Source organism: Saccharophagus sp. K07 (genome assembly GCF_014336955.1).
In the GTDB taxonomy this organism is placed as follows: domain Bacteria; phylum Pseudomonadota; class Gammaproteobacteria; order Pseudomonadales; family Cellvibrionaceae; genus UBA5868.
Map to the genome: position 1 here is coordinate 57,672 of NZ_QRAI01000002.1, position 112,452 is coordinate 170,123.

Genomic DNA, 112,452 nt, shown 5'->3' on the forward strand with positions numbered 1-112,452 from the left:
ACGGGAGAATTTGCAACCTCTCTCAAGCGCGCTTTGCGCATCAGCCAAAATTTTGCCCAACGCTTGAGGAAAACCACCCGACAACAAAGCTCGCAAAAGCAGTATTTTCGCAATGCGGATATGTATTTTTCCTGGTACGCCGAGCAATTCATATTGCAATGCATGACTATGGAGGGATTTTCTGATCTCGACGAGGAGCTAAAGAATAGCATCCAGGAATTTTTACAACAGGAATATCGTTATAGACACGAAAAAGATTATCTGAATGAATTCCAGGGCAATCCTACACGCATATGGAACCGCATGAGCATGTACTTAAGATTGCTGGAATACCCTGTATTGCTGCGCAAAAAACTCACCGAATTGGGCAGTGGCACGCGTAAAATGGTTAAGGCGGTCTCAACCATTTTAATCATGTCGCTTTTTACTTACGTGATTTTTATTTTAAGAGACAGTCGACAGGAATTGTCAGTGGCGGTCCTTTTGTTAATTGCGCTGATTTACGCCGTGCGCGATTTGTTGCGTGACGACATGACCGAGAGCTTTACCGAATTTTTGCGCAAGGGCAAACCGCGCTGGCGAATTCGCCTGCTCAAACCCTACGTCAACGAACCACTGGCGTTGCAAAAAATTTGGATGAATTATCGCAAATTACCGGATCTATCTCTGGCGGTCCGGGAGCATTCTGATAAGTGGTCTACTAATGATGAGCGACAAATTATTTGTTATCGCTCTGAGTTGAGCTTGGATAAGGCTGCGCTGGACGAACATCAAATTGAAGAACGCTTGGCCCTCGATTGCAAAGAGCTGTGTGAATTGATTCAGTCATCCAGCGACAAAATATATATCCCCGCAGATCCCAATGATCCTTCCTCAAAGGTGCAGTCACACACCATTGAAAAACAGCACGATTACAATCTGTTGGTCGTATACAGCGTACCAGGAGAGGAACACACCAGTGCGCAACGCTGGCAAATCCGGCTCGGCAGTCATGGCATAGTGAAATGCAAAAGCAAAAAAGTAAAATGGCCGAGCCCGGAGGAACAACGGAAAAAATCCTGGTGGAGACGCCTGCGCGAGAGGCGCAGGCTCGAATAGTTTTTACTCTTAGAACTCCCCATGCAAAACCAAAGCCACTCGCCTATCCGACACAAACCACGAGCGCCCTGTTTCCAGCAGCTGATCATTTAAGATCATCAAGGTTTTTGCGCGGGCGTTGGTGAGGTTTTTGGCTTGTAATCCCAGCGTGAAATTATCGGTGAGTTTATAGAAAATCGAGCCGTCCAGTTCGCCGTAGTCGTCATACCATATTGGCGCTTTGCTAATGACGTCGCGGGTGGTCAGCAGGTATTTGGAGCGCCAGTTGTAGGCAATGTTGATGCTTAGGCGATCATCCTCATACATGCCGATCAAGTTGATGATTTCATCCGATTGACCTTGCAACGGCAATTTGGCGGGATCGACGCGAATGCCGGTGTCTTCGTACAGAGAGTTGTACCACTGCTCATCTTCAACACGCTTTTCGTTGTTGGGAATACTGGTGGCGTCTATGTAGGTGTAGGTGGCTTGGAAGCCGAAACCTTCAAATAGCCCGCTGAAAAACTGGTTGTAGGTAATTTCTATCCCATCCAATTTGGCATCGCCGCCGTTGCGTTGTGTGGTGATGGCAACCGGTTGTGTTACGCCGCTAAAATTGTTGGTGAACTCGCGGGTAATAACACCGGGAGAAAAATAGTTGGATAAATTTTTATGGAATATTGCACCGCTTAATTGACCATAGTTGGAGAAATACCACTCCAACGAAAAATCGTATTGCACGGATTCCATGGGTTTTAAATAGGGATTGCCGCCTTCGCCCACAAACCAGGTGCCATCAGCAGGTTTATTCAGTTTAGCCTGATCGATTAATTCGATGGGGCGATCCCCCGGAATTCCGGTGTCAGCGTATCTATAGGTGATGTTAAGGTTGCCCGCATTGGGATCTATATTGATCGGCGCAAGGTCGGTGCGATTGCGCACGTCGCCCAGGTCAGGAAACGCCACGGCTTTCGCAAAGGCAAAACGCCCAACCAGATTGTCCGTTAGATCAGCTTTGATGTTAAAGCTGGGCAACAGGGTGTCGTAATTGTGTTTGGCGACTTCTTCGTTGACATAAGGCGCGAATTGCAACTGGTTGCGCTCGATCAATTGTTTGCCATCGGACCCTATTAAAGCTACGCCTTGGGTAAAGCCGCGTATTTCGCTCGCCAGGAAAAAATACGGATTGTAAATCCAATTGTTTTCCGCCGCGGTAGCGGCTTGATAAAAATCTGGGTAAGTGCCGTTGGCGACTTGTTGACGCAAGTAATTTTCCACCATTTCACCATTGAGCGGCTGACTCAATGAATCCGGCGGGAACTGCTGCAACTCGTGTGTGCGCGGTACGATCAACGGGAATTCCACAATACCGAGTGCCTGGCGTTCCATTTTTAGATAACGCAATCCCACATTACCGGAGAACGGCAGATTGCCATCGCCAGCAAAATCGAGACGCAGATAAAACGCGTTGCGCATTTCCAAAGTGCGGTTGATTTCATCTGGCGTAAAAATTCCGTATTGATTATCCAGTGGAACATTCACTGCCGCTTCAAAATGTCTGCCGTATAAATCGATCGCTTGATCGCGATCGGGGTAGGGCAACCAGTTATCGCCGCCAGAGTAAGACTGAATCAATCTGCGGCTCGGGTTGGCGCCCCAGACTTCGCGAATTAATTTCTCAGTGGCATGCAGTGTTTGATTGCCCTGAATATCCAGAACACCGCCGCGCATAAAGTTGGACCAGTTGACCAGCTCGTATCCGTCTTGCAGCGGCGGAACATCCGACACCCAGCCAATACCGGTACCAATAATTTCGCCGTCGGACAAATTGAAATTGGTTTTGGATTGGCCATTCCATTCCGGCGCCAGCGCACCCCAATTCCATGCTGTTGAACGTACAGTTTGTTCGCGTTCGGCGTAGCGGTAGCCCACTTTAATTTGTCGCAGTAAACCATCGCCTACCGCGTAATCCAAATCCAAGCGCCAAGCTAAAGAATCGCCGTCGGAGCGCTCGTAGTGATCCATGGCCGAGCGCCACAAATAGGAGTTGGGATCCTGAAAATAATTTTGGTCGCCCAAAGGATCGCCGCCAAAACCGGGATAATTGTATTGATCGTTGGTGAGGGCATCCCAAAATGGATTGCCTTCTGCGCGTTCGCGATCACGCTGGCCATTCCAGGGTTCGATCAAACGCAAATGCGGTGTGCTGCCGCGTGTGTCGTAGTCGTAAATGCTGTAAGTCATCAGATGAATGGATAAATCATCTACGCGCGCTTCCGCATCTATATATTGCAAATCACCGCTGATATTGAGCCGATCATGGGGTTGCCATTTCACATTGATATGAAAATCTTCCACCAGCGACTGAGTTTCGTTGATGCGGCTGTCCATCTGGGTGCGATGGCCCCATTGTTTGTATTTGTTGAGCACGCTCAAACTGGTGGGCACGCGGCTGTGGCCGCTGGAGCCGACGCGCCAGGAATTACCTTCCTCCATAATGGTGCCGGCGAGGAACAAACCATTTTCATCAAATAAAAAATGTGTTCCTGCAAGAGGCGCAGTCGGGCGTATGCCGATGCTCTGATAGCCGCCCTGATATTTAAGCGCCTGCTCGTGCCAGGTCAGCGTGGAGTCGGAGCGGATATATTCCGCCAGGGCTTCAAACCGGCCGTCGTCGGAGGCAAATTGCAATGCTGCCGTAAATCCTTCGCGCGTGCGGCGATCTTCCTTCATTAACGCGTTGGCCCCATTGGGCGCCCACACACGTCCTTTGCCGTCTTCACCGAAAAAATCTTCCGCGCGCGTGCCGACCGGATTGGGATTGTTTGCGGTATAGAGTTCCTGGGCTTCAAATTGCACATAGGCATCGCTTTGAATGCCGTGGGATTCGCCGACCAATTCCGAGTTTGCGTAATTGACTAACACGCCCCAGCGACCGACCGGGCCGTCGAATGCTTTTGCCAATAATCCGGAAAATGACGGGCTCCAGGTTTCTGCCAGATCGCCGTAGGAATAATCCACGCTGAAGGCGACCAGATGATCGTCGATATCCAGCGGTTTGCGCGTCACCAGATTGACCGTGCCACCAATACCGCCTTCGATCATATCGGCGGTCTGGTTTTTAAATATTTGAATGCTGCCCAAGAGTTCCGGCGGAATATCCTGATAACTCAGGCCGCGCCCGGTGTTGGCACTGAAGGAATCGCGGCCGTTGAATTCGGAGCGGGTTTGCGACATACCGCGCAGAATAATGTCGGAGCCTTCGACGCTGTAGTGATCCGGATCATTGGGCGCGGCAAAGCGCTCTATAGCCACGCCCGGCAATCGTTGCATGGCATCCAGCGCACTGCGATCCGGCAGCAAACCGATCTGATCGGCGGAGATAGCGTCGAGCATGGTATCGGCGCCGCGTTTCATCTCCTGAGCATCCATCGCATTGATTTTGGTACCGGTAACGACGATCTCTTCAACTGTGTTTCCAGTCTTTTTGCGCGAGTTTTTGCTAACCGGTTCTTCCGCGGAAACATCGTCTTGGGCCAAGGCCGAAAGCGGCAACAGGGCAATCGAGGACGAAATAACGGCAAAGCCCAGGGAGTGCGAGGGGAATTTCTTTTTCATGCGGCTGGTCTTGTCTCTTATTCTGCGTTTTGCGGGGCGAAGCCCAAGGTGCCGCGGAGTCTACTTGAATATAAGTCCCCGTGATGCGTCACAAATCAAGAAGTGCAGAATCTCTTTAGAGCAGGAGTGTGGAGGGAGAAAAAAGGCCGAACCCGGAGCGGGTTCGGCAAATTCACAAAACGCAGATTTCGAGTTTTGCTTAGGGGGATTACTGGAGAACCTTATCCATATTCCAGTCGACAAACAGAGATTTCCATTCGCTGACCGGAATTTGTACGCGACCGTCCTGAATATTGACTCCACCGGTGTTGATGCTGGTGTTGCCAAAGAAGGCCCGGTCAAACATCTTGGCCGCGATACCTGTGTCGCCCACGCCGCAATGGCCGCCGTTGTACACCTCAAAGGCCATATTTTGTGGAACACCGAGAGCCTTGTAGACCGGATAGGCTGCCCAGGCCGCCAGGGCTTCACTGGTACCCGCCAAGTGACACCAGGCGTTCTGGCCATTGGCATTGGTAAAGTGCACCAGATAGCGGGGAGCTATGGTGGCCAACAGCATGTGCTGGTCGAACGGCAGGTTGTTGACGCGAGAGGGCGTTGAGCGGAAAGGCTGCGCCGCGCTGGTTACCCAGGGACCGCAGATGCCATTGTTTTCCAGGTTGTCGATACCCTGGGGTTTATCGTTGCAGCGCCATCTGGATTGGCCTGCGCCGTTGCGGAACCATTCGGTCATGCGCCAGCTGGTGGCACCGCCGCCGCCTGACTCAACGATAACGGTCATAGGAATACGGCTGAATACACCCACCAGAAATGCGCCTTTACCGCAGCCGGAACAGCCGGAGACCACCATTTTTTGCGGGTCGTGTCCGCTGCCGGGATTTTTCTCCAGAACGTCCATCACCCGGTTGACCATCCAACCTATCGCAATATTGGGATTGAGCTCATTCAGGCCATAAAGCGTGCGGATGTTATTTTCGTAACCGCTGCCGAACGACAACTTCTTGCTGCCGGGAGGCAGAATTCCGGCGGCGAGATCCAGCGCAATCACCTGACCGCTACCGGAAATGGTGGCGGAGAAATTGGCGCTGCGGCTGCCGACTTTACAGCTGATGGAAACATTTCCGCCGTTGACAGTACCGGATACCTCATCGCAATCACCGGGAATTGGGCCGTACAAATATTTGGCAGCCATGGCCAGAATTTCTTTGCGACGGCATTCCCACTGCTCTTTGGTATTAACCGGTGTGCCGTCGTAGAAGGTAAAGGGATCAGGCAGTTTCATGCCTCGGTTTGGCAGCGCAGTCGCATCCGGGAAATTGGGCAGTGTGCATGTCACGGAAGCGCCGCTGCTGGAGCTGGATGAGGAGCTGCTGCTTGAAGAAGAACTGCTGGAACTACTGCTGCTGGAAGATGAACTGCTGCTGGATGATGAACTGCTCGACGACGATGATGAGCCGTTCCCTCCCGGACTTCCACAAGCGACAAGTCCGGCTACGAATGCAGCCACATAACATGTTCTTAAAAAAGTTTTCATTTTTTCACCTGACTGTTTAATTAATTTTCTTTTTTAGAGGTGACACAGAACTGCATGGTGTCGTTGCTGGGCGGAGGAAAATTTCGCCCGCAGAAATTTAAAAATGAATTTATAAGATTTATAGAAATAGTCGAACAGACTTTGTCGACAAAATTATTTTAACAGCCATGTTAATTTCAGACTGTGTGCGAGGTAGCAAATTAACGGAAGAAAAATCCACTAATTGTTAAAAATACAATTTGATTATTTTTGATTTAAAAATATTCCTATTTTGTAATTGTGAGAATTTTGTGAGGAATTTAAGGGGCTTTATAAAAAGGATATTTGGATAAGGATGGTGATGGCACGCCGGAATCTGCGCATTAAAAAATAGGAATGCAATTTATAATATAATTTGACTATTAGCTTCTATTAAGATGATGTGTCACTGGTAAACGCAACGGGCTTTTCCCAAATACCCAAAGCAATGCAGCCTTCCGGAGCGGACAGGTGGTGCTGGGTGCCCGGGGAATGAATAACCAAAGTGCCGGCGTTGTAAATTTTTTCGCCATCGATTTGAAAGCCGTGCAAAATCAAAATATGTTCGAGCCCCATATGCTGATGGTTCGGCACAGATGCGCCCGGCAAATAATGCAAAAAAGCAGCGTAAGGGCTGGAATTTTCCGTCTCGTAGATTTTGGAAATAAATACTCCTTCTGCAAGGGGCTGCCAGTCGCGCGATGCAATCAGGTTGGCTGCATCAAATAATCCGCGAACGACCACAGCATTTTTATCGTTTGCCATAAGCCTGCTCCAATCCCGCCAGAGTTTTATCGCAAGTTGATGTCCAACCGACGATGCCGCCTTGCGCCACGATCATTTCCAGGGCGGCGCGTTTGAATTCGGGAAAATAACTTTCCGTGGCATCTTCCACCAAAAGGCATTCGTAACCTCTGTCATTTGCTTCGCGCATGGTGGTTTGTACGCAAACCTCGGTGGTAACGCCGGCAAAAATCAAATGAGTGATCTGCTCTTCCTTTAAAAATTCATCCAACGGTGTTGCATAAAAAGAGCCTTTCCCTGGCTTGGTGATCTCCAACTCTCCTGGAAGCGGTTTGAGTTCGTCCAAAATCTCATTGCCGGGGTCGCCGTCAATCAAAATACGTCCCATAGGTCCTTTGTCACCGATTTTTAATGCCGCTTTTCCGCGCTGCAATTTACTGGCAGGACAATCGGATAAATCCGGTTTATGGCATTCACGAGTATGCACAATGGGTAAATCCAGTCGCCGGAAGCCGTCCAGCAATTTTTTGACCGTCGGTACTATGGCCGTCAGAAGTTCCACTTTATTTCCCAACGCATCGCCAAAACCGCCGGGCTCAATAAAATCCCTTTGCATGTCGATGACGATCAGACAGGGTTTATTTTCGGGTAATGCGTAGGGATAAGGTTTGGCATCTATAAAAAACGTCATGACAACTCCCGCTTAATGGCCTGCCATATACTGGCTGATGATATTCATATTCGCTTGCCCGGTTCTATGGCTTCCAGCAGCGTTGCCATTGTCAGGCTCTTAAAACGTCCAGTAACGCAGAAGATTTTGCTGTAGCGCCAAACACGCCGCCTTGCATTTTCACCATATTGATCGCCGCCCGATGATTGGCAGGATCGGTCGCGCCGCAACAGTCTTCCAGCAACAGACATTCATAGCCGCGGTCGTTGGCTTCGCGCATGGTGGTGCTGACGCATACATCGGTGGTGATGCCGGTAATAATCAGATTGGCAATGCCAAGCCTGCGCAAAATCAAATCCAGATCCGTCGCGTAGAATGAGCCTTTGCCGGGTTTATCGATAATAGGCTCGCCGGATATTGGAGATAATTCGCCGATAATGTTCCAGCCGGGCTCGCCGCGAATCAGAATTTTTCCGCATGGACCAGGATCGCCAATGCCTGCACCTATGCGCTGACTGCGCCAGCGTTTATTGGGCGGTAAATCGCTTAAATCCGCTCTGTGACCTTCGCGCGTATGAATAATGTGAAATCCTTGCGCACGCATAACTTTCAGCACGTTTTTGATCGGCTCTATAGGCGCGCGTGTCAGGGAAAGGTCGTAACCCATTGTGTCCACATATCCGCCTCTGCCGCAAAAATCCGTCTGCATATCAATAATGATCAATGCCGTGTTGGATGGGAGCAGTTGGCCGTTGTAAGGCCAGGGATAAGGTGTTGCATCGACAAAACGACTCATAGCGCCTCCAGATTATTTGCTGAGTTCGCCCGGCATACCATTTAAAGCTCCGCGTTTGGACGTGGCGATCATGATTGCCAGGGTCGAGAATCCGCCACAGATTCCGACACCGGCGACGGCACATTTTTGGATGAAATCTCTGCTATTGATTTTGGACATGTTGCTCTCCGCTATTACCAGATCCACTTGACCATCAGCTGTGGAACGTCTTCATCTATGCCGTCGAGCCCGAATTTATTACGCCAGATCTGATATTCGATCCCCGCCTGCAAAACCCCTTCGGCACTCCAGAGTTTGCCGACATCGAGCAACAGTCTGGGAGCGGTGATAATGTTGTCCTCCACGTGATCCATGCCGAAGGCGTAATCGAAAAAGCCTTCAAACGCGAAAGAAAGATTGCCGATGGAAAATGGCGTGAGCCAGACCAGCGTTACTTGATTGCCGGTATCCGTAACGGGATTGATGCTGCTGGAGATTTCGTTGCGTACGTAAAAATTGACTTGTGCCACCGGCGTTTTCGGAATATTGAGATCGATCGCAACACCGTATAAATAATTGCGAAATCCCTGGCCGATTTCTGCGGTAGTGGTGATCAGCACATCTTTGATAATGCCCAGGCTTAAATCCTTATTGAGAATTTTCCCGAGACTTAAGCGTGGTGAAATCTCACCGTAATAGCTGGTGGGAATTTCGCTGTGGGAACGGTCTGGATTGGTGATATCGACAAAAAAGAACGTATCGCCGTATTTCCAGCCGTTCACGTGCTCTAAAGTGATAATGGAACTGCTGACGTCGCGCGAATCCAGTGAAGAGGTTTCCGTATTGAAAAAAATCTGCGAATAAGAAGAGCCATATAAATATTGAAGGTTAGTGGAACTCCACTGCGCGGCACCTGACCAAGCCAACTGCGGAAGGAGTAAACCGGCTGTTATCAATATCAAGACGTAAAGATTGCGATACATAGAAAAGATCCCTCAACAATGAAATACAACGTTGTATACAACGTAAGCACAAGCCTTGCCAAACGAGGGAGGTAGTCGGATTTTTGAGATTTATGCCTTATCTTTCAAATAGATAGAAGCAGAGATGGAAATGGGGAGCACTGGCAATAGGCGGGTTTGCCTTGGTTCAAAACTGTGCGTGGAGATGGGCGCCGCACCCGGGCGGCGCAAATGGGCTTCCTTGCAATATCGGTCGTTATGCTAAAAACTTAGGCGCATCATTTTTGGTGGCGCTTGTTATGGAACACAAACCTAATGCGCAGGAGATTTACGATACTCTGCGCAACATGATTATCCGCTTTGACCTCAGACCGGGCTCGCGCGTAACGGAAACTCAACTGGCCGATTATTTTCAGGTGAGCCGAACACCGATCCGTGCGGCATTGCAGCGCTTGGAAAATGAAGAGCTGCTGACCATCAAGTCCAAACAAGGTTGTTTTATCCGCAATATCGATATGCTGCAGATCAGTCATTATTACGATGTGCGGGTGTCTTTGGAAAATCTGGTTCTGGAAGAGATCTGCAAATTAAAGGATCTCTCCGAACTGCGCCAACTGGCGGACGCGTGGGATCCAAAAAGTTATACGTTTGGCATTCTGGTTACGGATGAGCTGAAAGACGCGGAAGAGGGCTTTCACGAGCAACTGGCGGCAATATCCCGCAATTCGGCACTCGCGCGCTATATCCGGGATATCAATGACCACATAAGAGTCGTGCGCCGCCTAGGCTGGCCCGACCAAAAAAGCGTGACCGATACTTACGAAGAACATCACCGCGTGTGCGAGCTGCTATTAAAGCGCGATTTGGCTGGTGCCCAGGCGGAAATGACCAACCATATCCGCAAAAGTCAGGATCAGGCGAGCAGAATTACCTTGCATCAAATTTATAGCAATCAAACAGCGATTAAATTTGATTGAAGCCAGCTCACACAACTGCAGTTCTGCAGAGGTGGCTTTTTAATTACACGGATTCAGCAAAACTCCGCTTATCCAATCCCAATTTTTTCATACGCGACGCCAATGTCGTCGGCTTAACACCTAATAACTCCGCCGCGCCATCGGCACCGTACAATTTTCCGCGTGCGCGTTTTAATGCGGTAACTATGGCTTGGTAACGCAATGCGTCGCAGTCGGACTCGGTGAGATTTTCGGTTTTTTCGATCACGACAGGCGATGTGCCTTTGGAGTGAAACATCGGCAGATCGTCAAAGGTCAGTTTATCACCCCGGCTCAAGATCACTTGACGCTCAATCAGATTTTCCAGCTCGCGGATATTGCCAGGCCAGTTGTAATTTTGCAGGCGCTGCATTTGTGCGACGGAAATACGCAATTCTGGTTTATTGAACCTCTGACAAGTTTTTTTAAGGAAGTGGGTAATCAGCAGCGGAATATCATCGCGGCGGTCGCGCAGGGCGACCGAGTGAATGGGAAATACATTCAAGCGGAAATACAAGTCTTCGCGGAATTTGCCTTCCTGTACGAGCTTTTGCAGATCGCGATTGGTTGCCGCTATAACCCGTACATCCACTTTGCGCGTGGTGGCGTCACCGACGCGTTCGAATTCGCTGTCTTGCAACACGCGCAAGAGTTTGCCTTGCAGGCTCAAGGGAATTTCACCGACTTCGTCGAGAAATAAAGTACCGCCGTCGGCTAATTGAAATCGTCCGGGACGATCTTGAATCGCGCCGGAGAAAGCGCCGCGCACATGGCCGAAAAATTCGCTTTCAAATAATTCGCCCGGGATGGCCGCGCAATTGACGCGCACCAAAGGCCGGCCATTGCGCTCGCTGGCGGTGTGAATCGCGCGGGCAATTAATTCTTTGCCGGTGCCGGATTCGCCAGTAATCAATACGGTGGCATCGGTCGGTGCCACAAGGCGGATTTGATGCAAAACCCGCTGAATCGCCAGACTGCGCTCAACAATTTGATAGGAGTTGTAGCCTGCGCTGATTTCCTCCTGCAAATAGGCGTTTTCCAATTCCAGGCGCTGTTTGAGTTGTTCCACTTCCGCCAAGGCATTGCGCAATTGAGCTTCCGATTCGCGGCGTTCGGAAATATCGCGAAAAATCACCACCGCGCCCACCAGGCGGCCGTTATCCAAAATGGGGGTGCTGGTGTATTCGACGGGGAGGGGCTTGCCGTCTTTGGTCCAAAAAACTTCGTTATCCACTTTGTGCACGGCCCCATCTTTAAAGGCGGCATAAATGGGGCAGTCGTGCGCGCAATAATCCGAACCGTCGCTGTGGCTGTGGTGAATGGCAGCGTGGACATTATGACCAATCAATTCTTCCGCTTTGAATCCCAACATTCTTTCCGCTGCGGGGTTCACGAAAGTGGTGTTGCCATCGGCATCGACACCGTAAATGCCTTCACCCGCCGCACTCAAAATCAGCTGGTTTTCTTTTTCGATCTGTTGAAACACTTCATGGATGCGCGGCCACTGCAGCAAGCCGAATTGTTGGTTTTTATTGGTGCTGTTTTTCATCCGCCAGATTTGCATCTTGCGGCGGTCGCGCAGCACCAGGCACAACAAGCGCCGGTCGCCGTCAAGCAATAAGCTGCCGGTCGCCTCCAGCCCTAATTCACCATTATTGATGTGAATGGAGAGCGCTTGCGTCATGCCTTCCCCATGCTGTTCGACTTCGCGCGTAAAGGTAATGAGCTGAGCCAAACTGGTTTTGAATAACCGACTGACGTGCACCATGGATAAATCCTGTGCACCACAATTGAGCAGCTTCAGTAAGTTTTTGTTGCCATATTCCACTCGGTCGGCAATAGGATCGATCACCATCACGGCTTCCGGGAAGGCGTCATATAAGGGAAAGGGCGAATTCATCGAAATTTTCTCGTCTGTAAACCTCACAGCAACGCCTATTACAACGAAAAATCGTGCCAACCATAATGAAACTTCGTGATTCACGATTTTTCGTTGCTGAGTGGAAATCTCGAGAAAAGAAATATTTTCATAAAAATCAAAGAATTATTTTCTCCAAAATGGCATGGCACAAAGATCGCTAATGTCGGGTATCAAACACTTTGGGAGAGGTAGCCATGACCGACGAGAAAAAATTCGATTCATCACCAGAATTCCATTTCAAGAGTTTGGGAAACCCCTACGACCATAAGATCTCACTGCGCCATGAGCAGAATTGCGGATGTGATTTGTGTACAAATACTCACAAGGCAAAAACTGCAGAAGTTGTATCGGCCGAGACTTATAGCCGTACGGCTTCCAGCGAAGAAATGTTGGATCGCGCGGTTGAGAGCGCCATAGTGTGCGGTATTTTTGGCCAAAACGAAGTTTCTCGCCGTGGGTTCCTCAACGCGGTCGGCGGCAGTACCTTGGCTGCAGTATTGGGGTCTATCCTGCCGCTGGATGCCATCAAAGCGGCTGTGAAAGAAGAATCCGGCAAGCTGGAAAAAACCAAATTAAAAGTAGGGTTTGTGCCTATTACCTGCGCTACGCCAATCATCATGGCGCACCCTATGGGCTTTTACAGCAAATATGGGTTGGATGTAGAAGTCATTAAAACGGCCGGTTGGGCAGTAGCGCGCGATAAATCCATTGCCATGGAATACGACGCATCCCATATGCTCACCCCAATGCCGCTGGCAATTTCCATGGGCGTTGGCTCAACCGCAAAACCTTTCATTATGCCTGCTGTAGAAAATATCAACGGCCAGGCGATTGTTCTGCACGTAGATCACAAAGATAAACGCGATCCTAAACAGTGGAAGGGCTTTAAATTCGGTGTGCCTTTTGAATTTTCCATGCACAACTTCCTGCTGCGCTATTACGTCGCGGAGCACGGTTTGGATCCGGATAAAGATATTCAAATTCGTGTGGTTCCACCGCCGGAAATGGTGGCCAACCTGCGCGCGGGGAATCTTGACGGCTATTTATCGCCTGATCCATTCAACCAGCGCGCGGTCTGGGAAAAAGTGGGCTTTATCCACACTCTTACCAAAGATATTTGGGATGGCCATCCCTGCTGTGCGTTTGCCTGCAGTCAGGAATTTGCTACGACCAATCCCAATACCTATGGCGCTTTATTGAAAGCGATTGTCGACGCAACACATTTTTCCGCCAAGATGGAAAATCGCAAACAAATTGCTGAAGCCATCGCGCCGACCAATTATCTCAATCAGCCGGTGCCGGTTATCGAGCAAGTTCTCACCGGGCGTTATGCGGATGGTTTGGGTGAAGTCAAAAATGCGCCCAGTCGTATCGATTTCGATCCGTTCCCCTGGCATTCCATGGCGGTATGGATTCTCACGCAAATGAAACGCTGGGGCTACATCAAAGGCGATGTGAATTATCAAAAAATTGCCGAAGAAGTGTATTTGGCATCCGAGACGGAAAAGGTCATGAAATCACTCGGGTACGAAGCGCCAGATAAGACTTATAAAAACTTTGTGATTATGGGTAAGGAATTCGATTACACCAAACCCGAGGAATACGTCCAAAGTTTTGCCATTAAAGCGTCTTGAGAAAAAAGGTTTTTGTTATGTTGAATATGAAGCAAAAAGCCATAGTGGTGTCGCTGCTTTTTCTGACTTTGGTGCTGGGTTTTTGGGAGGCGTACAGTCAGCCGCCCAAAGCTCAGGAAGCCTTATCAGAGTATGAATTGCTGATGGGAGGCGCCGATCAGGAAGCGCGCATACCGCCGCCATCTGCAATAGTGGTCAAAGCCTTCGAGGAATTAAGCGATCCTTTTTATGACAAAGGTCCTAATGACAAAGGCATTGGTATTCAGTTGGCGTACTCGATTTCCCGCGTATTAAGTGGCTATTTTCTTGCGGCCTTGATCGCGATTCCGGTGGGATTTGTCATAGGTATGTCGCCGCTGATGTATCGCGCGCTCAATCCCTATATCCAATTATTACGGCCCATTTCGCCGCTCGCCTGGATGCCGCTTGCGCTGTTTGTGATAAAGGATTCTGAAACCTCCGCGATTTTCGTCATCTTTATTTGTTCCATATGGCCCATGCTAATCAATACCGCATTTGGTGTTGCCGGTGTGCGGCGTGACTGGATCAACGTGGCGCGCACCCATGAATTGAGTCCATTGCGCACTGCATTTACGGTGATATTGCCAGCCGCTGCGCCGACGATTCTCACGGGTATGCGCATTTCCATCGGCATTGCCTGGTTGGTGATCGTCGCTGCAGAAATGCTCGTGGGCGGAACTGGAATCGGCTATTACGTGTGGAATGAATGGAACAATCTGGATTTAACCAGCGTGATATTTTCCATTTTGATGATTGGTCTGGTGGGCATGCTGTTGGACCTTGTACTGAACGCCGCCGCCCGACTTGTGCAGTATCAGGAGTAAACCATGAGCGCACATTTTTTACAGGTACAAAACCTTAGCAAACGCTTTGTCAACAAAAACCAACCGCCGCTGACGGTATTCGAAAATGTCAGCTTCAACATTGCGAAAGGTGAGTTTGTCTGCATTATCGGCCACTCCGGCTGCGGCAAATCCACCATTATGAATACGCTCTCAGGCCTGGATATTCCAACGGAAGGCACTGTGATTATGGACGGTAAAGAAGTGAAAGGGCCGAGTCTGGATCGCGGCATTGTATTTCAGAATTATTCGCTGCTGCCTTGGTTGAGTGCTCTGGACAATGTACGTTTCGGCGTTAAAGCGCGCTGGCCGGAATGGTCAAAACAAAAAGTGTTACAACACAGCCTGGAATATCTGGAGCTGGTCGGATTAAAAGGTGCGGAAAATCGCAAACCTTCGCAATTATCCGGCGGCATGCGCCAACGCGTCTCCATAGCGCGGGCATTTGCCACTCAACCCAAATTGTTATTGCTCGATGAGCCATTCGGTGCACTCGATGCCTTGACGCGCGGTGTTATCCAGGACGAACTGGTCAAAATCTGCAGTAAAACCAACCAGACGGTTTTTATGATCACCCACGATGTGGATGAAGCCATTTTGCTGGCGGACCGGATTTTATTGATGAGCAATGGCCCTAATGCCGTGATTGCGGAATCGGTTGTAGTCGATATTCCGAAGCCGCGTCAGCGAGGCGACATTATCAAACATCCCGGATATTACGAATTGCGCAATCATCTGGTGGATTTTTTGGTGAATCGCTCATCCATGGAACATTATCGGGGACAAAAGGGGATTGTGAGCTCCAATCCCATAAAAAGTATTCCCAACCCATTAAAAGCCCAGGCAATACCTGCCTGATCAATAGTCACAACTTTTATTTCACTAAGCAGGAGTCATCCTATGAACAAAGCTGATGTTACCGAAGCCATCATCCTCGCCAAAAAAGAGAAAAACCTGACCTGGGAAAAAATCGCCGCAGAAATTGGCATGTCGCCGGTATGGACAACCTCTGCTTGCCTGGGCATGAACAGCATGCCGGAAGCCAAAGCAGAAGCTTTGTGCAGCCTTTTGAATTTGCCGGAAGGCAGCAAACAAGTGTTGATGGAATATCCGCGCAAATCCTGGGATTTTCAGGTTCCGCAAGATCCGCTGATTTATCGCTTGTATGAAGTCGTCGGTGTCTATGGTGATACCTTGAAAGAATTGATCCAGGAAAAATTCGGCGATGGCATCATGAGCGCAATCGATTTCACCATGGAAGTCGACAAGGAAGAAAATCCCAAAGGCGACCGGGTTATTCTCACCCTGAACGGCAAATTCCTGCCTTATAAAGCGTGGTAATACTTATGGGCGATCTGACTCTGGTAGAGCCGCGCCCACCGTTTCCGCCTTTTACGGCGGAAACGGCCCTGCAGAAAGTCAAAGCTGCCGAAGCCGCGTGGAATAGCAAGGATCCAGAACGAGTCGCCATGGCCTATACACCAGATAGCGAATGGCGCAATCGCGATGAATTTTTCTCCGGGCGCGTAGCAATCGTCGAATTTCTCAAACGAAAATGGGCCAAAGAGCTCGATTATCGCTTGGAGAAAAACTTGTGGGCGTTCACTGACGATCGTATCGCTGTGCGATTCGAATACGAATGGCGTGACCATAACGGCCAGTGGTTCCGATCTTATGGCAACGAAAACTGGGAATTCGCAGAAAATGGTTTAATGCAGCGGCGTTTTGCCAGTATTAATGACGTGCCGATTTTCGAAAATCAGCGACGCCTGATCAGCAATTCCTAATATTTTATCGGTTTCGTTACAAATTTAGGGTAGAACTGGCCATTGACAGCCCTCATTATGGAGGGCATCGCCAGATTAACGAACCCGATCATGTACAACGCGCGCCGTAGCCCCCGGAATCACTTCAAAGTTAACGCCCTATGAAGCGCGCGCAAATTCATTATGTGCTGCTCTGTTATTACCCAGATTATCTGGAGGATGCCCTGGCATTTTTTTGCCGATTTAAGCAATGGATGCCGGGGGTGAAGCTTTTGATTGTGGATAATTCGCCGGATTTAGCTATGGCGAAGGCTCGTCCCGCATTGCCGATTCTTAAGGGTGACAATAGCAAGGGTGAGTTCAGTGGTTGGCAAGTGGGAATAGACAGCATAAGAACTCAAGCCAGTATTCAGAATGGCGATCTTTTTATTTTTGCCAATGATACGGCGAGTCGACTTCGCCGCCTGACCAGAATTGACGATTGGTTATTTCAGCGCTCGTTTCGTCAATGCTTGCGTTCGGATGGCATTGCTGGCGAGGTGAATTCGAGTTTAGAACCAATGGTCTTACCCCGAGGTGAATTGCAGAGTTGGGTATCCACCTATTTTTTTGCTCTGAGCGGAAAATATTTAAATGCAACGGGCGGACAGCTAATTCCTGCGGATGTACCTTATCCGGCCGCTTTGGATGTGAAGGACAAAAAGATTGTATTCGACTTTTTTATTGACTCTACCCTGGCGGGACATATCAACGAATGGCTTTTCCCGCGGGAAGGTCGAAAGGGATGGTACAAAACCCACAGCTCATCCGCACAACAGCTAGTATTCAAGGCGAATATGATTTATTTGGAAAAAAGCCTGTCGTTGGCTGTGTGTAATCAAGGTGGAAAAATTCATCCCACTTACGGTCACAAGCTTGCGATGCGTTATAAGCGCAAAATGGAGAGAGCGTACGAACGGGAAAAACGAAAATCCCATTCATAATTAAATAAGGCGCGGACTTGTGCCGCGCCTGTCATCACTTATTCGAGATACTGCCAGGAAATTGGCGTGCCGTCTTGTTTAAAGCGGTACACAATTGGTGTGCCGGTGGGAATTTCGAAATGTTCCACTTCTTCTTCTGTCATTCCCGCCAGCGCCATAATCAATCCGCGCAAGGTATTGCCGTGCGCGGAAAGCAAAATTTTGTTCCCTTTTGCCAGTTCCGGTACAACCTTTTCCTGCCAAAACTCCACCGCGCGAGTGCGCGTGTCGGCCAGGCTTTCCACGGCGGGCAAAATTTCGCGCGGTAAATCTGCATACTGTGGGTCGAATTTGGGATGGCGGGGGTCGTCTTCAGCCAGTGCAGGAGCAGTATCGTGATACCCGCGACGCCAGCGGTGCACTTGCTCGTCGCCCGCTTTATCCCGCAGATCCTGTTTGGACATACCCTGCAGGGCGCCGTAGTGGCGCTCGTTCAAACGCCAGTCGGGTTCGATGGTGAGGTCCGACTGATTCAGAATGCCCAAAATAATGTCTGCAGTGGTTTTGGCGCGTTGCAAGCGCGAGCTGAAGACCCGGTCGAAGTGATAACCGTGCTGTTTCAGGATTTGTCCCGCTTTTTCCGCTTCGTTGCGCCCGAGATCCGTGAGCGGTGGATCGGCCCAGCCAGTAAAACGGCCTTCGGCGTTCCAGGTGCTTTGTGCGTGACGAATCATGACTACTTCTACGGTTGACATCAAAAGCCTCCGATATGGTGTTGGGTTGCGTGACGCTGGGGCGCGACCTATTGGCTAAAGAATAGCCGGTTCGCAAAGACGACGGCAAAAAAGTCGCAGCGATTTGATCTAGGCGAAGCGATAAACCGATTCTATTTACTACTCTATATAGCGTTTGTGCCAGCAATTTTCGTTTTTGTTCCAGTGGTTGCCGGTATGGATATACGGAATGCTGAGGGATACTATCGGCCGGACTGCATATTCCACTGCAGCAAACTGACCAAGGCTTGCGGTAGCTATGACTCTAAAAAAAATCGTCTCCGTCATTTTTCTTTTGCTCGGGCTTTTTTCCTTATCCGCCTGCGGCTTGCAGGATGCCGTTGTGCGTGAAAATTCCAATCTGGATCTGTTTTTGGTGGTACTGCTGCTTATAGCCACAGTGGTGATGTTTGCTATTAACCGGCCGCGCATGGATGTGGTGGCCTTGATCATGATGACGGTGTTGCCGCTGACGGGAATTATCAGTGTCAACGAATCCCTGGCTGGTTTGAGCGATCCCAACATAGTGCTGATTGCCACCTTGTTTGTGATCGGCGAAGGGTTGGTGCGAACGGGCGTCGCGCAAAAACTCGGCGATTTGGTGGTGAAATATGCCGGGCAAACCGAAGCGCGGCTGATTATGCTGTTGATGGTGGCTGTGGCCGGAATTGGCTCGGTGATGAGTTCAACCGGCGTGGTCGCAATTTTTATTCCGGTTGTTCTACGCATTGCGCGCCGCTCCAATATTGCCGCTGGCCGTTTGATGATGCCGCTCAGCGTCGCCGCCTTGATCAGCGGCATGATGACCTTGGTGGCTACGCCGCCCAATCTGGTACTGCAAGCGGAATTGGTGCGTAAAGGGTTCGACGGCTTCAGTTTTTTTGCGTTTGCGCCTTTTGGTATTCCTATTCTGGCGTTGGCAATTATTTACATGTTATTTGCCCGCCGCTGGTTGGTGCGCGGCCCGGTGGAAGAGCAGGACAAACATAAACGTTGGCAACCTCGCTGGCAGGAATGGGTGAACGAATACGGACTGGCAGATCGCGAATACCGCTTTCGGATAGGCGTTCATTCACCGTTGGTGGGGCAGACGCTTGCCCAATTGAATCTGCGTTCGTCCTCTGGTGTGAGTATTGTGGCCATAGAACGCGCCAGCCTGTTTTCCCGCGAGCTGATCCGCCCGCTGGCGCAAACCCAACTGCTCGCCGGGGATGTTCTGTTTCTCGATATAGTCGATCCCTCCATCAATGTCAGAGAATTGTGCGACCGCTATATGCTGGCGTCCTTGCCTATGTCGGGAAATTATTTTTCTGACAGCCAGCGCGAAATTGGTATGGCGGAACTGATGTTGCCTTCTGACTCCCCTCTAATCGGCAAATCGGTAGTGGAGACGCAATTCCGCACCGAATACGACTTGGCGGTGATTGGCTTAAAGCGAGGGCAGAGCGCCCTTTCCGGTAATGTGGCGCACGAGCCGCTTAAGCTAGGGGATACCTTGTTGGTTGTGGGGCCGTGGAAAGCAATCCGCAAATTGCAAACGGCTAACCAGGATTTGCTGGTGCTGAATTTACCCGTCGAATTCGAAGATGCCGTGCCTGCGCCGGAGCGCGCACCATATGCGCTTGCGGTGCTTATGTTGGTGGTCGGTTTAATGGTCAGCGGCGTAATTCCCAATGTACAGGCCGCATTGATCGGGTGTTTGTTAATGGGGCTGTTCCGCTGCCTGGATTTGAATAGCGCCTATAGGTCCATTCACTGGCAGAGTTTGATTTTGATTGTCGGCATGATGCCATTTTCACTGGCATTGCAAAAAACCGGTGGCGTGGACTTGGCTGCGTCGGCTTTATTGCAAGTGGTCGGGGAGGCGGATCCTCGAGTGATGTTGGCCGTGTTATTTGTTGTGACGGCGGTATTCGGATTATTTATTTCCAATACGGCGACCGCCGTTTTAATGGCTCCGGTTGCTCTGGCGATCGCTGACGCATTCGATGCATCGCCTTATCCATTTGCCATGACAGTTGCCCTCGCTGCATCCGCGTCATTTATGACGCCGGTCTCGTCGCCAGTAAATACTTTGGTGGTTGGGCCAGGTAATTATCATTTTGCCGATTTTGTACGAGTCGGCGTGCCTTTTACCTTGGTAACTTTAGTGGTTGCGGTGATTCTGGTTCCATGGGTATTACCGTTTTAAGAGGTGATACACAATAAAAATAACGGAGATCACACTATGTCGAATTTAATTTTGGCGATCGATCAGGGAACAACGAGCAGCCGTGCCATGATATTTGCTCCCAACGGCACTGTAATAGCAAAGGCGCAGCAGGAATTTACCCAATATTATCCGGCCAATGGTTGGGTAGAGCACGATCCGGAAGAAATTTGGCAAGTGACCGCAAAAGTGTGCCGTGAAGCTCTGGCGCAACTGGAAAATCCCGAGCAGGTGGTGGGCATTGGCATCACCAATCAGCGGGAAACGGTTGTGGTCTGGGATAAAAAAACCGGCGAGGCGGTGTATCCCGCCATTGTCTGGCAGGACAGACGCACAGCGGAAATCTGTCAAAAACTCCAACAACAGGGTCGCGAAGAATTCATCAATGATAAAACCGGCTTATTGTTGGACCCTTATTTTTCCGCGACCAAAATTGCCTGGATTTTAGAGCGCACCCAAAACGGCCGCGGCCGTGCACGACGCGGCGATTTGGCGTTTGGCACTATAGATTCCTGGCTGATCTGGAAATTGACCGGTGGTGAAATGCATGTAACCGATGCCACTAATGCCGCGCGCACCATGTTATTCAATATTCACACCCAGCAATGGGATAAGGAATTGCTGCAATTATTCAATATTCCGCAAGCCATGCTGCCGCAGGTTTTGGATTGCGCCGCAAATTTTGGCGAGGCCAAAGCGGGATTGGGGCGAATATTGCCGATCGCCGGTGTGGCAGGCGATCAACAAGCAGCAGTGGTAGGGCAGGCGTGTTTTGCCAAAGGTATGGTGAAAAGCACTTATGGCACCGGCTGTTTTGCTTTGATGAATTTGGGTGCGACCGCCATTAAATCCCGCAATCGGATGTTGACCACAGTGGCCTACCGCATCGGCGGTAAAACCACCTATGCCTTGGAAGGTTCGATTTTTATTGCAGGAGCAGCTGTGCAATGGTTGCGCGATAAATTGGGCATTATCCGCAATGCGGCAGAAACAGAAGGGCTGGCGCGCAGTCTTGAATCAAATCGAGGCGTTTATATGGTGCCTGCTTTTACCGGCTTAGGTGCGCCTTATTGGGACCCGGATGCGCGCGGCATTTTATATGGATTAACCCGCGACACAGGCAAAGCGGAAATTGCCCGCGCGGCACTGGAAGCGGTTTGTTATCAGACGCGTGATTTATTTGAAGCCATGGCAGAAGACGCAGGCCATCGCCCCGCGACTTTGCGCGTCGACGGCGGTATGACCGTCAACGAATGGTTGTTGCAGGCGCTGGCGGACATTGTCGATGTTCCGGTGCAACGCCCGGCGATGATTGAAAGCAGCGCCTTGGGCGCTGCGCGTTTGGCAGGACTGCAATTAGGTTTGTATCGCGACCTTGAGGATTTGGCGAGCTATTGGATAGCGGATCGTTCCTGCCAACCGCAATTAAGCGCGAGTGAGCGCCAGCGTCGGGTGAGTGGCTGGCAAAATGCAGTAAAAAAATGTCGGGTTGAATAATCAGAAGATGTTTGCCACACGGCAAACATCTTTGCGTTAAAGATAAATCCAGCCGCGATTGGCTTGATCCTTGGAAAATTTCCAATGACGTTCCAGCACAAGCGCACCAGGGAAAACCTGATTCGCTTTGGTTTTGGCAACATCGGCAAGGCCCGGAATAAATAACTGGTGCAATCTCAATTCTGAAATATGGTTGTGTGCCGTCATTTTCACCGCGCCGAGACCGTCGTTCATCGGCTGCACAACGTGATTCCCCAATCCTTTGTAAGCAAGTAAAGGTTCACGCACAGTGGCGCGAATCAGTGTGCCCATATCGCTCCATTCCGGCGGGACACAACACAACAAGCGGGCGGCCATAGGTACAGCAATATTTTTTTGCTGCGCGAAATTAAAAATTCTCTCAAATTCCCTTTTATGAACCCACCAACCGCCCGTGGCCGCATCTGTCAATTTGGCTGAACCCGCCGCAAAGCGATACAGCGTCGCGCCAGTGCGAAGTTCTTCGCGTTGTGGATTAATCATTCCACCGGTTTGAGGATAAATCAGCGGCTTTCCATCGGGGCCCACAATGGCGGCTGAAGGACGGGTGTTTTTCCCCAAAGCTTGCATGCGGCTGAGCGGATTGTTAAACGCGGCCTGGTTTGCATACATCGCAGTCTCTCCGTAGTGTTCGAAACGAGCGGCAACGCTAAACCAGTGCAAGGGTATCTGTAAAGTGGGCGCAAAATTTGTAGTAGATCTGTACTCGGGAAAATGTGCCGCCAGAGCGAAGACGGAATTTGTTAATTTTTGTTAAACGCGCGCTAATGGCCTTTCCCCTCGGTTGCGGTGCAAGAATGCCGAGTGATAAGTGTGATAGGAGATATCCAAAACACGGAATTCCAATCTGTTGCTTAACACGCTACTGAAGCGTTGCGAGGAGATTATGGAAACACAAGAGCTGCATCGAGGAAGATTGATCGATCATATTCAGTTGGTGGTGCGTGATATAGCCGCATCAGAAAAATTTTACAGTGCCGTTATGTCTGCCCTGGGTATTCCTATTAGCGGCCGCGGAGAGGGGTATTTTTGGGCAGATGAGTTGTTCGTCTCTTCACCCGACAATCCTGCCGCTCAGGGGCTGTTAACCGGCAGGCACCATTTGGCGTTTCAAGCCAAAAACCGGGCAGAGGTGGATGCTTTTTATAAAGCGGCCTTGGCCAGCGGCGGCACAAGTAACGGCGAACCGGGCGAGCGGGACTATCATCCGGGCTACTACGCCGCGTTTGTGCTCGATCCGGACGGCAATAATATAGAGGCGGTATACCACGGCGAAGCCAATCGCAGCGCGCCGTCGGTCTATATTACGTTTTAGCAAGGTTGAGCTAGCGCCTTTGAAATGCCTGCAGACGCATATTAATGCACCAGCGGAGCGCATGTGGTGCTTCGTACAGATGGGGCAGTGGTTTTGACTAGAATCTCGGATGTGTATGAGAGCCGGGCGCACGAGACAATTCGAATCGAACCACAATAAGTGAGGAACACAGTATGCCGTTAACCATTACCGATCCCATCAAATTGATATTTGCGATCCTGCTGCCTCCTTTGGGTGTGTTTCTGGAGGTAGGTTTTAAAGGCCCTTTCTGGATCAACATCATCTTGACCCTGTTGGGGTATATCCCAGGGATTATTCACGCGCTCTATGTGATTTTGAAACATTGAGTACGCCGCACATGGATTGTGCGTCAGCTCCGCTCTTTTGCCTTTTCTTTGTTTTTCTGCGTTTGAAAAAATCGCCGTCTCGCAGAGCCGTGCAGTTCTAAACGGTCCGCTTCTTCTTTAATTTTTTTGGATTTTTCCTGCATGGCAATCCAATTGGCGGTGCGGCGTTCCCATGTGCGGTCGTTGGCTATTTGCATAAATACCTCTACTCAAATATATCGCAAAAAACGCAGCGCTCGGCGGATTTTTGACAGCAGTCTGCTAGTACACTAGAGGACGCAACAATTAGACCAGGGCGAACCTTATCTATAGACCAGACATGAACTTAAGCGGCTTTAACCGCGCAAAACACCACGTTACCGTTTTCGCCCTGCCATTCTCGTAAGCGTGCGAAATCGTGTTCCAGTATCTGCACTTCGAATCCTTCGTTTTCCAACATCTGCCGAATATTGATAATGTTGACGGCGGTCATGGAGTGTTTTTCTTGATAGTGACGCTGGCTTTCGCCTGCCGTCTCACGAATATCGATATGCAAATCTAGATCATCGCCTTCGCCGCTGTAGTGCCAGCGAGTTTGAAAACGCAGCTGATTATGGTTGGGTAGAGTTAAATAGTGATAATGGCCGTCATCGTTGGCTATGCAATCTTTATCTACCGCATCAAAACAAAACACGCCGCCAGGGGCGAGGGCGGCATAAATATTTTTAAAGGTTTTCTGCAGCGCGGCGACGGAGGAACAATAATGAATTGAATATAAAAAGCAGCTGATCAAATCCATCGAATTATGCAAATCGATCTCACTCATATCGAGACATATCAGATTTGCCGAAGGGCAGCGGTCAGCTGCCATGTCCAACATATCCTGGCTGATATCCAATCCATTACAGGAAAATCCGGCATCGGAAAAATGCGCTAACAACATGCCGGAGCCGCAAGCCAAATCCAGATACTGTTTGCCCCCGTTGCCCCAAAGAGAATTGGCCCGCAATACAAAGTCGCATTGCTCGTGGTAATCGATATTTGAGCAGAGCAGATCGTAATAATGCGACAAATCAGCGTAGAGAGAAGGGGAGGACATCAGAACACACCGGGGAAAAGCGGAGACCAACAGAGATAAGTGAAGACAAAGAGGGGCGCACTGTAAAGGTTTGCCAGAGGATAGGCAAGCTGCGCCCCGCTAAAGAAGGGCTTAGGGTGATTAAATATCTTCTAAACGATTCGCGCTCTGCACCATCTGCAATAGGGTCTGTTCTTCCTGCTCGACCAGTTGGGTTAAGACTTCCCGAGCGGAACCCTGCACAAAATCCTCAAAATGGTCATATAGCCGGATGACTCGGCGGTGCTGTTCCTCCAGCTCGTGCAAAATGTCGCCCGTTTCCATGGTTGCATATGGATGGTTGCGGCTGTCGTGTTTGGAGGGATGAAATTGTTCCTTATATTCGCTGATAAGTGTATTCAGCGCATTTTCCGGTGCTTTTTCCCGAAAGCGTTCAACCAGTTCTTCCAACTGATTTTCATGACCAGCCAAATATTCCAACAGCATACGCGAGCGCTCATTAGTTGTTGCCTTTGCGGCTTGTTGGAATCGCTCCGCCATTTCGCGATGAAACTCCTGTGTCCAGATCATCAATTCATTCAGTGTTTTTGACATAGTTTCCTCAGTGTTCACCTGTTGCGATTACGGTGCCGCGACCCGGCTGGTTTCTATTGCAATTCTAAGATGAGTTAGCAAGGTTTGTTCCGATAGCAGTTTGCCTAAGATCCGTCGCCAAATTGCAATATTTTTTTGTCGTTAATGGCAAGCTCGATGTAATAATTTCTACAACCTGCGGTTAAAAGCAACTTTTGTCGTGCTTATGCCGCATTTTTGTTCGGTATGGTCGTTGGTTATTGGTGGCACAGCCATTGCCTTTACTAGGCGTAAGTAAGATGTTCCGAATTAAAAACAATAATTTTTGGAGGAATCCATTATGGCTACAACGGCGCATATTCCAGAACGACGCGTAATTCCGGACCGCCGCGCAGGTAATTTGGCTCGCAGCCGCATGAGCACTTTGGACCGTGTGGCTTTGGTCTTGTTAATTGTCGGAGGAGTTAATTGGGGGCTTGTTGGATTGTTTAGCTTCGACTTGGTTGCAGCGATTTTTGGGCCTATGAGCTTATTGTCTCGTATTGTGTATATTTTGGTGGGAGCTGCTGCGCTTTATTCAATTTATACCACGGTAAAATTATCCTCAAATAAGCCCTATAATCCGAATCCGTAGCCTTAATTTCCATCCAATAATATTGTAAAGAGCCGTTTTTACGGCTCTTTTTTGTGTGCGTATGTTCAAGGTCGCGAATGACCGCCGTGTATGCCCGTCATTCGACTCAATAGCATCTGAAATTCTTCCTGACTGATATCCACTAATTCCACAACCCGGCCATACAGCATGATGGTGGGTACATTGCGCCCGCCCATTTCTTCCTGCGCTTTTTTCAAACAATACAGAATAATGCGCTCTTTGCGCGTCAGTCCGTCGCGTACGTCCGGAATATTGCTGATATCGATAATGTTGGTCATAGCTATAGTCTTTAACTGCTCGACCAACACTGAGGCGGTGAGCGATAACCTAAGGATGTGTTTTCGTGACGCCTATTAGAGTTTAGATGCGGGACGCTGTGCAAGATGTGATGCTGTTCTTTTATCCAAACCTTTTTGCACCCGTGTAATTCAGCATCCATTGGGTACCAAATTTGTCACTGCAGATTGCGTAACATTCGGCCCATTCCGTTTCCTGTGGAGTCATTTCCACACTTCCTCCCTCACTTAACGCGGCAAATAGTGTGTTGGTCTCTTGTATGGATTCAGTTTCCAGGTTGATGTAGAAATTATTGCCTCGGACAAATGGTCTACTCCATGAGACCACTGAATCCGTGGCCATCAGTGAAACATGTGGGCCGAGTGGCAAGACGATATGGGCGATTTTGTCCAGCTCTTGTTCCGCCACACCCATTGAGTTACCGGGAAAATCACGAAATCGAATCACACTTAAAAATTCTCCACCAAAGACACTGCGGTAGAAGTTGAATGCCTCTTCGGTATTGCCTTGGAAGTTGAGATAGATATGGGTGCTGATCATCAAAGTGTTCTCCATCGGTGAATGATTACCTGTTATCGGTATTCACTAGTCGCAGCAGCCTAGGCCAGATCGACAGTAGGATTAATACGGCAAAAAGTGGCACAGGGCGTGTGATTTGACTTAACGGAGATGTGGCATATGCTCATTTTAACAATATGCAATTGCCGACGAATAAGACGCTATTCCGGGAATAGATTATGTTTTTAAGGCGGGTGGAAGCCGTTAAGGCCATCTTCTTTATTGCGATTTGCCTAGCACCCTGGGTTGGCTACACCAAGCCTGAGGCTGGCAAAGCCGCGGCTGACGCGTCCGGTCGTTCACCCAATCTGTTGGTGGGATTAGGTTTATCGCCTGCGGAGATTGAGGCCAGATTGGAAGCAGACTACCAGCAGCTGTTCCATGGACGGCCAGACGACCAGCGGGTGTTCTATCCGGCGGGCAAAAATGCCGATGGCCCTTTGGCCTACATATTCGACGTTGCCAATGAAGACGTGCGCTCTGAGGGTATGTCCTACGGCATGATGGTCGCGGTGCAACTGGATAAAAAAGCGGATTTCGACGCCCTGTGGAACTGGTCCGTCACCTACATGTACCACAGCAATAAAAAGCATCCCGCCTCTGGCTACTTTGCCTGGTCACTCTCGCCCGGCGGCGTGCCCAAAGACGAAATGCCTGCGCCGGACGGTGAAGAATATTTCGCCACAGCGCTTTATTTCGCCGCTGCCCGCTGGGGCAATGGCAAAGGCATCTACGACTACAAAACCTGGGCGGATAGGATTCTCACCAGCTTGCTGCACAAGCCGCTGATCAAGGGATCACTGCAAAATGGCGAGGTGAAAAGCGCTGGCAATCTTTTCAGTCTGGAGCACGCCATGGTGCGCTTTACACCGGACGGCATCTATTCCGAGCGCACGGATGCGTCCTACCATCTGCCGGCGTTTTACGAAGTCTGGGCGCGGGTAGGGCCGCGTAAGGATCGGGATTTCTGGCGGCGCGCTGCGGCGGTCAGCCGCGACTATTTCGTCAAAGCCGCACACCCGCTCACCGGCCTGACACCGGATTATGGCGAATTCGACGGCCGTCCCTGGGCTGCGCCCTGGCGCAGGGAATCGGTGGATTTTCGCTACGATGCTTGGCGCACCGCCATGAATTGGTCCATGGATTGGGCATGGTGGAAGAAAGACCCGCGGCAGCAGGAATTGAGCGATCGAATCCAGGCGTTTTTTCACCGGGAAGGGTTGGATAAATACCAGAGCCTTTACAGCCTGGATGGAAAATCTCTCGGTGGCGGACAGTCAACGGCGTTAATCGCCATGAACGCGACCGCCAGCATGGCAGCCACCCATCCGCGCCGCGAGGAATTTGTACAGGCTTTATGGAAGAAAAAAGCCCCGGAAGGGTTCTACCGTTATTACGATGGCATGTTGTATATGTTGGCAATGCTCAATGTAAGTGGCCATTATCGCGATTGGACATTGGAATCGCGCTGATTTTTAGATCCACGGCAGCCTTGAGATAATTTTTTGCGTAAAAACTATTTGTGCGCGTTGCCATCCTGCGTGTCTATGAAGCATTAAGTCTATTTCTTCTTCTGACTTCACAACTCCCGCAAGCTCGCGTTGCGGGAGTAAGTACTTGTTCCGCATAATCCATCCCTTTGTTTCGCGTCCCAAAACTGAGCTGATCCGCCACCTTAAGAGGGTCATCGCACAGTGGCGAAATGCCGGTTGCTCTAGATTCTCTGTATCGTTGGGTGGCGCTCCGTAATGGGCCTCCAACCGTCCATCATCAAGCCTTACAAATACCCTAGCGGGTGTTGAAAAGGCCCTTACAGGCGTTGATAAAAAGTGTCCAAGTCTGAATTGTCCCCCGTTGATCAAGTAGGTTTTCAGCGAATTCTTACCCGCAACGTCGCCATGCCTTTGGTGGCCGGGCTGATCAATGTTGTTTTATTTACGGTTTTGGCAATGTCACTGGTATCTGTGCTGCGCGCAGCCAAACACACAGAAGAAGTGGTCACGCACGCAAATCAGATGGTCAATCTGGCGGGCGATATGCAGGCGGCTTTGCGCGGTTATTTGATTACCGGTGACCAGGAATTTCTCGATGCATTGGAGATCGCCAAAGACGGGTTGGGAGCCGAAATAGACGCGGCCCATGGACTGGTGAAAAGCAACGCAGTGCAAGTGGAGCGCTTGAATAGCATCAGCAATTCGCTGAAAGAGTGGAGTGCATACGCGCAAAACTCGATTGAATTGAAGGACACCAATCAGAATTTTGCTGCATTGGTGCGCACGCGCGGTAAGACGGAAGGAGCGGAATTTCGCCGCGGTATTATTGAATTCAAGGATGCGGAAAAACTGACACTACAACAGCGCAATGACAGTGTGAGTGGCCGGGGAACAATCGCCATAGGACTCTATTTGGTTCTCAGCATTATAGTCACCGCATTGCTGGCTTATTTAGGGCGGCGCGAGCTGCTGGGACTTTCCCGCGTCTACAGCAAAGCCCTGCAAGAAAGCCGCGAGCACACGGAATTGTTGGAACAACAGGCGTGGCATCGCTCGGGGCAAGTGCGGTTAGCGGAAAAAACCATTGGGCGCTTATCCTTACCCGTGCTCGGCCGCATAGTGCTGGATTTTCTCGGTAGCTATATCAATTCCGTGGTGGGTGCCATGTATGTGCGCACGGAAGAAGAGGCCGGGTTGCAAAGAGTGGCAACCTACGGTTTGAGCAAAGAAGCGAGCCAAATTCCGCAAGTGATTGGTGAAAGCGACAGTCTGGTGGAGCAGGCCTTGTTTGCCAACCGCATGATCCAATTGGACGAGGTGCCGGCTAATTATTTAAAAGTAAGCACAGGTCTTGGCGATACTACGCCGCGTTATATTTTGGTGTTGCCGATTACCCACGACGGCTCGCCCAACGGTGTTTTGGAACTGGGTTTTCTGCGTCGTCCTTCGCCGCGTGAATTGGAGTTTTTACAGCTGATTGCCGGCACCATCGGCACCACTGTGGAATCATCCCTGTACCGCCGGCGTTTGCAAAACGCCCTGGAACAAACGCAACAGCTCAATGAAGAATTACAAGTGCAGCAGGAAGAATTGCGCACGGCAAACGAAGAGCTGGAAGAGCAGTCGCGCGTTTTGGAAGAATCGCAAACCATGTTGGAAAACCAGAAGGCAGAGCTGGAACAAACCAACGAAAAATTGCTGGAGCAGGCAACCGTACTCGACGAGAAAAATCGCGCACTCAACGCTATTCAGGCTGCATTGGAAGAACGTGCGGCGGAACTGCAAAAAGCCAGCAAATACAAATCCGAATTCCTCGCCAATATGTCGCACGAGCTGCGCACGCCGCTGAACAGCTCGATGATCCTGGCCAAAATCCTCGCGGAAAATGCCAGGGGCAACCTCGACGAAGAGCAAGTGCAATTTGCCCGCAGCATTTATTCCGCCGGTAACGATCTGTTGAATCTGATCAACGATATTCTGGATATTTCCAAGGTGGAAGCGGGCAAATTGGAATTGCGCCCAGAATATATTGATCTGCGTCGCCTGCTGCAGGATTTGCAGTTGGTGTTTGAACCGCTGGCCATGCAGAAAAAACTGGCGCTGGTAATGGAAATTACCAATTCTGGTTTGCATTCGATCGTAACGGATCGCCAGCGGCTCGAGCAGATACTCAAAAATCTGCTGTCCAACGCCATAAAATTCACCGAATCCGGGCAAATTTCCTTAAAGATCAGCGCAGCTGCCGATGGCCAGATTGCCTTTGCAGTCAGCGACACCGGCATTGGTATAGCGCCGGATCAGCAGGACATTATTTTTGAAGCATTTCAACAGGCCGAAGGCGGCATCAATCGCCGCTACGGCGGCACTGGGCTCGGCCTCTCTATTTCGCGTGATCTCGCCAAATTGCTCGGTGGCAACATTGATTTGCTTAGCACCCCCGGAGCCGGCAGTACCTTCACTTTATATTTGCCCGCCGAATATCAAGAATCCCAGGCGGAAAATCTGCCGCCGGAAAAACCTCAGCCGCAGGTATCCACTTCTGCAAAAACCGCCAGCGCGAGTGCGCCTTATGAATTATCCGCGCACGAACTTGCGGCGCAGAATTCGAATGCGCCAGCGGCGGAACTGTCTTTCGTCGATGATCGCGGAAAGATCGATCCTGCGGGACGTTCCGTATTGGTTATTGAAGATGATGCCGAGTTTGCCCATGTACTTTACAAACTCGCGTGCGACCTCGGTTATCAATGTGTGGTGGCCTTGACCGCCGCCGATGGTTTGCGTCTTGCGTCGGAAATATTGCCGGATGCCATATTGCTCGATCTGGGATTGCCCGATGCCTCTGGTATGACCGTGCTGCAAAAACTCAAGCGCAATTCCACTACGCGCCATATTCCGGTGCATGTGGTATCCGCAGCAGATCGCACCGAGTCCGCCTTGCAAATGGGCGCGGTGGGTTATGCGGTAAAACCCGCGACGCGCGAAAGTCTGCAAAAGATGTTTGAAAAAATCGAAGAAAAACTGACGCGCAAAATGAAGCGGGTTTTATTGGTGGAAGACGACGCGCTGCAGCGCGAAAGCATCCGTCAATTAATTGGTGAGGAAGATATTGAAATCACGGCAGTGGAAATGGGTGGCGAAGCTTTGGAACTGCTGCGCAATACCATTTTCGACTGCATGATCATCGACCTGAAATTGCCGGATATGCAAGGTCACGAATTGCTCAAGCGTATGTCGAGCGAAGTGATTTGTTCCTTCCCTCCAGTGATTGTTTATACCGGTCGCAATCTCTCCCGAGCGGAAGAAAATGAGCTGCTGAAATATTCCCGCTCCATCATTATCAAAGGCGCGCGTTCGCCGGAGCGTTTGCTGGACGAAGTCACTTTGTTCCTGCACAAAGTGGAATCGGATTTATCGGTAGAGCGCCAAACCATGCTGAAAACCGTGCGCAGTCGCGACAGCGCCATCGAAGGACGACGAATTCTTCTGGTAGATGACGACGTGCGCAATATTTTTGCTCTGACCGGCGCCCTGGAACAAAAAGGCGCAACCGTGGAAGTGGCGCGCGATGGTTTTGAGGCGGTGGAAAAAGTGCAAACCATTGCCGATATAGATTTGATTTTGATGGACATCATGATGCCCGGTATGGATGGTCTGGAGGCGATGCGGCGTATCCGCAGCGATCCGCGTTTCCAGAAACTGCCGATTATCGCGATTACCGCCAAAGCCATGAAAGATGACCAGGAGCAGTGTTTGAAAGCCGGTGCGTCGGATTATATGGCCAAGCCCATCGACATAGACCGGTTGTATTCGTTGCTGCGTGTATGGATGCCTAATTTGGAACGTCTGTAATGCCCAAGACCAAAGACGCAACTGTTGATATTGAACTTCCCTTGTTGATGGAAGCTATTTATCGACGTTACAACTACGATTTTCGCAGCTATTCCATGGCGTCGCAGAAACGCCGTGTTTTACACGCGTTGCGCCAACTGAACTGTGCGTCCATTTCCGAATTGCAAGCGCGGATTTTGCACGAGCCGGAGTTTTTCTCACGTTTATTGCAATACCTGACGATTCCCACCACGGAAATGTTTCGCGATCCGGAGTATTTTCTCGCTCTGCGGGAAAAAGTGGTGCCGTTTCTTAAAACCTATCCGTCATTGAAAATCTGGGTTGCCGGTTGCAGTACCGGAGAAGAGTTATATTCACTCGCGATTGTTCTGAAAGAAGAAGGCTTGCTGTCCCGCACTCTTTTGTACGCAACGGATATCAATCCTGCGGTGCTGGAAAAAGCGCGCAAAGGCATTTTTCCTTCGAACCGAATACGCACCTATGCGACGAATTATCGCGCAGCCGGCGGAAAATACTCCTTTTCGGATTATTTCACCGCTGCTTACGATGCGGCGATTCTCGATCGCAGCCTGTGTGAAAACGTGACTTTTGCCGACCATAGTTTGGCGACCGACAATGTGTTTTCCGAAACGCAGTTCGTCAGCTGTCGCAATGTGATGATTTATTTCAACCATGACCTGCAGGAGCGGGCATTGCGGCTGTTTCATGAATCTCTGTGCCATCGCGGATTTTTAGGTTTGGGCAGCAAGGAGAATATTGAATTTTCCGAAGTCGGAAGTCTGTTCGAACCGCTCGATAAACCCTGGCGAATATACCGCAAGAAATAGGCGCAAACCGGCATGAGCGAATCTATGTCGTTACAGGAATTTATGAACGGTCGTCAGCACGAGATGGAAGCCATAGTTATTGGGGCATCTGCCGGCGGCGTCAGTGCATTACTGGCGATTTTGTCGCCGCTGCCGCGCAACATGCGAATTCCTATCATAGTTGTGTTACACGTAGCGGAAGATAAACAAAGCAAATTGGCTGAAGTGTTTGCTCACAATCTCGCGCCGCCAGTGGTATTTGCCCAGGACAAAGCTTTCGTGGTGCCGGGCACAGTGTATTTCGCTGTGCCCGGTTATCATCTTTCCATCGAAAAGGGCCGTTGGTTTTCTCTCAGCCGGGAAGAACCTCGCTATTTTTCCCGGCCATCCATTGACTATCTCATGATGTCCGCAGCGGATGCCTACGGTTCTGCTCTGCTGGGAATTCTGCTCACCGGGGCCAGTGAGGACGGCGCGGAGGGCATGGCATGTATTGCCAGTTCAGGTGGTTTCACTGTGGTCCAAGACCCAGACGAAGCCGAGTTTTCCATCATGCCGCAAGCCGCAATTGATTTATTTACGCCGCAGCAGATTTTATCGTTGCAGCAAATCCGGACGCTGGTTTTTCTCCTGGAGACTGTTAATGTCGGATGACCACAAAGTCATGTTGGATGATCAAAAAGCCAAACTGCTGATCGTAGATGATTTGCCCGAAAATCTGCAGGCGCTCAGCAAAATCATTGAGCAGGAGGACCGTCTTATTTATTCGGCTCAATCCGGGGAGGCCGCACTCGCTTTATTGCTGGAGCACGAATTTGCCCTGGCAATTTTGGATGTGATGATGCCTGGCATGAACGGATTTGAATTGGCGGAATTAATGCGCGGTACGGAAAAAACCCGGCATATCCCTATTGTTTTTGTTAGTGCCGGGGGACGGGAACTGAATTACGCCTTTAAAGGTTATGAAACCGGCGCCGTGGATTTTCTGCATAAACCGCTGGATATAGCCGCGGTAAAAAGCAAGGTCAATGTATTTGTTGCACTCTATCAACAGCGCAATGAAGTCAAACGTCAATTGACCATTCTGGAAGAAAATCGTCGTATTCTCGCCCAGACCAAAGCCGAGCTCGAACACGCGCTGAAAATGCGCGATGACTTTATGTCCATAGTTGCGCACGAATTAAGAACGCCGCTCAACACTTTGTATGTTGATACCCAATTGCGGCAAATGCAGATTGAGCGCGGAGATTTTCAGGCGTTTTCGCCAGATAATTTGCGTTTGATGATCGAACGCGATGCATTGCAAATTCGCAGTATGATCCGCCTGATCAGCGATATGGTGGATACATCGCGTATCAAAAGCGGCAAATTGAGCATTCGTCCGGCGGAAACCAATTTGTCGCTATTGTTGCAACGTCTGGTGGAAGGCACCGCATTGCAAGCGCGCGCTGCGGGATGTGAACTGTGCTTGGCGGCCGAGGAAAATGTGATCGGCTTTTGGGATGAATTTAGGGTCGAGCAGATCATTGTCAATTTGTTGACCAATGCCTACCGCTATGGGGGTGGAAAACACGTGGAAATTGCCTTGTGCACCTACGACGGCGTGGCGGAAATTCAGGTGCGCGATCACGGCCAAGGCATAGCACCGGAAGCGCAAGAGAAAATTTTCGATAAGTTTGAACGCCTGGATTCCTCCAATGTGCGCGAAGGACTGGGTATGGGGCTCTATATTGCTAAACAATTGGCGATGGCGCACGGTGGGAATATAGATGTCGTCAGTGAGCCTGGAGAAGGGGCGTTATTTCGAGTTGTACTGCCTTTGACAGGGGAAATTCATAAATCGAAGGCGGATATCTAAAACGGCTCCCATATGCGTGCGTCAAAGCTGGATTGGTAAAGGGGGGAATCCAACTCAATCACGCAGCTTGCTGTGTTAAATTGCATCTTCTCCCAACGACACATGTATCTGACATGCCTGGCGAATCCTTAAACAAGCAAGCCCGTCGTATCGCATTGATCGTTGGTGGCACCTTTTTTATGGTGCTGCTCGACAGTGCAATCATCGCCACCTCTCTGCCTCGTATGGCGCAAACCTTCGACGTCAAACCCGTCGAACTGAGTATTGGCATCAGCATTTATTTGCTGTCGGTCGCGGCCTTTGTGCCCCTAGCTGGTTGGCTTTCCGACCGTTTCGGCGCGCGGCGGATTTTTCTGTTTTCCATAGTGCTCTTTTCCCTGGCTTCGGTTGCCTGCGGAGTTGCCGGAAATTTGTGGGAATTTGTTTTGGCTCGCGCGGTGCAGGGGCTTGGCGGTGCGCTTATGACGCCTATAGGCCGGGTGCTGGTATTAAACCACGCACCCAAGACGGAGCTGGTGCGGGCTATGTCCGTGATCACATGGCCAGCATTGACGGCGCCGGTCATAGGCCCTGTAATCGGTGGTTTTATTACTACCTATTTTTCCTGGCGCTGGAATTTTTTAATCAACCTGCCGCTGGGATTGATTGCATTTATATTGGTGCTGCGTCTGATTCCCAGCACGCCCCCCGTAGGGCGGCGAGCTTTTGATCCCAAAGGTTTTGTGCTGTCTGCCAGCGCATTGATTTGTTTGTTGTTGGGCCTTGAATCCCTAGCGCATCAATGGATCGGCTGGGCACCTGCGGGCATACTCGCTGCGGTTGGGGGATTGTTGGGTTGGGTGGCTATAAGGCATTTTCATCATGTCTCCCAGCCGCTGTTAAATTTGCGCACCTTTCGCATTCACACATTTGCCATCACCAATATTTCCGCGGGCACTTATGTGCGTATGGGCATCAATGCGACGCCGTTTTTGCTTCCTTTGCTACTGCAACTTGGGTTTGGTTATACACCGGTGGAAGCAGGCAGTTATGTGTTCGTCTATTTTCTTGGCAATCTGGGTATGAAAACCGTCACCACAGCTGCACTGAAATGTTTCGGCTTCCGCAATGTTTTGGTGATCAACGGTGTTTTGTGCGGCGTGTCGATTTGTGCCTGCGCCACCTTCGCTCCGGAAATACCGAAACTGGTGATTATGGCGATTCTGTTTTTCGCGGGTCTTACCCGTTCCATGCAGTACACCGCGTTGAATACGCTTTCGTTCGCGGATGTTCCCGCCGCTTTGCGCAGCTCCGCGTCGACGCTCTCTTCCATGCTAATGCAAATTGCCATGGTGTTGGCCATTGCTATGAGCGCGATTTTGCTCAATGTCTCGCGCGTGCTGTCACAACGCGACACTCTCGCGCTGATGGATTTTTCCGTCGCTTTTGCGGTGATGGGATTGGTGGTGGCAGGTGCTTCCCTGGCTTTTTTGCGTTTGCCAAAGGATGCGGGAGCGGAAGTTTCTGGTCACGATGAAATGTGATCGCTGGCGATCAGGTTTTTGGAATTCTGCATATTGCGAAATAACAATGGTGTGGCGTCGCCAATATAAGCCTTGTCGATTACCTCGGTAATGGTGTGATGCAACGGGCTTTTATCGCATACCGGATCTGTATTGGCCGCATCGCCTGTGAGCATAAAAGCCTGACAGCGGCAGCCGCCAAAATCTTTTTCCTTTTCCGGACAGCTGCGGCAGGGCTCGCGCATCCACTCATTGCCGCGAAATTGATTGAATCCCGGTGAGTCGCGCCAGATATAGCCAATGTTGTGATGCCGCACATTGGGAAATTCAAACGGCAGTTGCCGCGCGCTGTGGCAGGGCAGGGCGGTACCATCCGGTGTGATAGTAAGAAAAATATTGCCCCAACCGTTCATGCAACGTTTGGGTCTGGTTTCGTAATAATCCGGCACTACAAAAATAATTTTCCTGCGCGCGCCGAATTTTTCTCGGTACTGTGCTACCACGGCTTCCGCTTTTTGTAATTGTTCTCGCGTCGGCAATAGCTGCTGTCGATTGTGAAACGCCCAGCCGTAATATTGGGTGTTGGCGAGTTCCACATAGTCAGCCTGCAATTCCATGGATAAATCCAGTATCTGCGCGACCTGATCAACATTCTGTCGATGCAAAACAAAATTCAGCACCATCGGGTAGCCGTGACGTTTGATCTCTTTTGCCATAGCAATTTTTTGCGCAAAAGCTTTATCGCTGCCGGCGAAAAAATTATTCAGTTCGGCGCTGCTCGCCTGGAAGCTCACCTGAATATGATCTAAGCCGGCAGCTTTTAAATTTGCCACTTTATCGGCTGTCATTCCCACGCCGGAGGTAATTAAATTAGTGTAATAGCCGAGTCTTCTGCCTTCGGCTACCAGCTCCGGCAGATCTTCGCGCACCAAGGGCTCACCGCCAGAAAATCCCAATTGCACCGCGCCCAGTTGGCGCGCTTCGCGCATTACGCGAAACCATGTTTCTGTATCCAATTCGTTATTGATTTGCGCAATCTCGATTGGATTGGAGCAATAAGGGCATTGCAGCGGGCAGCGGTAGGTGAGTTCGGCTAACAACCAAAAGGGCGCAGTTTTCATAGAAAAGAACCACATTCACATCGCGACTTCGGATCGCGACGTCTGGAAAAGAGAAAACAACTATCCGGCTTTATCGAAGGATTCCTTATCATCCGACCGGACATCGGCTAAATGTTTCTGTGGTCGGGGCGAATCCAACCAGGGATAGGTCTGGGTCTGGGATGGGGCGGTAGGCGTTCTATTCCCGGCGGGATAAAGCACCGAATGTTTTCGATTGGATAGGTCCTGCATTAAATAATGCAAATGTCGTTGTTTAATCATAAGTCGTCAGCCATTGTTTTCCAAAAGCAATTGAAAGAAATTCCAAGACATCCTGTTCGATATTGTGTGCATCCGGGAATTGGTGTTGTAAGTCCTCGATAATCGTTTGAATGGTGGACTTTCCATTGCAGCGGGACAGAATTTCCCCGCCGCTGAAATTAAGCTTGATCATGCCCTCGGGATACAGCAATACATAGGCTTGCTGCGTCTCTTCCCATTGCAGGCGAAAGTGGGAGTGAATCGTCGGAATCCATTCTTTCTTCGGCAAAAGCGTTTCACTCATAAATCGGTCGATCGCAATTGTGATAGGGCGGAGTCTGGTGGACGTAGGCCATTGTCATGGCATCCAACATGCTCCACAAAATATCGAGCTTAAATTGCAGAATATTCAGCGCGTGTTCCTGCTGTTCACGCGTAACAAAATAATCCAGTGTGACGCGCAAGCCATGTTCCACATCGCGGCGCGCTTCAGACAAGCGGCTGCGGAAATATTGGTATCCGCTCGGTTCAATCCAGGTGTAATAAGTTGGCCAATTATCCAATCTGCGCTGGTGAATATCCGGCGCAAATAATTCCGTTAGAGATGAACAGGCCGCTTCCTGCCAAGTTGCGCGGCGGGCAAAGTTCAAATAAGCATCCACGGCAAAACGCACGCCGGGGAGCAAATGGCGGTGGTCCAATAGTTCCTCGCGCGCCATGCCGCAGGCTTCGCCAAGGCGCAGCCAGGCTTCAATACCACCTTGTTCGCCGTTGCTGCCGTCGTGATCAATAATGCGCTGCACCCACAAACGTCGTGCATCGCGGTCTTCACAATTGGCGAGAATTGCAGCGTCTTTGATGGGAATAGTCGTCTGATAATAAAAACGATTGGCCACCCAACCGCGAATTTGTTCCGGCGTGCAGCGGCCGCTGTTCATGGCCACGTGAAAAGGGTGGTGAATATGGTAATAGGCACCTTTCGCGCGCAGGCGCGTATCAAATTCTTCCCGGCTCCAAGCCTTTTGCTCTGCGCCACTCATGCAAAAAACTCCAATTCCATACCGTCGTAAGCCACTTCGATATTGTGGTGTGCAAGCTCTGCGCGTTCCGGCGAGTCTTCATTGAGAATGGGATTGGTGTTGTTGATATGAATAAGAATTTTGCGCGGTTTAGCAAAAGTATTTAAAACCTCAATCATGCCGCCGGGCCCGGATTGCGGCAAATGTCCCATGGCGCTCGCCGGTTTGCTGCCGACGCCTGCCACTGTCATTTCATCTTCCCGCCAAAAAGTGCCATCCACCAGCAGGCAATCTGCATCGCGCATTAAAGGCAATAAATGCTTTTCCACCACACCTAAACCCGGTGCATAAAATACCTTTTTTCGACTCAGCAAATTTTCAATCACAATGCCGATATTGTCGCCCGGTTGGGGATTTAGGCGATGGGGCGAATAGGGCGGTGCTTTGCTGCTGAGCGGTACAGGTGTAAGTCTCAGCCCATCAATGCCGGCAATGGAAAAAGGTAGATCAAATTCAATGCGGTGGCGGTGAATCCCGCCGTTCCATGCATCCAAAATGCGAAAAATCGGAAAGCCACTCGTCAGATCTTCGTATACACAATCGGTGCAATACACTTGATGTGGGCAACCTTCGCGCAGCATCAACAAACCTGTGGTGTGATCGATTTGGCTGTCCATAAAAACAATAGCGGCAATACCCGTGTCTCGTTTGCCTTCGCGCGGTTGTATAGCTGGGAAGGCTTCAAGTTGAGCGCGGATATCCGGCGACGTATTAAAAAGGATCCAATGTCCCCCATCCATGCTGACGGCAATCGAGGATTGCGTACGCGGCACGGCCCGCAGGGTGCCCTGGCGAACACCGTGACAATTGGCGCAGTTGCAATTCCACTGAGGAAATCCGCCACCCGCAGCGGAGCCCAAAACGCGGATTTTCATATGAATAGAGAAGGGAAAAACGCGGCTAGCCGAAGCATAGCCGCGCAACAATCAGCGATTGCTGAAATACATAGTGACTTCAAAACCGATACGAAGATCTTCAAATGATGGTTTGGTCCACATAACTATTTCCTCAAAGAGTTGAGTTGAAAATGCCCCAATGTGAAACAAATACCCGCATTTATCATAATTTTAAAATGACCATAATGGTCAGCAGGCAACCCAAGCTATTGTGTAGGAAGATGTAGAGCAGGGAAGTGCGCTCGTTCACGTAATGGGCAGAGCGTTGTAATTATAAATAAGGCGTTAAGTGCCAATTTGCTCAGAAACCCTGTAGGAACTGTGGTTTTATGTATCTGGCAGAGATTTTGTTTTCTGGATTTTAAAAATCCTTTTAATAAGCCAAGGAGCTTTAGCTATTTGTTCAATTTAGATGAATGCAATTGAATCTAACCTCAAGGTTCTCTGGTAATTCACCGGTATATGTCAACCTGTTTCCAGGTGCTTTGGGATTGTGCGGATGTGCCCAAGGTGATATGAGGATATTGCCGTCTGTTAAACGGCTTCCCAGGATATATTCGCGAGCAGCGATAAAGTCATTTTCTCCGTCGATACATTGCAGCAGAATACCATGCCCGGCAAAAATTTCCGCTCGGCAACACTGCAAAATAATTGGATTTATATTGAGCTATTCAAGTCGCGAGATGGGTGTGGAAATATCAACAAGTGCAAGCTCATCACTCTCGGCAGAGAGTGGCATGCTTCGGAATTAATCCGTTTGAACAGGATCGAGTATGCGACACGCAGAGAGGTCCGGCGATATATAAACTCAGTTGAATTCGAGTGTTGGGCTCATTCAAAATTTATGTATCCATCAATTAAATATCCACGGACTTCCAAATAAAATATCCAGACTGTCCGGATGCCAAACAGCGTCAAACTCCGCGTCAATAGTAATTGGCCCGTTATGGCCGGGCTCAGCGATCATAAATAAACGATTAAAGTGATCAATCCCGCGCGCCATTATTCCATAGTCGGTATGAGGCAAGCCGAAGGTATGGCCAAGTTCGTGTAAGCTCGCCCCCATTCCTGTAGAGCAGTTTGCCCAATAACTGCCTCTGTAGGCGCTATCATCCGGCAATATTTCAGTATCAATCTGTGTGTCGTCGGAAAATCGAGAGGGGATTTCTTCTATGGTTCTCGGACAAGTATGTAAATGCAAGCCGCCAAAAATGCCCAGATTGCCTCCACCTAGGGCTGCGTGAGCGAGCATTTGGCCGTCTGCATAACTCGAAAATCCCATAATCACCAAATATTTATAGTTATTTTGCGCCTCGGTTTGCAGTTGCTCCTGTAACGAGTAGTAGATATCCAGTCCTTCCATCGCATAAAGCTCGTCGCGAGTTTCTCGCACTTCAAAGACTTCAATCAGCGGCATGCCGTCATCATCTTCCACTAAAGAATAGGTTTGATGAGTGCCTGTGGCTCTATACAACATTTCCGCAGTCGCCGATTGCATCATCAAACTTTGAACCGACACTATTTGCTTTGCAGTTTCTAAATCATTGGCAACACCAGGGGCTGCTAAAAACTGTCCGTCGTCGTTGGCTGCAATAGCGTAAATGGTTTTGATCTTTTTCGGATTATCTTCAGGTTCGTAGTGGAGGGTGGCGCTGACACTGCCGGTGGAGCTTTGCAGGCAAATATCATTCTCACCTCTTTCTAATAAAACAGCACCTTTAAAATAACTCTCTTCCACTGGCCAAGTATAGTTTTTTCCGGCAACCGTAATATTTAAACTGGTTTCGCCGCCCGGACATTGACCATACAAAATGGGCAGTCGGTACGAGATGATTTCGCCATCGGAAAAATTTAACAGCTCGCATCCCGCGTCAGTTGCAGGCATAACCGAGCACGCCCCCACTTCCTCTTCGACAACATTGTTATTGCCCCCGCAGCTTGTTAGAAGCAAAAAAATAAAGGAAAAATGAAAGGCTCTCATATTCATAAACGTGTTCCATGATTTATGGGGATTGCAGGGTTGAGAGGTGGTGATGTTGCCAAAAGGATTTTCAAGCTACTCGTAAAGCCCACTACCGTCAAGGTTTGCTAAAGAAGCTTTGGGTATATGGGGGACGGGCTTGTTAGAACAGAATGTGGAATTCGTAATAAATAACCTGCGATAGAATCATCGGGTGTGACACCCGATGATTCCGAATCGTTTAAACAACCGGTGGATAGGTCTCACGAATATAAAAGCGATGTGACGTGAGAACTGAGGTAAAACTTGCATAACCGGCACTCCATTGCGCACTGGCCGCAGTGATAATGCCTGCATCTATAGAGCCATCCGGCAAAGTTGTAGGAATTCCTGCTGCGGCGAGCAAATCGGCTCCAATACCCAACGCCAAAATTGGCTTGCAGTGGCGATATTGTAAACGCACAAATTCCAGCGCGTGAGCATCGAGCGCTAGTCTCTGGCATGCATCCGCGCCGTCGGCAATTACCACTGCGTCATAGAGGACCGAAGGCCCAGCGTCCAGGGTAATTTCCACATCCAACGTGCCACCGTCAAGCGTTGTTATTTTTCCTAAGCGACCGGCGACAATACGCGGCACTGCGCCATCTTGTAACAATGCGGTGTAAATGGCTTTCACTGCATCGGCTTCCGCGCCATCAGCCACCAATATAGCTACATTGCGGGTGGCTATGCCCACCGCGCCCGGACGTGAAAGCAGTGATAACGCCGGTGACGGCGCGTAATTGTGCATTGGACGGGTGGTGGCGAGGGGAAGCGGAGGTGGCACATCCATGCCCAATCCTTCTGCTACTCCACTCGCCAATGTGAGGTCGACATTCGCTAATAAGGCTAATACGCGTTGCCGGACCGCAGGCACTTGCACACGCGTCAATTCAAAGCGAAACGCGTTGATAATATGATTTTTTTCTGTCTCGGTTTGGCTGATCCAGAATAAGCGTGCCTGTGAATAATGATCAGCAAATAATTCCGGTTTACCGCGCACTTTATCTTCGGCTGGTATACGCTCAGGAAAACTGCGAAAACCTGTTACGCCCGCCTGAAACGGACAGCCGCCTGCGAGTGAATTAGGCTCGTAATTGACGCGGCCGCGATTAATAGCCTGCCGATGGAAACCGTCGCGCTGGTTGTTATGGATTTGTGCAATCGGCGTATTGATGGGAATTTCGTGAAAATTCGGTCCGCCCAGGCGCGTCAATTGTGTATCGACATACGAATGGATACGCCCTTGCAGCAGCGGATCGTTGGTAAAATCCAGCCCGGGAATAATATGCGCGGTACAAAAGGCGACTTGCTCGGTTTCGGCAAAAAAATTGTCGGGATTGCGATTTAATACCAATCGACCAACGGGCGTGACAGGCACCAATTCTTCTGGAACGATTTTAGTGGGGTCCAGAATATCAAATGGAAACGCGTCGGCCTCTTGTTCGGTAAAAATTTGCAGGCCCAATTCCCATTCAGGGTAATTGCCGGATTCGATCGCCTCCCACAAATCGCGGCGATGATAATCGGGATCGGCGCCGCCAAGTTTTGCGGCTTCATCCCATACAAGAGAGTGAGTGCCGGCAATTGGTGTCCAGTGAAATTTGCAGAAAACAGATTCACCTTCTGCGTTAACCAGCCGGAAAGTGTGTACGCCAAATCCCTGCATAGTGCGATAGCTGCGCGGAATAGCGCGATCCGACATAACCCAGAGCAGCATATGAGCGGATTCCGGAGTCAGTGAAACAAAATCCCAGAATGTATCATGTGCGCTCGATGCCTGCGGCATAGCGTGGTGAGGCTCGGGTTTCAGCGCGTGTACCAAATCCGGAAATTTCATCGCGTCCTGGATAAAGAACACCGGAATATTATTGCCAACCAAATCCCAATTGCCTTGTTCGGTGTAAAACTTCACGGCGAAACCGCGCACATCGCGCGCCGTATCCATGGAGCCGCGCTCGCCGGCGACGGTAGAAAACCGCACAAAAACCGGCGTGCGTTTGCCTGCTTCGGCAAACGGTGCAGCTGCAGTGTATTGCGCGAGTGATTGATAAGCTTCGAAATAACCGTGCGCGGCAGAACCGCGTGCGTGCACAACTCGCTCAGGAATTCTCTCGTGATCGAAATGGGTCAGTTTTTCGCGCAGAATAAAGTCTTCCAGCGCCGAAGGGCCTCGCAGCCCGACTTTTAATGAATGCTGATTATCGGCTACTGGAACGCCTTGGTTAGTCGTCAATGCCTGGTTGCTGCTATCTACTCGCACACGATCGAGCGGAGCGACCGTAGCGTTATCACTAAAAATCGGTGCGCTGCTACCTGTTTTCTCAGAAGGATTAATTTCCGAAGACGTGCTTCCTGTTACATCGGGGCCGGGGGGATTGGTGGTTGCGCCCATTGTCGGGATGCGCGCCGCATCACCGTATTCGCCCGCTTTATTGGGATTGTGGGACATGGCGGCGGATGTAAGAATTTCACCACTTTTTTTCGATAACAATCGTTCACCGACATCATTGGACGCAGCAATACTGTCCGGTGGTGGTGATGAAGACGGCCCCGAAACCGTTTTTAAAATGGATCCTGCACCTTTTACATTATCGAATTTTTTCCCGCTCATGCCGCGCCTCGCTCATTGATCTAATATGAAAGCGCTAATTTGCGTGTTGATAAGCGAGCCATCTGTACGCCTACGTACAATTTGTTCTTTATTAAAATTATTTTGATTTTTACTGAGAATCGGGTTTGAGATTGCCAAATCTGCTTCGGTGGAAATAATAAAGGCGCCATTGAGGCGCCTTGTAAAATTTATTTGGATTCTTGCGAAACTCCGCCTGTCATTGGATCGTCAGAATTTTCCTGATCCGCTGTATTTTGCTTTTCCGCTATAACCCCACACGCAATTCGCGCACCACCGCCGCCGAGAGGTTCAGGATAATCAGAATAATTATCACTGCCCGCGTGAATAATCAGGGCTCGATTATTAATTTCAGACAATTTCAAGCGCGGAGCCACAATCGGCTGGGTTGATGTGCCATTGGTATTTACCGTAAGAGCGGGTAAATCACCTAAGTGTCCATCACCCCAAGGAGCTCCGTGCTTTTTGGCTTCATGTGGATCGTAATGGGAGCCTGCTGCGCCAGCCGCATTTATCTTTCCATCTTTTTCGGCAGGTTCACAGCTGCCATTTTCGTGAACGTGAAAACCGTGCTGGCCGGGTGGGAGATCTCGCAGATCTGGTTTAAATTGCACGCCATGTGTAGATTCGGTAACTGTGATGGAACCGATTTTTTCGCCAACACCTTTTTCGTTGACCAAATGAACGGGCACTATCACTTCTGCAGCTGCACTCGCGCTGAATGTGCAAATTGCCAGGGCTAATAATGGTTTCATCATCCGTATCCCCCTCAGGATTTTTGCTGTTTAAAAATCAGCATCTTCGTTGGCAAATGACAGGTGCTACCGCTTAAGCGAAACGTAGAAATTCGGACAGCACCATAGCCACTGACTATGAGCAATTTCCTTGCCGGGGGCTAAGAGCAATTTCCTTGCCGGGGGCTAAGCGGGAAATAGAGTGGTGCACGGATAAATATTGCTTTGCACCAAAATAATCAGAGTGCGCGCAAATGTGGTGCTGTCTCCTATTTGTTTTAAAAAAACGAAGCCACACAGAGCAAATTTTTCCAACAGCTCTTAAATCAATTTGTGTTGATTTGTGTGCCAATAATTACCAAAAGATTTCTTAATTAATTTGGGACGAGAAAGTATTGTTTTGGCGTCGATTGGCACATTTCGATTCAATGTCTGTGGGTGCTTACGTGCGAATGCGGAATGGGGTCGTTTCGTTTCGTGATATGGTTCGCAAAACAGGCTAAAAGCCCGTCCTCATTCAGGGAGTTGAGCTTTCATAATAAGCGAAGCGTGTATATTGGCGCGTGGCAACGTGCCGTTATCACCTTCTTCATTTGTAACCCTCCGTTTGGTTCTGAAATCCAAAAAACAGATAGGTTGGTTTTTGACCTGTTTGTGCCGCGGAGACGGTTAAGAGTATCCCGACACTGAGCGCGGCCCTTTTACACCGGGCCATGGATAAGAGGTTTTTATGTGGCTCAAAGCGAAAGTGTGCGCGCTGGCTGTATGCCTGGCGCTTACTGCATGCAGCAATTCTCCAGAAGCTCCGAAAAAAGATTTGCCAGGTACATCCAGCGGGTCTCCTTCACAAAGTCCTTCGGCAAGCAGCTCTTCGGCAGCTAGTTCATCATCCGGTTCGGGGGTAGATAGCAGCTCATCTTCGAGCAGCTCTTCTTCTAGTAGCTCTTCCAGCAGTTCGTCGTCTTCAAGCTCTGCTTCATCGAGCTCTGCTTCCTCAAGCTCTTCGTCTGGCTCTGGTGGTGTTGTGATCCCCGGTTCGTCCAGCTCGAGCGCGGCCAGCAGTGCATCTAGCTCGTCCAGTTCTTCATCGAGCAGCTCATCTTCTAGTTCGAGCAGTTCGTCTTCCAGTTCGAGCAGTTCGTCTTCCAGTTCGAGCAGTTCGTCGAGTTCATCTTCCAGCTCCTCATCGAGCAGTTCATCGAGTTCATCTTCCAGCTCCTCATCGAGCAGTTCATCGAGTTCATCTTCCAGCTCCTCATCGAGCAGTTCATCGAGTTCATCTTCCAGTTCATCATCGAGCAGTAGTTCCTCGTCGAGCAGCTCTTCTTCGGGCTCATCAAGCAGTTCGTCGTCAAGCAGCAGTTCATCAGCCGGTGGCTTTGCCGGAGGTGTGGCGCGCGGAAAAGTAGCATTTGACGCAGCTGGTTGTGGGAATTGCCACCTGGATAACTGGAATGGCCAATTTGGCGGGTTAATGCCGTTTGACGTCAACAATTTCACATATCCTTCGTTGAATATGTATGAGAAGACATATTCAGACTCCAGCGTAGAGGAGCTGGCGAAATTTATTAATGAAGCCATGCGTCGCTTTGCTCCGGCCTGTGGTGATGAGGCATGCGCGCAGGATATTGCGATGTATCTCTGGGCTTATCGCACCCCACCGGCCACCGGTAGTGAAAAGCTCGAGATTACCAATCTGTCATTCGATGAAACCGGTCTGAAGTTTGATCTGAGCTGTCAGGCAGGAGCATCGGATGTACTTGTGAAAGTGGTTGATCCTGATGCGGGCGTGGATCTGTCGACGGCGTATAGCGCGATTATTTCTCGTGAAGATGGAATTTCTGAAGTCGAGATCGAAAGTATCGCCACTGTAGATGACAACGGCGAAATCGCTCTGGTGGGTGATGGCAAGAATATATGGCGCAAAGAAATCTGGTTTAACGCTCTTACCGACAGTGTTGAAAACGGTAATTTGGACCTGACTCTGAATATCAGAGCCGTCGCCAACGTCGAGCACGAATTCGCAAAAGTCGGAATCCTGGTGTCGAGCACAGACGATCTGTCGGGACAATTATTGTTCTTGCATTGGTCTGGGCGAAATGGTTTAGCAGAAGACAGCGGTAATTCCGGTGATTTAGATGGCTATGGATTGCTATTGGCCAATCCGAATGAAGGGCAGCTCACTCCTACACCAACGACTCTGCGCGTTACCTATGAAGATGGCTCGTTGAAAGTGGGTGGTTGCTATAACTGCGCAAATCCGGAAATGAAAAATGCGGCGCGCAATGTCAATTTCACTCCTAAGCGTGTGTTTATTGTCTCCAGTTCTCACAATGCTCCAGAAACGCTGGCCTACGTGACGGTTACCAATGCCCATAAGCCTATTGCGGTGCCTTATTACGAAGTCAGTTTGCCTTGCGGTACTTCATCCACTCCGGTTGTGGTACCAGACAATCTGCTGAAGTCGCGCGCTCAACTGAAGCTGGCGATTTATCAGAACGGCGAGCTTCTGACAGAAAAAGTGACTGGCAAAGTTTATTCAGAAAATGCCAGCTGTCAGATCCAGAGTGGCTTGTTAGAACCCAAGCTGCGCAGGTTGTCTGAAGTGCAGATCATGAATTCTTTGCGGGATATTTTCGGCAATATTTTCGCAGAGGATTCCGTGCCCAATATGGAAGATGGTTTCAAGCTCATTGGTATGAATACTCTTGCTGACCGCTTGAATATCAATGCCATCAACCTGGAGCGTTTATATGACTCGTCACGTGACTGGGTAGTCTCGATCATTGAGGGTAACAACACTGTTAAACAGTGCGCCCAGAATTCGGCTGCGACTTGTGTTGACACAATAGTTGCGGATTTTGGTGAGAAATTATGGCGCCGTCCGCTGACCCCTGATGAGCTCACTGATCTGGCCAGCGGCATTGCAAAGTTCAGCAATAATCAGAAGAAGCTGGAATTTGCTCTTAATAGTTTGATTATGAGTTCCAACTTCCTGTTCCGCAGTGAGATTGGTACCGCCGCAGGCGAGTACCGCCAGCTCGACAATTATGAAATTGTCACACTGCTGGCTTATACCATCTGGAATTCTACTCCCGATCAAACGCTGCTGAACTTGGCGCGTAAGAGTTCACCACTGACCGTGGCAGAATTGCAGAATCAAGTCGATCGCATGTTTGCTGATCCCAAGGCAAATAAAGCGTTGGTGGAAATTTATAAGGACTATTTAAAACTGGAAATGGGCTTGACGGTTGCGAAGGCGGAAGCGCTCGGTTTTACCGATGCAATTCGACGAGAGCTTTTGACCAGTGCCGAACTTATGTTGTCTGACCGTATTAAAGGTGATGCCAATTACATGGATGTGTTTGGTGGCAACGATTTTTATGTAAGCAAGGCCACTCAAGGCTTCTTTGGTGCCTCCGTTGCCTCCGATTCGCTCGAGTTGACATCTCTGGACCCGGCGCAACGATATGGAATTTTGAGCCATCCAATCTTTTTGGCCGCACATTCCACATTGGACCACTCTGGAATTATTAAGCGTGGTGTGTTCACGCTTGAACAATTCTTGTGTGAGTCGCTCGGTTCTCCGCCCACGCAAATTGACAGCCAGGAACCGCCGCCAAGTCTCGATCCAGCGACTACGTCCGAGAGAGTATTGCTGCAACTGACTCACAGCTCACAACCTACTTGTAATGGCTGCCATCAATTTATCGATCCCGCAGGATTTGGATTCGAAAACTATGATGCGGTTGGTCGCTACCGCACTGTCGAAAAAGGAAGCGTACCAATTGATGCCTCCGGAACTTTGCGAACCACCGGTGGCTTCGAGTTGACCTATGGAAACAGTGTGGAATACACATCGGGCCTGGTTAATTCTGAGCGTATGGCCAGCTGTGTTTCTCGCCGCTTCCTGGAACATTACTTGAGTCAGGATTTGAGCGAAACCTCGTGTGAATTGAAGAAATATAGGACGCAGCTGAACTCTCGCGGCCCGACGGTGAAGAGTCTCTTGGATTCCTTGATCCAATTGGAAAGTTTTACCAAGCGCAGACAAGTGCAATAGTAGGTGTTCCCATGAGTGATATAAGCACGAAAATTTCCCGTCGCGGCCTGATTAAATCTTTGGCCGGTATTGGACTTCTTTCTACAACCGCTGCAGAGCGGTTGCTCGCCCAGACACCTACCGCACCTTATCGCGTGTTACTGGTGGCGTTACAGCACGGCTGGGGGATTGGTGGGTCCAGCAACCAATTCATGCAGGGTAACGAATATGAATACGAGTTTCCTCCTGGATTGAGTCCGTTCAACAGCATTCGCGATAAATGTGTGGTCGTTGATGGTTTGCTGACGCTGGGTAACTGGGGCAATAACCATGACTTGTCTTATGCGGACATGTTTACGGCAGGTGTGCCCTTTGGAGAGAAAACCTCTGCCTATGATAGCCAGATGCCTTTGTCGCCAACCCCATCTCTCGATTATCTTCTGCAAGAAAAATCGAAAAAAACCACTTTGCGATTGAGTGCCGGGTATGCATCCTGGGGCGTGAGATACCATCCGATCAGTATTGATGGTTCTGGAAGCGTTCAGCCGTTTTATACCACTGCGTTTGATGCCTACAACAGCGTATTTAAGAATTTGCCAGACTCGCCTGCGGGTGGAAGTAATCCGGCTAATGATGTTGAAGCGCAACTGGTTAACACCATTTTCAGCACCATTCGCAATCCTGCCGAACGCCGGCTCGATGGATTAGCGACTTCCGAACGGGAGAAAATCCGCCGCTATCTGCAAGCTATTGTCAGTGTAGAAGACAAGCGTAAACCGGTGGTGGCCAATAACGGCGGCTATAAGCTCGCAGAAATTCCAGTCAAACAGAACAATCGCCTCATCGATTTGCGGCAATATCTGGATATGATCAAGGTCGCTTTTGCCAACGATATGACCACTACAGCAGTATTGGGCATTGGCGATCTCCATCCTATATCGCAATTCCACCACGAGCACGCTCATAACAACACCGAGACCTGGTGGAGTACGCGCGTGGAATTTGCCGAGGCGATGCGGGATTTCGCGCTGAGTCTCGACGCCATTACTGATGTGGACGGCCGCTCATTACTCGATAACACATTGATAGTGTTGAGTGGAGAGGTGGCGGATGGCATGCACGATGTGTTGTTGAAGGGCCACATTTTAATTGGCGGTGGGAGTCGCATTCAGACAGGCCGCCTGATTCGACCGGATGTCATCACTGGTATCACCAATGTCGACAAATTGATGCGAGAAGACGCCAAAGGAGTTTTGCAGCCGCAGATCATGTGGGGCAACAAACATGTTATGCGAATCGGATCGCGTACCAATGCCGATTTATTGCGAGATATAGGCAATATCGCTGGCCTCAGTCTCAACCAGTTTGGTCTGCTTTCACAAAATAAAGGCGGGGTTCTGATACCGGACTATGTCCGCATTTAATATCAAGATTGAATCAACACTCGGTACAAGCCGCCTCAAGAGTCGCGAAGGCTATTGAGGCGGCTTTTTAATGCGCATCATTTGGCGGGGTTTATTAAGACTGGTTGGTGAATTGCTGAGCGATCCATTACAATCGCCGCCATTTGCCGGAAGTCGTATCCCATGTCTGCTGACGTTATTGGTTATATAGCCGCATTTTTTACTACTTTTTCTTTCGCTCCCCAAGCTCTCCTCACCTTGCGATCTCGCGACACCCGAACACTTTCACTGGGAATGTATGGCATGTTCGTCGCTGGCGTTACCGTCTGGCTGATTTACGGTGTGATGAGGGATGACGTCATTATTATTGCGGCTAATGGAATAACACTGCTGCTTTCGGTGCCTATTCTCAGTATGAAAATTTATAACTTGGTTTGGGGAAATGAAAAAGTTAATCGCAATATCATCAACTGATTGATATGGACGCTTAGTTTATTCTTCGAGGCGGAATTCAACAGATTTTGGTATGACGAAATCCTGCCGAACCCGCCGCTAGAAAAATAAAAAGCTTAGGCTATGCCCGCATCCAATCTACGCTCCGCAAGTTCCCGCTCAATCGTAAGCTCCTTGTTTTTATTGATTTCATAGAAAAACAACAAAGCCGTTGCAATCAGGAAGGGCAGGGAGGCGTAGAGGCTGACTAATAACTTAATGCCGTTTAGCGTCTCTGCAGACTGGGCAACCATATTGGGGTTGTAATTGTAAAGTCCCAAAAGCGCAGCGACCAATGCGGTACCGATGGTCAAGCCCCCTTTGAGGCCAAACAGCATGGCGGAGAAAATAACGGCGGTTGCGCGACGGTTGTTTTTCCATTCGGAGTAATCCGCCACGTCGGCGATCATTGCCCACAACAAAGGAATGGAAATGCCGTAGAAGAAACCGTGCAGAATCTGGGAAATAAACATGGCGCCTATGGCTTCTGGTGGATAGAAATAAAAGACCAGCAAAAACAATGTGGAAATAAATAAAGAAATCGCGTACACATCACGTTTGCCGAAGCGGTCTGCCAAAGGTTTGGAAAATGCGATGCCAACGATCATCAAAATAATGCCGCCCGCGTTAAACAGGCTGAAGGCAGAAGTGGAAGGATCGTTTGGCCAGTGAAATTCTGTTAAGCCCATGTTGGTCAAAAGGTTATTGAGGCCTGCGATCATGGAGTTGAAGCCTATGTCTTCCAGGAAAATGGCCGCATGGCTTTCGCTGACGTAATTCTGGAAATAGTACACATAGCTGCCGCCTTTCAAAGTGATGTTCACAAAGATCAACACCGTAACCAGCAGCATAATCAACCAGGGACGGTTGCTGAACAGGTCTTTGACATCATCAAGAATGCGGGATTTTTCCTGTGTAACCGGAAGGACACGTTCTCTGGTCGTGAAAAAAGTAATAAAAAAGAAAATAACGCCGATAATGGAGAAAAACGTCATGATGTTTTTAAAGCCTTCGGCTTTATCTCCATTCCCTGCGATCAAAATCAGCGGCAGTAAAAGCGCCTGAATAATAAATTGTGCGATCATCACAGCAACAAAGCGATAAGCCGACAGACTATTGCGTTGCTGCATATTACCTGTGAGAACACCACTGAGAGCAGCGTAGGGCAGGTTGTTGGCGGAGTAGATCAGCATAAGAGCGAGATAAGTGACGAAAGCATAAATGACTTTACCGTCATCACCCAGGTCAGGCGTGCTAAAGGTCAGAAGCGCAATCGCGCCGAAAGGAATGGCCGTCCAGAGTATCCAAGGCCGAAATTTACCCCAGCGGGTATCTGTTCGGTCGGCAATGATACCCATTATTGGGCTGAAGAATGCCGCAGCCCAGCCGCAAAAAAACGTGATAAAGGAAGCTGTACCTGCAGGTATGCCATAAACGTCGACATAGAAAAACACGATAAATGTAACAAGCGTTTGAAAAATAAGATTGGCGGCGAGATCGCCAAGGCTGTAGCCAATCTTTTCAACAACTGAGAGTTTTTCGGCTGTGGAATTCATTATTTTTAGCTTCCTGGTTGGATAAGTTAACTGAGCAAATAAGGGCTCATAGTCGGCAATAAGAGCACATCCAATGTATGGGCATCAAGCGCAATTGGTTAGAGGTGATAAGTCTGTATCTTTGCTGTTAGCCTGCCCTTGAGCGTCGTTTATAAATGATAAGCAATATAATAAAAATACAGGCGATGGCTACGGCAGCGGGAAACAGCAATGTGGCAACGGAATAATTTTCCAAGGCCATTACCACCAGCGTATTGCGTGTGGCGAATAGCCCGTAGAATCCCAGCGATTCAGAATAAGGATTTGTATAGACTTTTTTAAGTGTTGGACCAAAACCCAGAAGATCAACAAACGTCAATGCGACGACTGCCCAAGTGGGATCTGAGGTTGCATACCACAATGGTAGTGAAGACATGGCCGCGGAAAAAAATAACCAATCGGTCCGCGTAATCGTGATATCCGATCTTTTTATATAAGCAATTATCGCAATCAAAATTGTGATCGAGCCCGAAATACCAATAGGCCATACTGCGATACCACCGCCTGCCTGGAGCTGCGCCAGAAAAACAACAAACGTTGTAGCGCCCCAAATTACCCAGGAAAAAACATGCGGTTTTGTAGTACCTCGAATAATGCCACGCAAATAAGGATAAAACCCGATTAACGTCAGAGCTATGGCGACAGCGCTGAGGATCTCTTTTAATAGCATTTGCGGTATACAGAATTTTCCATGTCGGCCATCTTACCGTCATAACAGCTCGATACGCAGCGTATATATTTCCGAAGCACTTTGAAAAAGCTATTTGGGTGGTGGCGTACAGCCAGCGGATATAGATTTTGTGGTAATTGGGAATACTGCCATTACGCAACGAAACCACGAGAAGATAAATGATGAAGCCGCACATCAACATCAAACGCATTTACGACCCGCCAGCCAAGGACGACGGAGTGCGCATACTGGTGGATCGCGTTTGGCCGCGGGGTAAAAAGAAAGAAGATCTGCATATGGATGCCTGGTGGAAAGATATGGCGCCCAGCACTGAACTGCGTAAATGGTTCAATCATGACCTCGATAAGTGGGAAGTCTTCTGCGAAAGTTATGAAGAAGAATTAACTGCAAATCGCAAAGACGTGGAATCGGAGCTTCAACCTCTGCTGAAAAATCATCCTAAAACCATTACTCTTCTTTATTCCGCTCACGATACGGAACACAACCAGGCCATAGTGCTGCGCGACTTTCTGCAAAAACTCATCAACAAACACTGATTGCTTATGTCCAACGATTCGCACCCCGCCCTCCAAACACCCCTTGTAAAAACCCTCGGCTGCGATCTGCCCATTATGTTGGCCGGAATGGGCGGCGTGGCGCGGCATAAATTGGCTGCAGCGGTTTGTGAGGCCGGTGGTTTTGGCGTAATGGGCATGGTACGCGAGCCGGTGGCCTTGATCGAAGCGGAGGTGCGGGCGCTGCGAGAACTTACCGACCGGCGTTTTGCCGTTAATTTGATTCCGGCCTCCACCAAGCCTGATCTTTTGCGCGACCAAGTAGCTGCCTGCCTGCGTCTGCAAGTGCCTGCCTTGGTGCTGTTCTGGGATGTGGATAAAGCTCTGGTGCGTCATCTGAAAGAGGAGGGCGTGCAGGTGATCCACCAAGTGGGCAGCGAGCGCGATGCCGACTTGGCGCTGGAAGCTGGCGTGGATGTTTTGATCGTTCAGGGATATGAAGCGGGCGGGCATGTGCGCGGTACTACCAGCCTGTTTGGCCTTTTGCCGGTGATCGCCGCCAAAAGTCCGGTGCCGGTTGTGGCATCCGGCGGTATTGCCAGCGGCCGCGCCTTGGTTGCGGCATTGGCGCTCGGCGCTCAGGGAGCGAGCTTGGGAACTGCGCTGCTTGCCACTCACGAATCCAACGCTCATCCACATCACCAAGAGTGCGTACTCGCCGCCGGGGCGGACGATACGCTCTACACCACCATTTTTGCCCGCAACTGGCACGAGCCGGCGCCAGTGCGAGTACTTAAAAATGCGGTAACCGAAGGCAAGTATCGACACGCCGACCCTGATACCATCATCGGCCAGCAAGACGGTCAGCCGGTTTACCTTTATTCCACCGACTCACCCTTGGCGGACGCCACCGGCCAATTGGATGATATGGCGCTTTATTGTGGCCAATCCTGCGGCCAGCTCGACCAGGCATGCAGCGCCGCTGAACGTATTGCATCGATTATCAATGAAGCCACTGAGCTGCTGCGTTCGTGGTAGGTTAAGGAACATTATTGATGTCTGTTGTTGATTTCTCCGGCGGCGCGGTATTTCTCGACGCTGCCACCGTCGACTGCGGCGATGTGGATTTCACGCGCCTGCACGAAGTCGCCAAGCCTCTCCATATATATCCGCAAACCAGCGCGCGAGAGCTTGCCGAGCGCCATCCGCATGCCTGGTGCGTAATTACCAATAAAGTAAAACTCGAACGCGATTTTTTTCAGACGCGGCCCAATTTGCGTTTGGTGTGCATCACTGCAACCGGAGTCAATAACGTGGATTTGCAAGCGGCGGCGGATCACGGTGTTACCGTCGCCAACTGCAAAGGCTATAGCACGGAAACGGTCGCGCAACATGCCTTTATGTTGTTGCTCGCCCTGGTGCGCAGCTTGCCGCAATATCAGCACGCGATAGCGCAGGGCGAATGGAGTCGTTCGCCCATGTTTTGTGTGCTCGATTATCCTCTGCGCGAATTGCAAGGCATGAAATTGGGAATTGTTGGCTACGGTGATATAGGTCAGCGCGTTGCGGAAATTGCGCGCTTTTTTTGCATGGAAATATTGATCGCCGAACGCCCTGAAAGCGCGCCGCGTCCAGGAAGATTGCCTTTTACTGAAGTGCTCACTCGCAGCGATATACTCACCCTGCATTGCCCGCTCACAGCGGACAACGCCAAATTGATCAATGCAAAAACACTCGCGTTGATGCAGCAGGGTGCATTTTTGATTAATACTTCGCGAGGAGGATTAATCGATGAGCAAGCATTGATCGAAGCTCTGTGCGACAAAAAACTGGGCGGCGCTGCATTGGATGTCCTCTCCACCGAACCGCCGCCAGAGGATCACCCACTTCTGCAAGCCAAATTGCCGAATTTAATTCTCACTCCCCACTGCGCCTGGGCCAGCGCGGAAGCACGGCAAAGAGTTATTGATCAAACCGCGGAAAATATTGTGCGATCAATAAAAGGGCTAAAGCAAAGATAGCGTAGGTTGAAAAAGGCGCAGCCGCCTTCCGACACACACCTCTCGATTAGGATTCTCAAAACAATCCTGATGTTCGCTATCGAGATTTCAAATCAGCTTTTTCTGCCAGAACAAAGCCTTGCCCATTTGCGGATCCAACTCATAACCCTCAAAGCCAAAAGAGCGGTAGGCCTTTTGGGCGATTACATTGCCCTCTAATACCTCCAACGTAATTTTGCAGCAGCCACGCTCCCTAGCCAGTTCCTCAACCTTTGCAAGAAGTTTGTAAGACAACCTGCGGCCGCGAAATTTGGCGGATACGACAAAGTCATGGATATTCAGTAAAGGCTTGCAGGCAAAGGTGGAAAAGCCTTCAAAACCAATTGCTAGGCCTGCGGGTTCATCATCGATAAAAGCTATAACGACAAAAGCGTGCGAGCGTTTGATTAGCTCAGGAATAAGATTTTGTTTAACGGTTTCCGATAATTCTCGGCCACCTCCCGCTTCTGTCTGCGCATATTCGTTCAATAGCTCAATCGTTGCACGAGAATGCAGAGGGTTGGTTAGGTCGGCGACTATAACGTTTTCCATACTTTTAGCTGCTATGTGGAATGGGGCAAGGGTGACGGTAAACAAACAGTATAGTTTTATTTTCCGTGCTCTAGAGGTGTTGCTGCAAGAGGCAGGTTGTAAGGTCTAAAGGCGCCAGGGCACCATATGTAAGCCCTTCAAAAGCATGAATCCCGGCGCGCTTGCGTGAAATGGAGATCTTATTTAATAGCTTGGTAGAGTCTAAACTTTAAATTCAATGGCATCTTTTGAAATGAAGTTCGCTTTTCGCATTACTGTTATTGCAATTACCTCCTTTTGGAACTCGCCTGTCTCGTCAATTTTCTTTGACATTACACACGGAATATTGATGTCGGTTTTAGTGCAACGAACATTGAAGGAGCATTGTGCTTTAGGCGCAAAAGGTTGCTTATATGAACTGTAGTTAATCGGTTGAAGATGCTCTGGAGTTCGGTAATGGTAATTGCTGGATTATTTCTTGGGTCATTCATTCGGTCCCGAACGAAATGCACGGACATTTTAAATCGGAGTCTTTCCTGTCTGAACTTTTCGTTTAGAATGGTTTCAAGCATCGTTATTTCGTCAAGTGCAATCCCCATTTTATTGCGCTCCCTGGAATTTGCTGAATAACTCGTGGAGTTTTTGATTGAGTTCTTCTGAGCTCGTGGCTAGAACTGTTCCCGCAAGCTTCGACTCATCGATGCTTCCGATCCTCACTTCAAATTCTCTATTGTCAAATGAATCAACGAATACGGCCATTCCGGTTTTCTCGTCGATAAACGATGCGTAATTGTCGGATATTGACATGTCAAATTTCATCTTTGCTCCTTGTTTTGCTTTGACGCCAATGTTGTGCACAGTGGCATCTCTGGTGAGATGCAGAGACATTAGGGTCTGAGTGAAGGCTTGCCAAAGCTACCGTCGAAGCTACATTTCGTCAAGTCTTTGGTCGGGACGGTTTTAGATGTTTTCTTCTGGATTGCTGATTGGGCAGCGATTTATAGAATAATCGCGAAATTGGTATCTAATAGGCAAAATAATGCGCAAGCACGAATATGCTTGCGCCCATCTTTGAACATATCTAACTTCATTTAATAGCCTTGATAGGTTATGCCCGTCCATCTTCCACCTCATAGATGCCACTCCCATACTTTGCCATCTTCAGGATGCATAACTTCCCCCGCAAAAATAAAATTGAGTTTCCGCAGAATATGCGTTGAGGCATTCTCTTCTGGAAGTGTTTGGGCTTTAATACGATTGATTCCCTGTTTTTTTGCAAGATCAAGAAGCCATCGAGCCATGCAAGTTGCCACTCCTTGCCCCTCGTATTCAGGAAAGGTGAAATAAGCAATTTCTACTTCGCCATTTTTAGGAGGGGTTTTGAATGCGCAAGATCCTATAAAGACCCCATCTTGTTCCGCCAGATACCCTGCCCACGGCAGTACGGGCGATCGGTTAGGATAAATATTAATGACCAGATCACATAATTGTTGCAGGGATTCGGAGTTGTGAACTCTTTCGTCCGACAGAGTATCCTGAGATATTGCAATAAAATTCATTGTGGTGCCTTTTGAGTTGTTTATATAAAGGAATATTTATACAAATCAAACGAAAGGCTTTCATAGGCATTTGCTCGATAAATTGTTAAAGACGCATTTTTTGCTTGAGAGCCCAGTCGCAATGTTTATGCAAAACGACAGGGCAGATATAACTAAAGCATTCACTTATCAGCGCTGTAATCATACCAAACGGCTTCAATATTGTGGCCGTCCGGATCATAAACAAAAGCAGCGTAATATCCCGGCCAATACTCGGGGCGATATCCTGGGCCGCCGTTGTCTTTGCCGCCAGCCTTGAGCGCGGCGGAATAGAATGCTTCGACTTCTTTTTGACTTTTTGCTTCGAATGCCAAATGAGTTTTCGTAACCGTATCGCTTTTGCTTATCCAAAAATCGGTATTTTTTCCATCGTTGAAGCCCGCTGCTTCACCATACTCCATATTGTTTTTATAACCGAGGGGTTTAAGAGTTGTGTTGTAAAATTCTTTTGACTTCGAATAATTACTAACGGGTATTGCGACATGTGCGATCATAATGTTTTCCTCCGGGTCAAGCGGAATAAAGCCAAGCAGATCGAAATGGCTGAGCTGATCTGGTAATGCATGGACAGTGAGACCCAAATCTTGTTCAAGCTGCGCGGAAGTACCGATCGGATCTGAGGAAGAGATTCGGGAACAAGAGTTCTTGTGTTTGGCTAAGGACGTTATTCTTCATGATGGCTGTGCTGTTAGTGTTTTAACCTTGTATCTTCTGCCGATCTTATGAAGCTATTTACCTTACCGCGTAAATTTTGTTCGGATTATTATTTGTTTAGCGATTATATCGGGTATCAATACTACGGAAGGTCGGCTTTACTGCCATGATAAAGTCCATCTTTAAATAATAGTAGTGTATTGTTGACCTTGAGTCCGATGTTATCCGACCCGAAATAGGTATGTATGTCACTGACTTCAACCGCTTGGACGGAGCTTGTGCCAAACTGGCTTTCTGCCAATGTTTTAATTCCTTCTATTGAAGGATCGGCGCTAGAGGCTTTGAGAAGTTGCTCAATTTCGCTGGTTGTTATGAACTGATTTGTCCAGGCAGTCTTCCACTTTTGAGTTTCTTTGAACAGATAGACATTTGTGCATGACGATATCAATAGAAGGGATGCTAGTAACAGATTAGATTTTTGACTCATAATTGTGTTGAATTCCATGCAATTTAGTGTCTGCCGCGGGTGCAGGATTTTGTGCAGCGCGAGCGAACGAGTCTTTGTTTATAAAAGGCCAGAGTTCTATCTCGCCTGCGGCTAAAAACTCGCTTTGTTTTAGCGTCGGATCGGCATAATTTTCGCGATAATTTCGCGGCTGGTATTTATTTCCAGGAAATCATCGCCCTCCCGTAACATCCACTAGCGACCCCGTAATGTAACTGGCTTCATCTGAGGCAAGCCACAAAATTGTTTTGGCAATTTCTTCCGGCTCACCTGCTCGTTGCATGGGAACGGACGGCGCAACGCGTTGAATTCTGCCGGGTTCGCCGCCTTTTTTATGCATGGTTGTATTAATAATACCTGGGCGCACTGCATTTACACGTATACCTTCGCCTGCGACTTCTTTTGCTAAACCAAGAGTAAAGGAGTCGATAGCGCCTTTGGTAGCGGCGTAATCGATATATTCGAAAGGAGAACCTATGCGGGAGGCGACGGAAGAAATATTGATAATCGATCCACCGCGACCGCCTTCGGACTTGCTCATGCGCTTAACTGCCTCGCGTGCGCACAAAAAGCTGCCGATAACATTTACCGCAAATAAATGCGTCAATTCATCTGCCTTGATATCGCGAAATAATTTCTGGCGCAGAATCGCTGCATTGTTGACGAGCAGATCAATGTGCGGGAATCGCTTATCGACTTGCGCAAACCAATTCAGGATATCGGCTTCACTACTCAAATCCACCTTAGAATAAAAAACATCACGGCCAAGTGCGGTGATTTTGGCAGCTATGCTTTCCGCTTCTTGCAGCTGATTTAAGTAGGTAAATGCGACGTTATAACCACGTTCAGCTGCCAGCAATGCGGTTGCGGCGCCTATGCCCGAACTGGCGCCGGTAATAAGCGCGACCGGATGAGTCATAAAGGTTCCTCCTTCAGAGCTGAAAACGGAGTATAACGCTGGGATCTATCGCTTTGTCGATCTCCGCCAATAAGGTACCTTACGCACTTTGCGGCTGAGTTGTTTCAGTCGTCGTTCCAGATAGGACCCTCCTTTGAATACCAATGATTTTTCTTCTCTAAACCTCCGCCCGGAACTCTTGGAAAACCTGGCTACCCTGGACTTCCATACCATGACGGAGGTGCAGGCCAAGGCGCTGCCGTTGATTCTGGCGGGCCGCGATGTGCTTGCGCAGGCCAAAACCGGCTCCGGCAAAACTGCCGCGTTTGCCTTGGGACTGCTGCAAAACCTGGATGTGAAGCGTTTTCGCATACAGTCGCTGGTGCTGTGTCCCACGCGGGAGCTGGCGGATCAGGTGGCGCAGGAGATTCGCCGCCTTGCGCGGGTCGTGCATAACATCAAAGTGCTCACCCTGTGCGGCGGTGCGCCTTTTGGTCCCCAGCTGGGCTCGCTGGAGCACGGTGCGCATATAGTGGTCGGCACGCCCGGTCGGATCGAGGAGCATCTGGTCAAAGGCTCTTTGAAGCTGGATGACATCAATACCCTGGTGCTCGATGAGGCGGACCGCATGTTGGACATGGGATTTCAGCCTGCGCTGGAAGCCATCGTCAGCTATCTCCCCGAGCGACGACAGAATTTGCTGTTCAGCGCGACCTTCGCGCCGCCCATTCGCGCCATCGCCGAACGTTTTCTGCAGAATCCGGCCAAGGTCGAACTGGAATCCACCCACGATCAAACAACCATTACGCAGACCTTTTATCGCGTAGAAGGCGATGCGCCCGATCGCCTCACCGCACTGCGATTATTGCTCGTTACCCGCAGGCCCGATTCCACTTTGGTATTTGCCAACACCAAAGCCGAAGTACAGCAAATTGCCGATGAATTAAAACGTCACGGTTTTAGCGCCTTGGCGTTGCACGGTGATTTGGAACAAAAATTTCGCGACCAAACGTTGGTGCTATTCGCCAACAAAAGCGCATCTATTTTGGTGGCGACCGATGTTGCCGCGCGTGGTCTGGATATAGATGCGGTGGATCTGGTTATCAATTACCAAATCGCCCGGGAGATTGAAGTACATGTACACCGCATAGGTCGCACCGGACGCGCTGGCAGTAGTGGTGAGGCGGTTACGCTGGTCAGCGAAAAAGAACGCTTTAAATTGGAACGTCTAGGCGAATTGTTGCAACACACCCCAAGCCTGGAAAACCTGCCGCCAATCAGCCAGCTCAATCAACCGGGATTCAAACCGCCCATGGCGACGCTGCAAATCGACGGCGGCAAAAAGCAGAAGCTGCGCCCTGGCGATATAGTGGGCGCTTTGACAGGCGAGGGCGGATTGGCGGCCGATAGCATCGGCAAAATCAGTGTTGCAGAAAATACCACTTATGTAGCTATAAAACGCAATGTTGCTTCCGATGCGCTGGCGCAAATTGCTAACGGGAAAATGAAGGGCAGGAGTTTTCGTGCACGGCTGATTTAGCGGTGCACGAAAAATCCTGGTAACTTATTTTGCAGTTTGAGCAAATTGCCCGATCAGGCTCGTCAACAGGCTAATGACAAATATGATCTGGCACCAGAGGAATATTTTGTAGCGGGATCTGGAATTTCTGAATCGTTTGCCGATCTGAAAAATGCCCACAACAAATCCGCCTAATAAAATTGGTGCAAGCCCACCACCCGCCCCGCTTGCTATCAACCCCGTTGCCAGAAGTTGATTTAAAAAGGATGCTGAATAGGCCAAGACCGAAAACAAGACTGTAAAAATAATTAAAATAATTCCTGGTTTTTTGTTTTTTAGATCATCAACCTGAAAATCCGCTGATTTTGGCGTTTCATAAATATTATTCATCGATAGCTCCTTGTTGCGATGGCTGGCATAATGCCATTTCCGCAGGACGGCGATAATGGTGTCCTGCCGTGCGGCTAAACAAAGCAAAAGATGTTAACTTGTGCGATCTGTAAAGTTTTGATGATGAGGAATTCGGTATTGTATAAAGCATCTCAAATTGCTTTATAAGCAATTTGAGATATTTGGCAGGCCGGAGGGTTCATGAAGTATGCCGCTATTTCTCCAATGACTGCTGCATCGGCATAGGAAAATAAATCTCGTGCGGCGGTAACCCTGCTGGCTTGATCTCCGGAAACCAGCTTTCGCATATTTGTATTGAATGCGGATTTATCCATTTTCCCTTGGTTGGATTTTTCATACCACTGCCTAAAATTGTAAACATCTTGAAATCCCTGCAAGATGCTTACTTTAGTTTCCGAAATTGGGAATACGATGAAATGATGATCGGGTGTTATGTTGACGTAGACCACATTTGCCGTGTTTAGCAGGGATGCGATTCGATCCGCTCTTGCCTTTTGGGATAAAGTGCCTATGCCTTGGACGGGTTGCGGAGGGGCATTATTAATCGTGTTAAAAAGCAGGCTGGCGGTCATATTGCACGATGAAATATTCGTATTGCTCATGCTGTTTTGTTCCATTAATTTGGCCGTGAGCTTGCTTGTTGAGGGAATCGCAGTCGCAATGCGGTTTAAGGCGGTGATTCCTTGGATTTCTAAAAAACTCGGCATAGTTGGTCTCCTAGGTTAAGGGATGAAAGCACGCTTACTCGGACAAATATGATATTAAACGTATGATCAATGCACAGTGGCACCTAAAATCAAGCGCTTTTAAGTTGCTGGCTTAGAAGCAATGAGTTGGTCGTAGGCAGTTTTTTGAACAAGAGTTTACTCTAATCGCGCGATTCGTAAAACCTGAAACAAGTTACCAATGTAAAGAGTAGGTTAGCTATTGGAGCGGAGAGAGTTTGATCAGGGCTGGAATGGGGGAGAGGTGTGAGTGATATGGTGAAGGCTGATTTTTGACCAGGATAGATGGAATCGTAAAAAATCTATCCTATTTCTCTCGCAAGGAAATTCAGCAAGGTGAACATGCGGGCCAGAAAAATCACCGCAGCTGGCTATCTTTACTAGCTCTGCGATTTATCCCGCCGGTAACTTTTTTCTGCTCTTCATCCACCACAGACTGACAAGCCACACATAAACGAACACCCGGCACCGCTTTCTGTCGCGCTTCAGGTATGGCTGTTCCGCATTCTTCGCAATGTGTGAGACTCGGCCCGCTGGGTAGAAGGCTGCGAGCTTTTTTTACTGTGTCATCAATACTTGCATCGATCTGATCTTGAACCGCACCATCGCGAGTCCAGCCACCGGCCATTTTGCACCTCTAGGTTTCAAGGGATTGGTTTTATTAGAGGTTTAACGGAAAGCAAAGTTTCGCCCTTGTTTGGGCATCTTAATTTACTTTTTGTGTTGAGATGCATATAGAGACCGCACGTAGCAGGCAGACTGTCATTCTCGCGAAGCGCGGATCCATATTTTCGGGCTTTGGAGAGGCTGGATTCCCGCTTCGCGAGAATGACGATAGCTGGGGCAAGTAATCTTTGCACTTGATTTCCATATTCGACTTTTGCGTTCTGATGCTCATGTAGAGCTGCGCACATGAGCGACAAGACGTCATCCTCTACATTTTAGTTCTGATGCTTTTAGAGTCTTCACATAATTGACAAGACCGTCATCCTCGCGAAGCGGGGATCCATACTTTCGGGCTTTGGAGAAGCTGGATTCCCGCTTCGCGAGTATGACGAAAATCGGGGTAAGCAATTTGCCCGTTTGATTTTCATATTCGAATTTGAGTTCTGGCTCTCATGTAGAGCCGCGCATGAGCGGCAAGATCGTCATCCTTTTTTATTTCTGGTGCTTTTAGAGCCTGCACATAACTGACAAGGCAGTCATCCTCGCGAAGCGGGGATCCATATTTACTACTTCGGTGTGATGAGCCATGCTTTTATTGGTGCGTATCTGAATTTAGTTCCTCAACTTTATTTTCTAAAAATTCACACAGCTCACCATAGCCATTAAGCATATTTGAGCACCATATCTTGCCTATGCCATCAATCACAATAAAGTCAGATTGGAGCAGTTTGGAATAACCCACTTCCAGAAGGTTGCTCCAGGGCACTTTCTTTGTTCCCTTTAGGGGGCTTTTGTAGTAAACGAATTCGTCATCGTAGCTAAACTTTACAAAGAAAGCTTGGTATGGAAGAAAGATAGCGCCAGCCACGAAAATGGCAGCAACAAGACAGGCTGGAATTTCCTGTCCTTTATAAGATTGAGAAACTAAATAGACGACGAAAGCGGCGAAAGGAATCATCAGGAACGCAAATATTTTGAAAGGCTTTCCGTAGTCGAGATGCCGTATATTGCCGTCATGTTTTCCTTCATGTTTTGTGAATGCCACTAATGCCAATACCAAGAGTCCGCCTGCAAGGCCGCTGAGTATTGGTCGGATCTTGTCAAATATTTCTTCCATGTAGCCTCATAGAGCTAATGCCGCCTGCGTGAGGCGAGAAGGTGAATCAGTGGTTGAAAGTCACCGGGGTGCCCGTTTTCGTTCGCCACTGCTTATGCAGATAAGTTTAGTCGACAAGATGTGATTGTTATTGTTGCGGCTCAATCTCTAACAAGGATTTGGCCCGAGTCAGCAAGCCGAGGGCTTCTTGGAATACATTCCCTATATACCCATTCTCTGATGTATCGCGAGATAGCGCAGACTGATCCGCCTGTACGCCTTCAACCAGTTCTTGGAGCATGCCGGGATGTTTAGTCTCTAGGTGTTGCAACAATACTGTCAGGATGTAGGAGGTTGCATCCGCTTTTACATTTTCCATATGAGTTTCCTCGCTTTTCTCATAATGTTGCTTTAGGCGCACTAGCGTTGGATGAAAGCTAAAAGCCAAGAATAGCTTCATAAAAATTACTAAGTCTAAAGCTTTCCTTGATCCAATTCTCATTTGGGATGATCAGTACTTCGAACTGCGGTGGTGAGTGAATTTGGGGGGGGGAGCAAACCCTGTGGCAAAGTGGGTGCTGCAAGAAAGGGTGGTATCCGTGGCTTTGGCGTCGAAATAATTGGCAGGTGTTTGATTCAAATGGCGTCAGATTGATATGTAACGCTTTGATATTTAATGGTTTTCTTGTTTTGGTTCGGTTGTTGCTAAGGAAGGCCGAGGTTCCCGAATGGGGACCCGATAGACCAACAATCGGTACTCAATTATGAAAAAACATCTTTTTGGTTTGTCACTTGTTGCTTCTTTGATGTTTGTAGCTGGACCTAGCTACGCAGTTGGTACTTGGGGTGGTAACTCAGGCAATAAAGACTTTCTTGATCAACACGTCTGTGAGCGTGCGCCTAGAAATCCACATTGCACCGGCAGCACCCCGGCACCACAGCCTGCGCCGCATCCGGTTCCAGAAATCGACGCAGCCAATGCTGGCTTGGCTCTCGCCCTGGTTGGTGGGATTCTGGCCATGCGCCGCGAGCGCCGCAATCGCCGTTAAGCGACTTAAAAGCCTTGTTGGTGGTAAGCCTCCAGGTGAGAGCCTGGGGGCTTTTTTATATCTGATAGCCTAAAAATCGTACGAAGCCGGACTTCTTAATAAGGTTGACGCAATTATTGGATTTTTCCCCAGATCGTTCCGCATGGATTTTTACGCTTGTGCAAATACCAGCAAGGAATTCGCAGGCACAGTGATCGATGCGGAAGTTGTAAAGCCGTGCAGTGGTACCCCCTGTGCATTAATTTGTCCGCCATTGCCGGCCGTGGTGGGATTAACCCAGTTGTCATATACATCGCTGTTAAAAACCTCAAGCCAAGTTCCCTGCGCTGGAAACCCGATCTGATAGTTATAGAGAATTGAATTATTAAGACTGGCTACAACGATAACATCATGCCCCTCTCCGGGTACCCAGCGATGAAAGGTGAGAATTCGATCTTCATCGTTAGCATAGGTGGGTCTGAACCCATTTCCTCGCAAGGCTGGCTGACGCCATCTCAGCCCTAAAAGCTCGCGTGTAAAACGTAAAAAATCACGCATTGCGGGATCTGGTTGCTCAAGGCCTTCCCAATAAATTCTCAACTCGGGCCTATAGGCAAGATTGTCGGACCACTGTTTATCTTCCAGGAATTCCTGACCCATAAACATCATGGGGATGCCGGGAGCAGTCAAACAAATGCCCATGGCTACCCGGCTGCGACTGCGTGCGTACCAGCTACGTGAATTGCTAGGGTCGCTCAAATAGGCAATACGTGCTTCGCGCGAATTATCGGAATCACGCAACACAAGATCGTGATTTTCTGGGCCTTGCACAAAACGCCAATGCTCCGCAAATCCCGGTTGCCACAGTGACTCGGCTAGCCTTGCCATAGGAACAGGATGATCGCCGGGAGCGCTTGCCGCGCTGATTGCAGACCGCAAAGTAATTCGCAGACCGTCAGCCAATGTCGTATCAAAGCCGGCACCGCCTAACTCGCTCGGCGTTGTGACGAAGGGGTTTACTCCCCAATACTCCGCCTTCTGCAGTGCATTTGGCTTTGTGGCGCGCACAGCGGAGGACAGGTTTTGTAAAAACTGCCAGCCATGAGGTGCGCCATCGTGATCTATAACACTCGTCTGGTCGTAACGTAAGCCATCAATTTTGTATTCGGTCAAAAGAAACCGCGCATTGTCGATCAGAAGTGCACACACCTGCGGTTTGCCGAAATCAAAAACCCTGCCGCCGGCGTGTTCCTTTTCGCCGAAATAAAGTGAATTGGTAAATAGGGGGGGAGGGTTGTTATCCTGCCCGTGCTGGCGGTCGAAAAAGTAAATACTTTCGTTACCAAAATCACCGCCAGCATGGTTATAAACCACATCAAAAATGACGGCGATACCATATATATGAGCAAGATCGACAAGTGCTTTTAATTGATTCATTTCTCCACGGAGATGTTCGAATTCATAAGGGGATAGTGCACAATCAGTCAGCAGTTTATTGAGTCGCTCCACATAGGGTGGCAGATCGGCGTCACTTACGGAAAAATCAGACTCTGGGGAAAAATAATCCACCCCGTTGTAGCCCAAGCTGAATTCCGTTTGAAATTCTTGAATCGGCAGCAACTGAATGGCGGTCACGCCCAGGTCTGCGAGGTATGGTAATTTTTCGGCGACATCCAGAAATGTCCCCAATGCAGGCGGCCATCTGGGCGTATAAAAAGTGCCGACATGTAATTGATAAATGACGAAATCCTGAAACGCTGGTGTTACATAGCCGGTATCATGCCAAGCGAAATCATCCTTGCGGATGACGCACTCGCCCGCGTCCCAATCCAACTCGCGTGCATAAGGATCGCGTTTAAATCCTCCACCCGCTTCCCCCACGACCCACAACTTATAATGCTGCCGGTCTTTTGCGCCGCGAACGAAACCCCACCAATGCCCGTTCTCCGTCGGAATTAAGCGCGTGGCATCGCTGGGCGTCCAGCCGATAAAAGGCCCTAATATATGAACCTCTCGTGCCGTGCCGCCCCACACACGAAAAGTTGCTCCATCACCAATAAGATTTGCTCCCATTGGTGTCTGTTCAGTGATGTAGTCCAAGGTTACCAAACTCATATTATTCGTCTCCGACAAACATAAACAATTTGGTTTTTGCGAGGCAATTGACGAGGCTGTGGAAATGGCTCGCAAGAATTAGCGTTAATTCAGATCTGAAGGGAAATTGATATTGAGTCAAACGTTCGATAGGGCTTTCCATGCGTCACACTCCCCTGTGTGATTGGATGATCAAGGGATTATTTGTTAACACACAGTAAATAAATTCACAATAAATTTTTGGGTAGCGGAAAAAATCAAATCAGCAAAGAAGTTTTTAGGAAGAATTTAACTAAAGGGCCGTTATCAATAGTTCATTAATGAAGATTACGTTTGGACTATCTACAACAGCGCCGACCGCAACGTAGCGAAGAAATGTCAAGGGCAGGGAATATTTATCGCGGCAAGGTGGTCAGCAGCCGAGCGACGTTTTGGAAATCATGCCATTGGTGGTATTTTTTATTGACAGTTTGTTGAAGCGTCGAATTTATTAAGCCAGAAGTTGGCTCGTTGAACTGATTCTTCAGTTCCAAGCCCCCGGCAATAAAAATATCCAGCCAAGAGTTGCGCATTTTTGTTTCCATTTTTTGCTGCTGCTTCATACCATTCGAGTGCTTTTGTAAGATTGGTTGCAACAATGCGTCCCTCTCCATACACAGTCGCCAGTTGCATTTGCGAATCTATATCACCTGCTAGTGCCATTTTTTCTACCTTTTTAAGCATCTCATCGACAGATACGGAATTGCCATTTGCATCAAAATATTCGGGAATCTCGGTGCTCTTGATCGTGATCGCGGAATATCTGCGATACCAATCTAACGCTTTGAGTATGTCCGTAGCCCCCAAAGTTCCTTCATCATAAATCCGCGCAAGCTCCCAGGCGGCATCTGCTACTCCCGCATTTGCAGCACTCTCTAGCAGCGAAATCGCATGATCGTAACGGGCATGATCTCCAGTTCGAATATAGCTAGCTGCTAAATAATATTGCTCTTGGGGTGATAGATTTTCAGTGGTGGAGCCAAGAATGTTTATGACATCGTCGTAACTCTGGTCATTGAATGCCTTGGCAGAATCAATGACCGTGTTGACGGTATTGATATCGGCTTTAGTGCAGGAAATCAGAGGTTTTGCGGCGAGCATAATCGCTACAAGCAAAAGGATTCGGGGTAACATCTGATTCATTGATTATCGCTCCATGATTGATGACGCGCCAGTTTATCGCTTGACTGAGCTGATAAATGTTCGGTTCATTGCTAAAGCAAATGGGACTGCATTTTCTGTTTGCTAATGGACGATCACGTGATTCTTGAGCTTATATGCAATTTCACCCAGTACTACCTTGGCTTTATCAATGGGATACTCCCAATCGATATTTCGCTGCGGAGTTCGGTTGATTTCTCGAATAATCCCAGTAAGGTCGCAATATTGTAGTCCTCCTTGCGCAAGGATCATGCTTTCATACAGATAGATCAGATCGTTCATGTTTCCCAAAGTCTTTCTATCGGTAGTTTTCATATATCGAAAATTCTGTGAATAAGTAAGTAACGCACCGATAGAGTCATTCGGAAAGTCTTCCATTGTTAAAAGCTGGATTATTCCGTTAATGCATTGCTCAGGAAGCTCCTCCTTGGGTGAACTGGCTCTATCGAAGCCAAACAATAAAAACGACAAAAGCGTTTTTTCATTCATGAAAACAATGCATTTTTGGCGGTCTACGTAAAACAGGTTTACATACCAAGCGCCCAATCCTTCCTCGCTTTGCACGAGCTCAGCCAATTCACTTGGTTTCAAGTGGAGATAGGTTTGAACTTTCTTGGTGCATTTAAGAGTTAGCATAAAAATTTCCTCTGCTTCATAATGGCGCCAATACGCGCGGCTTTAAACCGCACGTTGGCTTTTATCAATTCCATTACAACATCAGATTTTCGTAAGGCTGAAGCAGCAGCGCTTTTGTCTGATTTGACGCTATACCTTTTTAGATAAGCATATTCCTTTATCACTTGCCTTGGCATCACCTTTCTGCATTTCCTGCAGAAGTGATAGATGCTTGATCATCCCGTTGTGGGTTGCGGTAGCGTCCCATTTTTTGAGCCATATAAAATCCTTTTTACTTTCATGAGGGACCACCGTGACAGTCATATCTATGCTGGGCTTTCCGCCAAAAAATCCGGTCTTGCCTTCTTGGCTAAAACTAAAGTTAAGCTCATTTTTCTCTGTTGGTGATGAATTGCCATTGCTGCTTGTTGGAAGACCCATGGCGGCTCCTACCGGAATTTTTGCCACATAAAACTTGGATTTGCCTTGGCCGTGCGCGATTATTTCCATAACGGGCGCATCATCTTTTTCTGCGTTAACGTCCAGAGTGCATTGCTCTCCTTCGGTCAAGTGATACGTTCCTTCGAATGCATAGGGTTTGTCGCTGCACGCATTTAGGCATAGTAAGCAATATGTTGCTAATAAAATCTTTCTCACATTTACTCCTTTCTTTAATGATCGTATGGGGCAGTCAGCACGTTTGGCTTTGTTTATATCTTGGTCGCTGAAACTGATTTCTCCCTGACCGTTTTGTATGGCCAAAAAGGTTCGCTAAGCTACGCTTAGGGTCTCGGCTAGTCAAGCCTGTAGCCGGGATGCGAGTGGTCTTTGGGCAAAGAATTCGTAACAGGAGAATAGAGCCGAAAACGCACTGGTTGCCATCAAGTCGTTGGTATTGGTGATATTGATTATTTTGTTGGTGTTTATGTGGCAATCGCGATGCATGACTGGTGGTAGTCAAACAGTCTTTCCTAGAGCTGAATTGAGTAAGGAATAGGACCAATTCTTGGGCTTGTTAAAGTGCTTTTGTAAACCATTCTTTATCCAGTTCACGCAAGGTTAAATTCTTTCTTTTTAGCAATTCGGTCTGACATGCTTTGATTAGATCTCCGTAATAATTGGCGATGTTTTTGACTTGCATTTGACGGTTGTACTCCACCTTAATGCCGGCACCATTCAGTATTCTCCGATCAAGAACAGGAATGAGATCCATAAAATGTGCCGACAGCAATGCAGAGGCGTATGAGGCACCAAATCCTCTAATCTTGGTGTTGTTGTTTTTTGTTAAATCAGTAACATTTTTGCATAGGCTGATGAGCTCACCTGTTTCTTGCGCACTTAGTTGACGAAGATTTTTACCATTAAAATTTTTGTCGATATCAATAAGCACTTTCTCATAGCTTTCTAACTTTTCAACCAGCGTAACCACTGGCTCAGTTATAGAAGCATTGCCTCCTTTAAAATTGCTTACATGCAGAAAATCAACAATGCTTAACGAGAACCGTTGATTCTTGCTGGAAATATATGCTTGATAATGTGCCATAGCATGATCGAGCATTTCCCATGTTGTTTTTGGATTTCGCGCCATAGTTTGGATATAACCTTTTAATGTTTTAATCAAGCCGCGTGGCGGTGAATGGATTGTTAGGCAGCACCCAACGACGATGTTGCACCAAGCAGGCGAGGGCAAACACTGATTCTAGTACCGCGCCGACTAAGGCGCTCACAAGTGTTGAGGCATTAAGGCACGCCATCGCGAAACCCGCTCCAGCCAGCATCAGGCCCAAACCCCAATAGAGCCGCATGCCGTAGATAGTGGCGAACACGAGATAGCGACCGCCAATGATCAGGAGCATGGCTGGGAAGAATAAATGCGGTTCATGCGTGCTGAGGAAGTAGGCGATGGGAAGGCAGAAGATGAGCCAGAACGTGCTTGCTCCGGCAAGCAGACCAAAAGGGTTACCCTTTGTATGAGTGCCGCGAGAGCCCAAGAGTTTGCAGATAAGCACGCCCACCGGATGGATAAGCATTCCACCAATGAGAAGCGCCAAGATTCCTTTTTGGGGAGAAGTGAGAGCCGCGACGCCCGCCGCGGTGAACCAGGCAAGCGCGGAGGCCAAGATGCCAGCGGCTCCGCTGTGGTAGCCCTGTCGCATATCAGACTGCGCTTCCGTTACGGACATATCCATTTTTGAGATTCCTGTGGTTGATGTGGCCGAATATTTATATCGTGGTCAGATATTTCCTTGACCGTTTCGTATTGTTCAAAGCTTGTCCTCAATGCCTGCAATTGGAATTGCAAATCTTATTTTTATCTTCTTGCTGGCTGGCATTGTTATGGGGATTTTACTGGTTACCTATGTGCCACAACATCCCGCATTCTTCGCAATGGCAGAGAGCGGGAATTCCAACCACTTTTTTTCGTATTTTATTTTATCCCAATACAGCAGTATGCCTGCCTGTATGTGCCCGACGCCTTAAGTTTTCTTGAATATACGTAAAACCCAGTTTTTTACGGGACGATACATTACAACAGCTGTAGCTACTATGCAGTAGTGCTGATAGTAACCCATGACCTCATCCACTTTTGCGTTCGGAAAAAATACAAGCAAAAAAGTGAACGGTATAACAACCAGTGCAAATACGAGCTTGCCTATGGTAGTAACCTCACCGCCAGTTTCGTACATGCAGCTACCACAGAAAGGGCACAAATGTTGAGTCTTCATGTACCGGATTGGCAGCACATAAATTTGAGCAAGAAAAGGTCGATAGTGCCATAGCCTTGGTACAACGCGTTTGTCACACGAGTTACAAGGTATTCTATCCATTGTTGCGGATCCTCTTTCTGAACTAACGCCGCAAACAGCAGCGGTTAAATTGGTTTTTGGCGAAGTGGAAAGACGCTGTAAATCGTCCGCCTGCTTTGCTTTTAAACGCGGCACCTTCCAAGGCTTTTTAGCTGGAGATAAGCTGCTTATGACTATGCAGATTCGCGAGCACTAAAACTCATAACAGGCGAATTTTGATAGTTGCTTTGTGCCAGGGTTTTTCTGGCATCAGAGTAAATTTTGCACAGACTGCTTTTGTTGTGAACTTGATTGATTGAGGATTCATCGAGCAATAGCTGCAGAAGCCGTCGATGTCCCACAACAAGTCGGTCGATGCCTCACAACAAGTCAGCGATTCTAGATATTCTTATGGATTCAGTACAGATGGATTGAACGGGTTATTGGGTATCGGGTTGCGCTAATTATTGGGCGCCCGCGCTGGTCTTGATAGCTCGATCGTAGCCTGCTTCACCTGCCGGCGTGCTGCTACATCGTCCCGCCCGAGGCACGCGTACCTCGGCAATGTGGCAATCGCTCTCCGAAATACATCTTCTCGGGACATCGCCACTACGACCGAAGACCGGAGCGGGTGAAGTGCTTGCCGGACCGCCGTGCTCTGGGACAAACCGAAGTGTACGTAGGTTTGTCCCTAGCAGCACCTTGTAAATGCCCTGGCACTATATTCTGACAGCACGGAATGGCTGGTGTTTTTCCTTATTCTCTCTCGTTACAATGTTTGGGTTAACATCTATGAACTGAATTTCCCTCACTCTTGATTGAAAGACAGAGGGGCTACTCATGCCGGTAATTTCAACAATATAGCGAATATAAAGACCTCTGCTTTTATTTCTTGCATTTAAGAAAGACTCAGCTTCTTCAGGGCTCATCTCTAAGTTCGGCAATTCAGAAAGGTTGTCAACATTGACCGTTATCTTTCCAGGCAAAACTTGTATGTTATTTCCCCCGTTTAGGGTAAAACTTTTCGCAAGCATCACAGGAAACTCATTCTTTGAAAAATCATAATTCTCAAGCTGAGACGACACAGTAATTTGATAAGTTTTTTTAAGCGTATGTGCTTCAAGGGCTGACTCTAGATCAGAAACAGATTGATTTATATGCCGCTGATAGGAAATTTCATTGTTTCTTAAAGAGACGACTTTGTTGCCAATTCTATGCCTTAGATAGTCTTCACCATATGGAGATAAATCTCTAATACCACTTCGTGATAGACCTTCAAGCATCATATCTTGCCATGAAAGTTCAGCATAATTATTTGCGCCCGCTGTTTCATAATCCAATGTCTCTTTGGTGACTGGGTTATTCCAGCAAGATATACACTTGCCATCCAGATATATGTGACTTCCATTTGAAGCACAACCAGAAAAGTTAATGGCAAACATAAATATTGCAGTAATTCTTAATGCCTTCATTTTATTCCTTACTTATTTCATGGCATAACATTTATATCGTGTCGCGGAGACCGATATCTCCTTGACCGTTTTGTATTGTTCAAGGCCTCGCAAGCTAACCCTCAAAGCCCCGCCTCGTCAAGCCTGTAGCCGGGGTGGATCCAGGCTTCTTGTCTACAAAAGCGGTCTCTGTGACTTATATCTCTGATTGGCGGAATTCCCTAAAACTTCGGAAATGACGATGGGTCTTACAATTTACATGTACACTTGATGGAGGCAGTGCCCCAAGGGGCTAGAACGAACGCAGGTAGTGACAAAATTGCTGAGGCTCCCAAAGAAATCGGAAAGACGAAGTATGTACCTAGAATAGAGGCTGAATATGCTTTAAATCTTGTAAATTCAGAAAATGCCGCTGCCCAAAAGGACGAACAAGAAAAGGGGGCATAAAATATTACGAACACAAAAACTAAAAATGTTGGCGGCATAGGATGACCGATTCCTAACGCCTTTGTCCGCCGCGCATTGGCTGAATTGGGGGTGGTAAGTGGGGTAGGTTCACCTGACTCAATGCTCTTCTGCCTTGACTGGTTAGGTGGTGACGGCTTAGTACCGTCCGCAAATGAAATCTTCAATATCAACAATTGAGTCACCACGAAGATACGTAATCAATTTGGCCCTTTTGGAGTTACCGCCACAACTATTGCAAACAGCAGCGATACCTCTATCGTAATTCACATAGACCCGACCATCTTCCGTCGAGCGGGATGCCTCCAGCCACTTTTTTCTATCTTCGGGATCTTCCACAAGCGACCAATCCTCGTCACCCATTGCGCCTCTACACGTAACATCTAGGGAGGCGCAGCCTGTTGCAAACATTATCAAAAATACAGTGGCAAGGTATTTCATCTCATTCACTGATCTTCCCCACCAAAAGTAGACACTGTTTTATGCACACATTTTTTCATAAGCAGTTTCAAAATGATTCGGGCTTTGATAGCCCAGCGTGCTGTGTCGTCGGTGGCTGTTATAAAACAATTCTATGTCATCAAATACACAAGAATAGGCTTCTTTTTTGGTGGTGACACTTTCTGCGTAGAGCGCTTCCACTTTAAAGCGAGCAAAGAAAGCTTCCATCGCGGCATTATCCCAACAATTGCCTTTACGGCTCATGCTAGGCCGGATCTTTTCATCAAGCAATAGCTGCTGATATTCCCAGGAGCGGTATTGCACACCACGATCCGAATGTAGGATCAATCCAGGCTCAATGTTGCGCGAAGCCACCGCCATCTTGAATGCATCCATGATCAATTGGTTGGTCATGGTGGTGTCGAGTGACCAGCCGATGATCTTGCGTGAAAATAGATCCATGATGACAGCCAAATAGACGAAGCCTTTTTCAACCTTGATGTAGGTGATATCCGAGACCCATTTTTCATTGGGCTTACTCGCTTGAAAATTACGGCGCAGGAGGTTATCACTGACATGGTTCCTGGCCAGGACATCAGGAAAGTACTTGTAGCCTTTGCCGTTTCGAGCTTTAAGTCCTTGTTTGGCCATTAGTTTTGCAACCGTGTTCTCACTGATGGATACACCGCTTTCGTTCAGCTCTACGGTCGCGGTGATCCGTAACGCGACTTAAAGCGCGCAAACAGATTAATCAGCTGTCGCTCTGCGTCGAGCTTTCTCATCTCGGTTTCACTAGGCTCACGTGATCGCCACTTGTAGTAGCCTGCCCGGCTAACGTGTGTCCAGCGGCACATTTTCGTCACCGCATACTCACTGCTCAGCGAGTTAATGAAGGCATACCTCACCATTTGTCTTTGCTGAAGTATGCCGTCGCCTTTTTTAGAAATTCATTCTCTTCTTTCAGATCAGAGATCTGCCGCTTGAGTTTGCGGATTTCTTCACTCTCGCTCATCGAGTAATCCACCCCTTGGACGCTATTAAACTGTTTGTCGGACAATCGTTTGTACTGTCGACGCCAGTTATAGATTTGGCCGGGGTGAATTCCGAGCTCTTTCGCTACCTCGGCGGCGCTGGTATTGGGATCATCCGAGCGACGAACTGCCTCGCGTCGAAAATCCTCGGTGTAGTGGTTGTACTTGTTTTTGGATTTCTTTGTCATTTTCTAGACCCTCGTTAGGTGGTAGTGAGGTGTCTACTTTTCTTGGGGAACTCGGAGTGCTAACGCCAAGCTAAGCGGCGCGTTTTTCAGCGTCCGCTTGAGCTTTTTGTTAGCCTAAAGACCCTGTGATGCGAGGTAGAATTGTGGCTTCATTCTCGCGCCTGCTGCGCGAAGACAAACCAAGTAGTGCTTACCACCGTTTTTCAAGTGGCGTATAATGGCGCCGCGCGCTTGTTTGCTTGCCCACTTTATAACGTTTCCAGCAACAAACGGACGAGGAACCATATCCATATATCGACTGCAAGATTCGCTGGATTGCAACAACTCTCCAAACAGCTCAAGAACCTTTAGGTTAATATTCCAGCTATTGGCTTGCGGGCCTAGATGGTTGACAAAAACTCCCTAAAATCCTGCTTTTCTTGCTCGGTAATAGGCTCCATGATAGATCTCCTTTATTGAAGTTTTGAATGTTTAACAACATTATTGAGGTACTTGTTGTTAACACCGCCTTTATAGGTGATTTCGATAACAAAACTTAAAACGCTTGATAAGACATACATTTGTCGGCCGTCGCTATTGTCAAAGTAGTAGAACTCCAGGTCGGCTGGCGAATTCGGCCGGTGAACTTCACCTTTTAGCCCCTCTAAAAATCTCTTCTCTTCATCTGAAGCCGGATTATTGAAAACACTTTTGAAGAAGCCGTATGGAGACTTATTTGAGCCGATGAATTCTACTTCTTTCTGATCTATCGTAAGCGCTCGACAAACCCCACCCTAGCCAGTCTCGGTTGATTCACCAAAGATACCCCCAGGTTTTTGACTGGGGTATGAATATGAATCTGACAAGCAAACAGCAATTCTGGCGAGACCATGTTTTGGCAGCAAAACGTGACCAGCTGACGTACGCGGACTATGCAAAACAACACGACTTGAATCTCCAGGCGATGTACTCCTGGTCGATGACACTGCGCCGCAAAGGGATGTTGGAGCAGGAGGCGCCGGCTTTTGCAGAGGTTAAGGTGGAGCGCCCTGCAGTCAGCTCGGCAGCTCCGACCGGAGTGCGTGTGCGACTGGTCAATGGCGTTGAGCTGGAGCTGGGCGGGTTGAATGAGCAACTGGTGAAATGGTTGGCCGCCCTGTGATGCAGTTTGCCGCTCATCCTAAAGTCTTCCTGCACCGCAAGCCGGTGGACTTTCGCAAACAAATTAACGGGCTGAGCCTGATCGTACAGGACAGTCTTCAGCTGGATCTATTTGCGGAAGCGCTGTTTGTTTTTATTAACCAAGGGCGCAACCGCATCAAGATTTTGTATTGGCAAAAAAATGGTTTTTGTCTTTGGCTGAAACGTTTGGAGAAGGACAAATTCGCTTGGCCGCGCCAGCAAAATTCCGAAACAATTATCATTACTTCCGAAGAGCTGCAGTGGCTATTGGATGGCTTTAATATTTGGCAGTCGCCACCCCATCAAACACTAAAATTCGCTTCCGTTTAAGCGCTCGCATTTTTATAATTCCGCGCATGGCGGAATCCTCTCTTGCACAATTACCTGATGATATCGACGCGCTGAAAGCTTTAATTTCGGCGCGTGATATTGCGTTGGTCGAGCGAGATAAAAAATTGGCTGAGCGCGATAAAAAGATCACCATTCTGGAAGAGTACGTCCGCCTTTTAAAATCCCAACGCTTCGGTAAAAGCAGTGAGCGCTTTGTCTCTGATCTGCAGGAATCCCTCTTTAATGAAGCGGAGCAGCTGGACGACGAGGAGCCTGCGGAGGTGGAAGCTGGCGATGTGGCGGAGGTAGATTCTGCTTCAACCGCACCGGACAGCAACGACACCGAACAAAAAGCCCGTCCCGGCCGCCGCAAATTACCCGCACATCTGCCCCGCGTAAAAGTCATCCACAAGCTGCCCCAAGGGGAGCGCCAATGCCCCTGCGGCTGCCAGATGGAAGTCTTTGACGAAGCAATCAGCGAGCAATTGTGCATCATTCCGGCAGATCTCTATGTCATCCAGCACTGCCGCCAAAAGTACCGCTGCACCGCATGTGAGGATAAAGCCCCGGTCACCGCACCTATGCCGGCTCAGCCCTTTCCCAAAAGCAATGCCAGTCCAGAGTTGATGGCGAATGTGGTGGTCTCCAAATTCTTGGATGGCCTGCCGTTTTACCGCCAGGAACAGATCTGGAAGCGGGTGGATATTGATCTGCCCAGAGCCACATTGGCGCGCTGGAGTATTGAAGCGGGCAATCTTGCTCAACCTTTGATCAATCTGCTTCGAGAACACCAATGGGCATCTAACGTGATGCACATTGATGAAACGCCGGTACAAGTGCTCAAAGAGCCGGATAAACCACCGGAAGGCAATAAATACTTCTGGGTTACCGCCAGCGGTCCACCCAATAAACCGATTTACCTATTCCACTACGACCCTTCCCGTGGCAGCGCGGTGGCGGATGCGTTATTGGAAGGCTTCCGTGGCACCGTCATTTCGGATGACTGGTCCGTGTATGCGCGTGTCTGCGAAAAGCGGCAGCTGACTCATATTGCCTGTAATGATCATGCACGACGCAAATTCGACGAAGCCTTAAAAGCCGAGCCGAAAAACAAAAGCGGCAAGATGAGCAAAGCTGCGATGGCGCTGAATTATTATCAAAAGCTGTATGCGATTGAGCGGAAAATCCAGGATAAATCGCCGGAAGAACGCCAACGCATTCGCCAGACAGAAGGCATGCCGCTGTGGGACCAGTTTATAAAATGGATGGGGACACACATCCACAAAACCACGCCGGAATCGAAATTTGGCAAAGCGCTGAACTATGCCTACAAGCTCAGAGAGAAGCTGAGGTTTTACAGCGAGACCGGTCATCTGCCGATGAGCAACCAAGTCGCGGAAAACGCCATTCGCCCCTTTGCCATCGCCCGGAAGAATTTTTTGTTTTACGACACACCCAAGGGCGCCTCAGCCAGCGCGAATTTGTACAGCTTGATCATGACGGCGAAAAGCCACGGGCTGGATCCGTTTTATTATTTGGCGCATGTGTTCAAACATCAGCCCAGAGCGAAAACCGTGGAGGATGTGGAAAAGCTGCTGCCGTGGAATGTGGATATCGAGCAGCTGAAGCAAAGCTTTGGGGCTGTCAACCGGGTGCTTTGTTGAGCGCTTACGATCTATCCACCGATACACGACAGAGTATTCTGGCGCAGAAATTATCATTGAGTGCTCGTCAAGAAGTACCTTTTTGTAATTTTCCGGCAGCGGTACCGATACTCGGCCTTTAAGGATCAGCTCTTTCCCCGTACTCGCTCGTTCGGCGTCAGCTTCATGCTTTATGTTATTGGTTTGGCACCCCTGTATCGTAAACACCATTACTAGTAAAGCTATAATGTTCCTTGCAATTTTCATATATAGAGTGTCTCCTGCTTGATTACGCGATAAATCTTCTGAATAAGGCTAACTCTCGCAACAGCGGAATATTTGGAGTGGATTGTTTTGCGGTAGCGTAGCGTTAAACCGCAAAACGAGGAGCGGAAAATATTTCCGACTGTTTGCGATTGTTATGCATTTACACCCCAACCAGCAACATAAATAAAAACGCCATTACTGAAATGGCCCCAGCCACCAAATTAAAACCGTTTCTGATCCTTGCCTGCTTTCGAATAACGGCAATGGTGAAAGCCAAATTAACCAAGCCAGCCACAATGAAAATTACTGTTGCCAAGTTCGTGGCCTGGCTTGGAGCGACCTCACCCTGCGTCAGGTATCGCCAAGGCCACCAGAGCCAGATGCTAACCGCTAAACCTATTGCGCCGTAGCAGCAGTTCTCGATTGTTTCTCTTATTCGAAACACCATCTATTTGGAGTCACCTATTGCATAACGCCCGTAACAGGCGAATTTATGGAGGCGATTGTTTTGTGCCAAGCTTTTCGGCACAAAACGAGCGCCGGAATAAATTTCGGCCTGGTTACGATTGTTAGCACCGGCGCCGCCTATTTTCTTTATTCAAATCTTTGATGCCCGGAGCATTAGCTACAAGCCTCTTTCCAAATTCATCTGGCAGCCCAATGTAGAGGGTTGCACTGCTGTCCCAGCATACAATTTCAAATAGAGATTGTTTAAGCTGCTTTTCAGGTTCGCCTTCCCAAAAATCGGAGTTTCCGTCTGCAAAGGGCTTATCTGTTGTAAATGGCTTCGTGCCTTTCGGAAAAGCTGAAATGACAGACCATACAAACTGATAGTCAAATTCCTTCAACTTTGAGGTCATGTTCTCGCCGTACACCCATGATGGGTCATCTAATTCAGGCCATCCACCCTCAATGTCGGAAATGTGCCAATCGTAATCCTCTAGGTTGATTTCAAGCCAACGAGCGACATCATTCATGCTCGTATGAAATCGGACTTCCGATGTTTTTTCTTGTATGTAGTTCATGGTTCGTATTGAGTGCTAACGCCGTTGTAACCGGACCAAATTGCGGAGCGGTTTTGTGTTATAAGCGCAGCGAACACAAAACTGCGCAGTAATTTGGTTCCGGTTTACAACCTTGTTATGCATATATTTATTTTATGCCAATGCTTTCAGCGGCCTGATTAAGCTTTAATGCTCCGACTTGGAGACAGGTTTTTAATAGTGAATTGTAATTGTCCAGCACCAACTCTTTCTTGTCTTTATCCGGCAACTTGCTAGCCGCTCCTGTATTAAGCAATTTTTCAAATTTAGCTGCGGAGTCCAACGAGTATTGGATGCATTCTTTCACAACAGATTCTAGCGCACCTGTCACAGCGCCCATTTCATTGGTTTCGGAATCCAGCGCAGATGCTGGCAGACACAAGAAAAAATAAAAAAAGGCACCTGTTGCAGCAACCAATAAACCTCTTCTCATGCCTGATGACTCCCCTGCATAACGCCCGGCACAGCCGCAGCTGGTACGGAGCGATTTTTGTGTTATTGTTTGAGCGACAGCGAGTAACACAAAAACCGCGTAGTACCAGCTGTCGGACTGATGCCGATTGTTAGCTATATTTTAGAAACTGCTTTTTTACTATTCTTACGCTCCAACTCTCGATTGCAGTTTGGGCAGACTGTTTTCTTTTGCCCCTCGATTTGCCAAATATAAGAGTTGCGTTTTAAAGCTGAGTTACAGAGCTGGCAGCTTGCAGGGGACTTGGTGGCAAAGTAACCAACCACTAAGATAACGATCATTATGATTGATATAGCCGGATAGTTTTGGAAAGCCCATATTGCGCCACCAATTATTACGATAGCAATAATTCCCTGAGTCTCAGCTTTTTTTCTTCTGGCCATGCGAGTCTCCTTTTAAGCTAACGCCCACAGCAGGCGCATTTATGTAGGTGATTGTTTTGTGCCAGGCTTTTTCTGGCACAAAACGAGCGCCGGAATAAATGTCGCACTGGCTGTGCTTGTTAGGGCTTTATTGACCAATTTGCTTTTCAATGGCCTTTGTACTGATTGTGGTTCCAATGAGTATTAGCAGACCAGACAACATGCGAACGAAGAATGTACAGACTACTGAAGCACCGATTAGCATTAATCCCTGCCTCACATCATTAAATAGTGTGAAGTAGATTCCATAGAAGAATAAGCCTCCCACTGCCAACCCACCTAAAATCATTAAAATGTATCCGAAACCGGCCATCAGCATTCCAATTTTCATATTGCACCGAAAGAATTGTGACGTTATTTAATAACATTAGCCACAAACCAAATGCTCAACAAGATTTAATTATTCGGAGCTAGACGTGTCCTAACGCCGCCATAAGCCGCGCGACGTAAGGAGCGTCGGGCGACCAGCGGGAGCGTATTTAATGGCTTTGTTAGGTCTCAGGCCAGTATTGCTTGAAATTGGGTAAATAGACTCCCGCTGAGTTAGGCTTAAGAGCTTTATTGATTGGGTCACCAAATCCAATTGCAGCATGAAGTGCCATGAAGCAGTCAGCAAGAATATTTGCTTCCTCAGTGTAGCCGTCAAGTGCGTTTTTATCAGTGGCAAGAACCTTAAGGGATTCCACTCCCTTCTTGCGATAATATTTAAAGCCGTTAAGCTTTTCGTAGTCGACATCTTCTTGGTCAAGCGCCATAAGAAACCAAGTTGAGTGAACTACTACATTGCGCTGCTCGATCAGATCCTGAAACCGCGTTAAAATGTTGTTAATGGCTTTGCTTTCTTCTTTTGTCAAAGTCCGAATTTGAGCAATCAACGGATACAGTAAAGCGCGTAGTGGCTCTGCGGTCTGATTTGCGAAGAGCACTTGGACTACTCCTTGATTTTTTAAACCCTCAATTCTAAGGACTGCTTCGAGAAGCGTTCTCAGGCGAAAAACTGCAAGTTCGAAAGTGACACAGAATCTCCCGTAGCTAGCAAGAATAGCTTCCACAGCGACTTTCTGAGGTTGTTCATTTGGTTCCATTGTAAGACCTAACGCCGCATTCAGCGGCTTGTCCGCTGCAATGCCTTGTTAGGCGATGTTTGGCGATATACCAAAATTGGATGGACCAGAACTCTCGGATACCGACAGGTTCTTACCATAGCCTCAATTCCATCAAATCCTCGGAACATACCTCGAAATGCACGTTCAACACTTTCGTAGTCTTTAAGGTCTTCTTTTTCGAATTCTTGTAGTGGCAAAAAGGTTTCTCCTGCATCCGAAGGAACAGAGGTTATGACACCAAGCATTGTAAATTCTTCGGTAGGGAATGAACCGTAAGTGAAGTGAAAAGCTGTGGGATCTGAAACTGTAAAATTTGAAGCGTCTAGGTGCCCAAAAATATGTTCATCATCTTCATCTTTGAATGGATAAACACGAATGTTTGTTATGTTGGGAAGAAACGCATCAATCCATGTTTTCATGCCATCCAAGATCCATTGTGGAACCATATCAACTGCTGTTGATGAAGCTAGTAATGAATCTAGTCCAGCTCTTAGCTCCTTTGCCTTCTTCTTAGCTTTAGCCTGTGAATTTCTATCTCCGATCGTACTCTCCAGCTCTTGGATTTGCCGTTCAATTTCTTGGTACTCTGGGGAATCCTTCAATGTGTCAGCATGACTTCTGTTTATCAGTTTTACTATGTCTGGAAAATCTTGGCCGATTTTCTTCATCCTTTCATAGTCTTCTATGACTACTCGGCCTGAGCATTTAATACATAGGGCATTTTTAAGTGTAGCCCTAAGATTCGAGTCTTTTAATGTCTTCCCTTCTTCAAAGTTAGCCAAGTCCAAAAGGTAGCCCGAAGAAGATAGCTCTGACTCTAATTCTTGCAATAAAGCATGATAAGGCTTGATTGTTGTTTTATCTTGCTCTCTATCTTGTGTCGTTCCACCAGCATCATGTTTGAAAACTTTGAAATCGTAGTTTCTTTTATTGTCTGACGTAGACCCTTTTTCAGATTGGGTTTCCCTTAACTCAACAACACCACCTGTGAGCTGACTATACAGCGAGATGACTTTATCCAAGTCTACATACAGATAATCAAATAGATTCAAAGTTTATTCCTTCTGCTATATTCGCCTAACGCCCGCAGCACGCGCGGCTTTGCAGTGGAGGCGAAGCCGTAACGAAAAAGCCGTCGCTGTGCCTGCGATTGTTAGGCATTTTTGTTAAAATCCCTTGAGAGCATCTGAGAAGCAGCAGACGCCTCATACATGCCAACGCCTTTTATTTGCTTGGCAATTTCATAACCTTCACCTCTGAATTTTGCAAGCATTGAACTTAATTCAGTTAATTTACTTGTATTCAAAACCATTCTAACTGCTGTTCCCCTGCATATATGTGGAAGATCAATATGCTCCTTTCCAACTTCATCGAGCTTAATGCCATGATCTCCAGAGCAAATTAAGAAACTGCCACCCAAGCGACAAATTCTATTGATCATATAAAGTCCGAAACCAGAGTTATGCCAAGGATCATTTGTATCGATGATTGCTCCCTTATAATTTTTACTAGAAATCGCCGGCATTAGAGCCTGTTGGATGGCGTCACTATGGTTTTCAATTTGAACATGGGGGTTATTTTTCAGGGAGGCTTTAAGCCCTATACCGTTGTCAATAATTGCTATTTCGACCTTACTGTAATAAGGCCAATATTGCGCGCAATATTCTATGCTCTTCGATTTACTATGTTCATAAACGTTACGCATTATTTCACGTATTGAAAATGTAAGAGCATCAACAAGTTTCCCGCTATTTTGCTGAGCTAGTATTTCAGCAAGATGAGCGGAACGCCGTTCTATAACCTCCTGCTCTACTTCCCATTCTTTAGTCGCCTCGTCAACGATAGTTTGAACCCGAAGAATCGTATAAGGAACAAACCTATCATTTCCGTCAACACAATTAGGTTCTCTACCGTGCTTCAGGCCAAAAGCTCTAAAGAACGCCATATTTGCCGCGTAATCTTTAGATTGATGGCCTATGCAGGAAACGACCGTATCCTTATTTCGGCGATTAAATTCCCTGATATATTTCGCAACATACACCATCGTAAATGGCTCTATTCGCCCCATGCTAGAGAAATCGATTACAACCTTATCAGCACCACAATGCTGCTCAATTTCATTACAAAAATCGAAAACTTCCTTTACATCACATGTCGATGGGTAATTTATTACTGGCACATAACCTCCGTATGCCTAACGCCGCCAGCACGCGCGGCTTTGTAGTGGAGGCGAAGCCGCAACGAAAAAGCCGTCGCCGTGCCTGGCCTTGTTAACACTTTATTGAAGAGACTTTCCAAGCTTGATAAACAGTCCCATATAGGTTAGCTGAAGCTGTTCCATCAGTTTTCTTACTTTTTCAGAGTGCTCTGCGCCCCAATTTTTATCATCCCATTCAACTACACCGGTGCATTCCAGAATACAATTCTGAAGGCTAATCAGTTCCAGTGTCATATTGGCGTCGGCTAAAATACTCACGTATGCAGACACTCTGGCCATAGCTGAATTAGCCTCATCCTGCGGCTTTACATCTGCAAAAAATCTATCTCTTATAAGCTGATCAAACAATTGTTTGTTAAATGGTTCTCCTGAGCTACACATGGAATAGTACGATTTAACTAACAACAAGGTGTTGCTATAAACAGGCTCCAATTCTTTTATTACGCGGTCGATAACGTCCTTCTTAATTTCAGAGATCCGCTTTCCATCCTCAAAGCGATGGTTTTCTCTCTGCAAACTTAAATCTTTTTCACTCTGCAGTTCGGCTACTTTAATCGAAATTTCTTTGGCGTTTCTGTTACCCAAATATCCAAAAAATGCCCCCAATATGGCAACAATGTATGGGCCAGACACCTTTACTAGCTCAATCAATCCATTACCTGCTGCTTTCCAAAATTCATAATTCAAGCTACGTAGCTCCTGCGAGTGTTAACGCCGCGATAAACGGTGGTTTTTAAGTTGCACTTTTGCCGTAAAATGCAGCGAAGCGGAATGGAAAAAGTGCAACTTAAAAACCATCCGTTTGATTGCTTTGTTATGCATTATTGGATTTTATTAAATGTACTACGGCGAGATAGTAAGTTGATGCAGTAGTAATTGCCCCTAGCTTCAACCTAGTAGTTTTTGCAACGTCAACCTTGAATATTTTCTTTAATTGTTCAACATCATTGCCGAGTATGGTATTTGACCCGCCGCCATGTACTATTGAGTTTCTTCTGGAATATAGCCAATCAGCATAACCACATATTGACGCCGGAACTTTTTTATTCTGTACCGTATAAGTTGTTAATATATTGCCATTTGCGTTATTAACCCTTGGTTTATTCCAGACGTCACCGACACCTTCAAACAAGCTGAATAGCTTTGATAGCTTTTTAGAGTGACGTTCACGAAGGACCCCATTGCTTAGAATATTTTTGACCCGCGATTGCACTACATTTCTTATGTCAGAGCCGTCAAGAAGCAAACGCAAAACCTCAGATTCAGTTACAGGAGAGTCAAGTTTTCTCAAAGACTCATCAAGCAACGTAGGATGCAAAGAGTTATCTAATATGGTTTTGTCAACCATCACATCGAATCTATCAACCAAATTGGTATAAACCAATTTTTGCAAATGTGTTCTGCTACCTTCAGCCAAGCCATTTAATTCAGCTGCTGCTTTTTTCACTTCAGAATTTACAAATTTTTCAAATTCTAGAACATTAGTTAAGTCCATAATTCCTATTTCCTGCATAACGCCCAGCACACACGAAACTGGATTGGCGCGGTTTTGGTTTAGAATGAAGCGCCAGCGGAATGGAAACCAAAACCGCGACGGCCCAGTTTTCGCCGTGGTGCTGATTGTTAGGACACATACCTTATGACCCCATATATAGCGGGCGGCATGAGTACAAAAATTACCAGAATACCCAGGCAGCCGCCGCGAGCACTACCAGATGTGTAAGTTTGCTTTTTACGTTCCGGATTATTGTTGAGCCACAGTTTATGACACGCCTGACAATATATTTTGCTAAATCCTCTACGCCATGCCTCAATTGTGCGGGGTGAGTATCGCTCCGCTTTTTTGCAGCGAGCACAAGTGAAGGATTCGGCGGGAGGACGTTTATTACCTTTTAGGAAAAAGAAAAGCCCTACAACTACGGCGAGTCCCAGAAAAATGTAAAGCTCATTACCCTGCATCTAGATGGCTCCTGTCTTGATTCGTCCTAACGCCGTGCTCAACGGCAGTTTGTAAATTGTGGTTTTGTGGATTACTTTTGCGCAGCAAAACCACAAAGCCGCGATTTACAAACTGTCCAGCGCACGCAGTGCGCGAGTTGCAGCACTTTGTTATGTGCTTTTTATGGGCACCCGGCTATAAGAAATATAAGTAGAGTTACCATAGATACAAAACCGAAGATTAGCGAAAAAGCAAACTCAACTGATATTTTGATAAAGTTAGATAGCTTTTTGAACCAAGAATTATACCTGGCTTCTATTTCCGCTTTCTGCCTCTGAATATCCTTGTATTCTCCGAATGGTGTACCTATTTCAGACGGATCAAAATCACCAGACTGACTATGAGTTAAACATTCAGCTTCACTTAACCCAATAATGGTTCCAGTTAAGTTTGAGCTCTTAGACATAATTAGCGAGGGTAGATAATGCTTAATAAGATCCAGCACGCCGAACACAACGGCAGTCACAAAAAAATATGAAGTTACGAAAAATAGAAACCAACCTGCAATATGAGGCTTCGCTGATAGATCTAACCCAAGGATAGAGACCTTTTGAGGAAGAGCCTCAGTAAGGCCAACAAAAAGGCAAATACCGGAAAGGATCAATAATTTATTTTTTGCCTTAGCAAACGATTCGCTGAAAGTTACTATGGTGCTCTCCTTATTTCACATAACGCCGCCAGCAGAGGCGTGAGCTTGCGAGCGTCCTGCTGACTGGCTTGGTTATACGAATCTATTGGTCCAAGTAAGGTTTCATTTTTTCTTTAAGCTCGGCCATCTGTCTGTCCCACCAAAAGAAAACCTCTTGCGATGACGCAAAACCCTCAATAAAACTAGCTTCTGAAAGCTCCTTTGCATGATGCTTAAAGCCGATAATTTTGAATGATTCTGTATGCATTAACTGAAGAAGTTCGAAAATGCTAGAATCTTTTGAAAATAGGAAGCGAGATGCTTCTTTACTGGCAATAAAATTCCTATGGGTTTCTTGACTGACCATTTCTTCAGCCAGTTCCTGATGGAATCGGACGACATCTGTGTATACCGAGAAGCGCTTACTATAGAGATCAAGATTTAACCGCCTCTTATTAATTACCATTTGTTGATATGCGATATAAGCAAGAAACACAGCCATTACTGCTGACGGGAGAAGCTCTAATAGTTTCGTACAAGTCATTTATTGCTACTCACTGATTTCGTATAACGCCGCGCTTTGCGGCTGCTTTGGAGCGCCAGCGGAAAAGCAGTCCGACAACAGCGCCTTGTTAACCCCATTTCCGCCTCCGAATTACGTCCGAGCGATCAAGCAGGAGAAAGGAAAAAAACTCATACATATAGGGAATATTTGAATGGTTAATTCCCTTGCTATGCTCAACTTCATGAGCGGACTCTACAACATCAGAAATTAAGAAGTAGAACGGGCTGATAATTTTGAAAACCTGCCAAACCATATGAGGGGCTGCTGCCTCCACCAGCTGTGGGTACATAACTGCATCCAACGTAGTCATTAGCTGTCCATCAAGCCCGCGCATCATGGTAAATGAATTGCCGGCAAAATTATCACAGTAGGCAAGGCTGCTTGATTGTATCTTCTCTAACTTCTTTTGACTGACGTCACTATGAATTACTCTCGTTAATAGAGACCACCAATCACTTAGGGGATCATTTGTCCGCTGCCCATTAGTCAACTTGCTCAAATTATAATATCGGGCGCTTAACGCAAACTCGTGGAGGAAGTGGATAATATCCCATTCAAAACTACCTTCTTCGTAGAAATCATCAGCGGATTTACCTAAACGATCGTTGAGTTCTGCGCATGATTTGTATAGTGATTCAATTTTGTGGCCATACTTGTTTTTCAATTCTTGATCGGTCATTGGGCGTAGGTCGTTCTTCGCCATGTGATCAATAACCAGAACAAGCTTCATTAACCTTTCAAAGCCAACGGAGAGCTCAAAGAAAGCTGAGTAAAAAAGACCTTTATTCGTGTCATCTACATTTGCTTTCCTCAAAGCATTCAGGCCCGCAAGCAAGCTAGATCTCGCGAGAAAACCCTCCTGTTGGAATAACGCAAATGACTCACTCAACATATGGACATGGCACCTATAGGCTTAACGCTTCGCATCACCGGCAGCCAAAATCGGCACGACGAAGGAGCGACGCTTTTGGCTGTCCGAGTGCATGCGTTTGTTAGGCATTATCTTCTGCCTGACCTTCATTTTCTTGTTGGTGGGCACGATTTGCATTCCAAAAGGTGTTAAATATAAGACGAAAAGTAAGCCACCAAGCATAGATTGAATATATATTTTGGCTTTCCTCATACCCGATAAGACCGTGAGCTAATTCATTTCGTAGATTAGGTCCGAAAGGATCACAAAATATTGCTTTTAATTCGAATGAAAGATCTTTTCCAAAGATATCTTCTACCTTTGGATTATCCATTAGCGTGCTAAGACCGTTTTCGTTCTCTATGCCGTTAATATCTATATTGGTTGTCTTTTCCCCATGTTGTTTTAGGTGATATCTAACTAAGTTTTCTATCTGGGGAATAAGCAAATGCAAGGCACTAATAAAATCGCCATCGAAGCCATGAAAAAGCGCTTTTGCTATAAGCCGAATTCTATCTGGCGGCACTACCGGAGACCTTTTTACAACCGAATAAAAATCCGCCTCCTTTAATCTGTGCTCTTGCCTAATTACTTCAAGAGCTGGCCAGATATCACCCTGCACTACCAAGCTGAGTTCCATAGCGTAGTGCTTAACCATTTCTGGCCAGATGACTGATTCTTGATTTTCTCCCCCAAGATCAGCAGCAGGTTTCTTTGCCACTACTCTACCGTCTGATGACATATGAGTAGCTGCAAACAATGACTGCAAGGGGTGATTCCTTATCATTTCCTCAGAGAAGCTTCGTATTTTGTCAGCTCTTGCCCCTCTGTAGACGTTTGCAAACTGCAATAGCGCTTCCGATAACTCTTTTCCTTTTACCGCTTTCACTGAGTTTTCAATTAGTTCGCTGATATCTATTGGCCCAGATGTAATCTGGCCCATTTCATTAAGTGAGTTTTCTCCTGCCTCATTCATTAGCCCCCTGAGTTCAACGATCCTTTTTTCAACATTGTGTTGATCGCGTAGCGCTCTCGGAATTGTTCTGTATTTATGTATCGCGCTTTCATAAAAACTCGCGGCAACCATGTTGCTAGGATTATCACTAGCCTGTCTAGCGATTGCCTCCTTAACCCAACACTCTGCATTCCTAACAATCATTACTGTGGATTGTGCTGCATCTTCTGATTTTTTATACCATTCTGATGCCGCATCTAAATAATCTCTTGCCCTATGAAGATCGCCAGAGTCCTCAAAGTAAGTAGCAAGCGCCTCAAGTTTTTCAGCAATATCCTTCTTATCTTTAACTCCCAAGTGGTGCTTTGAAAGTAAATCAGCTAGCCAGTTGGCCAAATATCCATCTTCCGGCGAAGATTCTTTCAGCGCCTCAACTATTTTTGACTCTATCTCTTTTAACCTTTCGCCGGCGCCAGCCCGAAGCATTAAACATAGCTGTATAGCCCTATCCCAACATTCCCGACCATCTCGAATCCAACTTTCGGTACCAATTTCAATACTTCTATAATTATCTATCGCAGAGAGTGCATGCTGAGGATTCTTCGGCTTTAATAGCAGCCACGCTACATCTGAAATTCTTGCACATAATTTTGGCTCATCAATAAAAGGTATGATTTGTGAAAAGAACTCGATGTCTTCATTTTTAAAATCTTCTGGAAGTGCCGAACGTTTTCCATCCATAACCATAAAAGGGGCAAAAGGCTCGTTCAAACTATTAGGCTTCAACATCATTGAGCAGGCATCTGCAAGTAACCAAAGTACTTTCCCTGCTTCTAAATTACCTTCTTCTGTAGCCTTTCGTGCTCTCGACGATAGCTGTTGCCACATGGATGAATAGTCTTCTCGACGTGCTTCTTCCAATGCCTCGCGCCAACCACAAGCATTAAAGTCATCCAATGAAATATTTGTATTCTCTGGGTAACGTTCCATGATGTTCCAAACCTATTTAATGCCTAACGCCCAGCACAGAGGCGGTTTTTAAGATGCGCGTTTGCGATAAAATTCGCGCAGCGATTCGCCAAAACGCGCAACTTAAAAACCGTCCTGCGCCCGAAGGGCGCGTACTGGTGCTGTTGGTTATGACGGTAACGCAGCAACTTGCAGTTTTGCACGCATTAAACAGTTACTAATTTACCGCCACGATAATTTTTACTTGCACAAGCCTGCAAAACGAAGACATCACAACCCTGCTAGCTTTTGTCAATTTCCTTTTCCGAATCGAATGAAGCATCTAGAATGCCTTCCTCTTTGAGCTTCTTCTCCAGGGCACCAACTCGGGCGTAAGCCGAAAACCCGATGCACATTCCCGTAATTGCAAAAATCCATCCTATGGTATCCATAACATACTCCTATTGATTGTCTTCATAACATTTATATCGTGGTCGCCGAGACCGATATCTCCTTGACCGTTTTGTATTGTTCAAGACTTCGCCAAGCTAACCCTCAAAGCCCCGCCTCGTCAAGCCTGTAGCCGGGGGTGAATCTAGTGGGCTTGTCTGCAAAAACGGTCTCTGCGACTCATATCTCAAATCGGAAAAATTGACCTAACCTTTTGAATTATAGACCGATTTCTCGGCCCCGCCGAAATAACGGTCACGGCGACCGAATCTGCGCTTGCCATGCACCATGCCGAAGCATTACCGTTTCCGGCAACCACTTAACCACTTAACCATCAGGCAAAGGAACTGCATATGGATGATATTCCCATCCCCCTGCCCACCAAACCCGAACGTTTTATGGACCGCCTTCGTGCTTTTATGCGAGCGCGGCACATGGCCTATCGGACAGAAAAAACGTATTGCGTCTGGATTCTTGATTTCATCCGTTTTCATAACAAGCAGCATCCGGAGACTCTGGGAACCACGCATATCCAGGAATGGCTGAGTTATTTGGCAAATAATCGTCATGTTGCGATAAACACACAGAAAACAGCATTAAATGCAGTTGTCTTTCTCTATAAACAGTTTTTGCAGATGAATGTTGGCGATATTCAGTTTGCCAAAGCGAACAAAGGTCGTCGTTTGCCTACAGTTTTTACCCATGATGAAGCCATCCGCGTACTGGCAGGTATGCATGGGACTCACAGGCTTGTGGCAAGCTTGATGTACGGTTCAGGTCTGCGGGTAATGGAAGCCGTTCGCCTGCGCGTCCAGGATATTGATTTTGCGCAGAATGGAATATTTGTTCGAGCAGCAAAAGGTGAAAAGTGGCGCAGAACGCTTTTGCCAAAATCTCTGATCGAGCCGCTGAAAACGCAAATTGATTATGCTTTGGCCCTTCATCGTCAAGACCTGGCCGAGGGTTTTGGCGAAGTCTATTTGCCTTATGCGCTTGCAAAGAAATATCCCGCCGCGCCACGCAGTCCAGCATGGCAATATGTTTTTCCCGCATCGAACAGAGCAGAGGATCCGCGCAGCGGTGTGATGCGTAGACATCACATTGGTGAGCAGCAGATTCGCAGATCGGTGGCGACGGCCTTGGCGGCGGCGAGTATTCATAAAAAGGCGAGTTGCCATACATTCCGCCATTCATTTGCCACCAATTTATTACGTAATGGTGTGGATATTCGAAATATTCAGGAATTGATGGGGCATAGTGATTTGAGTACAACCCAAATCTACACGCACGTTATAGGCATTCATGAACGTGGTGTGGTTAGCCCTATGGATGTTGATTTTTGATGGGGTAAGGCAGTTCGATATTCAATAACGCGTTACACGATTAAAAGAAATGCTGAGCGAATGCTGCGTGATATTGCTAGGTAAAGAGCAAGTGGAGCTGTGGCGCTTATTGCCGGTGGATGTAAAGTGAAGGTCTGCTCCCTTCGCCGCGATCTCACCATTGCTGATTGTTCAGAGGGCAAGCCCCTAATGCAAAGATCAAGCTTTCTCCTTTGCCCAACCTATGAATGGCGTTCGGGTTGTGACAGGGTTGATATCCATGACTTTTTAGAACCTTGGGAACAGCAAATCCGCCAATAACCGCTAAAAGTAGGCAGATGATAAACCAGGAAAGAAATACGGCACCTGCGTGCTGCGTCAGCCAACTGATCAATGGTTTGCTGTTTTGCTTGTTGCGGCCTCCTAAGAATTCCACTGCTGCCATTGGCCATAAAACGGAGATCAATAGGAAGTAGAGAAGGCCGGTGTCGAGATGAATTATTGTTTGCTTATTCGCGATGGATTCCGTCAGCGAAATGATCATCCAAATTGGCAATATGGCACAGGGCACTGATAGCGCCACTAGAGAGAGGAATATATATCTTCCTGTTGTGGGGGACATTAATACTGATGACTTTGAGCACAGAGAAAAAGCCGGCATAAAGCCGGCTTTCCAAATAAGAAGAGAGGCTGATCCTTAAAGGTTATAAGGATGAATCTCCTGAATATTCCCGTCCTTATCGTGAGTCAACTCTGTCATTTTGATTGAGCGCAGGTGGGTTACGCCTTTGGACAGGGTGGAGTCGTGGTAGAAGAGGTACCACTTGCCTTCGTACTCACAAATAGAGTGGTGGGTGGTCCAGCCAACTACTGGGGTGAGGATTACGCCGCGGTAGGTGAAGGGGCCGTAGGGGTTGTTGCCGGTGGCGTAGCACAGCAGGTGGGTGTTACCGGTTGAATAGGTGAAGTAGTAAGTGCCGTTGTATTTGTATACCCACGCGGCTTCGAAGAAGCGGCGCTTGTGATCACCAGCCAGCAAGGGCTTGCCGTTTTCGTCGAGGATTTGAATTTCGCGCGGAGCTTCCGCGAACTCTTTCATGTCCGCACTTAATTTGGCAACGATTGGCCCTAATGCAGGTTCGTTGTCTGCTGGCTCTTCATTTTTTTCGTTGTATTCGTTGTTGCGGTATTTTTGCAATTGACCGCCCCAAATGCCGCCGAAGTACATGTAGTACTCGCCGTCGTCATCTGCAAATACAGCGGGGTCGATGGAGTAGCTGCCTTTAATGGCTTCGGGCTCGGGTACGAATGGACCGGTGGGGGAATCGCTGACAGCAACGCCGATTTGGAAAATGCCGTCTTTGCGTTTGGCGGGGAAGTACAGGTAGTACTTACCGTCTTTATAAGCAGCGTCCGGCGCCCACATTTGGCGCTCGGCCCATTTAACGTCTTTAACGTGCAGTGCAACACCGTGGTCCACCGCTGGCGCGCCGGGTTTTTCCATGGAGATGACGTGGTAGTCCTCCATGCCGAAGTGGTCGCCGTTGTCGTTAAACGGAATGCCTGCATCTATGTCGTGCGACGGATAGATATAAATTTTGCCGTTGAATACGTGCGCAGATGGGTCAGCGGTGTAGATATGTTCCACCAACGGCTGGGAGATGGCTTTCTCTTTAATGTCGTCGGAGTACTGAATTTCTTGAGTCATTATCAATTCTCTTTTTTTGAAAATAACGGTTATGCATTTTGGGTGATGCCGGCATTTTTGCGGCGTTCAGCGAGATCACGCTCGATAGTGATTTCTTTGGCTTTATTGATTTCGTAGAAGTACAACAAGGCAGCTGCAGTCAGGAACGGCAGAGATGCGTACAAGCTGACGGACAATTTAATGCCGTTGATGGCGGAGTCGGTTTGCACTGCTGCGTTGGCATCATATCCATAGAGGTCCAGCAAGCCCGCAACCAGTGCGCCGCCGATGGTCAAACCACCTTTCAAGCCGAACAACATGGCGGAGAAAATAATTGCAGTTGCGCGGCGGTTGTTTTTCCATTCGGAGTAGTCGGCTACGTCGGCAATCATCGCCCACAGCAGTGGGATTGTAATACCGTAGAAGAAGCCGTGCAGAATTTGCGAGATGAAAATCGCCCAAACAGCTTCGGGTGGGAATACGTAGAAGGCGAGCATAAATACGGTGGCAATTACCAAGCCGATGGCGTACACATCGCGTTTGCCGAATTTATCCGCGAGCGGTTTGGAAAAGCCGATACCGATGATCATCAGAATAATGCCGCCGGCATTAAACAAGCTGAACATGGAAGTGGCGGGATCTTCCGGCCAGGCGAATTCTGCAAAACCAGCGCTGGTGAGTGCACCGTTGAGGCCGTTGATAAAGGCGTTGAAGCCGATTTCATCCAAAAAGCGCGCAGCATCCGGAGCGCTGACGTAGTACTGGAAGTAATAAATGTAGCTACCGCCTTTCAGTGCCAAGCCAATAAATACCAGAACAGTAACGAGCAGCATCAAAACCCAAGGCAGGTTTTTGGTGAGATCTTTGATGTCGTCGCTGAGGCGAGATTTTTCTACAACCGGCTGAACACGTTCTTTGGTGGTGAGGAAGGTGATGATGAAGAAAATCACACCGGTGATGGCGAAAAATGTCATTACATTTTTAAAGCCGACCGCTTTATCACCATCGCCTGCAATTAATACCAGCGGCAGCAACAAAGCTTGAATAATAAATTGCGCAACCATCACAGCTACGAAGCGGTATGCGGACAAGCTGTTGCGCTGTTGCATATTGCCGGTCAAAACACCGCTCAGCGCTGCGTAGGGCAGGTTGTTGGCGGAGTAGATCAGCATCAGCGCCAAATAGGTCGCAAAAGCGTAAAAGACTTTGGCGGAATCGCTTAAATCCGGTGTGCTGAACGCCAGCAGAGACAGAACACCGAAGGGGATGGAGGTAAACAGAACCCAGGGGCGGAATTTACCCCAGCGTGTTTTGGTGCGGTCCGCCAGGACGCCCACAACAGGACTGAAAAATGCGCCAGCCCAACCGCAGATAAAGATGATGACTGATGCTTGTCCCGGCGGTATGCCGTATACGTCGGTGTAGAAAAATGCGATGAAGGTGACGAGGGTTTGGAAAATCAGATTCGCCGCGAGGTCGCCAAGGCTGTATCCGACTTTTTCTATGACGGAGAGTTTATCGGTATGTGAATTCATTATTTTTAACATCTAGTTGGGCAAAATTTAGCGATCTCCAGGGGTGGAGATCATAAGGTGGGCTAATAAGAGCACAATCGGCCCATGGGGTTCAAGACTCGTCGACGTAACGTCAAAGATGCCGACAAAATCCGCTTTTTTTAGCCGGAAATTCGAATTTTTTGTGCTGAAATTCTTAATGTGGATGAGACAGATTTTTGCAGAAATTGCAAATAAAAAGGCGTTCTAAACAGGTTTTTAGAACGCCTGGGCGGGGATAAGGGGATTTTTAGGATTTGATTTCCGCGTTGTGATACACGTCTTGAACATCGTCACAATCGTTCAGCATATCCAAGAGTTTTTCGAACAATTGCACATCTTCACCAGAAATTTCCGTTTGGGTTTGCGGAATAAAGGTGATTTCTTCCAGTTCCATTTGCAGGTTGGGGAAGGCTTCGCTCAGGGCGGTTTTCGCTTTATAGAACTCGGTGTGCGGGCAGATAACGGTGATGATGCCGTCTTCGTTTTCGATATCCGCCACATCTACGTCTTGAGCCATCAGGGCTTCCAGTACCGCTTCTTCGTCATCGTGCTTGAAGGAGAGGATCGCGCGGTGGTCGAACATATGGGCCACTGATCCCGGTGCGCCGAGTTTGGCCTTGGCTTTGTTGAAGCAGGTGCGCACGTCGCCGATGGTGCGGTTGTTATTGTCGGTCAGGCAGTCGACGATGATCATGCAGTTGCCGGGGCCGAATCCTTCGTAACGTACGGTGCTGTAATCCTCGCCGCCACCGCCTTTGGCTTTATCCAAGGCTTTTTCAATAACGTGGCCGGGGACTTGGTTGCGTTTGGCGCGCTCGATCAAGCGGCGGAGGGTGAGGTTGGCGGTGGGGTCTGCGCCGCCGTTCTTAGCGCATACATAAAGCTCTTTACCGAATTTGGAGTAGAGCTTGGTTTTCATGCTGGCGGTTTTCGCCATGGCGGCTTTACGGTTTTCGAAGGTTCTTCCCATTGGTCTGACTCGTATTCGTTGACGGGTGGCGACCTGGCTTATGGGCTGCACGCCCTGCCGGGCCACAAAAAATGGCGGTCAATTATGACGGCTGAGGCTGCTCACGTTAAGCCCCGTCTGCATCAGAGGCCCGTAAAAGGTGGGATAGGCAACGGAATCGCGCCACAGAGGGGAGGAATATGACCTGCAATTAGCGCGAAGTTGCGCCGAACTAGCGGGTAAGTGGAGCGGTTCGGGCGGCTTCGGTAAACCACTGTGGCGGCAGGGCAGGGTTTTTCGCCGCTGACGGAGCGGGCCATGCGGGTGCGATTCGGAAACTCATTTACTGCGCTGGAAGTTGCCATCCTGGCCGTGACCCTGTTGTTGGTGGGCTGCTATATAGCCGCAGCCGGGCATCTCACCAAGCATATGCTGCTGCATATAGGGCTGATGGCGGTGCTGGCGCCACTGGCGGCCATGGTTTGGCTGAGTTGGGGCAGGCCGGTTGCCAGCGTTAAAAGCAGCGGTTTTCTGGCTATGGCGACGGTGGTGCAGTTGGGGTTGTTCTTTCTCTGGCATTCGCCGCGGGTTTTGACTTGGTTGATGGAATCCCACGGGATGATGGCCTTGGCGCAGGGCTCCCTGTTTATAGTCGCTACCGCGTTCTGGCTTAGCGTGCTGCAGCACGCAGGCAATCACGTCTGGCGCGCAATCGTCGCGCTGCTGCTCACCGGTAAATTGTTCTGCCTATTGGCTTTGCTGCTCGTATTTGCCCCGCGCGCGCTCTACGCCGGGCATGACTACGGCGAGCCGGAGTTGGTGGACCAGCAGTTGGCCGGCCTGTTGATGATCACTGCCTGCCCCATGACCTATATCCTCGCCGCCGTGCTTTTGGTAGTCCGCTGGCTGCGCACTATGGAGGAGGACGGCAAGGCGGAGAGCGCTGCATGAGGTCAGCCTTGCGGCGCTGGTTGTTGTGGGGCGGGATGGGATTGATAGGTGGCGTGGCAGCGGCGCTGTTGGTGGCTTGGTCCGGCATCTTCAATATCGCCGCATCCGCTGGACATCCCCATTGGCTGGAAGCCTTTCTCGCCATGGCCATGCGCCGGTCGGTGCAGGTGAATAGCGGCGATACTTCTCAAGCTTTCCTGGATAACGATTTGCTGCCTTTGGGGGCGGCGCATTTTCACGGCAATTGCGCCATCTGTCACGGCGCGCCCGGCCAGCCGGTCAACCCGACCTTTTCCCATATGCTCCCCAAACCACCGCCGCTGCAGGAAAACGCCAGCCGCTGGCGCGTGCGCGAGTTGTTCTGGATCGGTTACCACGGCTTGCAGTTCACCGGTATGCCGGGCTGGAGCGGCGTGGGGCGGGAAGACGAGATGTGGGCGGTAGCAACCCTGCTGCGCGAGCTGCCTGCGATGGATGTGAAAACCTATCAATCCTTAGCCAGCGGCAATACCCATATGGACGCGCCGGATGCCACAACTCTGGTAAGCCGCGGCATGAATATCTTCCCTATCAACACTTGCGACCGCTGCCATGGCACCGCCGATGCGCCGGCGGTAAGCCCGCATGTGCCGCGCCTTGGCGGGCCGTCGCGAGCATATTTACTGCGGGCGCTGCGCGAATACCGCAGCAACCGGCGGCAAAGCGGCTTTATGGAACCCGTGGCGGTGGCTTTGTTGGATGGGCATTTGGAAGCCTTGGCGGATTATTACGCCGCCCTGGCAGAGCCGCCGTATCCGCACAAGCCTGTTGGCGATGCGGAGCTGGGTCAACGTTTGGCCTATCAAGGTGATCCCACGCGGGATGTGCCCGCCTGCCTGTCCTGCCACGGTCAACCCAAACGCGCCGATGTGCCTGTGCTCGCCGGGCAGGCAGCGCCCTATATCAAACAGCAATTGGCCCTATGGCGCTCGGGCGGGCGCCAGCAGACATCCTATGGTCAGCTGATGGGGCGGGTGGCCAAGCGTCTGACGGATGCCCAGGTTGATGCAGTTGCCGCTTATTTTGCCGGGCTGCCTTTGCGGGACGGAGTGGCAGAGGTGCCGCGTTAATGCGCAGCCCTATCTCCATCATCATTGCAATCATCCTGTTGGCCGGCTGCTCCGGCGAACAATCCGCCTTTAGTGGCTACAGCACCAACGCCTCCCGCATCGTTCATCTCACCTGGGTGTTGTTTATCGGCGGCGGGTTTTTATTGCTGTTGGTGGTTGTATTGACCGGACTTGCTCTGTTGGGTGGTGGGCGATTCAAGCAGGCGCTTAGCCGGGAAGGGGTGGTGGTGTGGTTGGGCATGGTGATGCCAATTGCCGTGCTGACCGGGCTGCTGCTCTACGGGTTTGTATTGCTGCGGATTGAAGCCATGCCCATGGACACCGAAGGCGCGGCGCTGCGCGTGCATATAGAAGGCGAACAGTGGTGGTGGCGGGTGATCTATCAGCATCCGGACGGCACTACCACCGAAAGCGCCAACGAGCTGCGCTTTCCTGTCGGTCAGCCGGTCGAGCTGACGTTAACAACGGCGGACGTGATCCACAGCTTCTGGCTGCCCGCCTACGGCGGCAAGGTGGATATGATCCCCGGTCGTAGCAATTCCCTGCGCTTTTTCCCCACCCAAACCGGCGTCACTCGCGGCCAATGCGCCGAGTATTGCGGCGGCGCTCATGCATTGATGGCGTTTTATGCGGTGGCTATGGAGCCCGAGGAGTTTCAGCAATGGCTGGAGCGGGAAAAGCAGGATACCCGCGCAAATGATCCGGCGGGGGAGCAGACCTTTCTCGCCAATGGCTGCGGCGGTTGTCATGCCGTGCGCGGCACTCCAGCGACCGGCGTGATTGGACCGGATCTCACCCATGTCGGCAGCCGTCTCTCCATAGGTGCGGGCATTCTTGCGGCGGATCAGGCGGGGTTTCGCCAGTGGCTTGCCCGTCACCAGCAGATCAAGCCGCAAAACCTAATGCCGCCTTACGAGATTCTCGGTGAGGATGAGTTGGCGCTGCTGGCGGCTTACCTGGTGGCGTTGGAGTGATGCCATGACCGATCTCAATTTGCCCAATCCAGGTCCGCGCCCGCCGGGTGAGAAGGAAGAGCTGCTGCGCATCTGGCAAACCCCTACCGGCTGGCGCCTGCCGACGGCGGTGAATAACACGGTGATCGGCCTGTTCTACATAGGCGCGGCCTTTGTGTTTTTTCTGCTGGCGGGAGTGCTGGCGCTGATTATGCGCACCCAGCTCGCGGTGCCGGATAACGATCTGGTCAGTCAGGATTTTTACAACCAGCTGTTCACCATGCACGGCACCACCATGATGTTTCTGTTTGCGGTGCCGGCCATGGAGGCCTTGGGGGTGATGCTGCTGCCGCAAATGCTCGCCGCGCGCGATCTGCCGTTTCCGCGTTTAAGCGCCTTTGCCATTTGGGCCTATGTCATTGGCGGCACCGTGTTTTTCTCCATCATTTTTTACGACCTTGCGCCCAAAGGCGGCTGGTTTATGTATCCGCCGCTGACCTTGATGGAGTTTTCCCCCGGCGATAACGCCGACTTCTGGTTGCTGGGGATTGGCTTTATCGAAATTTCCGCCATTGCCGGCGCTATCGAAATCATCGTCGGCACACTGCGCACGCGGCCGCCGGGTATGTCGCTGGATAAGCTGCCGATCTTCGGCTGGGCCATGTTGATCTTCGCCGGCATGATCGTAGTGGCCTTTCCCGCCGTGATTCTCGCCACCATGCTGTTGGAAATAGAGCGCGCATTATATTTAAAGCCGCGCTCCAGAGTTTGCAGCAGCTCGGATTTCTGCGTGCGCGCCAACTCGGCAATGCTGCTCCACAGGTAATCTGGGTGAATCACATAGTGCATCTTACGGCGCAGCTGTTTTTCAAACGCGGGGACATCCTCGGCGTTGTTTGCATACCAAACCGCTAGAGGTGCGCGACGATCGTCGTCTTTCATCTTGGGATAATCACGCCCCAACTCTTTTTTCGCAGCTGCCTCGTAGTTATCAGACAGGTAGCGCAAAAACAGAAACGACAGCATATAGTCGCGGAAGTCATCGGCATTCATAGCGCCGCGCAGGTCGTCCGCGATGGCCCAGAGGGTTTTGCCCAATTGGCTTAATTGTTCTTTGGTCATAATTGATTTTGCCTAATGGTTAATCTTTTGGCCTGTGTTTGAGCTTGTTTCACGCCGACCTTCACTTTGAACTGTCAAGGAATCCTTGACAGTTGCCTGAGGGTCAAGCTCACCATCGGCAAAGATATTGCGAAGGTGTAGCGAGATATTCTGCTTGGTGGCATTGAACAGTTCGGCCATCTCCAACTGGCTGAGCCACACCGTATCGTTATCGGCCCGCAGCTGAATTCGGCTCTGGCCGTCTTCTGTGGTGTATAGAATCAGCTCACTCATAGGTTGACCTCGGCTCTGGCATCCTGCGCTGCTCTAGCTTCCACCCCTATGCGGTCGTCATCCATGGCGGGAAACAGCTCCGGATTAAAGCGGTAGTTCGCCATAAAATCTCGCAGAATTTTGCGAAAGTAATCTTTGTTCTCCGGCAGCATCTCCTGCGGCTCAAACAGGGAGTAATTGCCGTGGCTGAGGACATTCACCAAGCGGGCATGGAGAATGCCATCGGTGTCGACTTTTTCCTTCTTGATACAGGCGGAGAAATTATTGAAGCCGTGGAAGGTGGCGGTTTTCTCCAGCAGGCTGCGCAGAATATTGATGTGGTAGGTGTAAATCTGGCCAGATACCGCTACCTCATGCAGTTGTTTTAGCAGAGCGACGTGGTGGTAACGTGGCGTGTCGCCCGTATCGGTTAGCAAGAATCCACCCGCGTCCTTGCTGAGGAAATACTTTTGGGCCTTGCCCAACTCATTGCACAGCACATTAAAGAACAAATGGTGATGGGAAGATATTACAGTCCTGATTTTGCCATTGCCGCCTTTTAACAGATGTGCCAAATGGCTGGCTACGGCGATAGCGTTGTTGTCGTCCAGGGACGAAATCGGATCGTCGATGTAAAGGTACTTCACCCAGGCGTAGGCTTCCTGTTCGTCCACCGCCAATTGAGCGACGGCAAGAAAGAAACACCAAACAAAAATATTTTCTTCGCCCCGAGAGACTTTGATGTGCTCGACAGTTTCTGTACGCCCATCAATCGCAAGCTCCCTAAAAAAGCTGACCGTTCCCTGCACGTAGTCGATTGTAAAATCAAAATCCGCGTAGCGCCGCAGCAACGGGCGGATGCGGCTTTCCATCTCCAGCTCTTGCAGCCCATCGAAAAAGTGCGAATCTGTATTCATGCGCAGCACCCGCTGAGCATCGGCGTCCAGGTCGTTGTCCCAACTGAATAGATCTTCGGTGAAGGCGTTGAAGTACAAGGTATCGCGAGTTCCATCGCCCTGCTTGCCTTGCTCCTTGAAGGCCATGGACAGGCGTGTCTTGCCGGTGCCGTTATAGGCAAATAGCAGAATGTACTTTTTCTGTTCTAGGCGCTCGCGCAGATGGGTGGATATTGCATCAAGACTGTCAAACACCACGGCGGCATTGCTCATTCAACTCCTACACCTCTTCCCATAAATCTTTATCAGGCTTTTTCCCGGCAGATGGCGCTTTAGCGGCGTTGGGCCACTGGACGCTCAATTGATTTTTAAAACTCTCAATATCAACAAATGCTTCCACATCACCAGTGGGTTGCAAATCCCACTTTTCCCCGTCCCATCTAGCAAACTGAAATTCTCCCGCGCTAGCGCCATATTTAACGGCCACGAAATACAACCCTACTAAATCCGGCTTCCCCGCATTCCACTTCAACACAATTTCACAGTTCATATACAGGTCTGCCCAGACGCTATTTTTTATCTGGATCATTGTTAATTACAATTCGTGGCTTTCTTTCAGACGGCTTGTATTCTTCAGGCTCATCCGGAAATAATTCTGCATCGCTTTTTTCGCAAAGATCAGGGCTTCCGGAGATTAGTCCGCGTTCTTCAAAGTCAGCGTCTTTTTCTGAGAAAAGACCCTTTTTAGCCTCTTGAGCATACTTGCGAAGCCGTTCCAGTATTTCTGCATCAGTTTCTTCGGGTGGTTTTTTATCGGCCATGTTTATAAATCCTGATAGCAAAAGTTGCCCTTGGCATCAAATGAAAACCCGCCAAGCCCCAGGTAATGCTCTTTTACCTTATCGTTAATCGGATACATGATTCTGATCTGGGTTGCACCAATAGCTTTAGCATAGAATCGGCCTGCGATAATCACGATATCTGCAATTTTTCCCTCAAGCGGAGACCCATCTGGGTTTGCCTCGATTAAATCAAGCCTTAACTTATGGCCGCTCCATGTCGGTCTACCAATACTGGCGCCACACAAAACTTGCCGATGCCATACTGACAATTCAAATCGCTTGGGATGCGTTTTATACTTTTTGCGCACGTCTTCCCAATCCCAAGGAGCTAATCGCCTCTCTCCGCCCCACTTCGACAAGATGCGAAACACAGAATGATCCAGGCCACTCAGCGCGACCGCCTCTTTGGAAATTAAATGCCCATGTCTATTTTTGATAAAACCCGGCAGTTGCTCATGCGCAACCTGTCGCGCCAGATTGCGTATATCCTCGTATCGATCCCAGGTTCCTTTATAACTTGCTTGTTGCATCATATTTTGATGCCTCCATGTTTAATTTTGAGCGAGATATTGGTTGTAAAGAATCAAGTTGCTCATAGTGCCGCTCCTCGCGTAAGCCAACCAAAATGACCCGCTATTTCTGCTAACACGGCCTCCGGCTGCAGGAACACGCGTTGGTTTTCAAAACGTAAGACCTTGATGCGGCAATAGGTCAAAAAAAGATCACGTTCGTGGTCACGCGCTTGAGCTTCTTCACTGTCATGCGCAGCGCCATCCAGTTCGATCGCTAAACGCTCTGCGGGACAATAAAAATCAAGAATGTAAAAGCCAACACTGTGTTGACGCCTGAACTTACGCTTGCCTAACTGTGAGCGTTGCAGGTAAGTCCATAGCTTGGCCTCCGCAGGAGTAAGATGGTTGCGTAGTTCTTTACGAAATGTGCGCAGAACCGGCAGGTTATTTAACCCCCTCCCCCCTTCGGGGTACTCCCCCTTATCAGGGGGAGAGTTTTTACGACTCCCCTCCTGAAAAGGAGGGGTGCCCCGAAGGGGTGGGGTGGTTAGCTTTTTTTCACTCATGACCCAGCCTCACTTTCCACAACAGGAAAAAGCTGCTGCATCAGGCCTTTTTTGTGGGTTTTTAGGGCATCGAGTTTTTCTGTTTCTGCTGTGATCAGCGCATCGAGGGACAAGAGACAATCGGATATTTTTTGTTGCTCTTTTGGTGATGGAAAACTAAGTTCGAGATCTTTAAGCTGACTTCCTGTAACCAGAGGCTGGCCAGATCCGAAAACCAACTTATTTAACCCTATTTTATCTAAGGAAGCTCTGATTAAGTTCAAATTTTTTCACTCATATTTTTTGAATAATTCTCAATTTCATTCATGGCGGAAAAGGCATGATTTTTCCCGTTTTTCCTACTTGTTTTGCCTTAAATCTGGCCAATTGCCAGATTTAAGGCGCACTGACCCTAGGTCAGCAAGAATTTCTTGCAGGTAAGCAGGTTTGCAAAACCCGCTAAAACATAAAGCCGGTTGGTATTTTTGGCGAGTCCCCGGTAACGCACTTTGGCATAGCCAAACTGCTGTTTGATCTTTAAAAATACGTGCTCTACTTTCGCTCGCACTTGGGCCTTGGCTTTTTCTGCCCGTGCGGCAATTCCTCTTAATGTTTTGCGAACACCGGGACGCTGACTAATTAGCCAATCCACTTCCACATCTTTTAGATCGGGTCTTTTTTCTGCGCCGCGATATCCCGCGTCGCCCCAAACGGTACCCTCTTCGCCGTGCAGCAGTTCCGACAATTGCGTTATATCGTGCTCATTGGCAGACGTGGTAGTTAGCGTATGAACAACACCCAAAGTATCATCCACGCCAACATGTATTTTCATCCCAAAATGCCATTCGTTGCCTTTCTTGGTTTGATGCATTTCGGGATCACGCTCACCATTTTCATTTTTGGTCGAGGTGGGCGCTTCGATAATAGTGGCATCAACAATACTACCTTCTTTCAGTATTAATCCCTGTTTGTCGAGATGGCGGTTCACTTCTTTAAAAAGGGCTTCGCCTAAATTGTAGCGCTCTAACAAATGGTGGAATTTCAAAATAGTGGTTTCGTCCGGTATGGAACCGCTCAAGCTCAAGCCTGCGAATCTGCGCATGGATTCGATCTCGTACAGTGAATCCTCCATAGCTGGGTCGCTGAGATTGTAAAACAGCTGCATGCAGTGAACTCGCAGCATGACATTTAACGGGTAGGGATGGCGCCCTTGGCCATTTTTGGGGTAATGCCGCTGGATCTTGCGCTCCAATTGCTTCCAGGGAATCAGCGTATCCATTTGTTCGAGAAACTTTTCCCGCCGGGTTTTGCGCTTCTTTGCGTTATATTCGGCTTCGGCAAAAGTGAGCTGATTCATAATCGATTACCCTAAGAGTTGAGCTGTGCTAATTATGCCAAATTTTTGGACTTAACCAGAGGCTCCCTAGGTATATATAGAGCGGTCTGTCAGCCAATGAACGTGTTTATTAGCTATGCCTGGAAAAAGTCTCAAGTTATGAGATGCGCTGCCGATATGCCCTTCTGACCCTTTCTATGCGGGAAAACCGGATGTTCTTAAGGCCACTTGTTGGTCTATTGTAGATGTGAAATGAGTCGGAAAAGCATGATCATCAAAATTAATCAAATAACCAATTTTGGGAATTATCGGAACTTTGGGTGGGGCGAAAACTCAAGCTTTAAAAAGCGTAATCTCATATACGGTTGGAATTACTCAGGGAAAACTACCCTCTCGCGTCTATTTCACATTCTGGCGAATCCCAATGAGCTATCTAAATGGCAAGGTTGCCAGTTCGATGTTGAACTCGGAAGTGGCGTTAAGTTGACGCGAACCAGTCTTTCTCAATTGAATCTGCCGCATATAAAGGTTTTTAACCGAGATTTCATTGACAATAACTTTCAGCAAGAGAATAAAGCTCCCGCAATCTTCATTGTGGGGCAAGACACTATTCATTTGCGGCGTAGAATCAAGCGTCTGAATGAGCATGAGGCAAAAGTAGATGTCATTAAAAGGAATATCACAGGTAAGCGTCAAAGCATGCAAAAAGAGTTGGATAACTCTAAAACGTTACGTGCAAGCAATGTTGCTTTGTTGACAGGTGATAAAACATACAATCGAACAAAGCTAAATGCGGATATTGATCGAGTTAAGGCTTTGCCAGAAGCGTTTTTCCTGACGGAGGAAGCACAGCTAGGTAAGTTGACTCTTTTACGTAGTACAGATGAGTGGAAACGTCTCGATCCAGTAGAGAAATATTCTATTGACTTGGATCTTTTGTATAAAGAACTCGCTGATGTGATGCGTAAAACAGCCAGCAACGAGGCTATATCAAGACTAAAAGAGAGGCGTGATCTGGAAGCTTGGGTTCGGGCTGGTTTGCAGTATCACGAGGATACGGATCAATGTGAGTTTTGTGGTTCTACAATTTCGGCTGATCGGTTGAATTCCCTAAGGAAGCATTTCTCTGCCGAATATAATCGGTTAGTTGGAAGCGTTGATGCGCTATTGAAAAAATTGAAGTCATTGATCCCACTATTGGTCTACCTGATCAACGTGATTTGATCCCTGATCTTAGAGGCATTTTTAACAATCTTCGGGAGAGGGCTTTAGAGTGGTTTGAGTGGGCGGGTAATGTTAAAAATGAATTAATGGAACTTGCTAGACGAAAACAGCTAGCTATTGAATCAGAGCTGGATTGTGTTGTGGATGTGGGACGCGCTTCAGAGATATCTCAAATCATATTGGATATAAATTCTCTCATTGAAGAACACAATAAAAAATTTATTAAAATTGATCAAGAAAAAAAGGAAGCCAAGAAAGCAATTGAAAGTCATCATGCGGCGACTTTTTACACGGAGTATGAGATTTCGAAAAAGAGCGATGCTATCGATATAGAAGGTAAAAAATTGGAAAAGGCAGATGCTCTACTGCAAGATATAGTTCAAAAGAGGGCGGCAATTGAACAGCGGATTCAACGGGAATCTGTTGCTGCACAAAAGATTAATGAGTTGATTCACTTTATTTTGCCAGATAACAGTATTTCTGTTATGGAAGCGTCGGATGGAGCGTTTGAGTTTAGGCGCGATGGGAAACTTGCTTACAATCTTAGCGAAGGTGAGAAGACTGCAATTACCTTTGCTTACTTTTTGGCTAGTCTTGAAAATAATGGAACGCTGCTGAGTCAAACTATCGTCTTTATAGATGATCCTATATCAAGCTTGGACTCGAACCATATTTACGCCATATATGCATTGATTACAAAGAAACTAGAACCTTGTTTGCAAATGTTTGTATCGACACATAACAATGAGTTATATACGCTCCTTAAGGACAGTTGGTTCGATGCCGGAAAACAATATAGAAACCATACAACTGCATCCGCTTACTACATTAGGCGGTTTCTGGATGCTAATAATCAATGGCATTCGATATTAGAGGATATGCCGGAGCTTCTTCGAAAATACAAATCGGAATATCAGTTCACTTTTGATCAGCTTTATAAATTTTCATCGTCACAAAATCCGTCGTTATATGAGGCGTACACAGCTCCTAACTTAGTACGCAAATTTCTGGAGGCATATCTCGGGTTCAAAAAACCTTGTGTATCACAGTGGCACAAGAAGCTGGGACTACTATTTGATACCGATTTCGAACAGACTGAAATCCAGAAATTCGCCGACGATGCCTCGCATATGCAGAGTTTAAATCGCGGGCTTCGACAACCTGACTTCATTACTAGTTCTCAAGATGTAGTAAAAAAAGTCATTCACGCCCTTAAGGAGAAGGATAATCCCCATTACACCTCCCTGTGCACTGTCATAGGGGTAGCGCCATGACTACGAGTTCTATTCCTTAGTTGCCCACCCCATATGCCGATCCAATAATTCTTTTACTTCCTGTGGATGGGTGTATGGGCACATATGCCCTGCGCCTTTAATTAATTTATGTCGTGCTCGGCGCAAATGGGCGAGAAAGCCTTCGTTTATGGCGGCGACCATGCGAGGTGAACGGGAGCCGGATACCAGGGTGGTGGGGCAGGTGAGGATGGCGTAGTCCTTGAAAGTGGTGGGATTGTCGTAGAGCAGGCTGAATTCGTAGGCCACTTTGCCCATGGAGGCGATGATTTTGCTTTTTTGTTGGCGCGGTGCCAGCAGCCATCCTAAAGGGCCGATCCAATATCCCATAAATGCGCGCGCGGCTTTGGCGAAATAACCTTGGGCAACGGCGCTGCGGCATTTGCCGCTGACTTTCAGAAAGGTCGACCAGTGGGAGGATAAATTGCGCAGGGCATAGGCTGCGGGTGGTTCGATCAGAAAAAGGCTGGCGGGCTGCTGGCCTTGTAAAGCCAAGCGCCGGGCAATTTCCAGACACAATATCGCCCCGTAGGAATGGCCCACCAAATGAAATGGACGGTCGTTGGGAATCAGGGACAGCAGCAGCGCAAAATCGTCGACGGAATAAGGATTGACCGGCGATGGCCAGGTCGGATTGGCGCCGTAACCGAGCAGATCGGGCGCAAGAACATGAAATTTGCGCTGATAATCTGCCAGCGCAAATCGCCACTCTTTGTAACTGCCGCTTGAGCAGTGGACAAAAATCACCGTCTCGGCGCCGTCGCCCGCTTCATAACAGCGGAACGTGGTATCGCCGAGGCTACGCAAACTCTCCATTCTTTTCTCCAGTACTTCTCTTTTCTCCGGACTTTCTGTCGCTCTCATCGCCGGGCCAATCTACAGTGCCGTCTTCTTTTATCGGGCTCGGGGCAGAAGCGGCTATGGCTTGTACCCGCGCCTGCGTCAGTATGGCTTGCCGATCGGCCAGCATATTTTGATTGGCGACCAGCAGTCGGTCCGCGTCAGAAATGCCGCGGCGATGGTAGCTGCGCAGTGTAGCGGCCTCGCACAGTTTGTCGAACTCTTCGAACAGCAATTGGGCGGCTGGATCACAATTGAGCATCGCGGCCGTTTGCAGACTTTCGATTTCGGTGGTTTCTACGGCGGGCGCGCTCGCCGTTTCGGTGGATTGGGTGATTTCTGCGACTGCGGCGGGGATATTGGTCAGCAGCTGTTCGCGTTGGTAAAGCGCTGCATGATTCAAGGCGTAAATATCCTCTACGCCTTGTCTCAGAGCCTTGTGTTTTGCACGGGTCGCTGCGAAACGGCTGCTGCCAACCACCCGCGCCAAATACAGGTCCGCGCTGGCTCCAATATCTTTTAACCTGCCGCCCGTGGTTTTGCGGTTAAGCTCCAGCAGGCCGGCGAATAATTTTCGTACCAGCATGCGCAGAGATTTGGCTGCGCCAATCAGTAGATGCACAAGCTTGGTGTTATAGGATTCCCGCCACAAATTCAGACGTTCGTCCCAGTGGCCACCTTCTTTCGTTTGTTCGGCGAGCCAATGGTTGATGGATTCAGTCCAGATGGACGCTGCTGATGCGGATGGGCTGGAAAAGCGGCCGAACTGCTGCGCGACCACGGCCATAAATTCGTCCACCTTCATGCCAGCTACAGCACTTAAGCCAATCACCAAGCGCAGATCCCCGCGACGCGTGCTGAAAATGCCGCGCGCCGCCTGCACGGATATTTGCGCGGAAGGGGAAATCTCGATGTGCTCGGGTGCCGCTACATCCATGGCAGCGGTGACTTGGCTGATCAGATGGTGAAAACGCGCGTGAGATTTGGCTTCGAGTGCAACCCGCGCTTGCGGTGCCGGGCGCGGCCAGAAAGGCGAGAGCAAAAATGCCAGTAGTACGACTCCCGCGAGGGACGGCAACACCAAAGTGACCAGTTTTATCGGTGTGGCAAGCGCCTCTGGCAAGTCCAAACCACTGAATAAAGCGGCGTGTCCTGTGGCTAAGTACCAAAGCAAAAGTCCGGCGGTAAAAGCCACCAATAATAGGTACAAAGCCGGCGCCGGGAGAGCCGCCAGTATGGCGCCGGCGGAATTGTATTGCGGCGGGCCTTCCAGTCCTGCGGGGCGTAACGGATTGGCGAAGGTGCGCAGCAGCTCTTTGTACAGATCGTCCCGCTGCTTTTCCACACTGGTGACTATGGGTGGTTCGGCCACTTCGTAGGACTCAACTTTTACCCGCAGCCCCGCGGCGGAAAAGCGCTCGGCGTATTCCAGGGCTTGCTGATTATCCAGCCCTTTTTTGATCACCAAAGGCTTGAGCAGCAACAGTTGCACCTGCTCGGGTTTGAGGTTCATTTTCAGCAGCGCTTTGTGGACATCCAGCTTGGATTTGCCCGCGACAGGGGCTGCCTGAGAGATAACGCGGTATTTTTTCGACATGGCAATCACGAGTGGAATGGAAAAGACTGCGGAAGAATGCCAGGAAACGAGCCGCAAGAGAACGACATATTCAACAAATTTTCCCTTTTAAGCCCGATAGGTCTCTGCTTTGAACCGAGGTCTTAGGACCTAAAAGACCCGTCCATTCGTGCGCCAAAAAAATAGTGGATTCATGATGGGCCGATAAATGGCTCTTTTTAATGTTTGCTGACGAACTGTATTGCTTTTTTATCCAAATAAATAACGTGTGAAGTTTGTAGTGGAAAAGATTTGTTGGCTAAACTGCAATAGGAAGCTGAAAAATCACAGCAGAAAGAAAAACGCAGCAGAAATAAAAATTGCCTGAATCAAAAAATAAAAAGAGGGTTCTCTTATGAACTCGCAGGATAACGACAGCTATAACCGAAGCGATCATAATGCAGGCGAAATTACCGATCTAAAAGCCAAGGAGTGGCGTCTCTTTATTTTCATTATTGTCTTTTTATTTCCCATTCTTTCCGTTGCTGTGGTCGGTGGGTACGGCTTTGTGTTTTGGATGTATCAGTTGATTGCTGGGCCGCGCGGGCCCGTCTAACTTGGATTTCTCCATGGCTTGTTTAATTGCAACAGATATGCCCAAAAATAAACCGCTGCATATCGCTAGTGTGATTGTTCATGTGTGGCCGAAATATATGCCTGCCGTAAAACATTGGCTTGGCCATGTGCCCGGTGCGGAAATCCACGCGGAAAGTGCGCAAGGAAAATTGGTGGTGGTTATCGAAGCAGACAGCGAGCGCACAATTCTTAATACTTTGGATGATCTTGCCGCGCAGCCGGGTTGTCTTAGTGCTGCGTTGGTTTATCACGAAATACTGACGGAGGAGCCTGAACAGCCATGACACTGACTCGCCGGATGTTTGCCAAAGCCAATGCGGCTGCGGCAGCCGCTATTGCAGCAGGCTTACCCGTTCCACCGGAAGCGGCCAATTTAATTACTAATCGGGAATTAACCGCGCTCAAATGGGATAAAGCGCCATGCCGCTTTTGCGGTGTGGGATGCAGTGTAATGGTCGCAACCAAAGACGATCGCGTGGTGGCGACACACGGCGATGTAAAAGCCGAGGTGAATCGCGGCATAAATTGTGTGAAAGGTTATTTTCTGTCGAAAATCATGTACGGCCAGGATCGTCTGCACACGCCCTTATTGCGCATGAAGAACGGACAGTACGATAAAAACGGTGAGTTTAAGCCGATTTCCTGGGAACAGGCTTTCGCCATTATGGCAGACAAATTCCGCGAAGCGATTCGCGACGCCGGTCCGGAAAGTGTCGCCATGCTCGGATCGGGTCAATGGACCATTTGGGAAGCCTATGCTGCAAGCAAATTATTTAAAGGCGGGTTGCGCAGTAATAATCTGGATCCCAATGCGCGTCACTGTATGGCCTCCGCTGTCGCCGGTTTTATGCGTTCATTCGGAATCGATGAGCCAATGGGCTGCTACGACGATATTGAACACGCAGATGCTTTTGTGCTCTGGGGTTCGAATATGGCGGAAATGCACCCGATTTTATGGACGCGCATTACCGATCGGCGTTTGTCTTATGAGCATGTACAAGTGGTGACTATGTCGCCCTACGAAACGCGCACTTTTGAGCTGGCCGATATTCCCATTATTTTTAAACCGCATACCGATCTGATTATTCTCAATTACATTGCCAATCACATTATTCAAAGTGGCAAAGTCAATCGCGAATTTGTCAATAAACATACGCGTTTTGTGCGCGGGCAGGACAATATTGGCTACGGGTTGCGCCCGGAGGATCCGCGCCAAATCAAAGCCACTGGCGCAGATAAAGCCAATACCTGGACGGATATTACCTTTGATGACTTTGCCAATTTTGTAAAACCCTACACGCTCGAACATACGGCAAAAGAAACCGGCGTTCCGGCGGAGCGGTTAAAACGTCTTGCGGAAATTTATGCCGATCCAAAAATTAAAGTGATGTCGCTCTGGACCATGGGATTTAACCAGCACACTCGCGGTGTTTGGGCGAATAATATGGTTTACAACATTCATTTGCTCACCGGCAAAATCAGCGAACCCGGCAACAGCCCATTTTCTCTTACAGGTCAGCCATCCGCTTGTGGTTCTACGCGTGAAGTCGGCACATTTTCCCATCGCTTGCCGGCCGATATGTTGGTCACCAATCCGGAGCATCGCGCCAAAGCGGAAAAAATCTGGAAATTACCGCAAGGCACTATTCCCGACAAAGTGGGATTTGCCGCAGTCACGCAAAGTCGCAAATTAAGAGACGGAGTTATTCGCGTTTACTGGACACAGGTTTGCAACAATATTCAGGCCGGACCGAATTTGATGCAGGAAACGCTTCCGGGTTGGCGCAACCCCAAAGCTTTCGTCATAGTGTCCGATGTGTATCCGACGGCGTCCGTTCAAGCGGCGGATTTGGTTTTGCCGAGCGCCATGTGGGTGGAAAAAGAGGGCGCATTTGGCAACGCTGAAAGACGCACACAATTTTGGCATCAACTGGTGCCACCGCCGGGCGAGGCGCGCTCGGATTTATGGCAGATGGTGGAATTTTCCAAATATCTCAAAACCGAAGAGATTTGGCCGCAGGAGTTGCTGC

118 protein-coding genes and 1 pseudogene (2 of these 119 running past the window's edge) are annotated in these 112,452 nt (G+C 48.6%); 42 read left to right on the top strand and 77 right to left on the bottom strand.

Going from position 1 to position 112,452, the window contains the following annotated elements:
* Nucleotides 1-1,098 carry the 3' portion of a hypothetical protein gene (locus DWB84_RS06720; RefSeq protein ID WP_187409022.1) on the top strand. 315 nt of this gene lie to the left of the window's left edge, so the window shows 1,098 of its 1,413 coding nt (coding positions 316-1,413); its start codon lies off the left edge, out of view; its stop codon occupies nucleotides 1,096-1,098.
* A gap of 9 nt (nucleotides 1,099-1,107) precedes the next feature.
* On the opposite strand, the gene DWB84_RS06725 is transcribed toward DWB84_RS06720, so the two are convergent.
* Nucleotides 1,108-4,695 (bottom strand): TonB-dependent receptor, encoded by a 3,588-nt coding sequence (locus DWB84_RS06725; RefSeq protein WP_187409023.1) that lies wholly within the window; start codon nucleotides 4,693-4,695, stop codon nucleotides 1,108-1,110.
* A 208-nt stretch (nucleotides 4,696-4,903) separates the two neighbouring features.
* On the bottom strand, nucleotides 4,904-5,977 hold the full coding sequence (locus DWB84_RS06730) for a hypothetical protein (protein WP_222868072.1): 1,074 nt from the start codon (nucleotides 5,975-5,977) through the stop codon (nucleotides 4,904-4,906).
* Here DWB84_RS06730 and DWB84_RS06735 point away from each other — a divergent pair.
* Nucleotides 5,976-6,206, top strand: a complete 231-nt coding sequence (locus tag DWB84_RS06735) for a hypothetical protein (RefSeq protein ID WP_187409024.1) — start codon at nucleotides 5,976-5,978, stop codon at nucleotides 6,204-6,206. The genes DWB84_RS06730 and DWB84_RS06735 overlap by 2 nt on opposite strands.
* Nucleotides 6,207-6,640: 434 nt before the next feature.
* Here DWB84_RS06735 and DWB84_RS06740 read toward each other — a convergent pair whose 3' ends face one another.
* The 5 genes from DWB84_RS06740 to DWB84_RS06760 form a co-directional block, all read right to left on the bottom strand.
* On the bottom strand, nucleotides 6,641-7,012 hold the full coding sequence (locus tag DWB84_RS06740) for a cupin domain-containing protein (RefSeq protein WP_187409025.1): 372 nt from the start codon (nucleotides 7,010-7,012) through the stop codon (nucleotides 6,641-6,643).
* Entirely contained in the window at nucleotides 6,999-7,682 is a 684-nt protein-coding gene (locus tag DWB84_RS06745; RefSeq protein ID WP_187409026.1) for a cysteine hydrolase family protein, read from the bottom strand. Before DWB84_RS06745 ends, DWB84_RS06740 begins: the two co-directional genes overlap by 14 nt.
* 91 nt (nucleotides 7,683-7,773) lie before the next feature.
* Nucleotides 7,774-8,457 (bottom strand): cysteine hydrolase family protein, encoded by a 684-nt coding sequence (locus tag DWB84_RS06750; protein ID WP_187409027.1) that lies wholly within the window; start codon nucleotides 8,455-8,457, stop codon nucleotides 7,774-7,776.
* A gap of 12 nt (nucleotides 8,458-8,469) precedes the next feature.
* Entirely contained in the window at nucleotides 8,470-8,616 is a 147-nt protein-coding gene (locus DWB84_RS06755; RefSeq protein ID WP_187409028.1) for a hypothetical protein, read from the bottom strand.
* A gap of 14 nt (nucleotides 8,617-8,630) precedes the next feature.
* A complete protein-coding gene (locus DWB84_RS06760; protein ID WP_187409029.1) occupies nucleotides 8,631-9,419 on the bottom strand; it encodes an outer membrane protein OmpK in 789 nt (262 codons plus the stop codon).
* A 278-nt stretch (nucleotides 9,420-9,697) separates the two neighbouring features.
* Here DWB84_RS06760 and DWB84_RS06765 point away from each other — a divergent pair, with 278 nt between their 5' ends.
* Complete coding sequence (locus DWB84_RS06765) at nucleotides 9,698-10,375, top strand: GntR family transcriptional regulator (protein WP_187409030.1); 678 nt, start codon at nucleotides 9,698-9,700, stop codon at nucleotides 10,373-10,375.
* A gap of 43 nt (nucleotides 10,376-10,418) precedes the next feature.
* On the opposite strand, the gene DWB84_RS06770 is transcribed toward DWB84_RS06765, so the two are convergent.
* Complete coding sequence (locus DWB84_RS06770) at nucleotides 10,419-12,293, bottom strand: sigma-54-dependent Fis family transcriptional regulator (RefSeq protein ID WP_187409031.1); 1,875 nt, start codon at nucleotides 12,291-12,293, stop codon at nucleotides 10,419-10,421.
* 215 nt (nucleotides 12,294-12,508) lie between these two features.
* On the opposite strand from DWB84_RS06770, the gene DWB84_RS06775 reads away from it, so the two are divergent.
* The 6 genes from DWB84_RS06775 (at nucleotide 12,509) to DWB84_RS06800 (ending at nucleotide 17,560) form a co-directional block, all read left to right on the top strand.
* Nucleotides 12,509-13,948: a CmpA/NrtA family ABC transporter substrate-binding protein gene (locus DWB84_RS06775; RefSeq protein WP_187409032.1), complete on the top strand. Its 1,440-nt coding sequence runs from the start codon at nucleotides 12,509-12,511 to the stop codon at nucleotides 13,946-13,948.
* A 17-nt stretch (nucleotides 13,949-13,965) separates the two neighbouring features.
* Nucleotides 13,966-14,793, top strand: coding sequence for a nitrate ABC transporter permease (gene ntrB, locus DWB84_RS06780; RefSeq protein ID WP_187409033.1), 828 nt, complete (start codon nucleotides 13,966-13,968; stop codon nucleotides 14,791-14,793).
* Nucleotides 14,794-14,796: 3 nt separating this feature from the next.
* Entirely contained in the window at nucleotides 14,797-15,669 is an 873-nt protein-coding gene (locus DWB84_RS06785; protein WP_187409034.1) for an ABC transporter ATP-binding protein, read from the top strand.
* A gap of 42 nt (nucleotides 15,670-15,711) precedes the next feature.
* Entirely contained in the window at nucleotides 15,712-16,152 is a 441-nt protein-coding gene (gene cynS / locus DWB84_RS06790; protein ID WP_187409035.1) for a cyanase, read from the top strand.
* Nucleotides 16,153-16,157: 5 nt separating this feature from the next.
* Complete coding sequence (locus DWB84_RS06795; RefSeq protein WP_187409036.1) at nucleotides 16,158-16,598, top strand: nuclear transport factor 2 family protein; 441 nt, start codon at nucleotides 16,158-16,160, stop codon at nucleotides 16,596-16,598.
* Nucleotides 16,599-16,849: 251 nt separating this feature from the next.
* Entirely contained in the window at nucleotides 16,850-17,560 is a 711-nt protein-coding gene (locus tag DWB84_RS06800) for a hypothetical protein (protein ID WP_187409037.1), read from the top strand.
* 38 nt (nucleotides 17,561-17,598) lie between these two features.
* Here DWB84_RS06800 and DWB84_RS06805 read toward each other — a convergent pair whose 3' ends face one another.
* Entirely contained in the window at nucleotides 17,599-18,294 is a 696-nt protein-coding gene (locus DWB84_RS06805) for a 2,3-diphosphoglycerate-dependent phosphoglycerate mutase (protein WP_187409038.1), read from the bottom strand.
* Nucleotides 18,295-18,571: 277 nt separating this feature from the next.
* Here DWB84_RS06805 and DWB84_RS06810 point away from each other — a divergent pair, with 277 nt between their 5' ends.
* The gene (locus tag DWB84_RS06810) at nucleotides 18,572-20,503 is read left to right on the top strand and encodes an SLC13 family permease (RefSeq protein ID WP_187409039.1); all 1,932 of its coding nucleotides are present in this window, start codon (nucleotides 18,572-18,574) and stop codon (nucleotides 20,501-20,503) included.
* A gap of 36 nt (nucleotides 20,504-20,539) precedes the next feature.
* Nucleotides 20,540-22,018 (top strand): glycerol kinase GlpK, encoded by a 1,479-nt coding sequence (gene glpK / locus DWB84_RS06815; RefSeq protein WP_187409040.1) that lies wholly within the window; start codon nucleotides 20,540-20,542, stop codon nucleotides 22,016-22,018.
* 36 nt (nucleotides 22,019-22,054) lie between these two features.
* Here the strand turns inward: glpK and DWB84_RS06820 are convergent, their stop codons facing one another.
* Nucleotides 22,055-22,669: a hypothetical protein gene (locus tag DWB84_RS06820; RefSeq protein ID WP_187409041.1), complete on the bottom strand. Its 615-nt coding sequence runs from the start codon at nucleotides 22,667-22,669 to the stop codon at nucleotides 22,055-22,057.
* Between the two features lie 274 nt (nucleotides 22,670-22,943).
* Here DWB84_RS06820 and DWB84_RS06825 point away from each other — a divergent pair, with 274 nt between their 5' ends.
* Both DWB84_RS06825 and DWB84_RS06830 read left to right on the top strand, forming a co-directional pair.
* The gene (locus DWB84_RS06825) at nucleotides 22,944-23,372 is read left to right on the top strand and encodes a VOC family protein (protein ID WP_187409042.1); all 429 of its coding nucleotides are present in this window, start codon (nucleotides 22,944-22,946) and stop codon (nucleotides 23,370-23,372) included.
* A 173-nt stretch (nucleotides 23,373-23,545) separates the two neighbouring features.
* A complete protein-coding gene (locus DWB84_RS06830) occupies nucleotides 23,546-23,719 on the top strand; it encodes a YqaE/Pmp3 family membrane protein (protein ID WP_187409043.1) in 174 nt (57 codons plus the stop codon).
* A gap of 23 nt (nucleotides 23,720-23,742) precedes the next feature.
* Here DWB84_RS06830 and DWB84_RS06835 read toward each other — a convergent pair whose 3' ends face one another.
* The 3 genes from DWB84_RS06835 to DWB84_RS06845 form a co-directional block, all read right to left on the bottom strand.
* On the bottom strand, nucleotides 23,743-23,916 hold the full coding sequence (locus tag DWB84_RS06835) for a hypothetical protein (protein WP_187409044.1): 174 nt from the start codon (nucleotides 23,914-23,916) through the stop codon (nucleotides 23,743-23,745).
* Between the two features lie 128 nt (nucleotides 23,917-24,044).
* Entirely contained in the window at nucleotides 24,045-24,797 is a 753-nt protein-coding gene (locus DWB84_RS06840; protein ID WP_187409045.1) for a class I SAM-dependent methyltransferase, read from the bottom strand.
* A 120-nt stretch (nucleotides 24,798-24,917) separates the two neighbouring features.
* A complete protein-coding gene (locus tag DWB84_RS06845) occupies nucleotides 24,918-25,370 on the bottom strand; it encodes a hypothetical protein (RefSeq protein WP_187409046.1) in 453 nt (150 codons plus the stop codon).
* Nucleotides 25,371-25,689: 319 nt separating this feature from the next.
* Here DWB84_RS06845 and DWB84_RS06850 point away from each other — a divergent pair, with 319 nt between their 5' ends.
* Nucleotides 25,690-25,983, top strand: coding sequence for a DUF378 domain-containing protein (locus DWB84_RS06850; protein WP_187409047.1), 294 nt, complete (start codon nucleotides 25,690-25,692; stop codon nucleotides 25,981-25,983).
* A gap of 65 nt (nucleotides 25,984-26,048) precedes the next feature.
* On the opposite strand, the gene DWB84_RS06855 is transcribed toward DWB84_RS06850, so the two are convergent.
* Nucleotides 26,049-26,282: a hypothetical protein gene (locus tag DWB84_RS06855; protein WP_187409048.1), complete on the bottom strand. Its 234-nt coding sequence runs from the start codon at nucleotides 26,280-26,282 to the stop codon at nucleotides 26,049-26,051.
* A gap of 121 nt (nucleotides 26,283-26,403) precedes the next feature.
* A complete protein-coding gene (locus DWB84_RS06860) occupies nucleotides 26,404-26,841 on the bottom strand; it encodes a VOC family protein (RefSeq protein WP_187409563.1) in 438 nt (145 codons plus the stop codon).
* A 197-nt stretch (nucleotides 26,842-27,038) separates the two neighbouring features.
* Between DWB84_RS06860 and DWB84_RS06865 the strand changes: the two genes are divergently transcribed.
* From DWB84_RS06865 to DWB84_RS06890, 6 genes are all read left to right on the top strand, one after another.
* Nucleotides 27,039-28,331 carry a glycosyl hydrolase family 8 gene (locus DWB84_RS06865; protein ID WP_187409049.1) on the top strand — a complete coding sequence of 431 codons (1,293 nt, stop codon included), beginning with the start codon at nucleotides 27,039-27,041 and terminating at the stop codon, nucleotides 28,329-28,331.
* A gap of 357 nt (nucleotides 28,332-28,688) precedes the next feature.
* Nucleotides 28,689-32,201 carry a response regulator gene (locus tag DWB84_RS06870; RefSeq protein WP_222868074.1) on the top strand — a complete coding sequence of 1,171 codons (3,513 nt, stop codon included), beginning with the start codon at nucleotides 28,689-28,691 and terminating at the stop codon, nucleotides 32,199-32,201.
* Nucleotides 32,201-33,028 (top strand): protein-glutamate O-methyltransferase CheR, encoded by an 828-nt coding sequence (locus DWB84_RS06875; protein WP_187409050.1) that lies wholly within the window; start codon nucleotides 32,201-32,203, stop codon nucleotides 33,026-33,028. The genes DWB84_RS06870 and DWB84_RS06875 overlap by 1 nt, the downstream gene beginning before the upstream one ends.
* Nucleotides 33,029-33,040: 12 nt before the next feature.
* A complete protein-coding gene (locus DWB84_RS06880; RefSeq protein WP_222868075.1) occupies nucleotides 33,041-33,661 on the top strand; it encodes a chemotaxis protein CheB in 621 nt (206 codons plus the stop codon).
* The gene (locus DWB84_RS06885; protein ID WP_222868076.1) at nucleotides 33,651-34,865 is read left to right on the top strand and encodes a hybrid sensor histidine kinase/response regulator; all 1,215 of its coding nucleotides are present in this window, start codon (nucleotides 33,651-33,653) and stop codon (nucleotides 34,863-34,865) included. Before DWB84_RS06880 ends, DWB84_RS06885 begins: the two co-directional genes overlap by 11 nt.
* Before the next feature lie 113 nt (nucleotides 34,866-34,978).
* A complete protein-coding gene (locus tag DWB84_RS06890; protein ID WP_187409051.1) occupies nucleotides 34,979-36,388 on the top strand; it encodes an MFS transporter in 1,410 nt (469 codons plus the stop codon).
* On the opposite strand, the gene pqqE is transcribed toward DWB84_RS06890, so the two are convergent.
* The 9 genes from pqqE to DWB84_RS06935 form a co-directional block, all read right to left on the bottom strand.
* Nucleotides 36,373-37,488, bottom strand: a complete 1,116-nt coding sequence (pqqE, locus tag DWB84_RS06895) for a pyrroloquinoline quinone biosynthesis protein PqqE (protein WP_255428887.1) — start codon at nucleotides 37,486-37,488, stop codon at nucleotides 36,373-36,375. The genes DWB84_RS06890 and pqqE overlap by 16 nt on opposite strands.
* A 253-nt stretch (nucleotides 37,489-37,741) precedes the next feature.
* Nucleotides 37,742-38,032 carry a pyrroloquinoline quinone biosynthesis peptide chaperone PqqD gene (gene pqqD / locus DWB84_RS06900; RefSeq protein ID WP_187409053.1) on the bottom strand — a complete coding sequence of 97 codons (291 nt, stop codon included), beginning with the start codon at nucleotides 38,030-38,032 and terminating at the stop codon, nucleotides 37,742-37,744.
* On the bottom strand, nucleotides 38,025-38,768 hold the full coding sequence (pqqC, locus tag DWB84_RS06905; RefSeq protein ID WP_187409054.1) for a pyrroloquinoline-quinone synthase PqqC: 744 nt from the start codon (nucleotides 38,766-38,768) through the stop codon (nucleotides 38,025-38,027). Before pqqC ends, pqqD begins: the two co-directional genes overlap by 8 nt.
* Nucleotides 38,765-39,682 (bottom strand): pyrroloquinoline quinone biosynthesis protein PqqB, encoded by a 918-nt coding sequence (gene pqqB / locus DWB84_RS06910; RefSeq protein WP_187409055.1) that lies wholly within the window; start codon nucleotides 39,680-39,682, stop codon nucleotides 38,765-38,767. Before pqqB ends, pqqC begins: the two co-directional genes overlap by 4 nt.
* Before the next feature lie 51 nt (nucleotides 39,683-39,733).
* Nucleotides 39,734-39,805: a pyrroloquinoline quinone precursor peptide PqqA gene (gene pqqA, locus DWB84_RS06915; RefSeq protein WP_187409567.1), complete on the bottom strand. Its 72-nt coding sequence runs from the start codon at nucleotides 39,803-39,805 to the stop codon at nucleotides 39,734-39,736.
* A 751-nt stretch (nucleotides 39,806-40,556) separates the two neighbouring features.
* Nucleotides 40,557-41,690, bottom strand: a complete 1,134-nt coding sequence (locus tag DWB84_RS06920) for a hypothetical protein (protein WP_187409056.1) — start codon at nucleotides 41,688-41,690, stop codon at nucleotides 40,557-40,559.
* A 214-nt stretch (nucleotides 41,691-41,904) separates the two neighbouring features.
* The gene (locus tag DWB84_RS06925; protein ID WP_187409057.1) at nucleotides 41,905-44,316 is read right to left on the bottom strand and encodes a catalase; all 2,412 of its coding nucleotides are present in this window, start codon (nucleotides 44,314-44,316) and stop codon (nucleotides 41,905-41,907) included.
* A gap of 188 nt (nucleotides 44,317-44,504) precedes the next feature.
* A complete protein-coding gene (gene sodC, locus DWB84_RS06930) occupies nucleotides 44,505-45,092 on the bottom strand; it encodes a superoxide dismutase family protein (RefSeq protein WP_222868077.1) in 588 nt (195 codons plus the stop codon).
* 645 nt (nucleotides 45,093-45,737) lie between these two features.
* Nucleotides 45,738-46,649, bottom strand: a complete 912-nt coding sequence (locus DWB84_RS06935; protein WP_187409058.1) for a hypothetical protein — start codon at nucleotides 46,647-46,649, stop codon at nucleotides 45,738-45,740.
* A 52-nt stretch (nucleotides 46,650-46,701) separates the two neighbouring features.
* On the opposite strand from DWB84_RS06935, the gene DWB84_RS06940 reads away from it, so the two are divergent.
* The 3 genes from DWB84_RS06940 to DWB84_RS06950 all read left to right on the top strand — a co-directional run bounded on the left by DWB84_RS06940 (nucleotide 46,702) and on the right by DWB84_RS06950 (nucleotide 50,987).
* Nucleotides 46,702-49,131 carry a DUF1588 domain-containing protein gene (locus DWB84_RS06940; RefSeq protein ID WP_187409059.1) on the top strand — a complete coding sequence of 810 codons (2,430 nt, stop codon included), beginning with the start codon at nucleotides 46,702-46,704 and terminating at the stop codon, nucleotides 49,129-49,131.
* An 11-nt stretch (nucleotides 49,132-49,142) separates the two neighbouring features.
* Complete coding sequence (locus tag DWB84_RS06945) at nucleotides 49,143-50,534, top strand: DUF1552 domain-containing protein (RefSeq protein ID WP_187409060.1); 1,392 nt, start codon at nucleotides 49,143-49,145, stop codon at nucleotides 50,532-50,534.
* A 162-nt stretch (nucleotides 50,535-50,696) separates the two neighbouring features.
* A complete protein-coding gene (locus DWB84_RS06950; RefSeq protein ID WP_187409061.1) occupies nucleotides 50,697-50,987 on the top strand; it encodes a SemiSWEET family sugar transporter in 291 nt (96 codons plus the stop codon).
* 95 nt (nucleotides 50,988-51,082) lie between these two features.
* Here DWB84_RS06950 and DWB84_RS06955 read toward each other — a convergent pair whose 3' ends face one another.
* Nucleotides 51,083-52,561 (bottom strand): MFS transporter, encoded by a 1,479-nt coding sequence (locus DWB84_RS06955; RefSeq protein ID WP_187409062.1) that lies wholly within the window; start codon nucleotides 52,559-52,561, stop codon nucleotides 51,083-51,085.
* A gap of 127 nt (nucleotides 52,562-52,688) precedes the next feature.
* Nucleotides 52,689-53,270, bottom strand: a complete 582-nt coding sequence (locus DWB84_RS06960; protein WP_187409063.1) for a hypothetical protein — start codon at nucleotides 53,268-53,270, stop codon at nucleotides 52,689-52,691.
* Between the two features lie 179 nt (nucleotides 53,271-53,449).
* Between DWB84_RS06960 and DWB84_RS06965 the strand changes: the two genes are divergently transcribed.
* The 3 genes from DWB84_RS06965 to DWB84_RS06975 are packed head-to-tail and all read left to right on the top strand — an operon-like array spanning nucleotide 53,450 to nucleotide 55,806.
* Nucleotides 53,450-53,827 (top strand): DUF488 domain-containing protein, encoded by a 378-nt coding sequence (locus DWB84_RS06965; protein WP_255428888.1) that lies wholly within the window; start codon nucleotides 53,450-53,452, stop codon nucleotides 53,825-53,827.
* 6 nt (nucleotides 53,828-53,833) lie between these two features.
* The gene (locus DWB84_RS06970) at nucleotides 53,834-54,823 is read left to right on the top strand and encodes a nitronate monooxygenase family protein (protein ID WP_187409064.1); all 990 of its coding nucleotides are present in this window, start codon (nucleotides 53,834-53,836) and stop codon (nucleotides 54,821-54,823) included.
* A gap of 17 nt (nucleotides 54,824-54,840) precedes the next feature.
* Nucleotides 54,841-55,806 carry a D-2-hydroxyacid dehydrogenase gene (locus tag DWB84_RS06975; protein WP_187409065.1) on the top strand — a complete coding sequence of 322 codons (966 nt, stop codon included), beginning with the start codon at nucleotides 54,841-54,843 and terminating at the stop codon, nucleotides 55,804-55,806.
* A gap of 87 nt (nucleotides 55,807-55,893) precedes the next feature.
* Here DWB84_RS06975 and DWB84_RS06980 read toward each other — a convergent pair whose 3' ends face one another.
* From DWB84_RS06980 to DWB84_RS07005, 6 genes are all read right to left on the bottom strand, one after another.
* Entirely contained in the window at nucleotides 55,894-56,421 is a 528-nt protein-coding gene (locus tag DWB84_RS06980; protein ID WP_255428889.1) for an N-acetyltransferase, read from the bottom strand.
* 534 nt (nucleotides 56,422-56,955) lie between these two features.
* On the bottom strand, nucleotides 56,956-57,243 hold the full coding sequence (locus DWB84_RS06985; RefSeq protein ID WP_255428890.1) for a hypothetical protein: 288 nt from the start codon (nucleotides 57,241-57,243) through the stop codon (nucleotides 56,956-56,958).
* A gap of 242 nt (nucleotides 57,244-57,485) precedes the next feature.
* Nucleotides 57,486-57,914 carry a GNAT family N-acetyltransferase gene (locus tag DWB84_RS06990; protein WP_187409066.1) on the bottom strand — a complete coding sequence of 143 codons (429 nt, stop codon included), beginning with the start codon at nucleotides 57,912-57,914 and terminating at the stop codon, nucleotides 57,486-57,488.
* A 161-nt stretch (nucleotides 57,915-58,075) separates the two neighbouring features.
* A complete protein-coding gene (locus tag DWB84_RS06995) occupies nucleotides 58,076-58,534 on the bottom strand; it encodes a VOC family protein (RefSeq protein WP_222868078.1) in 459 nt (152 codons plus the stop codon).
* A gap of 215 nt (nucleotides 58,535-58,749) precedes the next feature.
* A complete protein-coding gene (locus tag DWB84_RS07000; RefSeq protein WP_187409067.1) occupies nucleotides 58,750-59,094 on the bottom strand; it encodes a hypothetical protein in 345 nt (114 codons plus the stop codon).
* Between the two features lie 190 nt (nucleotides 59,095-59,284).
* The gene (locus tag DWB84_RS07005; protein ID WP_187409068.1) at nucleotides 59,285-60,031 is read right to left on the bottom strand and encodes an SDR family oxidoreductase; all 747 of its coding nucleotides are present in this window, start codon (nucleotides 60,029-60,031) and stop codon (nucleotides 59,285-59,287) included.
* A 133-nt stretch (nucleotides 60,032-60,164) separates the two neighbouring features.
* On the opposite strand from DWB84_RS07005, the gene dbpA reads away from it, so the two are divergent.
* On the top strand, nucleotides 60,165-61,550 hold the full coding sequence (gene dbpA, locus DWB84_RS07010) for an ATP-dependent RNA helicase DbpA (protein WP_187409069.1): 1,386 nt from the start codon (nucleotides 60,165-60,167) through the stop codon (nucleotides 61,548-61,550).
* A 24-nt stretch (nucleotides 61,551-61,574) separates the two neighbouring features.
* On the opposite strand, the gene DWB84_RS07015 is transcribed toward dbpA, so the two are convergent.
* The 5 genes from DWB84_RS07015 to DWB84_RS07035 form a co-directional block, all read right to left on the bottom strand.
* Nucleotides 61,575-61,919 carry a hypothetical protein gene (locus DWB84_RS07015; protein WP_187409070.1) on the bottom strand — a complete coding sequence of 115 codons (345 nt, stop codon included), beginning with the start codon at nucleotides 61,917-61,919 and terminating at the stop codon, nucleotides 61,575-61,577.
* Between the two features lie 152 nt (nucleotides 61,920-62,071).
* Nucleotides 62,072-62,647 carry a hypothetical protein gene (locus DWB84_RS07020; RefSeq protein WP_187409071.1) on the bottom strand — a complete coding sequence of 192 codons (576 nt, stop codon included), beginning with the start codon at nucleotides 62,645-62,647 and terminating at the stop codon, nucleotides 62,072-62,074.
* 376 nt (nucleotides 62,648-63,023) lie between these two features.
* Complete coding sequence (locus tag DWB84_RS07025; RefSeq protein WP_187409072.1) at nucleotides 63,024-63,293, bottom strand: DksA/TraR family C4-type zinc finger protein; 270 nt, start codon at nucleotides 63,291-63,293, stop codon at nucleotides 63,024-63,026.
* A 630-nt stretch (nucleotides 63,294-63,923) separates the two neighbouring features.
* Nucleotides 63,924-64,448, bottom strand: a complete 525-nt coding sequence (locus tag DWB84_RS07030; RefSeq protein ID WP_187409073.1) for a hypothetical protein — start codon at nucleotides 64,446-64,448, stop codon at nucleotides 63,924-63,926.
* 127 nt (nucleotides 64,449-64,575) lie between these two features.
* Nucleotides 64,576-64,806: a hypothetical protein gene (locus DWB84_RS07035; RefSeq protein WP_187409074.1), complete on the bottom strand. Its 231-nt coding sequence runs from the start codon at nucleotides 64,804-64,806 to the stop codon at nucleotides 64,576-64,578.
* Between the two features lie 385 nt (nucleotides 64,807-65,191).
* On the opposite strand from DWB84_RS07035, the gene DWB84_RS07040 reads away from it, so the two are divergent.
* A complete protein-coding gene (locus DWB84_RS07040; RefSeq protein ID WP_187409075.1) occupies nucleotides 65,192-65,476 on the top strand; it encodes a hypothetical protein in 285 nt (94 codons plus the stop codon).
* Nucleotides 65,477-65,626: 150 nt separating this feature from the next.
* On the opposite strand, the gene DWB84_RS07045 is transcribed toward DWB84_RS07040, so the two are convergent.
* From DWB84_RS07045 to DWB84_RS07090, 10 genes are all read right to left on the bottom strand, one after another.
* A complete protein-coding gene (locus tag DWB84_RS07045; protein WP_187409076.1) occupies nucleotides 65,627-67,570 on the bottom strand; it encodes an alpha-amylase family glycosyl hydrolase in 1,944 nt (647 codons plus the stop codon).
* A gap of 438 nt (nucleotides 67,571-68,008) precedes the next feature.
* Nucleotides 68,009-68,731 carry a tetratricopeptide repeat protein gene (locus DWB84_RS07050; protein ID WP_187409077.1) on the bottom strand — a complete coding sequence of 241 codons (723 nt, stop codon included), beginning with the start codon at nucleotides 68,729-68,731 and terminating at the stop codon, nucleotides 68,009-68,011.
* Between the two features lie 102 nt (nucleotides 68,732-68,833).
* Nucleotides 68,834-69,385 (bottom strand): hypothetical protein, encoded by a 552-nt coding sequence (locus DWB84_RS07055; RefSeq protein WP_187409078.1) that lies wholly within the window; start codon nucleotides 69,383-69,385, stop codon nucleotides 68,834-68,836.
* 129 nt (nucleotides 69,386-69,514) lie between these two features.
* Nucleotides 69,515-70,126 carry a hypothetical protein gene (locus DWB84_RS07060; protein ID WP_187409079.1) on the bottom strand — a complete coding sequence of 204 codons (612 nt, stop codon included), beginning with the start codon at nucleotides 70,124-70,126 and terminating at the stop codon, nucleotides 69,515-69,517.
* A 253-nt stretch (nucleotides 70,127-70,379) separates the two neighbouring features.
* Nucleotides 70,380-70,952: a hypothetical protein gene (locus DWB84_RS07065; protein ID WP_187409080.1), complete on the bottom strand. Its 573-nt coding sequence runs from the start codon at nucleotides 70,950-70,952 to the stop codon at nucleotides 70,380-70,382.
* Between the two features lie 25 nt (nucleotides 70,953-70,977).
* Nucleotides 70,978-71,553: a hypothetical protein gene (locus DWB84_RS07070; RefSeq protein WP_187409081.1), complete on the bottom strand. Its 576-nt coding sequence runs from the start codon at nucleotides 71,551-71,553 to the stop codon at nucleotides 70,978-70,980.
* A gap of 1,316 nt (nucleotides 71,554-72,869) precedes the next feature.
* Nucleotides 72,870-73,622, bottom strand: coding sequence for a DUF4852 domain-containing protein (locus tag DWB84_RS07075; RefSeq protein WP_187409082.1), 753 nt, complete (start codon nucleotides 73,620-73,622; stop codon nucleotides 72,870-72,872).
* A gap of 582 nt (nucleotides 73,623-74,204) precedes the next feature.
* The gene (locus tag DWB84_RS07080; protein WP_187409083.1) at nucleotides 74,205-74,516 is read right to left on the bottom strand and encodes a hypothetical protein; all 312 of its coding nucleotides are present in this window, start codon (nucleotides 74,514-74,516) and stop codon (nucleotides 74,205-74,207) included.
* Between the two features lie 30 nt (nucleotides 74,517-74,546).
* Entirely contained in the window at nucleotides 74,547-75,224 is a 678-nt protein-coding gene (locus DWB84_RS07085) for an IS3 family transposase (RefSeq protein ID WP_187409573.1), read from the bottom strand.
* 184 nt (nucleotides 75,225-75,408) lie between these two features.
* On the bottom strand, nucleotides 75,409-75,726 hold the full coding sequence (locus DWB84_RS07090) for a transposase (RefSeq protein WP_222868079.1): 318 nt from the start codon (nucleotides 75,724-75,726) through the stop codon (nucleotides 75,409-75,411).
* Between the two features lie 832 nt (nucleotides 75,727-76,558).
* Here DWB84_RS07090 and DWB84_RS07095 point away from each other — a divergent pair.
* Genes DWB84_RS07095 through DWB84_RS07105 form a run of 3 tightly spaced genes read left to right on the top strand, consistent with a single transcriptional unit; the run spans nucleotide 76,559 to nucleotide 78,881 of the window.
* Nucleotides 76,559-76,867: a hypothetical protein gene (locus tag DWB84_RS07095; RefSeq protein ID WP_187409084.1), complete on the top strand. Its 309-nt coding sequence runs from the start codon at nucleotides 76,559-76,561 to the stop codon at nucleotides 76,865-76,867.
* A complete protein-coding gene (gene tnpB, locus DWB84_RS07100) occupies nucleotides 76,849-77,217 on the top strand; it encodes an IS66 family insertion sequence element accessory protein TnpB (protein ID WP_187409085.1) in 369 nt (122 codons plus the stop codon). The genes DWB84_RS07095 and tnpB overlap by 19 nt, the downstream gene beginning before the upstream one ends.
* A gap of 26 nt (nucleotides 77,218-77,243) precedes the next feature.
* Complete coding sequence (locus DWB84_RS07105) at nucleotides 77,244-78,881, top strand: IS66 family transposase (RefSeq protein WP_187409086.1); 1,638 nt, start codon at nucleotides 77,244-77,246, stop codon at nucleotides 78,879-78,881.
* A gap of 406 nt (nucleotides 78,882-79,287) precedes the next feature.
* Here DWB84_RS07105 and DWB84_RS07110 read toward each other — a convergent pair whose 3' ends face one another.
* The 14 genes from DWB84_RS07110 to DWB84_RS07175 all read right to left on the bottom strand — a co-directional run bounded on the left by DWB84_RS07110 (nucleotide 79,288) and on the right by DWB84_RS07175 (nucleotide 90,435).
* Complete coding sequence (locus DWB84_RS07110) at nucleotides 79,288-79,443, bottom strand: hypothetical protein (protein WP_187409087.1); 156 nt, start codon at nucleotides 79,441-79,443, stop codon at nucleotides 79,288-79,290.
* Nucleotides 79,444-79,696: 253 nt separating this feature from the next.
* Nucleotides 79,697-80,152, bottom strand: coding sequence for a hypothetical protein (locus DWB84_RS07115; RefSeq protein WP_187409088.1), 456 nt, complete (start codon nucleotides 80,150-80,152; stop codon nucleotides 79,697-79,699).
* A 127-nt stretch (nucleotides 80,153-80,279) separates the two neighbouring features.
* A complete protein-coding gene (locus tag DWB84_RS07120) occupies nucleotides 80,280-80,603 on the bottom strand; it encodes a hypothetical protein (RefSeq protein WP_187409089.1) in 324 nt (107 codons plus the stop codon).
* Nucleotides 80,604-80,737: 134 nt separating this feature from the next.
* Nucleotides 80,738-81,025: a hypothetical protein gene (locus DWB84_RS07125; RefSeq protein ID WP_187409090.1), complete on the bottom strand. Its 288-nt coding sequence runs from the start codon at nucleotides 81,023-81,025 to the stop codon at nucleotides 80,738-80,740.
* Nucleotides 81,026-81,152: 127 nt separating this feature from the next.
* On the bottom strand, nucleotides 81,153-81,395 hold the full coding sequence (locus tag DWB84_RS07130; RefSeq protein WP_187409091.1) for a hypothetical protein: 243 nt from the start codon (nucleotides 81,393-81,395) through the stop codon (nucleotides 81,153-81,155).
* A gap of 160 nt (nucleotides 81,396-81,555) precedes the next feature.
* Nucleotides 81,556-82,149, bottom strand: coding sequence for a hypothetical protein (locus DWB84_RS07135; RefSeq protein WP_187409092.1), 594 nt, complete (start codon nucleotides 82,147-82,149; stop codon nucleotides 81,556-81,558).
* A gap of 20 nt (nucleotides 82,150-82,169) precedes the next feature.
* Nucleotides 82,170-83,222: a hypothetical protein gene (locus tag DWB84_RS07140; protein ID WP_187409093.1), complete on the bottom strand. Its 1,053-nt coding sequence runs from the start codon at nucleotides 83,220-83,222 to the stop codon at nucleotides 82,170-82,172.
* Between the two features lie 101 nt (nucleotides 83,223-83,323).
* A complete protein-coding gene (locus tag DWB84_RS07145) occupies nucleotides 83,324-84,349 on the bottom strand; it encodes a hypothetical protein (RefSeq protein ID WP_187409094.1) in 1,026 nt (341 codons plus the stop codon).
* Between the two features lie 99 nt (nucleotides 84,350-84,448).
* Nucleotides 84,449-85,075: a hypothetical protein gene (locus DWB84_RS07150; protein ID WP_187409095.1), complete on the bottom strand. Its 627-nt coding sequence runs from the start codon at nucleotides 85,073-85,075 to the stop codon at nucleotides 84,449-84,451.
* A 127-nt stretch (nucleotides 85,076-85,202) separates the two neighbouring features.
* Nucleotides 85,203-85,883, bottom strand: coding sequence for a hypothetical protein (locus DWB84_RS07155; RefSeq protein ID WP_187409096.1), 681 nt, complete (start codon nucleotides 85,881-85,883; stop codon nucleotides 85,203-85,205).
* A gap of 625 nt (nucleotides 85,884-86,508) precedes the next feature.
* Complete coding sequence (locus DWB84_RS07160; protein ID WP_187409097.1) at nucleotides 86,509-86,991, bottom strand: hypothetical protein; 483 nt, start codon at nucleotides 86,989-86,991, stop codon at nucleotides 86,509-86,511.
* 127 nt (nucleotides 86,992-87,118) lie between these two features.
* A complete protein-coding gene (locus DWB84_RS07165) occupies nucleotides 87,119-87,559 on the bottom strand; it encodes a hypothetical protein (protein ID WP_187409098.1) in 441 nt (146 codons plus the stop codon).
* A gap of 88 nt (nucleotides 87,560-87,647) precedes the next feature.
* On the bottom strand, nucleotides 87,648-88,472 hold the full coding sequence (locus tag DWB84_RS07170; RefSeq protein ID WP_187409099.1) for a hypothetical protein: 825 nt from the start codon (nucleotides 88,470-88,472) through the stop codon (nucleotides 87,648-87,650).
* A gap of 100 nt (nucleotides 88,473-88,572) precedes the next feature.
* Complete coding sequence (locus tag DWB84_RS07175) at nucleotides 88,573-90,435, bottom strand: DUF4209 domain-containing protein (RefSeq protein ID WP_187409100.1); 1,863 nt, start codon at nucleotides 90,433-90,435, stop codon at nucleotides 88,573-88,575.
* Between the two features lie 53 nt (nucleotides 90,436-90,488).
* Here DWB84_RS07175 and DWB84_RS07180 point away from each other — a divergent pair, with 53 nt between their 5' ends.
* Nucleotides 90,489-90,635: a hypothetical protein gene (locus tag DWB84_RS07180; RefSeq protein ID WP_187409101.1), complete on the top strand. Its 147-nt coding sequence runs from the start codon at nucleotides 90,489-90,491 to the stop codon at nucleotides 90,633-90,635.
* 60 nt (nucleotides 90,636-90,695) lie between these two features.
* On the opposite strand, the gene DWB84_RS07185 is transcribed toward DWB84_RS07180, so the two are convergent.
* Nucleotides 90,696-90,845, bottom strand: a complete 150-nt coding sequence (locus tag DWB84_RS07185) for a hypothetical protein (RefSeq protein ID WP_187409102.1) — start codon at nucleotides 90,843-90,845, stop codon at nucleotides 90,696-90,698.
* A 351-nt stretch (nucleotides 90,846-91,196) separates the two neighbouring features.
* On the opposite strand from DWB84_RS07185, the gene DWB84_RS07190 reads away from it, so the two are divergent.
* Entirely contained in the window at nucleotides 91,197-92,186 is a 990-nt protein-coding gene (locus DWB84_RS07190) for an integron integrase (RefSeq protein ID WP_187409103.1), read from the top strand.
* Nucleotides 92,187-92,340: 154 nt separating this feature from the next.
* Here the strand turns inward: DWB84_RS07190 and DWB84_RS07195 are convergent, their stop codons facing one another.
* From DWB84_RS07195 to DWB84_RS07210, 4 genes are all read right to left on the bottom strand, one after another.
* A complete protein-coding gene (locus tag DWB84_RS07195; RefSeq protein WP_187409104.1) occupies nucleotides 92,341-92,826 on the bottom strand; it encodes a hypothetical protein in 486 nt (161 codons plus the stop codon).
* Between the two features lie 36 nt (nucleotides 92,827-92,862).
* Nucleotides 92,863-93,873: a glycoside hydrolase family 43 protein gene (locus tag DWB84_RS07200; RefSeq protein ID WP_187409105.1), complete on the bottom strand. Its 1,011-nt coding sequence runs from the start codon at nucleotides 93,871-93,873 to the stop codon at nucleotides 92,863-92,865.
* Nucleotides 93,874-93,902: 29 nt separating this feature from the next.
* Nucleotides 93,903-95,387: an MFS transporter gene (locus tag DWB84_RS07205; RefSeq protein ID WP_187409106.1), complete on the bottom strand. Its 1,485-nt coding sequence runs from the start codon at nucleotides 95,385-95,387 to the stop codon at nucleotides 93,903-93,905.
* Nucleotides 95,388-95,655: 268 nt separating this feature from the next.
* Nucleotides 95,656-96,378, bottom strand: coding sequence for a YebC/PmpR family DNA-binding transcriptional regulator (locus DWB84_RS07210; RefSeq protein WP_187409107.1), 723 nt, complete (start codon nucleotides 96,376-96,378; stop codon nucleotides 95,656-95,658).
* A 297-nt stretch (nucleotides 96,379-96,675) separates the two neighbouring features.
* Between DWB84_RS07210 and DWB84_RS07215 the strand changes: the two genes are divergently transcribed.
* Genes DWB84_RS07215 through DWB84_RS18975 form a run of 4 tightly spaced genes read left to right on the top strand, consistent with a single transcriptional unit; the run spans nucleotide 96,676 to nucleotide 100,196 of the window.
* Nucleotides 96,676-97,308, top strand: a complete 633-nt coding sequence (locus DWB84_RS07215; RefSeq protein WP_187409108.1) for a cytochrome c oxidase assembly protein — start codon at nucleotides 96,676-96,678, stop codon at nucleotides 97,306-97,308.
* A complete protein-coding gene (locus tag DWB84_RS07220) occupies nucleotides 97,305-98,417 on the top strand; it encodes a c-type cytochrome (protein ID WP_187409109.1) in 1,113 nt (370 codons plus the stop codon). The genes DWB84_RS07215 and DWB84_RS07220 overlap by 4 nt, the downstream gene beginning before the upstream one ends.
* The gene (locus tag DWB84_RS07225) at nucleotides 98,417-99,391 is read left to right on the top strand and encodes a c-type cytochrome (RefSeq protein WP_187409110.1); all 975 of its coding nucleotides are present in this window, start codon (nucleotides 98,417-98,419) and stop codon (nucleotides 99,389-99,391) included. The genes DWB84_RS07220 and DWB84_RS07225 overlap by 1 nt, the downstream gene beginning before the upstream one ends.
* A gap of 4 nt (nucleotides 99,392-99,395) precedes the next feature.
* Complete coding sequence (locus DWB84_RS18975; protein WP_255428891.1) at nucleotides 99,396-100,196, top strand: cbb3-type cytochrome c oxidase subunit I; 801 nt, start codon at nucleotides 99,396-99,398, stop codon at nucleotides 100,194-100,196.
* Here DWB84_RS18975 and DWB84_RS18980 read toward each other — a convergent pair.
* The 9 genes and pseudogenes from DWB84_RS18980 to DWB84_RS07275 all read right to left on the bottom strand — a co-directional run.
* A pseudogene (locus tag DWB84_RS18980) lies at nucleotides 100,175-100,492 on the bottom strand (type I restriction-modification system subunit M N-terminal domain-containing protein); the annotation flags it as partial. The gene DWB84_RS18975 and the pseudogene DWB84_RS18980 overlap by 22 nt on opposite strands.
* A gap of 12 nt (nucleotides 100,493-100,504) precedes the next feature.
* A complete protein-coding gene (locus DWB84_RS07240; protein WP_222868081.1) occupies nucleotides 100,505-100,765 on the bottom strand; it encodes a hypothetical protein in 261 nt (86 codons plus the stop codon).
* A complete protein-coding gene (locus DWB84_RS07245) occupies nucleotides 100,762-101,913 on the bottom strand; it encodes an AAA family ATPase (RefSeq protein WP_187409111.1) in 1,152 nt (383 codons plus the stop codon). The genes DWB84_RS07240 and DWB84_RS07245 overlap by 4 nt, the downstream gene beginning before the upstream one ends.
* A gap of 7 nt (nucleotides 101,914-101,920) precedes the next feature.
* On the bottom strand, nucleotides 101,921-102,229 hold the full coding sequence (locus tag DWB84_RS07250) for a hypothetical protein (protein ID WP_187409112.1): 309 nt from the start codon (nucleotides 102,227-102,229) through the stop codon (nucleotides 101,921-101,923).
* Nucleotides 102,210-102,461 (bottom strand): hypothetical protein, encoded by a 252-nt coding sequence (locus tag DWB84_RS07255; RefSeq protein WP_222868082.1) that lies wholly within the window; start codon nucleotides 102,459-102,461, stop codon nucleotides 102,210-102,212. The genes DWB84_RS07250 and DWB84_RS07255 overlap by 20 nt, the downstream gene beginning before the upstream one ends.
* A 2-nt stretch (nucleotides 102,462-102,463) precedes the next feature.
* The gene (locus DWB84_RS07260; RefSeq protein ID WP_187409113.1) at nucleotides 102,464-103,015 is read right to left on the bottom strand and encodes a hypothetical protein; all 552 of its coding nucleotides are present in this window, start codon (nucleotides 103,013-103,015) and stop codon (nucleotides 102,464-102,466) included.
* A gap of 59 nt (nucleotides 103,016-103,074) precedes the next feature.
* The gene (locus tag DWB84_RS07265; protein WP_187409114.1) at nucleotides 103,075-103,560 is read right to left on the bottom strand and encodes an endonuclease domain-containing protein; all 486 of its coding nucleotides are present in this window, start codon (nucleotides 103,558-103,560) and stop codon (nucleotides 103,075-103,077) included.
* Complete coding sequence (locus tag DWB84_RS07270; RefSeq protein WP_187409115.1) at nucleotides 103,557-103,823, bottom strand: restriction endonuclease subunit S; 267 nt, start codon at nucleotides 103,821-103,823, stop codon at nucleotides 103,557-103,559. The genes DWB84_RS07265 and DWB84_RS07270 overlap by 4 nt, the downstream gene beginning before the upstream one ends.
* A 128-nt stretch (nucleotides 103,824-103,951) precedes the next feature.
* Nucleotides 103,952-104,896, bottom strand: a complete 945-nt coding sequence (locus DWB84_RS07275; RefSeq protein ID WP_187409116.1) for an IS5 family transposase — start codon at nucleotides 104,894-104,896, stop codon at nucleotides 103,952-103,954.
* Between the two features lie 246 nt (nucleotides 104,897-105,142).
* Between DWB84_RS07275 and DWB84_RS07280 the strand changes: the two genes are divergently transcribed.
* Nucleotides 105,143-106,099: an AAA family ATPase gene (locus tag DWB84_RS07280; RefSeq protein ID WP_187409117.1), complete on the top strand. Its 957-nt coding sequence runs from the start codon at nucleotides 105,143-105,145 to the stop codon at nucleotides 106,097-106,099.
* Nucleotides 106,096-107,373, top strand: coding sequence for an AAA family ATPase (locus DWB84_RS07285; RefSeq protein ID WP_187409118.1), 1,278 nt, complete (start codon nucleotides 106,096-106,098; stop codon nucleotides 107,371-107,373). Before DWB84_RS07280 ends, DWB84_RS07285 begins: the two co-directional genes overlap by 4 nt.
* Nucleotides 107,374-107,382: 9 nt before the next feature.
* Here DWB84_RS07285 and DWB84_RS07290 read toward each other — a convergent pair whose 3' ends face one another.
* Both DWB84_RS07290 and DWB84_RS07295 read right to left on the bottom strand, forming a co-directional pair.
* The gene (locus DWB84_RS07290; RefSeq protein WP_187409119.1) at nucleotides 107,383-108,207 is read right to left on the bottom strand and encodes an alpha/beta fold hydrolase; all 825 of its coding nucleotides are present in this window, start codon (nucleotides 108,205-108,207) and stop codon (nucleotides 107,383-107,385) included.
* On the bottom strand, nucleotides 108,191-109,828 hold the full coding sequence (locus DWB84_RS07295; protein ID WP_187409120.1) for a hypothetical protein: 1,638 nt from the start codon (nucleotides 109,826-109,828) through the stop codon (nucleotides 108,191-108,193). Before DWB84_RS07295 ends, DWB84_RS07290 begins: the two co-directional genes overlap by 17 nt.
* 373 nt (nucleotides 109,829-110,201) lie before the next feature.
* On the opposite strand from DWB84_RS07295, the gene DWB84_RS07300 reads away from it, so the two are divergent.
* The 3 genes in view from DWB84_RS07300 to napA are tightly spaced (at most 13 nt apart) and all read left to right on the top strand, a layout consistent with a single transcriptional unit that may run on beyond the window.
* Complete coding sequence (locus tag DWB84_RS07300; protein WP_187409121.1) at nucleotides 110,202-110,402, top strand: periplasmic nitrate reductase, NapE protein; 201 nt, start codon at nucleotides 110,202-110,204, stop codon at nucleotides 110,400-110,402.
* A gap of 13 nt (nucleotides 110,403-110,415) precedes the next feature.
* Nucleotides 110,416-110,706, top strand: a complete 291-nt coding sequence (locus tag DWB84_RS07305) for a chaperone NapD (protein WP_222868083.1) — start codon at nucleotides 110,416-110,418, stop codon at nucleotides 110,704-110,706.
* Nucleotides 110,703-112,452 carry the 5' portion of a nitrate reductase catalytic subunit NapA gene (gene napA / locus DWB84_RS07310; RefSeq protein ID WP_187409122.1) on the top strand. The gene runs 755 nt beyond the window's last position, so the window shows 1,750 of its 2,505 coding nt (coding positions 1-1,750); the start codon lies at nucleotides 110,703-110,705; the stop codon falls past the right edge of the window. The genes DWB84_RS07305 and napA overlap by 4 nt, the downstream gene beginning before the upstream one ends.

What these genes read in the sequence shown, in the direction of transcription:
- DWB84_RS06880 (WP_222868075.1), top strand. Translation starts at nt 33,041, where the DNA reads ATGAGCGAATCTATGTCGTTACAGGAATTTATGAACGGTCGTCAGCAC.
- DWB84_RS07290 (WP_187409119.1), bottom strand. Translation starts at nt 108,207, where the DNA reads ATGGAGAGTTTGCGTAGCCTCGGCGATACCACGTTCCGCTGTTATGAA.
- DWB84_RS07185 (WP_187409102.1), bottom strand. Translation starts at nt 90,845, where the DNA reads ATGGATACCATAGGATGGATTTTTGCAATTACGGGAATGTGCATCGGG.
- DWB84_RS06970 (WP_187409064.1), top strand. Translation starts at nt 53,834, where the DNA reads ATGTCCAACGATTCGCACCCCGCCCTCCAAACACCCCTTGTAAAAACC.
- DWB84_RS06855 (WP_187409048.1), bottom strand. Translation starts at nt 26,282, where the DNA reads ATGACCAACATTATCGATATCAGCAATATTCCGGACGTACGCGACGGA.
- DWB84_RS07125 (WP_187409090.1), bottom strand. Translation starts at nt 81,025, where the DNA reads ATGGCCAGAAGAAAAAAAGCTGAGACTCAGGGAATTATTGCTATCGTA.
- DWB84_RS07155 (WP_187409096.1), bottom strand. Translation starts at nt 85,883, where the DNA reads ATGGACTTAACTAATGTTCTAGAATTTGAAAAATTTGTAAATTCTGAA.
- DWB84_RS07260 (WP_187409113.1), bottom strand. Translation starts at nt 103,015, where the DNA reads ATGATGCAACAAGCAAGTTATAAAGGAACCTGGGATCGATACGAGGAT.
- DWB84_RS07115 (WP_187409088.1), bottom strand. Translation starts at nt 80,152, where the DNA reads ATGAACTACATACAAGAAAAAACATCGGAAGTCCGATTTCATACGAGC.
- DWB84_RS07075 (WP_187409082.1), bottom strand. Translation starts at nt 73,622, where the DNA reads ATGAAGGCATTAAGAATTACTGCAATATTTATGTTTGCCATTAACTTT.
- DWB84_RS07050 (WP_187409077.1), bottom strand. Translation starts at nt 68,731, where the DNA reads ATGAATCAGATGTTACCCCGAATCCTTTTGCTTGTAGCGATTATGCTC.
- DWB84_RS07005 (WP_187409068.1), bottom strand. Translation starts at nt 60,031, where the DNA reads ATGACTCATCCGGTCGCGCTTATTACCGGCGCCAGTTCGGGCATAGGC.
- DWB84_RS07120 (WP_187409089.1), bottom strand. Translation starts at nt 80,603, where the DNA reads ATGAGAAGAGGTTTATTGGTTGCTGCAACAGGTGCCTTTTTTTATTTT.
- DWB84_RS07195 (WP_187409104.1), bottom strand. Translation starts at nt 92,826, where the DNA reads ATGCCGGCTTTTTCTCTGTGCTCAAAGTCATCAGTATTAATGTCCCCC.
- pqqE (WP_255428887.1), bottom strand. Translation starts at nt 37,488, where the DNA reads ATGAAAACTGCGCCCTTTTGGTTGTTAGCCGAACTCACCTACCGCTGC.
- DWB84_RS06840 (WP_187409045.1), bottom strand. Translation starts at nt 24,797, where the DNA reads ATGTCCTCCCCTTCTCTCTACGCTGATTTGTCGCATTATTACGATCTG.
- DWB84_RS07015 (WP_187409070.1), bottom strand. Translation starts at nt 61,919, where the DNA reads ATGAATAATATTTATGAAACGCCAAAATCAGCGGATTTTCAGGTTGAT.
- pqqC (WP_187409054.1), bottom strand. Translation starts at nt 38,768, where the DNA reads ATGAGTGGCGCAGAGCAAAAGGCTTGGAGCCGGGAAGAATTTGATACG.
- DWB84_RS07300 (WP_187409121.1), top strand. Translation starts at nt 110,202, where the DNA reads ATGAACTCGCAGGATAACGACAGCTATAACCGAAGCGATCATAATGCA.
- DWB84_RS07295 (WP_187409120.1), bottom strand. Translation starts at nt 109,828, where the DNA reads ATGTCGAAAAAATACCGCGTTATCTCTCAGGCAGCCCCTGTCGCGGGC.
- DWB84_RS07245 (WP_187409111.1), bottom strand. Translation starts at nt 101,913, where the DNA reads ATGAGCAATGCCGCCGTGGTGTTTGACAGTCTTGATGCAATATCCACC.
- DWB84_RS06830 (WP_187409043.1), top strand. Translation starts at nt 23,546, where the DNA reads ATGCCGTTAACCATTACCGATCCCATCAAATTGATATTTGCGATCCTG.
- DWB84_RS06890 (WP_187409051.1), top strand. Translation starts at nt 34,979, where the DNA reads ATGCCTGGCGAATCCTTAAACAAGCAAGCCCGTCGTATCGCATTGATC.
- DWB84_RS06935 (WP_187409058.1), bottom strand. Translation starts at nt 46,649, where the DNA reads ATGGCTTCATTAATAAATTTCGCCAGCTCCTCTACGCTGGAGTCTGAA.
- DWB84_RS06950 (WP_187409061.1), top strand. Translation starts at nt 50,697, where the DNA reads ATGTCTGCTGACGTTATTGGTTATATAGCCGCATTTTTTACTACTTTT.
- DWB84_RS06825 (WP_187409042.1), top strand. Translation starts at nt 22,944, where the DNA reads ATGGAAACACAAGAGCTGCATCGAGGAAGATTGATCGATCATATTCAG.
- DWB84_RS06755 (WP_187409028.1), bottom strand. Translation starts at nt 8,616, where the DNA reads ATGTCCAAAATCAATAGCAGAGATTTCATCCAAAAATGTGCCGTCGCC.
- DWB84_RS06945 (WP_187409060.1), top strand. Translation starts at nt 49,143, where the DNA reads ATGAGTGATATAAGCACGAAAATTTCCCGTCGCGGCCTGATTAAATCT.
- DWB84_RS06885 (WP_222868076.1), top strand. Translation starts at nt 33,651, where the DNA reads ATGTCGGATGACCACAAAGTCATGTTGGATGATCAAAAAGCCAAACTG.
- DWB84_RS07240 (WP_222868081.1), bottom strand. Translation starts at nt 100,765, where the DNA reads ATGAGTGAGCTGATTCTATACACCACAGAAGACGGCCAGAGCCGAATT.
- DWB84_RS07275 (WP_187409116.1), bottom strand. Translation starts at nt 104,896, where the DNA reads ATGAATCAGCTCACTTTTGCCGAAGCCGAATATAACGCAAAGAAGCGC.
- DWB84_RS07045 (WP_187409076.1), bottom strand. Translation starts at nt 67,570, where the DNA reads ATGAGTTTGGTAACCTTGGACTACATCACTGAACAGACACCAATGGGA.
- DWB84_RS07190 (WP_187409103.1), top strand. Translation starts at nt 91,197, where the DNA reads ATGGATGATATTCCCATCCCCCTGCCCACCAAACCCGAACGTTTTATG.
- DWB84_RS06990 (WP_187409066.1), bottom strand. Translation starts at nt 57,914, where the DNA reads ATGAATTTTATTGCAATATCTCAGGATACTCTGTCGGACGAAAGAGTT.
- DWB84_RS07000 (WP_187409067.1), bottom strand. Translation starts at nt 59,094, where the DNA reads ATGAGTCAAAAATCTAATCTGTTACTAGCATCCCTTCTATTGATATCG.
- DWB84_RS06745 (WP_187409026.1), bottom strand. Translation starts at nt 7,682, where the DNA reads ATGACGTTTTTTATAGATGCCAAACCTTATCCCTACGCATTACCCGAA.
- DWB84_RS06940 (WP_187409059.1), top strand. Translation starts at nt 46,702, where the DNA reads ATGTATCTCTGGGCTTATCGCACCCCACCGGCCACCGGTAGTGAAAAG.
- sodC (WP_222868077.1), bottom strand. Translation starts at nt 45,092, where the DNA reads ATGATGAAACCATTATTAGCCCTGGCAATTTGCACATTCAGCGCGAGT.
- DWB84_RS06925 (WP_187409057.1), bottom strand. Translation starts at nt 44,316, where the DNA reads ATGAGCGGGAAAAAATTCGATAATGTAAAAGGTGCAGGATCCATTTTA.
- DWB84_RS06765 (WP_187409030.1), top strand. Translation starts at nt 9,698, where the DNA reads ATGGAACACAAACCTAATGCGCAGGAGATTTACGATACTCTGCGCAAC.
- DWB84_RS06770 (WP_187409031.1), bottom strand. Translation starts at nt 12,293, where the DNA reads ATGAATTCGCCCTTTCCCTTATATGACGCCTTCCCGGAAGCCGTGATG.
- DWB84_RS07135 (WP_187409092.1), bottom strand. Translation starts at nt 82,149, where the DNA reads ATGGAACCAAATGAACAACCTCAGAAAGTCGCTGTGGAAGCTATTCTT.
- DWB84_RS07070 (WP_187409081.1), bottom strand. Translation starts at nt 71,553, where the DNA reads ATGGATATGTCCGTAACGGAAGCGCAGTCTGATATGCGACAGGGCTAC.
- DWB84_RS06795 (WP_187409036.1), top strand. Translation starts at nt 16,158, where the DNA reads ATGGGCGATCTGACTCTGGTAGAGCCGCGCCCACCGTTTCCGCCTTTT.
- DWB84_RS07265 (WP_187409114.1), bottom strand. Translation starts at nt 103,560, where the DNA reads ATGAGTGAAAAAAAGCTAACCACCCCACCCCTTCGGGGCACCCCTCCT.
- DWB84_RS07130 (WP_187409091.1), bottom strand. Translation starts at nt 81,395, where the DNA reads ATGAAAATTGGAATGCTGATGGCCGGTTTCGGATACATTTTAATGATT.
- DWB84_RS06965 (WP_255428888.1), top strand. Translation starts at nt 53,450, where the DNA reads ATGATGAAGCCGCACATCAACATCAAACGCATTTACGACCCGCCAGCC.
- DWB84_RS06810 (WP_187409039.1), top strand. Translation starts at nt 18,572, where the DNA reads ATGACTCTAAAAAAAATCGTCTCCGTCATTTTTCTTTTGCTCGGGCTT.
- DWB84_RS07170 (WP_187409099.1), bottom strand. Translation starts at nt 88,472, where the DNA reads ATGTTGAGTGAGTCATTTGCGTTATTCCAACAGGAGGGTTTTCTCGCG.
- DWB84_RS07035 (WP_187409074.1), bottom strand. Translation starts at nt 64,806, where the DNA reads ATGGAAAATGTAAAAGCGGATGCAACCTCCTACATCCTGACAGTATTG.
- DWB84_RS06805 (WP_187409038.1), bottom strand. Translation starts at nt 18,294, where the DNA reads ATGTCAACCGTAGAAGTAGTCATGATTCGTCACGCACAAAGCACCTGG.
- DWB84_RS06875 (WP_187409050.1), top strand. Translation starts at nt 32,201, where the DNA reads ATGCCCAAGACCAAAGACGCAACTGTTGATATTGAACTTCCCTTGTTG.
- DWB84_RS07175 (WP_187409100.1), bottom strand. Translation starts at nt 90,435, where the DNA reads ATGGAACGTTACCCAGAGAATACAAATATTTCATTGGATGACTTTAAT.
- DWB84_RS06835 (WP_187409044.1), bottom strand. Translation starts at nt 23,916, where the DNA reads ATGCAAATAGCCAACGACCGCACATGGGAACGCCGCACCGCCAATTGG.
- DWB84_RS07090 (WP_222868079.1), bottom strand. Translation starts at nt 75,726, where the DNA reads ATGACAAAGAAATCCAAAAACAAGTACAACCACTACACCGAGGATTTT.
- ntrB (WP_187409033.1), top strand. Translation starts at nt 13,966, where the DNA reads ATGTTGAATATGAAGCAAAAAGCCATAGTGGTGTCGCTGCTTTTTCTG.
- cynS (WP_187409035.1), top strand. Translation starts at nt 15,712, where the DNA reads ATGAACAAAGCTGATGTTACCGAAGCCATCATCCTCGCCAAAAAAGAG.
- DWB84_RS07055 (WP_187409078.1), bottom strand. Translation starts at nt 69,385, where the DNA reads ATGCTAACTCTTAAATGCACCAAGAAAGTTCAAACCTATCTCCACTTG.
- DWB84_RS06920 (WP_187409056.1), bottom strand. Translation starts at nt 41,690, where the DNA reads ATGAATATGAGAGCCTTTCATTTTTCCTTTATTTTTTTGCTTCTAACA.
- DWB84_RS07030 (WP_187409073.1), bottom strand. Translation starts at nt 64,448, where the DNA reads ATGGAAGAAATATTTGACAAGATCCGACCAATACTCAGCGGCCTTGCA.
- DWB84_RS06760 (WP_187409029.1), bottom strand. Translation starts at nt 9,419, where the DNA reads ATGTATCGCAATCTTTACGTCTTGATATTGATAACAGCCGGTTTACTC.
- DWB84_RS06860 (WP_187409563.1), bottom strand. Translation starts at nt 26,841, where the DNA reads ATGATCAGCACCCATATCTATCTCAACTTCCAAGGCAATACCGAAGAG.
- DWB84_RS06975 (WP_187409065.1), top strand. Translation starts at nt 54,841, where the DNA reads ATGTCTGTTGTTGATTTCTCCGGCGGCGCGGTATTTCTCGACGCTGCC.
- DWB84_RS06985 (WP_255428890.1), bottom strand. Translation starts at nt 57,243, where the DNA reads ATGTCTCTGCATCTCACCAGAGATGCCACTGTGCACAACATTGGCGTC.
- pqqB (WP_187409055.1), bottom strand. Translation starts at nt 39,682, where the DNA reads ATGAAAATCCGCGTTTTGGGCTCCGCTGCGGGTGGCGGATTTCCTCAG.
- DWB84_RS07205 (WP_187409106.1), bottom strand. Translation starts at nt 95,387, where the DNA reads ATGAATTCACATACCGATAAACTCTCCGTCATAGAAAAAGTCGGATAC.
- DWB84_RS07250 (WP_187409112.1), bottom strand. Translation starts at nt 102,229, where the DNA reads ATGATCCAGATAAAAAATAGCGTCTGGGCAGACCTGTATATGAACTGT.
- DWB84_RS07025 (WP_187409072.1), bottom strand. Translation starts at nt 63,293, where the DNA reads ATGGCCGGTGGCTGGACTCGCGATGGTGCGGTTCAAGATCAGATCGAT.
- DWB84_RS07020 (WP_187409071.1), bottom strand. Translation starts at nt 62,647, where the DNA reads ATGCCGAGTTTTTTAGAAATCCAAGGAATCACCGCCTTAAACCGCATT.
- DWB84_RS06960 (WP_187409063.1), bottom strand. Translation starts at nt 53,270, where the DNA reads ATGCTATTAAAAGAGATCCTCAGCGCTGTCGCCATAGCTCTGACGTTA.
- pqqD (WP_187409053.1), bottom strand. Translation starts at nt 38,032, where the DNA reads ATGAGTGAAACGCTTTTGCCGAAGAAAGAATGGATTCCGACGATTCAC.
- DWB84_RS18975 (WP_255428891.1), top strand. Translation starts at nt 99,396, where the DNA reads ATGACCGATCTCAATTTGCCCAATCCAGGTCCGCGCCCGCCGGGTGAG.
- DWB84_RS06735 (WP_187409024.1), top strand. Translation starts at nt 5,976, where the DNA reads ATGCCTCGGTTTGGCAGCGCAGTCGCATCCGGGAAATTGGGCAGTGTG.
- DWB84_RS07255 (WP_222868082.1), bottom strand. Translation starts at nt 102,461, where the DNA reads ATGGCCGATAAAAAACCACCCGAAGAAACTGATGCAGAAATACTGGAA.
- DWB84_RS06775 (WP_187409032.1), top strand. Translation starts at nt 12,509, where the DNA reads ATGACCGACGAGAAAAAATTCGATTCATCACCAGAATTCCATTTCAAG.
- DWB84_RS06865 (WP_187409049.1), top strand. Translation starts at nt 27,039, where the DNA reads ATGTTTTTAAGGCGGGTGGAAGCCGTTAAGGCCATCTTCTTTATTGCG.
- DWB84_RS07210 (WP_187409107.1), bottom strand. Translation starts at nt 96,378, where the DNA reads ATGGGAAGAACCTTCGAAAACCGTAAAGCCGCCATGGCGAAAACCGCC.
- DWB84_RS07305 (WP_222868083.1), top strand. Translation starts at nt 110,416, where the DNA reads ATGGCTTGTTTAATTGCAACAGATATGCCCAAAAATAAACCGCTGCAT.
- DWB84_RS07180 (WP_187409101.1), top strand. Translation starts at nt 90,489, where the DNA reads ATGCGCGTTTGCGATAAAATTCGCGCAGCGATTCGCCAAAACGCGCAA.
- DWB84_RS07215 (WP_187409108.1), top strand. Translation starts at nt 96,676, where the DNA reads ATGCGGGTGCGATTCGGAAACTCATTTACTGCGCTGGAAGTTGCCATC.
- DWB84_RS06845 (WP_187409046.1), bottom strand. Translation starts at nt 25,370, where the DNA reads ATGTCAAAAACACTGAATGAATTGATGATCTGGACACAGGAGTTTCAT.
- DWB84_RS07105 (WP_187409086.1), top strand. Translation starts at nt 77,244, where the DNA reads ATGGCGGAATCCTCTCTTGCACAATTACCTGATGATATCGACGCGCTG.
- DWB84_RS07200 (WP_187409105.1), bottom strand. Translation starts at nt 93,873, where the DNA reads ATGACTCAAGAAATTCAGTACTCCGACGACATTAAAGAGAAAGCCATC.
- DWB84_RS07095 (WP_187409084.1), top strand. Translation starts at nt 76,559, where the DNA reads ATGAATCTGACAAGCAAACAGCAATTCTGGCGAGACCATGTTTTGGCA.
- glpK (WP_187409040.1), top strand. Translation starts at nt 20,540, where the DNA reads ATGTCGAATTTAATTTTGGCGATCGATCAGGGAACAACGAGCAGCCGT.
- DWB84_RS07280 (WP_187409117.1), top strand. Translation starts at nt 105,143, where the DNA reads ATGATCATCAAAATTAATCAAATAACCAATTTTGGGAATTATCGGAAC.
- DWB84_RS07065 (WP_187409080.1), bottom strand. Translation starts at nt 70,952, where the DNA reads ATGGCGCGAAATCCAAAAACAACATGGGAAATGCTCGATCATGCTATG.
- DWB84_RS06740 (WP_187409025.1), bottom strand. Translation starts at nt 7,012, where the DNA reads ATGGCAAACGATAAAAATGCTGTGGTCGTTCGCGGATTATTTGATGCA.
- DWB84_RS07220 (WP_187409109.1), top strand. Translation starts at nt 97,305, where the DNA reads ATGAGGTCAGCCTTGCGGCGCTGGTTGTTGTGGGGCGGGATGGGATTG.
- DWB84_RS06730 (WP_222868072.1), bottom strand. Translation starts at nt 5,977, where the DNA reads ATGAAACTGCCTGATCCCTTTACCTTCTACGACGGCACACCGGTTAAT.
- DWB84_RS06850 (WP_187409047.1), top strand. Translation starts at nt 25,690, where the DNA reads ATGGCTACAACGGCGCATATTCCAGAACGACGCGTAATTCCGGACCGC.
- DWB84_RS07225 (WP_187409110.1), top strand. Translation starts at nt 98,417, where the DNA reads ATGCGCAGCCCTATCTCCATCATCATTGCAATCATCCTGTTGGCCGGC.
- DWB84_RS06955 (WP_187409062.1), bottom strand. Translation starts at nt 52,561, where the DNA reads ATGAATTCCACAGCCGAAAAACTCTCAGTTGTTGAAAAGATTGGCTAC.
- DWB84_RS07165 (WP_187409098.1), bottom strand. Translation starts at nt 87,559, where the DNA reads ATGACTTGTACGAAACTATTAGAGCTTCTCCCGTCAGCAGTAATGGCT.
- DWB84_RS06750 (WP_187409027.1), bottom strand. Translation starts at nt 8,457, where the DNA reads ATGAGTCGTTTTGTCGATGCAACACCTTATCCCTGGCCTTACAACGGC.
- tnpB (WP_187409085.1), top strand. Translation starts at nt 76,849, where the DNA reads ATGGTTGGCCGCCCTGTGATGCAGTTTGCCGCTCATCCTAAAGTCTTC.
- DWB84_RS07040 (WP_187409075.1), top strand. Translation starts at nt 65,192, where the DNA reads ATGAAAAAACATCTTTTTGGTTTGTCACTTGTTGCTTCTTTGATGTTT.
- DWB84_RS06820 (WP_187409041.1), bottom strand. Translation starts at nt 22,669, where the DNA reads ATGTATGCAAACCAGGCCGCGTTTAACAATCCGCTCAGCCGCATGCAA.
- DWB84_RS06785 (WP_187409034.1), top strand. Translation starts at nt 14,797, where the DNA reads ATGAGCGCACATTTTTTACAGGTACAAAACCTTAGCAAACGCTTTGTC.
- DWB84_RS06725 (WP_187409023.1), bottom strand. Translation starts at nt 4,695, where the DNA reads ATGAAAAAGAAATTCCCCTCGCACTCCCTGGGCTTTGCCGTTATTTCG.